This window comes from Aurantimicrobium minutum (assembly GCF_029893825.1).
Lineage (GTDB): Bacteria > Actinomycetota > Actinomycetes > Actinomycetales > Microbacteriaceae > Aurantimicrobium > Aurantimicrobium minutum_C.
In genome coordinates, this window is record NZ_JARXXV010000001.1 from 171,534 (window position 1) to 286,876 (window position 115,343).

The window sequence follows — 115,343 nt, forward strand, 5'->3', positions numbered from 1 at the left end:
GGGCGCCAGCTGTTTGGTCGCCATAACCGGCAAGACCAAAAGCTACGGTTCCACTGTAGGTACCTGCGCTGGTGACAATGGTGTCAATAACGGTGGAGTTATCAGTTGCCAAGACTTCAACGAGAAAATCAGCATCGTTCAAGTTTGTGGTGTCAATCTTGACCACACCTGCGGTGATGTTGTTGCCGAAGTCAACAACTTTGGTGCCGGTCTGGTTTGAGCGGCTCACGGGGGTGAATGTGCCGTAGGTCTTATCAGCCCATGCGGTCACAGGAACCACGGTGGGGCTCGGTGTGGGGCTAGCTGTCTTTGTGGGTGTCGGTGTCGCAGTGGGAGTTACCGTTGGAGTGGGAGTCTTGGTAGGTGTCGCGGTGGGGTGAGGTGTGGGGGTCACCGTAGGAATACCCGAGTTTGTGGGGTCTGGCTTGGGTGCAGAATTCGCTGCGACGACGAAAGTAATCAGTGCAATCACAATCACAGCAGCTAGTGCGCTCACGATGATCCACGGAAGCTTGGACGATGAAGCTTTAGGGGCGGTCTCAGACACGATGACTCCTCATAGAAAAGGTCTGCGTGGTGACGCAGACCGTTCTTGTAGTTTAGCTCGAGCTCAGTAAACCCTCAACGGAGGGGCCAGAACAGCCTTTGGTAGGGCAGCCATCATCGGGAGCTCCCGGATACATCATGCACCCGCCCAACACGATTTCTCCTCGCGCAACTTGTTCAAAGGCATCTGGTGCAGGAAAGCCGTAGACAATCGGCACGAGTCCTGCACCACAGTGAGGACATCGTGGCTGGGTATCGGACATAGCTTCAGATTACAACTGCAGTGCGAAGAAGTTTCCCAGTCAAGGGCGATATCTTTGAACAAATGACTACTGAGTCCTCTGACGACATCGTTGACCGCGTGCTTGCCCGTGCTGGGCAACAATCTGAGCGAGCCCGAGTGTCGGTATTTTCTTCCGGTCGAGCACAAGCGCTCAGTGACTCGAGTGAGGTTGAACACGACCAGAACTTTGATGGTGAGCAGCAAGATCTTGCAGACCGTATTTCTCTGCGCCGTGTGCAAGGACTGTCCACCGAACTCGAGGACGTCACCGAGGTTGAATATCGACAGGTTCGATTAGAAAATGTCGTCCTGATCGGTGTCTATCCCAAGGGGCAGATTGAAGATGGCGAAAACTCTCTGCGAGAGTTGGCCGCTTTGTGTGAAACGGCGGGTGCTCAGGTCCTCGATGGTGTAATCCAGTTGCGACCCATGCCTGATCCTGCGACCTATTTGGGGCGGGGTAAAACACAAGAACTGCGTGACCTGGTTGCATCCCTAGGTGCGGACACTGTGGTTGCAGATACAGAGCTGGCACCGTCACAACGACGTGCGTTGGAGGATGAGGTCAAGGTCAAGGTCATTGACCGGACCGCCGTGATTTTGGATATCTTCAGCCAGCACGCCAAGAGCCGTGAAGGTAAAGCTCAAGTCGAGCTTGCCCAGATGCAATACATGCTTCCCCGCTTACGTGGATGGGGTGAGTCTATGTCACGCCAAGCTGGTGGCCAGGTTGGTAGTGCTGGGGCAGGTATGGGTTCTCGCGGACCTGGTGAAACCAAAATCGAACTTGACCGACGTCGAATTAATACCCGCATGGCCAAGTTGCGCAAGCAAATTGAGGCGATGAAGCCGGCACGTGATACCAAGCGAGCAAACCGTAAGCGCAATGCGATTCCTTCTGTCGCAATTGCGGGCTATACCAACGCCGGTAAATCTTCATTGCTCAACCGCATTACTCGAGCAGGTGTGTTGGTTGAAAACGCATTGTTTGCGACTCTTGATGCCACAGTTCGACAGGCTCAGACTGAAGACGGCCGCAATTACACTCTGGTCGACACCGTGGGCTTTGTTCGCAACCTTCCCCACCAGTTGGTGGAAGCGTTCCGTTCAACCATCGAAGAGGTTGCTGATGCTGATCTCATCATTCACGTTGTGGATGCATCTCACCCTGACCCAGCCTCGCAGATTCGCACAGTGCGTGACGTTATTGGTGAAGCACATGCTTCAGATATCCCAGAGCAGATTGTCTTCAACAAGAGTGATTTGATCGATGACAACACCAGATTGTTACTGCGCGGTTTGGAGACTTCGGCTCTCTTTGCCTCTGCTCGCACAGGTGAAGGTATTGATGAGGTTCTCAAGGTCATCGCTGAGCGTATTCCTACTCCGGATATTCCGTTAAGCCTTCTTGTTCCTTATGAGCGTGGGGATGTAGTCGCATCCCTCCACGACAAAGCTGTGGTTGATTCAACCGAGTATGAAGAGACTGGAACCAGACTCCATGTTCGAGTCAAAAAGGCAGACCTGCCTCAATTCGAGGAATTTATCTCGGCTTAGCTACAAAATTTTGTAGTCAGAGAGTTGAGCTGCAAGCCCTGCACCGTCAGGAGCATAAACCCAGGGGGCGTCACCAGCCTGTGTGTGTTCTTCAGCCTTCTTACGTCCACCGGCAAGCACTGCCTCACCATTAGAAAGTTGGCGAATAGCCACAGCCTTAACGTTGTGTGGGTGTTCTTTTTCAAATTCTGCGTAGATGGATTCGTCGTGCTGTCCATCATCTCCCACGAGAATCCACTTGATTTGCGGGAACTCCTTAGCTAACCGGCGAAGCTGGGTTTCCTTGTGTGCTCGGCCTGAACGGAACATGCGATCGTGGGTGGGACCCCAATCGGTGAGCAACAGAGTTCCCTTGGGGTAGAGGTTGCGCCCCAAGAAGCGACGCAAGGTGGGTGCAACGTTCCAGGCGCCGGTGGAGAGATAAATCACAGGCATGCCATGGTGAATTGCGGCAATACGTGAAAGCAAGACAGCCATGCCGGGTGTTGGAACGCGGGCATGCTCATCGAGCACGAATGAGTTCCATGCAGCAAGGAATGGACGAGGCAGCGCGGTCACCATGACGGTGTCATCTACATCGGATACCAAACCAACATGCACATCAGGGGAGATGACCTGAATGGCTGATTCAGCCATCTCGGATCCCTCTGCTTGAATGTGAACGGTGTGTTTACCAGGTGTGAGAGCGATGGGGATTTGTACATCCACAACACCACCACGGTCTGCTTTCACGACAGTGGTGATGCCTTCAATCGTGATGGTGACGGTGACATCGTTGACGGGAACAGCGGTGAAGGAGCGCCACCCGCGCACGCTCTCGGAGCGCTTTTGGATCTTGCGCGCTGCACGTGAACCGGGCCGTGGATTGCGGGTGAGCAGAACACGCGAAAGAACACGAACCCATTCGGTGGAGCCATAGCCAGGGTAGGGAACGACAGTGACGGCATAGCCGCGCTTGCGTGCACGCTTCTCGCGCCAAGCATGAAAGCGGTCTTCAATGCGCGCAGCGCGGTGCATGACATCTTGGGTCAGCTCCGCAGCGCTCGAAGGCTTGCTCTTACTCACTGGATAAGTTTGTCAGAGTTTAGGAACCCAGAGGGTTTTCGACGGTTCCTGGGTCGTGATCACCAGGTTCTTCCATGTACTTCTCTTGAGTCTTCTCAACACGCTTCTTGATGAGTGAGACGGCAATGACAAAGGCAACCACGATTCCCAGAAACAGGAATCCTGCCCAGTCATACTTGGCGGCAAATGCCTCGTATTGGTCTTTCAACACTGCAGCCAGGGTCACATAAACGAACGTCCAAATCACACAAGCGGCAGAAGTCCACGCAATAAAGGTGCGGTATTTCATCTTGGTCATGCCCACGGTCAGCGGGATGAGCGAGTGCAAGATGGGAAGGAATCGACTCAGGAACACCGCAATTCCGCCTCGGCGATCAATGTAGTTCTCAGCTTGTTCCCAGCGGTGTGGACCGAGCTTGCGACCTAACCAACTGGTTCGGATCTTGGGGCCAAAGTATTTGCCAACGAAGAATCCGATAGTTTCACCGGTAAGTGATCCCACGATCACCATCACCACCATGAAGATGTATTCCTGAAGGTTGGTAATCGCAGTACTAGAGATCAGTACAACTGTGTCTCCGGGAATCACGAGACCGACCAGGAAGGATGTTTCCAACATGATGAACAGCGATGCCAGCAGGGTCCGTGTGACGGGGTCAACCGAGGCTACTGCCGCGAGGATGTCGTTGATGATCTCGTTCATTTAGTTCCCTGGAAGAGCTTCGGCCAGCAGGTCATATTGTTCTCGCCAATGAGTCAACCGCTCTGGGCTGAAAGAAAGTTGTGGGCCATCAATCCAGTTCGTGACGGCACGAATGCCGTGTAATGCATTGAGGACATAGAGTTCGACTCCGTTAAGTTCAGCTGGTGTTGCCCAGGATTCACAGATGCTGAGACCACCCTTGAGGGCTAGTTCTCGAGCTGCAGCAATTGTGGTGCTATCCACTCGTAACGCTTCGACAGGAGGGATATGTAATCTTTCCTCATCACGCCACAACAGGCAGGTTGTAGAACCATCGACGATACGGCCCAGGCCATCGAGAATGACGGCTTCGTCAGCTCCTAGTTTCTGGGCTTCTGAACGCAGAAGGTTCAAGGCTGGAATATCGGGTCCCTTGATTGTCGGTTCCACGCGAGGGTCAGAGTCGGCGGTTGCAAGCACCACAGTGTTTGTCAGCGGAGGTGCCGGGCGGATGTGGAGCTCTAGCTCGCCGCGCTCGGTGAGATCGATGCGAGGAAAGTGAACACCCGTGCGCGGTAGTGCCGATGTGACCGCACTCAGGAAAGAATCCACTGGTTGGACTAAGCCCTGAAAACGTGCAGAAGAAGCAAAGCGATCGAGATGGCGTTGGTACCCAACGACCTTTCCCGCACTGAGGAGGAAAGAATCGGCAACATAGAGGGGGATTTCAGGCGCGCCAGTGATGTCAACCAACTCGCTACCGTTCCAGCGAAAACGTAAGACACCCACAGCCCTAGGCTAGTACGGTGACCAGGCAAGTACAGCGCGTTAGGATGCCCCAGTGGGTGGATCCCGCATCCGTTTTTGCTGTTCTCTCACACAATCAACCGAGAGCAATATGGCTCGATGCAGGCCCCCAGGCAACCTCTGGTCTGTCCTACATCAGTATTCCAACTGACGAGATCCTCTCAGAAGATGTAGAAGCTGGGGATGTCACCATTTTTGAGAATCTTCGCGCTGCATTGGAACACGACTCCACAGTGGATACATCAGAGGTCCGTGAAGATGGATTTGCTCTGGGCTGGGTCGGTTGGCTCGGCTATGAACTCGCCGCCCACACGGCCGGGATTCCAACCGCTGCGTCGACAACTCCAGATGCAGTATTCGTTTACGTGGATTGGGCTCTTGAGTTTGACCATGAGTTCCACACCCTAGACCTGATTCTGCTTGGAACGGCAGAAGAGCTTGCAAGCAAGCGAGATGAGCTTCTGTTGGCATGTGATCGCACGGAGCATGTCGTTGCCCAGCAGCCGCGACTGCTTGAACCAACTGCGGTAAGTTGGCGACACGGGCCTGAACACTACAAAAACTTAGTGTCTGCCTGCCTTGATGCCATCACAGCAGGGGATGCCTATCAGCTGTGCTTGACCAACGAGGTGCGTGTGGCAGGGGATTTCGATCCTCTGGAGGTCTACCTCAGGCTTCGTGAAGAAAACCCCAGTCATCATGGTGGGTTACTGGTGAGTGAAGACCTTGCCTTGCTGTCCAGTAGTCCAGAGGTGTTCTTACGAGTTGATGCGCAAGGTCATCTCACGACGAAACCGATCAAGGGCACACGTAAGCGGGGAGCGAATGTCGAAGCGGACTCTGCGCTCGCTGCAGAACTGCTGGCAAGTGAGAAGGAACGTGCCGAAAACCTCATGATCGTTGACCTGATGCGCAATGACGTGGGGAAGGTTGCACAACTAGGAACAGTCAGGGTTGATTCCCTGCTTGAGGTGGAAACCTACGAGCACGTCCACCAACTTGTTTCGACCGTTTCAGCCGAGCTGGCACCAGGTCTCACTGCCGTTGATGCGCTTGAGGCTTGCTTCCCAGCAGGCTCCATGACAGGTGCTCCCAAAATCAGTGCCATGACGATTCTTCATCAGCTTGAGGAAGGCCCTCGAGGAATTTATTCAGGCGCTTTTGGCTACCTCGGTATTGATGGCGCTGCGAATCTTGCCATGGTCATCAGAAGTATCGTCCTCACGCCTTCTGGAGCCTCTATAGGTACCGGTGGAGGGATCACGAGTGGTTCCGATCCACAATCAGAACTGGAAGAAACCTGGATCAAGGTTTCGCCTCTGCTACGCGCATTAGGAGTCTCGACAACCGAGTATTCTTAGAAGGATGTCTGAGAACGAGGGCGCGACCTATAACTTCGCGGAAATACAAGAAAAATGGCTTCCTATTTGGGACGAAATTGAGCCATTCCGCTCTGACGACCCTGCAGATGAGCGCCCACGCAAGTATGTGTTGGACATGTTCCCCTACCCCTCCGGTGACCTACACATGGGCCACGCTGAGGCATATGCTCTCGGCGATGTCATTGCCCGTTATTGGCGTCACCGCGACCACAACGTATTGCACCCCATCGGGTGGGACTCATTCGGTCTGCCCGCAGAAAATGCAGCGATTAAGCGCGGCTTAAACCCGGTCACCTGGACCTACGACAACATTGATCAGCAGAAGCGTTCCATGCGTCGTTATGCCACCAGTTTTGACTGGTCACGAGTTATCCACACGTCTGACCCTGAGTATTACAAGTGGAACCAGTGGCTGTTCCTGCAGATGTATAAAAAGGGTCTTGCTTACCGCAAAGACAGCTGGGTCAACTGGGACCCCGTAGACCAGACAGTTCTGGCGAACGAGCAGGTATTGCCTGATGGCACCTCAGAGCGTTCCGGTGCAATTGTGGTCAAGAAAAAACTGACCCAGTGGTACTTCCGCATCACGGACTACGCAGACCGTCTACTCGATGACCTTGACACTCTTGAAGGACAATGGCCTGCCAAGGTTCTCACCATGCAGCGCAACTGGATTGGCCGCTCAATTGGTGCTGATGTGGACTTCGTTATTGAGGGCCGTGAGCAGCCAGTCACGGTGTTCACCACCCGCCCAGACACTCTTCACGGTGCAACATTCATGGTTGTTGCACCAGATGCTGACCTCGCTTCCGAGCTTGCAGCAGGAGCTTCAGAGGATATTCAGGCTGCCTTCGCTGACTACCTCACTGAGGTTCAAAAAGCGACAGAAATTGAGCGCCAGGCAACTGATCGCCCCAAGACGGGTGTGTTCCTCGGTCGCTACGCCATCAACCCGGTCAATGGCGAGCGTCTACCCATATGGGCCGCAGACTACGTGCTAGCTGACTACGGTCACGGAGCAGTGATGGCTGTTCCTGCTCACGACCAGCGCGACCTCGACTTTGCCAGAGCCTATGACTTGCCCATCAAAATCGTGGTGGATGTTCCTGCGTCACGCGATGAGGACGGCAATGTCATCGAGAACAACCCTGCTGTCACCGGCATTGCCACCGGTGGCGAAGGCAAGCTCATCAACTCAGGTGAGTTGGATGGTCTGACCAAGAAGGATGCGATTGCCAAGGCCATCGAGATCCTCACTGAGCGTGGCACCGGTAAGGCAGCAAAGAACTTCCGACTGCGTGACTGGCTCATTTCTCGCCAGCGTTACTGGGGGACACCTATCCCCATCATTCACGCAGAAGATGGCACTGAGATTCCAGTACCTGAAGACCAGCTTCCAGTTGTGTTGCCACCAACTGAAGGTCTCAACCTTCAGCCCAAGGGCTCATCTCCTCTCGGTGCTGCCGAGGACTGGGTAAATGTTCCCAACCCAATTGATGGCACTCCAGCACGTCGCGACCCCGACACTATGGACACCTTCGTGGACAGCTCATGGTATTTCTTGCGCTTCCTTTCGCCCCATGATGACACTCAAGCATTTGACCCCGCAGAGGCTAAGAAGTGGGCACCGGTTGATCAGTATGTCGGTGGTGTGACCCATGCCATCTTGCACCTGCTCTATGCCCGTTTCATCACCAAAGTTCTCTTTGACCTGGGCTTCATCGACTTTGAAGAACCTTTTACCAACCTGCTCAACCAGGGCATGGTGCTCATGGAAGGCTCAGCAATGAGCAAGTCCAAGGGAAACATTGTCAAGCTTTCTGAACAGCTCGAAGAGCACGGTGTTGATGCCGTTCGCTTGACCATGGCTTTCGCAGGACCTCCTGAGGATGATATTGACTGGGCAGATGTTTCCCCAGCGGCCAGTAACCGATTCTTGGCCCGTGCTTGGCGCATCGCACAGGACGTCACCAGCGAACCTGGTGTTGATGCCAGCACAGGCGATAAGGCACTGCGTAAGGCAACGCACCACCTGCTTGCCGAAGCACCTGGACTTGTTGAAAGTTTCAAGTTCAATGTACTGGTGGCACGCCTGATGGAACACGTGAACGTGACTCGTAAAGCTATTGACTCTGGTGTTGGTGCCGCAGATCCTGCCGTTCGTGAATCAGCCGAAACCATCGCCATGATGCTGGATCTCTATGCTCCCTACACCGCAGAAGATATGTGGGAAGCGCTGGGCCACAAGCCTGCCGTTGCGCACGCAGTATGGCCCACAGCTGATCCTGCACTCTTGGTTCAGGACTCTGTCACCTGTGTGGTGCAGGTCGATGGCAAGGTTCGTGATCGCCTGGACGTCTCTCCCGATATTGCTGAAGCAGATTTGGAAGCTCAGGCTCGCGAACTAGCTGGCGTTGTCCGCGCTCTCGAAGGTCGCGAGATTGTGAACGTTATTGTTCGCGCGCCCAAGATCGTGAGCATCGCCACCAAGCCTGTTGGCTAATTCGATTCGCTTTAGAACGAAATAAAGACGTTCGAACCACGCTTGGCCAAGGTGCCAGGTGCTGGGTTCTGTGTCTTGACGGTGCGCTTGGAGAACAGTGCAGAGTCAACGTCTGTTGAATAGGTGAAACCTGCTGCTTGCAACTTAGCTATCGCTTCGTTGAAGTCCATTCCTGTCGTTGAGACGTTCGGAACCTCAACCAGGTCTGGTCCCTTGGACACGACAAGAGTGACGTTGGTTCCCTTAGTTGCGGGGCCTTCTGGCAGCGACAGGGAGATGACCGAACCCTTAGCTACGGTGTCATTGAATTCTTCAGATGTGGAGCCCACAACAAGACCTGCATCAGTTAGTGCCTTGGTTGCATCAGCAACCGTGAGGCCTTCAACTGGCGGAATAGCACCCAGTGAAACAACGAGCTGAACCTCGCCGCCAACAGGGTATTTAGCGGGTAGCGGAGCGCCAGCGCCGTCAAGGGCACTGATGATTTTGCCCTTTGCTACATCAGCAGAGAACTGCTGAGCGGGGTCTTTGAGTTTGAAGCCCAATTCTTGGGCTTTCTTCTTCGCAGCTGCTTCGTCCATTCCTGCGAATGCTGGAGTGTCCACAATCTTCGGGCCTAAGGAGACCAGAATCTTGATGGTGGCACCACGGGTTGCAGAGCTGCCACCCTTGGGGTCAGTGTCAATGACCTTGCCCACTGCAACAGTGGCATCGTTCGTTTCAACGAGTTTGGTAGCAAAGCCTTCTTTTTCAACTATCTTCTGTGCATCAGCAGGTGCCATTCCAGCTGTTGCGGGAATGGTGACCAGTGAACCAGGACCAGAACTGAAGAACCAGCCTGCAGTTGCACCCAACACTGCCAACACAATCGTGATGCCAAAAATCCAGAATCCGCGACTGCGTCTGGTTGAGGAGATTTCTTTCAACGCGGCGACAGGGTTCTCAATCGCAGACTTGCGATTCAGTCCGCCCAGTGCACCAGTGTTGTAGGCCTTGGTTTCGTCGTCTGAGCCCAGAAGCATACCCGCCGGCATGACCATGGTCTGCTGGGTTGAGAGATCTTGATAACTGGAACCAGTGCGAATAACTTTCTCTGCCTGCAGAAGTTTGTCGAGCAGAATTCCTGCGTTTTCTGGACGGCCCTCGGGGGAGCGAGTGGTTGCCCACTCCACAATTTCATCCAGTTCTACAGGGATAGCTGGGTTTGATGCCGAGGGTGCAGGGACCTTGTCATTGGCATGTTGATATGCCACGGCCATGGGCTGTTCGCCCTTGAAGGGCTGCTCACCAGTGAGCATTTCATACATCATGATGCCAATGGCATAGATGTCACTTCGGGCGTCAGCAACCCCTCGGGTCAGTAGCTCAGGGGAGAGGTAGGCAATAGTGCCCAGGAGTGCCTGTCCGGAGGCAGTGTTTGCTGTGGTGGCACGTGCGAGTCCGAAGTCACCCAGTTTGATGCGACCGTCATCGGCAAGGAGAACATTTTCTGGCTTGAGATCGCGGTGAACAATGCCTGACTCGTGGGCTGCTGCAAGACCTTGCAGGACAGCATCCATGATGTCGACGGTCTGCTCAGGGGTGAGCTTGCCGTAGTCCTTGAGGAGATCTCGAAGAGTGATTCCTGGGAGGTATTCCATGACGAGATAAGCCATGTCAGAGTCTTGACCCTGATCGAATACGTTCACCACGTTGGGGTGTGCCAGACGAGCTGCTGAGCGCGCCTCTTGCACAAAGCGGGCTTTGAATGCGCTGTCATCGGCGAGGTGGCCGTGCATGATCTTGACCGCAACACGTCGTTCGAGACGTAAATCCGTTGCCAAGTAGACGGTCGCCATGCCACCACGAGCAATGCGTGACTTGACCTGGTATCTGCCGTCGATAAGACGACCGATCATGGGGTCTTCGGCGGCAGTAGTCACAATTCGAGTCTATGTAGCAGGAGTGGGCAAAACGCTGAGAAACACCGGTGTTTTATGCGCTGGCAACCGCTGGCATGCTACTCATCAGGCCAGCGTCAGGAATGACGAGGCGTTGACCGACAACCAGGCGGCTTGAGCGGTCGAGGCCGTTGGCCGTCATTATTGCTCGAGGCAGAACTCCATAGCTGCGTGCGATGGCTTTCAGAGTCTCACCTGAGGCCACGTTGTGGCGGGTGATACTTTCGCCTACTTCCGCAGATTCTGTTCCATTGGTCGAGGCAGGGATGTTCAACTGCTGACCGGCAAACATCATGGTTTTCCAGCTCAGACCGTTTGCAGCAAGAAGTTCTGCGGAAGAAATTCCGTGAAGTTGAGCGATACTGCGCAATGTGTCGCCGGCAACAACGGTGTACTTGTCAGCACGAAGAATCGCGCCTGTGGTGTTTGTTGCGGCATTGAGAATGGGGGAGTTCTCGGCTTTTGCCTTCGGTAGCTTGTCAACTTTAGGGAGCTGATCTGCAGAAGCAGATTGCGCAGTGAAAATCATGCTGGTAACCGCTGCAAGGGCTACCGGAATGGAGGCAATCTTCTTGATTTTGCGAGGCTTGAGAGGGGTCGACGAAGTGAGTGCTTCGTGGTTGGATCGATAGCTTCGACCAGTCATCTGCACACTCCTCTCCCCATTAAAAGATTGGCCCAGTCTCTACCTCAGCTTGAAGGTTAACGTGGAGTGAAATCGGCGTGTCGCTAAATGTCACCCTGTTCGCGCTCACCTCTCAGCTGTGGCACGCTTATCTCGTGGCTAATGCAAAGAACCCTCAAACCCAGTGGTTGACAATCCCTGACCTCATGGACGTTCTAGGAATGTCTCAAAGTCAGGTCAGGCGCTTGATTGAAGATAACTTCCTCGCCGCTGCTCGCGTTGATGGAGTGCTGAAAGTTCCTGCAGACTTCATTCAAGATGGCGAGCCACTACACGCACTCCAAGGCACCATCGTCTTGCTTCGTGATGTCGGGTTCGACGGGGATGAACTCGTGGAATGGTTTATCACGGAAGAAGAAAGCCTCAAGGCTTCCCCAGTTGATGCACTCAAAGCCGGCCGCAAGGCTGAAGTGCGCCGAGTGGCACAGGCCCTTCTCTAGATTGCTATGAAGCGCGCTGGGAAACCAGTGCTGCTAACTGGGTCAGTCCGGCAGTCGCTAATTCTGTGAAACCTGCTGAGGCAATGGCTTTCTGCGCAAGAACCACCTGCTCGTCGATGACCTGCTCAAGACTTTCAACGGCGCCGGTGTTGGTCAGAGTTGCCTGCAGCATTCCAATTTGTGCTTCGTCCAGGTCTGGATCTCCGAGAAGCTCATCCATCAAACGAATTGCGGTGGCTGGCAGTTCTTGCTGTGCCAAAGCGATCAGTACAGTTCGTTTTCCCTCGCGCAGGTCATCACCTGCAGGTTTGCCCGTTACCTCGGGGTCTCCAAAAACACCGAGTAGATCATCGCGAAGTTGGAAAGCAATCCCCAGGGGTAATCCAATAGCTCTCAGTGATTCCAGCTGGTGTGAATTTGCACCACCCAAAGCGGCGCCAATAACCAGCGGTGCCTCAATGGAGTATTTTGCTGACTTGTAGACAACAACTCGCTGAGCACGTGTCAAGGCATCAAGTTTGTCAATGACGGGCCACGCACGCTCTTCGACGATGTCGAGGTATTGACCGGCGGTGACATCGATTCGCATCCTGTCAAACTCGATGCGTGACGCCCGAACCGCAGTGCGGTTTCCTTCAGCTGCGATGCCATTGGAGAACAGTTCATCACTGAAAGCAAGCAGTAAATCACCAAACAGCAGTGCTGAAGAGGTTCCAAAGTCTTCGCTGGTGCCAGCCCATCCGGATTCACGGTGAAGCTTTTCGAATCGACGGTGCGCTGAGGGTGCTCCGCGTCGAGTGTCTGACTTGTCCATGATGTCGTCATGGACCAAAGCAGCGGCGTGGAAGATTTCGAGCGCACTGGCAATGTCGATGACGTGATCGGGTGTTGTTTCGTGTTGGGTGCCGTATCCCAGCAGTGCACAGCGCGCACGAAAGCGCTTACCACCGCTGAGAAACTGCCGTGAAAAGTTGATAAATGGTTCCAAGTCGGGGGAGACGTCCCTCACAATAGATTCACGGTCAGTAATGAACTGATCCAGACGAGTATTAACTCGTTGAACCCATGTATCTTGGTCACGCATGCGCCTAGCCTATCTAGGCCAGCGCGGGTACACTGGAAATTCGACACCGCACACACCACGTGAATGAATCAGGAGGAACGACATGCCACTGTCCGAGCATGAACAACGTCTTCTTGATGAGATGGAACGTAATCTCTACGGCCGTGATGCGGATGTAACCTCAACCGCTTTTGTGGGTATGCCTCGTCCCAACTACCGCGCCATTGTGCTCGGGGTGGTCATCGCTCTTATTGGTCTCGGTGGTCTTCTTGCCGGTGTGATGACTCACATGATTGTGGTGGGAATTGCCGGGTTTGTTCTCATGTTTGTTGGGGTTCTTGTCGCGTCGAAGCCAGGTGAACCAGTGGCCAATTCCGTCAAAAAGCCACGATCGTCCGGTAGTTCTTTCATGCAGCGCATGGAACAGCGCTGGGATGAGCGCGATGGTGGCCGTCTCTAGCACCTAAATCTCTTCACACTCAACCGCCTTTCGGGGCGGTTTTTTTGTGCGCTTCGACCGCTCCGGTTTAATCCAAATTGCTCCATTTCCCTCCACTGACTTAAACCTTGTAAATTAGCGGATATATTGACACGCCGACCGAAAAATGTGGGTAATTTTTAACATTTGTGGTTGAAAGTGGAGTAAAGTGGAGAAATCACCAACAAGGCCGGTTGTGAAAGGGGGTGACGCAGATGTTCCTCGGAACTCACACACCCAAGCTCGATGACAAGGGACGCGTCATCCTGCCCGCGAAATTCCGCAACGAATTGGCCGAAGGCATCGTGGTCACCCGCGGTCAAGAGAACTGCCTCTACGTCTTCAGCGCTGCAGAGTTCTCTGACTTGCACGAAAAGATCCGCCAGGCACCGGTCACCAGCAAGTCAGCTCGTGACTTCCTCCGTGTATTTCTCTCTGGCGCCAGCTCAGAAACACCCGACAGCCAAAACCGCATCACACTTCCGGCCAACCTTCGCCAGTACGCAGGGCTTGACCGCGACCTCACCGTTATCGGCGCCGGAAACCGCGTAGAAATTTGGGACACCGAGGCATGGAACACCTACCTTGCTGCCCACGAAGAAGCCTTCTCCAACACAACGGAGGAGGTGATTCCTGGACTCTTCTAGTCCCTTGGTTGTGACTCCCAGCCTGTGCACCCTGACTCCACTTCCCCGGAAGCAGGTTGACCTGGATGGGGATCACAATCTAGGGCCCGGCTCCAGACACGTTATGGCTCTCAACGACATTCACACCCCAGTTCTCCTCGAACGTTGTGTCGAACTATTGGCTCCTGCACTTTCAAAGCCTGGAGCTGTGCTTGTTGATGCGACTTTAGGAATGGGCGGACACTCGGAAGCGTTTCTCACTCGTTTTCCAGAGCTCATCCTCGTTGGCTTAGATCGCGATACAGACGCCCTGGCAATTGCACGGGAGCGTCTGGCTCGTTTTGGTGACCGCGTCCACCTCGTTCACACCGTGTATGACGGAATTGCTGAGGCACTTGACTCTCTGGAGATCACTGCGGTTGATGGAATCCTGTTTGATTTGGGTGTTTCCTCACTGCAGCTAGACCGCGCCGAGCGCGGATTCGCCTACGCCCAAGATGCTCCACTGGATATGCGGATGAATCAGACCGAGGGCATCACCGCTGCCGATGTGATTGCCACATACAGCGAGCAAGAACTGCGCACCATTTTCCACAAATACGGAGATGAGAAGCTTTCGGCTCGTTACGCCAAAGCCATCGTCACCAGCCGTGAGGTCGAACCCATCACCCGTTCTGCTCAGCTGGTTCACATCTTGACGGTGGCCACTCCTGCAGCGCTTTCTCACTCCGGGCACCCCGCAAAGCGGGTGTTTCAGGCACTGCGCATTGAAGTCAACCAGGAACTCTCCGTCTTGGAACGGGCCATTCCAGCTGCCCTGGGCAAGCTCACCGTTGGCGGTCGCATCGTTGTGATGTCATACCAGTCGCTCGAAGACCGTATCGTCAAGGGCTTTTTGCAGGCAGGATCGAGCTCTTCAGCGCCAGTGGGACTTCCTATTGAACTCGAGCAGTTCAAACCAGAACTCAAACTTCTCGTTCGAGGCGCAGAACTTGCCAGCGACGAAGAAAAAACCCGCAACCCACGTGCAACTCCGGTTCGCCTCCGTGCAGCCGAACGAATCAAGGAGGCAGCGTGAGTACCGTCAACGCAAGCCGAATTTCTCGTCCGCAGGTTCGTCCTCAGTCGGGGGCAAAGTCGGCAGCTCGTCCGACCACCTCACGCGCGAAGAGCACCCCTGCAGTGCAGGGAAATCTCGCGTTGAAGGCCCGCACTTCACTGAACAAGGCCACTTCGTGGCGCCCCAGCATCCAAGTTGTTGCTACCCGTGCCCAGCGCAAGGCTCGTCCCAAGGTTTTCTATGCGATCATCACCGTTGCTGTGATTTTCGGCATCATCATCTCAAACCTTCTTTTATCAGTTGTGGTTGCTTCGGGCGCCTATGAAATCGCTTCGATGCAGCAATCTAACAAGGAACTTGGTCGCAGCTACCAAACCATGAACCAGGATCTCGATCGCTTGTCATCACCTCAAAACCTCGCCGCAAACGCTGAGGCTCTGGGCATGGTGAACAACAGCACACCTGTGTATCTTCGCCTCTCTGATGGTGCTGTTCTGGGAACACCTGAACCAGCTGCAGCAACCTCCGGTTTGATTGCTGGTGCTGAAGGCGCTGTTCCGAATTCTTTACTCACCGGTGTCACCCTGGTCACTCAGAAGGAATCTGAAGCCAAGGCTGCTGCAGCAAAGAAAGCAGCAGCAGAAGCTGCCAAGACAGCACCGGTGACAGACAGCGCGCCTGCGGCTGCAGTTCCAGCTGGACCGGTAGCGTTGACCAACGGCCTGCCAGGCCTTGCAACGCGCTAGGTCTGAGCTCACGGCACTGCGTCAAAGCCTGATCTCTTAAGGAACTGGTGTGAGAACGAATCCCGTCAAATTCCGCGGAACGCTTGTTCTGGCAATTGTCGTGCTTCTGGTTGCAGTTTTCACCATTCGCTTGATCGATATTCAGGTGATTCAAGCGGCCGCACTGACTCAACAATCGGTTGATAAGCGTTCAATTCCAACCACTGTCTACGCCAAGCGCGGTCAAATCACCGACAAGAATGGCACCGTACTCGCAGACAGTGTGATGCGGTACAACGTGACTGTGTCGCCAAAGAACGCGAAAGACTTCTTGCGTCAAACAGATCGTTCAGAAGTGACGATCACCCCACAGCAAGCCGCCATTGAGATTGGTACCTTGACGGGGCAGAAGCCTGAAGACATTCTCAAAATTATTGCCGATGCGTTGGCAGAGAACCCCAAGTCGGACTTTGCCTACATCAAGAAGGCTGTCGACGTGGACACCTTCCGGGCATTGAATGCTCTAGAGATTCCCTGGTTGTTCTTTGAGCAAGCCCCCGGTCGCACCTACCCCAACGGTGCTGTGGCAGGTAACCTGCTTGGTTTCGTTGGCGCTGACGGCTCTGCACAGGCTGGTCTGGAATCGGGCTGGGACAGCTGTGTTGCCGGTGTGAATGGTGAGGAAATGTATCAGCGCGGTGCTGATGGGGTCCGCATTCCCGGCAGTACGGTCACCAGTGTCAAGAGTCAAAATGGTGGAACTCTCAAACTCACTATTGACTCAGACCTGCAGTGGTTTGTGCAACAGTCTCTAGCCAAGCAGGTCGATAAGTACTCCGCTGAGTGGGGTATTGCTGTCGTTCAGGAAGCGAAGACGGGAAAACTCCTCGCTGTGGCAGATTACCCCTCGCTCGATCCCAACAATGTTGATGCTACAGACCAATCAAACCGTGGTTCACGTGCCTTCATGAGCCCGTATGAGCCAGGTTCAACCATGAAGCCAATTACGGCGTCGATGTTGATTGATTCGGGTGTGGCAACCCCCGAAACCCAGGTGTGGGATCCCTACTACATTGCCTTCCCTAACGGCGCTGAAGTAACGGACGCAGTGATGCACGGCACGCTGCCACTGACTCTTACCGGTGTGCTGGAGCAATCCTCCAATGTGGGTATGTCCCAGCTCGGTGACACTCTGGCTGCAGATAAGCGTTATGACTACATGCTCAAATTTGGTCTCTCCTCGATTTCTGACTCTGGCTACCCTGCAGAGTCGGCAGGTATCTTGGCTTCCTCCGACAACTGGGATAACCAAACCCACTACACCGTCACATTCGGACAGGGTGTGGCTACAACCGCAATTCAAATGTCCAGTGCCTATCAAGCCCTTGCAAACAACGGCAAGCTCATACCTGCCACTCTCGTTGAAAGCTGCACCATGCCGGACGGAACAGTGGTCAAGCCTGAGGCATCAGCTACCACGCAGGTGATCAAGCCGCAGTCTGCTCGCACCGTGATCGACATGATGGAAAACTTCGTGACCCAAGGCTGGATCAACAAAGAAGTAACTGTTCCTGGTTACCGAGTCGCCATGAAGACGGGTACCGCTCAGCAGCCTGATGGCATGGGTGGATATAAGGCCAACTACGTGGTTTCCAATATGGGCATGATTCCTGCTGAGGACCCCCAGTACATCATCACCGTGGTGATCGCAGAACCTAAGGTCTCCTTCACATCAATGGTGTGTCCACCATTGTTCAAAGCGATTGAACAGCAGGTCATTAAGCGTTACCGCATCAAACCATCACAGGGTGAAGCGCCCGTGCTGCCTATCCGTTTCTAAGCCCTCTTCGGTCATAGAATTGGGGCAAAGAAAGGTGGTGCTCGAGTGGGTGCTTTTGTGGGGTCGTTAAGACCTGAGCATCCTCTTCCCCGGGCGCTCACCGGCATGGTGACCGAGCTGGGGTTGAGCTCTCCAGATTCTCTCGACGGTCTCGAGGTCACCGGAATTACCTTGACCACCAAGGACGTTCATCCTGGCGATATCTTCGTGGGAATGCCAGGCGCTAAGGTGCACGGTGCCAAGTTTGCTTCGGTGGCTGCCGAGGCCGGTGCAGTAGCTGTGCTGACAGATACTGATGGTGCACAGATCGCACAAGAAAGTTCTCTACCCGTCATCGTGGTGGAGGATGTTCGTGCATCCCTGGGGCACATTTCTTCCTGGATCTATCGAACGGACGACCTCGATGCTTCCGTCTTTGGTGTTACCGGAACAAACGGTAAAACTTCCGTCGTTTATCTCCTCTCTGCACTGCTCAAGCAGCTGGGTGTGCGCAGCGGGCTGAGCTCAACAGCAGAACGTCGAATTGGCGATGTCGCTATGGTCAGTGGTTTGACCACGCCAGAGGCGACAGAGATGCACGCACTGATTGCGCGGATGAAGGAATCTTCAGTGCGGGCCATCTGTCTCGAAGTTTCAGCGCAAGCCCTCTCTCGTCACCGAGTCGATGGCATCGAGTTTGATGTTGTTGGGTTCACCAATCTCAGCCACGACCACTTCGATGATTATGCACACTTCGAGGACTATTACCTGGCCAAGGCTGAACTCTTCAGCCCCGATATTGCAGCTAAGGGCGTTGTCACTGTTGATGATGAGTGGGGTGTTCGGCTTGCCGAAGAAGCGCGTATACCGCTGTCCACTCTCGCCACCATTCCCGGGTCAATTGGGTGGGAAAGCGCCCAGTGGAAGATGACAGTCACTGCACAAACCCAGCGTGAGACAGCCTTCACCCTCCATAGCCCAGATGGGCGCGAACTCAGCACCACTGTGCCCTTATTGGGCAGTTTCATGGCAGCAAATGCTGCCCTGGCAATTGTCATGCTCGTTCAGTCAGGTTTCGATCTTGAACACATTGCCCACGTCGTGGAGGAGTCTGGCGGTATCGACGTTGTCGTGCCGGGGCGCACCGAAATAGTGTCAGGGGAGCACGGTCCCGTCTTCTATCTCGACTATGGCCACACCCCGGATGCGTTCACGAGCTTGTTAGCAGCTGTGAGAGAAGTGACCCCAGGCAAGGTTGTATTCCTGTTTGGTGCCGATGGGAATCGTGACACCACTAAGCGTTTTGCCATGGGAAACATTGCTGCAACGGGTGCTGATGTTGTGGTGATTACTGACTATCACCCACGAACTGAAGATCCAGCAACGATTCGTGCCGCATTGCTCGAAGGTGCACATGCGGCAACCTCAGGTGCTGTCATTATCGAAGAAGCTGATGTCAGAACTGCGATTGCGCGGGCAATCGCAGAAGCTGCCGAGGGTGATGCCATCATCTATGCCGGACCTGGACATGAAACAGAGCGTGAAGTGGCAAGTGGAACTATTCCATTTGATTTCCGCCAAGAAATTACCTCAGCACTGCGTGATGCAGGATATTCACCCGGAGAAGAGCAATCCGCATGATTTCAATGACATTGGCAGATATTGCTCAGACCATCTCGGGGGTTCTGATTCTGGGGAAGACAGACGCCACAGAACAGACTTCCATCACGGGACTGACTGACACCGATTCCAGGCTGATTACTCCTGGCGATATTTTCGTGGCGAAGCCCGGCGAGTTCACGGATGGACACCTTTTCATTCCTGCTGCTGTGGAGAACGGTGCCGCGGTTGTCATTGTTGACCATGAGGTTGACACACCAGTGCCTCAGATTGTGGTTGCAGACACAGTCGTTGCACTGGGGGCATTAGCTACCGAAGTTGTTGCTCGCGTTCGTGCGAAAGGCAATCTCACCGTGGTGGGCATTACGGGTTCGAACGGGAAAACCACCACCAAGAACCTCGTTGCCGCTATGTGTGAACAGGTGGGACCTACGGTCTTTCCTCGGGATTCCTTCAACAATGAGGTGGGGATGCCCATCACGATGTTGAAAATCTCGGAAGACACCACATATCTCGTTCTAGAAATGGGTGCCAGCGGTAAAGGACACATCACTCGACTGACCAACATGGTTCGTCCAGACATTGCTGTGGAACTCATGGTTGGCTTGGCCCATGCCGGAGAGTTCGGTGGCGTAGAAGTGACGGTCGAGTCCAAGCGAGAACTCGTTGAAGCTTTGGGCCCAGAAGGCATTGCCATCTTGAATAAAGATGATCCTCGAGTGATGTCGATGGCCTCCGCGGCACCGGGAAAAATCATCACCTTCGGGCACTCACCCGAGGCAGATGTCAGAATTTCTCAACTCAGTTCCTCGATTTCTGGCACCCAGTTCGATCTGAATACTCCAGAAGGCATCATTCACGTGAACTTCAAAGTTCTCGGTGAACACCATGCTATGAATGCGGCTGCCGCAACTGCTGTTGCGCTCACACTCGGGTTTGATCTTGAACTGATTAAGTCTTCGCTGCAATCCGTCACCCGTGCAGAGCACTGGCGCATGGAGTTGATGGGCGGTAATGGTGTCACGATTATCAACGACGCTTATAACGCGAGCCCTGACTCCATGGCCGCCGCGCTCAAGACTTTGCGCCAAGTTGCCGGGCCTGAAAACAGGACGATTGCTGTGCTCGGCGAAATGGCGGAATTGGGGGCCTATGCGGGGGAGGAGCAAGACAATTTAGCCCTGCTCATAGTCCGTTTAGGCATTGATCAACTTGTTGTCGTCGGTGATGGTGCTCGCAGACTACATATTTCTGCCATCAACGAAGGCTCGTGGGATGGTGAGTCGAAGTTCTACTCGACCCCAGACGAGGCATACGATTACCTATCGAGCCTGCTTAGAGCAGGTGACATCGTTCTGGTGAAATCGTCGAACTCGGCGAAACTCCGGTTCTTGGGTGACCGATTAGGAGAGGCATACGCGTGAGTACCCTACTTCTCGCCGGCGCGCTCTCGCTGCTATTCACCCTGTTGATGACTCCTGTCTTCATCCGCATCTTCCGACGCGTTGGCTGGGGACAGTTCATCAGTGATGGTGGCCCCGATGCGCATCACGCCAAGAAGGGCACTCCCACCATGGGCGGCATTGTCGTCGTAGTTGGTGTCATCCTGTCGTACTTCCTCGCCTCACTCTTGACGGGTTCAACTATTGAGTTGCCATCAATATTGGTGCTGTTCTTGATGACCGGTCTTGCTTTGGTGGGGTTCATTGACGACTTCATCAAGACTCACAAGCAACGCTCGCTGGGGCTGTCGGGGTGGCCGAAGGTATTTGGCCAAGTTATCGTTGCGGTGATCTTCGGATTGTTAGCAATCAACTTCCCGGACGAGAACGGCATCACGCCCGCTTCGATGAACATTTCCTTCATTCGCAATACTCACCTGAGCTTTGCGGTGCTCGGCGGGTGGCTTGCCGTCGTTGCGTTCTTGATCTGGATCATTTTGATCGTGACCAGCACTTCCAACGCCGTGAACCTCACTGATGGGCTTGACGGCTTGGCCACGGGTGCATCTATCTTCACTATTGGTTCTTTCGTCATCATTAACTTCTGGCAACAGAACCAGTCCTGCTTCAGTGGGCGTCTTGATCCTCAGGTTGCCTATAAGTGTTATGAAGTGCGCGATCCACTGGATTTGGCAATTGTCGCTGCAGCCATTGTTGGTGGTCTGATTGGTTTCTTGTGGTGGAACACCTCACCTGCTCAGATTTTCTTAGGTGACACCGGTTCCATGGCACTCGGTGGCGCACTTGCTGCGCTGGCAATTTTGAGCCAGACAGAACTGCTTCTGGTCATTCTTGCTGGACTGTTCGTCATCGACACCGGTTCGGTCATCGTTCAGCGTGGATATTTCAAGCTGACCAAGGGCAAGCGCATCTTCTTAATGTCGCCAATCCACCACCACTTTGAGTTGAAAGGGTGGGCGGAAGTGACGGTAGTCGTTCGCTTCTGGATTATCTCTGCGCTGTTCGTCATCACCGGTGTGGGAATGTTCTACCTCGAGTGGCTCACTCGCTAATCGAGTAGTTCATGACCTCCTCGCGCGATCTCTCCACTCTCACCAGTTGGCATGCCAATTGGGCTAGTTTGCGTGTCGGTGTTTTGGGGCTGGGTGTAACAGGATTCTCTGTTGCGGACACCCTTGCGGAACTTGGTGCACACGTCATGGTGGTGGCGGCCGGGGCAGAAGAACTGCGCATCACCATGGTCGATGTCATTGGTGCCACCTATGTTCAAGAACGCAGCGGTGAAGATGTTCCCCACGAACTCATCGAGTTTGCTCCTGAGCTCATCGTTGTTTCTCCTGGCTACCACCCCGATCACAAGATTTTGTTGTGGGCGGTTGAGCGAGGGATCCCCATCTGGGGAGATATTGAGCTTGCCTGGCGTGTGAGAGACAAGGTTAAGCCTGCTGAGTGGCTCATGGTTACTGGCACCAACGGCAAGACAACAACAGTTCAACTCACTGCCGCCATGCTGGCCGCTGCTGGCTATCGTGTGGCACCCTGCGGAAACATCGGTGTTCCTGTTCTTGATGCCGTGCGCGACCCTCAAGGGTTCGACGTCTTTGTCGTTGAACTTTCCAGTTACCAACTGCACTGGATGAGCGGAGTTCACCCCTACTCTTCAGCTGTGTTGAATATCGCGGATGACCACCTTGATTGGCATGGATCCTTCGAAGCCTATGTAGCAGCTAAGGCGAAGATTTATGAAAACACCAAGGTTGCCTGCGTCTATAACAAGGCAGATAAAGCAACCGAACGTATGGTTGAGCACGCCGATGTGTTGGAGGGTGCACGGGCAATCGGGTTTGACCTTGGAGCACCTGGTCGAAGCGACCTCGGAGTTGTCGATGGCATTTTGTGTGACCGTGCTTTCCTCGACGAACGCCACACATCAGCCCTTGAAATCACCACAATCTCTGAGCTTGAATCACGTGGTTTAGCTGCTCCTCACGTCGTGGCAAACATTCTGGCCGCCAGTGCACTTGCCCGTTCCTTCGGCGCCCCCATAGAGGCAATCTATGAGGCGTTGACCACGTTTAGTCTGGATTCCCACCGCAACGAAGTCATCGCCCGTGTGGGGGAGATCACCTGGATCGATGATTCCAAAGCGACTAACCCACATGCAGCTGATGCCTCGCTAGCAGCCAACGAATCAATCGTCTGGATCGTGGGTGGATTGCTCAAGGGCGTGAACATTGACGAGCTTGTTTCCAAGCATGCACATCGCCTGCGTGGTGCTGTGATCATTGGGGTTGACCGCCAAGACGTCAAAGCAGCATTCGAGCGACACGCGCCCGGGGTCACCGCACTCGAGGTTGTCCCGGATGACACTAGTGATGTCATGGTTCACGCCGTGAACTTGGCCGCAGATTTAGCTCACAGCGGTGACGTGGTGTTGTTGGCTCCAGCTGCAGCTTCGATGGATCAATTCACCGACTACGCCGAGCGAGGACGCCTCTTCGCTCAGGCTGTTTTGGACAAAGTTGGAGGTGAGGCGGATGGCGACTCCGCCTCGCACTAATCCACCCCGCAGACCAGCAGCTGCACCTCGCGGCGTTGCTCAAAGAACTGCCCAGCCAGGAACACCAGCACAACGCCGAGCAGCAGCTAGTGGACGTCCTCCAGGTCGCACCGCACCACAGGCAGCTCAAACTACTCGTCCGGGTGGTTTAGCAACTCGCTTCAAGCTCGAGGAAGCCTTTCGAGCTGAATCACCCAACTTTTATCTACTGGCAGGAGTGACTCTTTTCACCGTGATCTTGGGATTGATCATGGTGCTCTCGGCATCTGCCGTGGATTCGTTCCTGCAAGACGGTGGGTTCTTCGTCGGTTTCTTCAAACAGGCCGGTGCCGCAATCGTTGCGCTGCCCTTGATGCTTGCCATCAGCAGATTGCCCATGGTCTTCTATCGCAAGTGGGCGAACATTGCTCTGTATTCCACAATCGGCTTGCAGCTGCTGGTGTTCACCCCGCTCGGTGTTGAATCCGGTGGTAACCGTAACTGGCTCGATATCGGTGTTCAATTCCAGCCCTCGGAGATGATTAAACTCACCATTGCCGTGTGGTTGGGTGTGAACCTACCCCAGGTCATTAATCGGGTCGGGCCATACAGTTTCCGCATATTCACTGGAATCATTCCGGTCTATATCGCGATGTTTGTTGTTCTCCTGGGTCAAGACCTGGGAACAGTGATTATTTTGTTTGCCATTGTGCTTGGCTGTATTGCCTTCTCCGGTGTGGCAGCCCGGATGGTGGTTGTTCCCATGGTCGCCGGTGCAGTGGGTGTGGTCTTCATGGCCCTGATTAGCCCTAACCGTATGGCACGTATCATGTCGTTCTTGAATGAGAACTGCACCGACTACACCAACGCCTGCTGGCAGCCTCTACACGGTAAGTGGGCTCTAGCTAACGGCGGCATCTTTGGTGTGGGGCTAGGGCAGTCTAAAGCTAAGTGGTCGTGGCTTCCCGCGGCAGATAATGACTACATTTTTGCCATCATTGGCGAAGAACTGGGCATGATCGGCTGCTTCGTGGTGATTGGGCTATTCGTTGCCCTCGCAGTTGCTTTCGTGCGCATTATCCGCATGGCAAATGATCCTCTGGTTCGCATCGTGACCGGCGGAATCATGATCTGGGTTGTCGGTCAAGCTTTCGTCAACATCGGTGTTGTCGTGGGCGTTCTACCCGTGCTGGGTGTGCCACTACCGTTGCTCAGTTCGGGTGGTTCGGCTCTGATCATGACATTGTTGGCTATCGGTGTGGTTCTTTCCTTCACGAAGGAAGAAAAACCTATCAAGAAGAACACGAGACGCCGCCGATGACCAGCTATCTTCTCGCCGGAGGAGGCACCGCTGGACACGTGAATCCCATGTTGGCGATGGCTGAGGCGCTGCGGCAGCGAGACCCACAAGCACAGATTGTGTGTGTGGGTACAGCGGAAGGCCTTGAAGCCAATCTTGTCCCTGCGCGTGGTTTTGAACTGGTCACGATTCCTCGAATTCCTTTTCCGCGGCTGCGCGGTCTGATTGGCTCATCGAAACGTTTTCTCACAGGTTGGCCCAAGGCGGTAGAGCGGATCACTGCGCTCATTCACGAACGCAACGTTGATGTTGTGATCGGTGTTGGAGGCTACTCCGCAGCCCCTGCCTACGCTGCTGCTCGCAAGAACGGGATTCCATATGTGATTCACGAAGCAAATGCCAAGCCAGGGCTAGCCAATAAATGGGGAGCACGTCACACGCCCTTTGTGGGAGTGACATTCGCTGGAACACCACTACCGCATGCCACAACGGTGGGGACCCCTTTGCGTGCTGAAATCGAACATCTCGATATTCCGGCAACCCGGGCACAGGCCAGAGCTCATTTTGGGTTAGAACTCAATCGTCCTGTTCTCGTTGTCACCAGTGGTTCTCAAGGTGCTCGCTCCATCAACACCACAATCGCTGCTTCTGCGAAGGAGATTGTCGCCGCCGGCTACCAGGTTCTCCACATCGTTGGTCAGAACAAGCCTGATCACCTTCCGGAATTGTCCGGCTATGTTGCACTTGATTATTGCGATCGGATGGATTTGGCATTGGCGGCGGCAGATCTTGTCGTTTCTCGTGCTGGATCGGCCACAGTGTCTGAACTATCTGCCCTCGGTATTCCAGCGGTCTATGTTCCCTATCCTGTCGGCAATGGAGAGCAGAAGTTCAATGCTGCTGGAGTGGTCAATGCTGGTGGTGGAGTGTTGGTGACAGATGCACACTTCACCCCGGAATGGGTCACCAGCTCCTTGATTCCGCTACTTCGTGATGAGGCGGCCTTAGTCGCGATGGGTGAAGTTGCTGCACGTGTGGGCATGCGTGATGGCACATCGCGAATGATCAATCTGATTGATGCCGCCCTGTCATAGGCATAGCCTCAGCTTTCTGCGTTATAACGGAAGATGGTGGCCTGATGCTGCCTGTTAAGAAGAGAGCTCGCCTGTGATTAAGCCAGACCCCAGCGTTGTTGCCCCTGAGAACTTGGGCACCGTGCACATGGTCGGTATTGGTGGTTCAGGCATGAGCGGTATTGCTCGTCTCTTCCTCGCCAATGGCATCACCGTGACCGGTTCTGATGTTCGGGACTCTTCCAACATTCAGGCACTTCGTGATTTAGGCGTTGAGGTTCATATTGGCCACGATGCGGCAAATGTGGGCGATGCTCAAACCTTGGTCGTCACCGGGGCACTCTGGCAGGACAACCCAGAATATGTCCTCGCGAAGCAGCGGGGGCTGACCATCTTGCACCGCTCTCAAGCGCTGGAATGGTTGACCCGTGGTTCTCGTTTGGTCTCCGTCGCTGGCGCTCACGGCAAGACCACCTCAACTGGAATGATTGTTACCGGCTTGCGAGAACTCGGTGCTGACCCCAGTTTTGTCAACGGTGGTGTTGTTCAGTCTTATGGCTTAAGTTCTGCCTATGGTGAGGGTGAGCTGTTCGTCGTTGAAGCCGATGAGTCTGACGGTTCGTTCCTGCTCTATGACACTGCTGTGGCACTGATTACCAATGTTGATGCAGATCACTTGGATCACTACGGTTCACTCGAAGCATTTGACCAGGCATTTGTTGATTTTGCTTCAGCTGCTTCTGAACTGGTTGTCATCTCGAGCGATGACCCAGGTGCTGTGCGAGTGACGCAGAAGATTACCGGACCGAAGATTCTTACCTTTGGTGAGTCTGCACACGCTGATGTTCGTTTGGCGCATGTTGACACCACAACCGGTGGCGTGACCTTGACCATCGAATACCAAGGAACCAAATACACCGCTCAGCTCAGCGTCCCAGGTCGCCACAATGCACTCAATGCCACCGGAGCGTTTGCAACCCTGGTGGGTCTGGGTTTCGATCCTGCATCTTCTCTGGCTGGAATCTCAGAGTTTGGTGGCACGCAACGTCGCTTTGAACTTCACGGTATTCGCCGTGAGGTGAGTGTGTATGACGACTATGCCCACCACCACACCGAGGTGAACGCGGTGCTCAGTGCTGCCCGCACTGTGGTGGGCGAAGGCCGCATCATTGCGGTTCACCAACCTCATCTCTACAGCCGAACACAGCACTTCGCTGGGGAGTTTGCACACACCCTAGAAAACGACGCTGATCTCACTGTGGTGTTGGATGTGTATGGCGCCAGGGAAGATCCAGTTCCTGGGGTGACAGGCGCATTAGTATCTGAAAAGTTTGCCGATCAGTCCAAAGTTGCCTTTATTGCCGATTGGCAAGAAGCAGCAGACCACATTGCAGCAATAGCTCGCCCAGGTGACTATGTTATTACCTTGGGCTGTGGTGATGTCTACCGCATCATTCCGCAGATTTTGGCTTCACTCGAAGCAACGAAGTAGCTCATCATGAGAAGACCCGTTGGTCCTGGGGGAGCAGGAACTCCCACCCCACGAGCCCCACAGCCTTCAGCTGCACCAGCAGCTCGCGCACCGAAGCCTGCTTCGCCATCTCACGCTGAGAAGGCCGCCAAGCCGGTAAAGGCGGCAAAACCAGCAAAGGTTTCACGAGCAGAGCGCAAAGCGCTGAAAAAGCAATCACAGGCTTCTGGCAGAACGCCTCAGCCCGTGGCGGGAACCTCTGCTCGGGTAGAGGCAGTGGGGAGTCGTGTTCAGGGAATCAGGAGACCCGCAGCGGCTTCCAGCAGGCCAGCAGAAGCGGTTGCTTCTCCGGCTCGAAAAGAACCTCGCCGCCCTGCTCGTCGGCTCACTAAAGCCCAGCAAGAAGCTGCTGAAGCAAAGCAAAAACTCAAAGCAGCCGTCAAGGCGCGCAAGGCATTCGAACGGGATGAAGTTCGCCGTTTCACCGCTCACATGCGGCGCCGAAGGATTATGTGGGCGTCCATTGCGGGGTCCTTGGCAGCGATTTTAATATTTGTTGGCGTGGGGGTCTTCACGCCTGTATTGGCGTTGCAAACCATCACCGTTGAAGGGGCTGCTCGAGTACCTGCAGACCAAATCATTGCTGCGCTCCAGCCACAAATTAATAAGCCTCTGCCGCTAGTGGATATGGGCGCTGTTCGTAAAGCAGTTGAGGCTCAACCGCTGGTCAAGAGCTATTCCACTGTTGCTGTTCCGCCACACACCTTGGTGATCAAGATTGTGGAACGAAGCCCCATTGGTTATCTCCTCTCAGATGGTGATCTCATCATGGTTGACCCCGCTGGCGTCGTGCTGGAACACGCCACTGAACGCACCCCTGGTATCCCTGTCATTACGGTGGAGGGCGCAAGTGCACAATCCAAGGGTTTCACCGCTGCAGTTGATGTGATTACTTCTCTGCCCAGTGCACTTGCTGGTCAATTGGATGAAGTCATTGCTAACACCACCGATGATGTCACGCTCATTCTTACTGGTGGTGCTCGTGTGTTCTGGGGTGGTCCTGAAAACGCGGCAATGAAGAACCGTGTTCTTTCACAATTGCTTGCAGTCAACCCCGTTGGTTCGGTGAGTGAGTACGACGTCTCGTCGCCAAAAACTGCCGTCGTTCGTTAATTCTTTCCTCGATCTGTTCTCTTCTGGCGTGTCGCGCAGGGGAGCGGGATGCTTCGACCTACTCTCAAATCAAGAAATGCATACTGAGCATAACTTTAAGGTTCGACTTGAACTTTAGGGTTCTAGCGGAGGCCACATCGTGTCAATGAATCAGAATTACCTCGCCGTCATCAAGGTGGTCGGCGTCGGCGGTGGTGGCGTGAACGCTGTGAACCGCATGATTGAGCTCGGTCTCAAGGGTGTTGAATTCATCGCAGTCAACACCGACGCACAGGCACTCCTGCTCAGTGAAGCAGACGTGAAGCTCGACATTGGCCGTGAGCTCACTCGTGGTCTTGGCGCTGGAGCTGACCCAGAAGTTGGCCGCAAGGCTGCTGAAGACCACGCAGAAGAAATTGAAGAAGCACTCGCTGGTGCTGACATGGTCTTTGTGACCGCAGGTGAGGGTGGTGGAACTGGTACTGGTGCCGCTCCCGTCGTTGCCAAGATCGCCAAGTCCATTGGCGCTTTGACCATCGGTGTTGTGACCAAGCCCTTCGGATTCGAAGGAAAGCGTCGTGCTGCTCAGGCAGACACCGGAGTTGCAGCACTTCGCGCCGAGGTAGACACCCTCATCGTTGTTCCCAACGATCGTTTGCTCGAAATCAGCGACCGCTCGATTTCCGTGCAGGAAGCTTTTGCCACCGCTGACCAGGTATTGCTCGCCGGTGTTCAGGGAATTACAGACCTCATCACCACTCCAGGTCTGATCAACCTCGACTTCGCAGACGTGAAGTCGGTAATGCAGGGCGCTGGATCCGCCCTGATGGGAATCGGCTCCTCACGCGGTGCAGACCGCGCAATCAAGGCAGCCGAGCTGGCCGTAGCCTCACCCCTGCTTGAGGCCAGCATTGAAGGCGCTCGTGGCGTGCTTCTGTCCATCCAGGGTGGATCCAACCTCGGTCTCTTCGAGATCAATGACGCTGCTGCACTGGTCGGCGAAGCCGTACACCCTGAAGCAAACATCATCTTCGGTGCTGTCATTGATGACACCCTGGGTGACGAAGTTCGCGTCACGGTTATCGCCGCTGGTTTTGATGGCGGAGAGCCAACCCACAAGGCAATGCCTCGCCGCACGTTCACCTCGACTGACACCGGCTCGGTATTGCCCGCAGGTGAGAGCATCTACTCCGAGACAGTCATCACCTCGACCACCGGTGTATTTGCAGATGACGAGCTTGCTGGAGTTCTGTCCACCCCGGCAACCACAAGCCACGTTTCTGTGACTCCCTCCTACGTTGATGAGGATGACGACCTCGACATCCCCGACTTCCTCAAGTAAGTGAGTACCTCCCTAGCCGAGCGCTTAGCGCTCGTGGAGGAAGGTATCGCTGAGGCGGCCCGTAATGCCGGGCGTGACATCAACGACCTCACCACGATTGTGGTGACCAAGTTCCATCCTGCTCAGCTCGTTCGCGATCTCTACGATCTCGGCGTTCGAAATGTGGGGGAGAACCGCCACCAAGAAGCAGAAGCTAAATCAGCAGAACTAGCGGATTTAGACCTCACGTGGCACTTCATTGGACAACTCCAGTCCAATAAAGCGCGTGCTGTGCGCAAATATGCCAGTGTCGTGCACTCTGTCGATCGAGACAGTCTTGTTACTGCTCTCGGTAATGCCGCAAAGACACCTGAGGGTGAACCAGCACAGAACATCGTTGAGGTGTTGGATTGCTTCGTCCAGCTCAATCTGACTCAAGATCCAGGGCGTGGCGGTATTCAGCCGGCTGATGTTGTTCAGCTAGCTGAACAGGTCGCTGCACAGCCCAGCCTGAATTTGCTGGGCGTGATGGCTGTTGCTCCGCTGGATGAAGAGCCCCGTGTTGCCTTTGCGCGGGTGCGGGCAGCTTCTGAACGAATTCAGAGCGTCATTCCAACAGCTCGCTTCATTTCCACGGGCATGTCTCATGACTACGCCGCGGCGATTTCCGAAGGCGCGACACACCTACGAATTGGCTCTGCAATCACGGGAAACCGCCCCGTTTCCGGTTAATCTCAATTAGACGTTTTATTCCTGGAGGTACTCAATGTCCAACCCACTCAAGAAGACCATGGTCTATCTCGGTCTCGCTGACGAGGACACGAGCTACGACGCACCCGCATACGCTGCAGCACCACAGGTTGCTCCTGTATCCGCAGGCCGTGCACAGGTAACCCCCCTGCGCCGTAACACCGCAAAGAACCAGGCTGTGAGCGACATGAACGAGATCGTAACCGTCCACCCTAAGCAGTACTCGGACGCAAAAGTTATTGCTGAAAACTTCCGTGAAGGCGTTCCCGTCATCATGAACCTGTCTCAGATGACTGAGACCGATGCACGTCGTCTCATCGACTTCGCATCAGGTCTGTCACAGGGTCTCTACGGCAAGATTGAGCGCGTCACCAGCAAGGTATTCCTGCTCTCTCCTGCACACGTTGCTGTTTCTGGTGACGCTGCTGCTGAGACTGCTGAAGTCGACACCACTTTCTTCGGGGAGTAAGTAGTTAGGCCGCTATAGGTCACTACTTCTCGCATTTCAAGGATGTCTCTTATGGGCATTGTGGGCTTAGTTCTCTATTACGCACTACTGGTCTTTGTCATTGCCATGTGGGCGCGGCTGATCTTGGACTTCCTTCGCGCTATGCGCCCAGGTTGGCGTCCACCCTCGTTCCTACTGGTTATCAGTGGAATTGTGTATGGGATTACTGATCCACCCATGAAAGCGGTTCGCCGATTCGTCAAACCCATGAGCGTTGGCGCAATTGCGTTGGACTTTGGGTGGACCGTGGTGATGTTAGCTGCGATTGTTCTGATGTATGTCGCCGAATACCTGATGGTTCTCTAAGAAGTTACGTAATTCTTTCCCCAGGCGTTTCCTCACTACGCAACTCTTTTGGTAGCGTTAGGGAAGTTGTCCACCAGACAGCACACTTTTGTATCACTCACTTGAGGATGGCTTGACATGGCTTTATTGCCAGAAGACGTAGTAAACAAGCGGTTTCAGCAGACAAAGTTCCGCGAAGGTTACGACCAGGACGAGGTCGATGACTTTCTCGACGAAATTGTCGTAGAACTACGCCGTCTCAGCGCCGAAAACGAGGACCTGCGCACCAAGCTTGAAGCAGCAGAAGCTCGCCTCGAGGGTGGAGAATCTTCTGCTCCCGCACGTCCTGCTACGACACCTGCGCCTGCTGTTGTGGATGACTCCAGTGCAACTGCCAGTGCGAATGATCTGTTGACCCTTGCACGTCGCCTGCACGAGGAGCACGTCCGTGAAGGTGTGGAGAAGCGTGACGCTCTCATCGCTGAAGGGCACGAAACTGCTACCCGCCTCGTTGCCGAAGCAGAAGCTACGGCCAAAGCTCAGCTCTCCACACTGGAAACCGAGAAGGCAGCACTCAAGAGTTCTATTGCCGAACTCACCGGTTTCGAGAAGGAATACCGCGAAAAGCTTCGTGGTTACATTTCCACCCAGTTGGCTGAGCTCGACGAGCTCAACGTGACTGGTAAATCAGACAAAAAGTAACCGTGTCAGTTAAGCGGCCCGTGTGGGCTGTATTGACACTTCTGGCGGTCACCGCTGGTGTCATTTACGCTGCTGACCAGCTCAGCAAGATGTGGGTTATGTCGACCCTCACTGAGGGCGTCTCTGAGCCAGTCTTAGGTGATTTCCTTCAGTTCTACTTCGTGCGTAATCCAGGAGCTGCGTTTTCGCTTTCTTCTGGAACAACCTGGGTGTTCTCTATCCTTGCCGCGGTCGTAACCGTGGTCATTATTGTGTTCTCACGCAAGATTCGTTCTATCGCGTGGGCTCTCGTTTTTGGCCTGCTGTTGGGTGGGACACTCGGTAATCTCACGGACCGTCTGACAAAGGTCAACGGGCAGGGTGTTGTTGAGTTCGGTAACGGTTTAGTGGTGGATTTCATCTCCACACCCTGGATGATGCCGGCCATTTATAACGTCGCAGATATGGCCATCGTCTCGAGCATGTGTTTGCTCGTGATTCTCACCCTGATGGGAATTCACATTGATGGCACGCGTGAGCCCAAAAAGAAGAACTCCGATGATGTCACTGGCTCGGGTGCAACAGTTTTGATGGGCCCAGATGGAACCACATCAAGCGTGCTGGGAGGGTCGCCCTCAATAGGCTTTGATGGCTCTGTTGGTGGCTCTGCAGGTTTCGGTGGTTCTGGTGGAAACTAGATCCACCCCGGTACCGGATGGACTTGATGGTGTCCGTGTCGATGCTGGACTTGCTCGTCTTTTTGGTTTTTCTCGCACACAGGCTGCTGAGATCGCGGAAGCTGGCGGTGTCGAGCAAAACGGCATTGCCTTAGGTAAGTCAGACAAACTTCGGGCAGAGGCAACACTGACGGTTTCTTGGGAAGAGAAGCGCGGCCCAGAGATCGTGCCGATGATGGTTCCTGATTTCGCCATCGTCTATGACGATGAAGACTTTGTTGTCGTGGATAAGCCAGTAGGTGTCGCTGCTCACCCTGCTGCAAGCTGGGATGGTCCAACTGTGCTCGGTGCACTTGCGGCCTCAGGTTTCACTATTGCCACCTCCGGCGCTGCTGAGCGCGCCGGAATCGTGCATCGACTTGATGTGGGCACCTCTGGACTGATGGTTGTTGCCAAAAGTGAGAAGGCATATAGTGCTCTCAAACAAGCCTTCCACGATCGTGAAGTGAACAAGATCTATCACGCGGTTGTGCAGGGACATCCAGATCCACTTGCGGGCACCATCGATGCGCCCATCGGTCGCCACCCTCGTTCGGACTGGAAGTTTGCTGTCACCAATGACGGAAAGCATGCCGTCACTCATTACACAACTTTTGAAGCTTTCCCTTTTGCTTCCCTGCTGGAAATCAAGCTAGAAACCGGGCGGACACACCAGATTCGCGTTCACATGGCAGCACAGCGTCATCCGTGTGTGGGGGATAGCTTGTATGGGGCAGACCCGTCGCTCAGTGCACGTTTGGGGCTGACACGCCAGTGGCTTCATGCTCACAAACTCGGCTTCACACACCCTTCTACGGGCGAATATGTTGAATTCACCTCACCGTATCCGGCAGATTTACAACACGCTCTCGATGTCTTGGCAGCAGGTTAACCTTCAACTCCTAGACAAAGGTTTGAGGGCTGGGGTTTCCCGGCGTGTCGCAAATGGTTAGTCTTATACGACACGCCGTAACACGCCCCAGATTTCAAGGAAGTGACTATGCCTGAGCAATCCCGCAATAAGCAGGAAGTGCTCATCGTCACCGGTATGTCTGGTGCTGGCCGTTCGACGGTTGGTAATGCCCTCGAGGATCTTGATTGGTATGTGGTGGATAACCTGCCACCCCAGATGCTTCGTCCATTGGTTGAACTTGCAGATAAAGCTGGGGAGAACCTGCCCAAGATTGCTGCTGTAGTTGATGTTCGTGGCCGTGATTTCTTTGAGAACCTGCAGGAAATAATCCAATCAATGCCTGCTGAGACCGTAGTGCGAGTGCTGTTCTTGGACGCCACGGATGCTTCTCTCGTGCGCCGTTTCGAGTCAGTGCGCCGCCCACATCCTTTGCAAGGTGATGGCACCATCCTCGATGGCATCATTGCGGAACGTTCTCGGATGACGGCACTACGTGAAAGCAGCGACATTGTCATAGACACCAGTGATCTCAATATTCACCAGCTCTCCACCCTCATCACGGAACAGTTTGCACAAGAAGACACCGCAGGTGTTCGACTGAACCTGATGAGTTTTGGTTTCAAATATGGAACCCCGACCGATGTGGACCTCATCGCAGATGGCAGATTCTTGCCCAACCCATTCTGGATTCCAGAACTGCGAGGGAGCACGGGAATGGACAAGCCAGTATCTGACTACGTCCTTGGTCAACCTGGAGCTCGTGAGTTTGTTGAAAACTACGCCAAAGCCCTCGAACCAGTTTTGGCCGGCTATCAGCGAGAAAACAAGCGTCACGCGACGATCGCCATTGGCTGCACCGGGGGTAAGCATCGATCCGTTGCATTGACGGAGGAATTGGCTAAACGACTCGAGAAGCTTCCTGGCGTGGTTGTTCGAGTCAAGCACAGAGATTTTGGTCGCGAATAGCGACAACAACAACTGAACTACTGAAACACAGAGGAATTACGGGGATATGGGGCTAACTGAGAACGTCAAACAAGAATTGATTACTGTCGGCGCTGGTAAAACAAGTGTTCGCACCGCTGAACTGGCTACCGTACTGCGCTTTGCTGGTGGACTTCACACCATCTCTGGCCGTATCGCAGTGGAAGCAGAACTGGACTCCCAAGAGCTTGCCACCCGTGTGCGCAAGGATTTGGCAGAAATCTACGGCGTTCGCTCAGAAGGTCGCCTCTCACCAAACTCTGGTGGCAAGAACGCTCCAACATTTCTTGTGCGAGTTCTCGATGGAGAAACCCTGGCACGACAGACCGGACTTCTTGACGCACGACGTCGTCCCATCCGTGGATTGCCCAACAAGCTCACCACAGGAAACCTGGAAGACCTTTCTGCGATTTGGCGTGGAGCATTCCTCGCGGCTGGTTCGCTCACTGATCCCGGCCGCTCTGCAGCCTTAGAGATTGTGTGCCCCACCAATGAGGCGGCAATGGCTCTCGTTGGTGCGGCAAACCGCCTACAGTTCGCTGCAAAGGCACGTGAGGTGCGCGGTGTTCACCGCGTCGTCATCCGTGAGGATGAAGCAATCTCTGCAGTACTGACCATCATGGGCGCCACCGAAACAGTGAAGAACTGGGAAGAACTGCGTCAGCGCCGTGAAGTTCGTGCCACAGCTAACCGCTTGGTCAATTTTGATGACGCTAACTTGCGCCGCTCGGCACAGGCTGCAGTTGCCGCCTGTGCCCGCGTTGAGCGCGCTTTGGAACTACTCGGTGAAGATATCCCTGATCACCTGAAGTATGCCGGGGAACTGCGGTTGAACTTTAGGGACGCAAGTCTGGACGAACTTGGCCACCACGCAGACCCACCCATGACAAAGGATGCTGTTGCAGGTCGTATTCGCCGTTTGCTGGCGATGGCGGATAAGCGAGCACAGGAACTGGGCGTGCCCGGAACTGAATCTGCCGTTCCAGAGGATATTGACGCATAAAATCCCAGAAAAATCTCCGTTTCTCGGCAATAAACTGGCCTCAGAAACGGTTACACATCAGTAAGACCCAACCGCACGTTCTAAGGAGAACACCTCAGTGGCAAACTACACACTGCCAGAGCTCGACTACGACTACTCAGCTCTCGCCCCCCACATCAGTGCAACCATCATGGAACTGCACCACAGCAAGCACCACAAGGCATACGTTGACGGAGCAAACACGGCACTCGAGAAGCTTGCAGAAGCTCGCGAGAAGAACGATTTCGCAAACATCAACAAGCACCAGAAGGACCTTGCTTTTCACCTTGGTGGTCACACCAACCACTCCATCTTCTGGAAGAACCTCACTCCTGGTTCAGAAGAGCGCCCCACCGGCGAGCTCGCAGCAGCAATTGATGAGTATTTTGGATCATTTGATGCATTCAAGGCACAGTTCAATGCTGTAGCACTTGGCTTGCAGGGTTCCGGCTGGGCATTCCTGGCATGGGATGCACTGGGTAAGAACCTCATCATTGAGCAGTTGTATGACCAGCAGGGCAACATTGCAGCAGGAACTATTCCTCTGCTCATGCTCGACATGTGGGAGCACGCCTTCTACCTGGACTACAAGAACGTCAAGGGTGACTACGTCACCGCGTTCTGGAACATCATCAACTGGGCAGATGTTTCGGCGCGTTTCGACGCCGCACGCAAGGGTGCTTCCAGCGTCCTGCTATTCTCTTAGTAGTTGACAACGGGTGTCCTGAAGCATTTCGGGGCACCCGTTCCTACTGATTTTCCCAAAGTAATACCCTCCCTCCATCCCCATCCCACCACTGGAGCTCTGAGCTCCCTAACATCACTTGGAGACGAAGTGACTGTCAAAGTTGGAATCAACGGTTTCGGCCGTATCGGACGTAACTACTTCCGTGCCGCACTCGCACAGGGTGCTGACATTGAGATTGTTGCTGTCAACGACCTCACCGACACCAAGGTGCTCGCACACCTTCTGAAGTATGACTCGGTAACCGGTCGTCTGGACGCTGAAGTTTCACACGACGCCGAGAACATCATTGTTAACGGCAAGAAGATCAAGGTTCTCGCAGAGCGCGACCCTGCTGACCTCGGCTGGGGCAAGCTCGGTGTTGACGTAGTCATCGAGTCCACTGGTCGTTTCACCGACCGTGCAAACGCCGAGAAGCACATTGCAGCTGGTGCAAAGAAGGTTCTGATTTCAGCTCCTCCCACCGGTAACGACATTCCTACCTTTGTGATGGGTGTTAACAACGAGAAGTATGACGCTGCTAACGACCACGTCATCTCTAACGCTTCGTGCACCACCAACTGCCTCGCACCTCTCGTGCAGGTATTTGACAAGGAGTTCGGCATCATCACTGGTCTGATGACCACTGTTCACGCGTACACCGCTGACCAGAACCTGCAGGATGGTCCTCACTCTGACCTGCGCCGTGCTCGTGCTGCAGCGATCAACATCGTTCCTTCCTCCACCGGTGCTGCAAAGACCATTGGTAAGGTTCTTCCCGAACTTAACGGCAAGCTCGATGGTTTCGCTCTTCGCGTTCCCGTGCCTACCGGTTCGATCACTGACCTCACCATCCAGGTTGAGAAGCCTGTAACTGAGGAACAGGTCAAGGCTGCATTCAAGGCTGCTGCGGAAGGCCCACTCAAGGGAATCCTGAAGTACACCGAAGACGAGATTGTTTCCAGTGACATCGTTACTGACCCACACTCCTCGATCTTCGATGCTGGTCTGCTTCGCGTTCTGGGCAACCAGGTCAAGATCTCCAGCTGGTACGACAACGAGTGGGGTTACTCCAACCGCCTGGTTGACCTCACCGAATACGTCGGCGCCAAGCTCTAACGAAAAGAATTCAATATGGCACTTCGCACTCTATCTTCGCTCGGTTCGCTTGCTGGCAAGCGTGTTTTGGTTCGCTGTGACCTCAACGTTCCGCTCAAGGATGGTGTGATAACCGACGACGGTCGTATCCGCGCCTCGCTGCCAACATTGAACGCTTTGCTCGATCAGGGCGCCCGTGTCGTGGTGATGAGCCACCTCGGGCGTCCTGACGGAGCTCCCGAGGCTAAATACAGCCTCGAACCTGCAGCAATTCGCCTGGGCGAACTGCTGGGAAAGCCCGTAGCTTTCGCTACTGACACCGTCGGTGAATCTGCTGTGGCAACTGTTACTGCACTGGCTGATGGTCAGATTGCAGTGCTGGAAAACTTGCGTTTCAACCCCGGCGAGACGTCCAAGGATGAGGCAGAGCGTGCAGCTTTTGCAGCACAGATGGCAGAACTAGGTGATGTACTCGTTTCCGATGGTTTTGGTGTTGTTCACCGCAAGCAAGCTTCTGTGTATGACCTGGCCAAGCTGGTTCCCAGCGCAGCAGGTCTGCTCATCGAGACTGAACTCGATGTACTGGACCGTCTGACCGAAAACCCAGAGCGTCCCTACACGGTTGTTCTTGGTGGTTCCAAAGTTTCTGACAAGCTCGGTGTGATCTCTCACCTGCTCCCACGCGTGGACACAATCCTGGTCGGTGGCGGCATGGTCTTCACCTTCCTTGCTGCCCAGGGCTACAAGGTGGGTGCAAGCCTGCTCGAGGTCGATCAGCTGGACACCGTCCGTGGATACATTGCTGATGCCCAGGCTCGTGGAGTGAAGATTATTCTTCCCACCGACATCGTGATGGCCAGCAAGTTTGGTGCTGATGCTGAGCACGTCGTTGCTTCTGCCGATGCACTCGAGGAGACTTCATTCGGTGCAAGCGGCATGGGCCTCGACATTGGCCCAGAGACTGGTAAGGCATTCGCCGAGCAGATTAAGGCGTCCAAGACCGTGTTCTGGAATGGCCCTGCAGGTGTATTTGAAATTCCCGCCTTCGCTGAAGGCACCCGCGCAATCGCACAGGCATTGACCGAGGTCGATGGTCTGAGCGTTGTCGGTGGCGGCGACTCTGCTGCTGCTGTGCGCATTCTTGGTTTCGCAGATGACCAGTTTGGTCACATTTCAACCGGTGGTGGAGCTAGCCTCGAATTCCTCGAGGGCAAGCGTCTGCCTGGCCTGGAGGTCCTCGGATGGTAAACACTCGCACCCCGCTCATCGCGGGTAACTGGAAGATGAACCTGGATCACCTCCAGGCAATTGCTTTCGTTCAGAAGTTGGCTTGGACTCTCAAAGACGCAGGTCACAAATACACCGACGTTGAGGTCTCCGTCTTCCCACCTTTCACCGACATTCGTTCGGTGCAGAACTTGGTTGAAGCAGACAAACTCGAGCTTGCTTACGGTGCACAGGATGTCTCCATGCACGACTCCGGTGCCTACACTGGCGAGATCCCTGGTGGTTTCCTCAAAGCACTGGGCTGCTCTTACGTGATTATTGGTCACTCCGAGCGTCGTCAGTACCACGGTGAAAACGATGAAATCGTGGGAAACAAGGTCAAGGCAGCACTCAAGCACGGTGTTGTTCCCGTTCTCTGTGTTGGTGAGACGGAAGCTGAGCTCGAAGAGTTCGGTCCCTCTGCAGTTCCCGTAGCTCAGCTCAAGAAAGCTCTTGAGGGTGTTTCTCAGGATGCAGATATCGTGATCGCCTATGAACCTGTCTGGGCTATTGGTACCGGCAAGGTTGCTACTGAAGAGCAGGCAGAGGCTGTCTGTTCCGCTATTCGCGTGGCTCTCGGTGAAGTTCTTGGTGACGCTGCTGCGCAGCGCACACGCATCCTCTACGGTGGTTCAGTCAAGGCCAACAACATTGCAGGATTCATGCGTCAGCCCAACATTGACGGTGCACTCGTCGGTGGTGCCAGCCTCGACGTTGCTGAGTTCTCCAGCATCGCTCGTTTCCAGAAGCACGTTATCTAGTCGGGTAGACTGTAGCTATGGAAATTCTTCAGATTGTTCTGCAGGTGCTGCTCGGTATCACGAGCTTGCTCCTCACCCTGCTGATCCTCCTTCACAAGGGTCGCGGTGGTGGCGTCTCTGACATGTTTGGTGGCGGCATGAGCTCGACTCTGGGTTCCTCCGGTGTGGCTGAGCGTAACCTCAACCGCATCACCATCATCTTGGGCCTGATCTGGATCACCTGCATCATCTTGTTGGGCCTCATCACGAAGTTCCAGGGAGCATAACTATGGCATCCGGCGGTAGTGCAATCCGTGGCTCGCGCGTTGGCGCGGGTCCTATGGGTGAACAAGATCACGGTATCCACGCTGAGCGTATTGCTATTTCTTACTGGGATGCTCTCGGTAACGAAACCGTTCGTTACTTCGCAGCGAACCTTCCTGAGGAAGAAATTCCTGAGATCATCGACTGCCCACAGTCAGGTCTTCCCGCAGGTCGCGACAAGGAAAACCCACCAGAGCTGGCAAAGCTTGAGCCTTACAAAACTCACCTTGCTTATGTGAAGGAACGTCGCACTGAGGAAGAGGCTGAGCAGATCCTAGAGGATGCTCTTCACCAGCTCCGTGTTCGTCGCGGAACAGTGAAGCCCACTAAGTAGACCAACGCAAGAACCCCACTCACGCAGTGGGGTTCTTTTTTTATGATCTAGAAGAATTACTCATCTTCTTCGATTAAGCGTGACGCCGCCGCCTCGTCGGTGAAGAACACTGTCTCTTCAATGCCCTCAACGGCGCTCACTGGCGCTTCTGAGGGGTTTTCAGAGGTGAATGCGGCATAGATTGCATCTGCTTTGTCAGCGCCGGAGGCAACGACCCAGACGTTTTTAGAATTGTTGAGTGCAGGCAAGGTCAAACTTATGCGTTCTGCTGGTGGTTTGGGGGAGTTGCGCACTGCAATCACTGCACGGTCATCCACCTCAATACCTTCAAGGCCAGGAAAAAGGCTTGCGATGTGTGCATCTGGTCCCACGCCCAAGAACGTGATGTCGAATTCAGGAAGTTCATGCCAGAATTTTGCCAGTTCGTCATCATAGGCATCAACAGCTTCATCCAGCGTCATGCCAGCATCAGAGGCGGGCATGCGGTGAACATTCTCGGCCGGGATGGGCAGGCGATGGATAAGGGCAGCAGTTGCTTGACCCTCATTACGATCAGCGTGGCCAGCAGGAACAAAACGTTCATCCCCCCACCACAGGTGAATGCGCGACCAATCCAGTTTGTTACCTGGATCGATGTTTTCCAGCAGAGCAATCCCTACGGTTCCACCCGTCAACACCACGTGAACAGTTGGCTGTTCAACCAGGAGCTCTTTGACGGCTTCTTCGAAGATCTCATCAATGTTGTCAATGAGTTCTTGCTTATCTGCATAAGCCTCGAGAGTGGTTTCCTCGCTCATTATGCATGCACCGTGATCTGGGGGAGAGCTTCAGTCACAACACGTCCATAGACCTCATCTGGGTCCAGACGTCTCAGTTCCTCAGCAAGGCAGTCACGCAGGCTTCTGCGCGGCATCGCCAGGTCGTGAGTGGGCTGATTGGGTTGTTTCAGGCGCGCAACAGCAGGCTCAACCCGAGTGAGTTCAATATCGCCCGAGGCGCGGACTAGGCGAACACCGTGAATACCGCCCCAGCTCAGGCCAGTGTGAGTGAGGTCGCAGGAGACGGGAACACCCAGCTGGAGTTGCAACCACGCAGCTAGCATCTTTGCCGAAGGGAAGTCAGGAGTTGATGTGACATGAGCTTCGGTAATGGGCTCATATGGTGGCTGGTCAAGTACTGCTGCCAGCTGCGTGCGCCAGAGTGTCAATCGAGTCCAGGCAAAGTCAGCATCTCCAGGAGCGTAGGTCTTGGAAAGGTCAGCCAGGGCAGCAATAGGGTCTTGCTGTGATGCGGCATCGGTGATGCGGCACTGTGCAATCTTGCCCAGGGGAGATTCAGATACCTTCTCTGGTGCAATGCCTGGCCACCAGGCAACAACGGGAGTGTCAGGAAGTAGCAGTCCGGTTACCAGGCCTTGCTCGTCAGAACCGACCTTGCCATAAGCGCGAAGCACAATAACTTCACTGGCTCCGGCGTCGCCTCCGACACGAACCTCAGCATCAAGGCGGTTCGAAATCGAGTGCTCGGGCTCAATGATGGACAGCACGATCACACGCATGGGGTGCTCACGAGAAGCCTCGTTCGCTGCCGCGATGGCTTCCTCTTCTTCACCGATTGTGGTGGAGATGAGCAGGGTGAGAACGCGACCCAGTGCAACTGCACCACCTTCTTCGCGCAGGTTGACCAGTTCTTTGGCAACCTTCGCTGTGGTGGTGTTTGGGAGTTCGAGAATCATGGACGTCTCCAAACGCGGCCGTCACGGGCCATGAGGGCATCGGCAGAGGCAGGTCCCCACGTTCCTGGAGCATATTGCTCAGGCTGTCCTTGGGTTTCCCAGAATTCTTCAATGGGGTCGAGAATCTTCCAGCTCAGTTCCACCTCTTCGTGACGGGGGAATAGGGGAGGATCGCCGAGCAGAACATCCAAAATAAGACGCTCATATGCTTCAGGGCTTGCTTCGGTGAAGGCGTGGCCATAGCCAAAGTCCATTGTCACGTCGCGAACTTGCATACCAGCACCAGGGACCTTGGATCCGAAACGAATCGTCACACCCTCATCTGGCTGAACACGAATCACGAGGGCATTTTGTCCCAACGCAGAAGTCTGGTGGTCAGCAAAAAGATACTGGGGAGCTCGTTTAAACACCACGGCAATTTCTGTCACGCGACGGCCCAGACGCTTGCCTGCGCGCAGATAGAAGGGAACACCTGCCCAGCGGCGCGTGCCAATATCGAGGCGCATTGCGGCATAGGTTTCTGTGACGGACTGAGGGTTCATGCCCTCTTCGTCCAAGAAACCAATGACTTCTTCGCCACCTTGCCAGCCGCTGGCGTATTGGCCACGTGCTGTTGCTTCAGCCAGGTTCTCGGGCAAGCGAACAGCTGCCAATACCTTTTCCTTTTCAGCCCGTAGATCTTCTGCATCGAAGGAGATGGGTTCTTCCATCGCCGTCAGCGCGAGAAGCTGGAGGAGGTGGTTCTGAATCACGTCACGTGCTGCACCAATGCCGTCGTAGTAACCGGCACGACCGCCAACACCGATGTCTTCGGCCATAGTGATCTGGACGTGGTCAACGTGCTCGGCATTCCACAATGGTTCAAACAGTTGGTTAGCAAAGCGCAAGGCAAGAATGTTTTGAACGGTTTCTTTACCCAGGTAGTGGTCAATGCGGAAAATGGAGTCTGCCGGGAAAACAGATTCGACAACTTTATTGAGTTCGCGGGCAGTCTTGAGGTCACTACCAAAAGGCTTCTCAATGACCACGCGGCGCCACTGGCCCTCAATTTCCTCTGCCAAACCTGAACGCTTGAGCTGCGAGACAACCTCGGGGAATGAGCGAGGTGGAACAGAAAGATAGAACGCATGGTTACCCATGGTTCCGCGCTTCTCATCGAGCTCAGCAATGGTCTTCTTTAGGCGATCAAATGCCTTGTCATCGTTGAATTCACCCTGAACAAAGCGAATACCCTTAGCCAGCTGGTCCCAGACTTCTTCACGGAACTCGGTGCGGGCATATTGCTTGACAGAGTCGTGAACCACCTGGGCGAAGTCTTGATCTTCCCAGTCGCGGCGGGCAAAGCCCACGAGTGCGAACCCGGGAGGAAGCAGACCGCGGTTGGCGAGGTCATAGACCGCTGGCATGAGTTTCTTGCGCGCCAAGTCACCGGTCACACCAAAAAGCACCAACCCACATGGGCCAGCAATCCGGTTGAGACGGCGGTCTTCAGCAACGCGGAGAGGGTTGTTCTCCGGAGTGATGTCAACAGGTGACATGAAAGTCCTTTAGTTGAAGGCTGCGAACAGGTGTTCGAGTTCAGTATCTGGGTTAGTCAAGGTGAGAGTGAGGACGGGACGACCGTGATCGGCCAGCACGTTCGCATCACCAGCAGCCTGGGCAGCGATGAGCTGACCGAAGCTGAAGGGGCGCTCAGGAATCACAACGTCACCATCGGGTGCTTGAAGAATCTGAATGAATACGCCCACTGCTGGACCACCCTTGTGGAATTGTCCGGTGGAGTGCAGGAAGCGTGGTCCCCAGCCGAAGGTAACCGGGCGTCCTGCACGTGCTGCGACCAGGTCGCGAACACCGTGCAACTGGGGGTAGTTTGCGCGGTCAACATATGCCTGAACGGAGAGGTAACCATCTTCAGGAAGTTGCGTCAGGACTGCGGTGATAGCTTCACGAACAGTCTTGGCATCTCCAAGATCACCGTGGGCACGAACTTCAATGCCTTTGTCGGTGAACAATGGCTCAGTGGGTGCTGGGCGGTTATCAAGCAGAGCACGCGCGGCAACCTTGGCAGATTCAACATCTGGCTGGTCGAAGGGGTTGATGCCCAACAGGCGGCCTGCAACAGCAGTTGCATACTCAAACACCAAGAACATGGCGCCCAAGGTGCCAGAAACGAGGATTTCACCCTCGTGCTTGTCGCGGTTGAGCAGGTGGAATTCGTGCGCATCATCGACCAGGCGCAACACCTGAACATCTGAATAGCCGGCAGACAGCTCGGGTGACACAACATCGAGAACAACAGGAAGAATTCCTGTTCCTTCCTTACCGGTGGATTCCGCAATGAGCTGTTCTGCCCAATCTGGGAAACCAACCAGGTGTGTGCCATCGGTGACAAGCGCAAGCTTGTTTTTCAAAGGTGATGTTCCTGCGATTGCCGCACCCAGAATTAAACCTGGGTTTTCTGGCTGGTCAACAGCGAGGTCAATAGAGATGGCCTCTGCTTCGTTAAGGAGCTCAGCAATATCAACACCAGCCAGACCAGAGGGAACCAGACCAAAAGCAGTGAGAGCGGAGAAACGTCCACCCACATTGGGGTCTGCGTTGAATACACGGTAACCAGCTTCACGTGCTGACTTATCCAGTGGTGAACCTGGGTCGGTCACGATGATGATGCGCTGAAGTGGATCAATGCCCACAGCCGCAAAAGCTGCCTCGTAGATGCGCTTTTGGCTATCGGTCTCGACTGTTCCACCAGACTTGCTGGAAATAACAACTGCGGTGGTTTCGAGGCGGTCAGTGATAGCTGCCTTGATCTGGCCAGGTTCTGTTGAATCCAGCACAGTCAGTTCAGCCTGCATAGTCGCAGTAATGACTTCGGGAGCCAGGGAAGAACCGCCCATGCCGCCAAGGACAATGTGATTCACGCCCTGGGCGCGCAGCTCATCACGCAGTGCTTCGATCTCAGCAACCAGCGGGCGAGAAACCGAGACAGATTCGGTCCATCCCAGACGAATTGCAGATTCTGCTTCAGCAGCTTTGCCCCAGAGGGCGGGGTCTTGAGCGGTAATGCTCGAGGCAACTAAATCAGCAACGAGCTGTGGGACATGCTTTTCAACAGCTGCTTCAGCAGCTCCTGAAACTTTGATGCGGAATGACATTTATGCTCCTGCCAAAGCAGTGTTGACGGTTTCGAGGAGTTCTCCCCACGAAATGATGAACTTAGATACACCTTCAGATTCAAGAAGGTTGGTGACGTCTTCGAAGTCCACACCTACGGCAGCAAGATCAGCAAAGAGCTGCTTGGCGCTGGCGTAATTGGGGGTGATGGTGTCACCGGTGACCACACCGTGGTCAAAGGTGGCATCCAGGGTCTTTTCTGGCATGGTGTTCACGATGCCTGCTGCAACCAGCTCGGTGACATAGAGAGTGTCAGGAAGAGAAGGGTCCTTCACACCAGTGGATGCCCAGAGTGGACGCTGAACATTTGCACCAGCAGCAAGAAGTGCTGCAGCACGCTCAGTGTCGAACATGTTCTCAAAGAGTTCATAGGCCAGGCGAGCGTTTGCAAGGCCTGCCTGTGACTTGAGAGCCAATGCCTCAGGGGTGCCAATAGCGTTCAGGCGGTTGTCTACCTCAGAGTCAACGCGAGAAACGAAGAAGGAACCTACCGAGTGGATCTGTGAAAGGTCATGGCCGTTAGCCTGGGCCTTTTCAAGACCTGCGAGGTAAGCGTTGATGACAGCTTCGTAGCGCTCAAGCGAGAAGATGAGGGTGACGTTTACCGAGATGCCCGCAGCAATAACCTCAGTGATGGCGTCAAGGCCTGCAAGGGTTGCAGGAATCTTGATCAGGGCATTGGGCTTGTTGACCTTTGCCCACAAGCGTTTTGCTTCCTCAACAGTTCCAGGGGCATCGTGAGCAAGTGTGGGGGACACTTCAATAGAGACGCGACCATCAACACCGTGAGTTGCATCAAATACGCCACGGAAAATATCGCAGGCATCTGCCACATCATCTGTGGTGATATCGAAAACTGCTGCTTCAGCATCTGCACCGGCAGCTGCCAGCTTCTTCACCTGTGCTGCGTAGCTTTCACCGTTAGTCAATGCGCCAGCAAAAATAGTGGGGTTTGTGGTCACTCCCACAACATTCTTTTCTGCAATGAGTGCCTGGAGGTTGCCAGAAGTGATGCGCTCACGGGAGAGGTCATCGAGCCAAATGCTGACGCCGGCTGCGGACAGTTGTGCGGTGGGGGTGTTCGACATGAACCTGTGTTCTCCTTGGAGGGTGATGGAGCTGATCTGTTTGAAGTTGTAACGCGGGGTGTGACGAGTTATTCCTCACACCCCACGAGATGTATTACTGCGCTGCGAGTGAGTCCTTTGCAGCTGCAACGACTGCCTCGGTTGTGATACCGAACTTGGTGAACAAGGTCTTGTAATCTGCTGACGCGCCGAAGTGTTCGATGGATACGCTGCGACCTGCAGTTCCGACAATCTTGTCCCACGTCAGAGACAGGCCAGCCTCAACGGAGACACGTGCGGTGACAGCCTTGGGGAGGACGCTCTCCTGGTAGGCGGGGCTTTGCTCGTGGAACCATTCGAGGCAAGGGACAGAAACAACGCGTGCCTGGATACCATCTGCGGCAAGCTGCTCGCGTGCCGCAACAGCAAGCTGAACTTCAGAACCGGTTGCAATCAAGATCACATCAGGGTTGCCGTTAGCAGCGTCAACGAGTGTGTAAGCACCCTTGGCAGTGTTGCGGGCGTGTGCGAAAGTTTCGCCAGTTGCCTCACCTTCACCACGAGGGAACACAGGAATGTTCTGACGGGTCAGAGCAATACCGGCAGGTCCATTGCGACGCTCAAGGATTGTCTTCCACGCATATGCAACCTCGTTGGCATCTGCGGGGCGAACTACATCAAGCTCAGGAATTGCACGCAGGGTTGCGAGCTGTTCAATGGGCTGGTGAGTCGGGCCATCTTCACCCAGGGCTACAGAGTCGTGAGTCCAGACGAAGATCGAAGGAACCTTCATCAACGCTGCCAAGCGCACAGCAGGGCGCATGTAGTCGCTGAAGATAAGGAAGGTTCCGCCGTAGGCGCGGGTCTTGCCGTGGAGTGCAATACCGTTCAGGATTGCGCCCATGGCGTGCTCGCGAATACCGAAGTGCAGCACACGACCGTAGTTATCTCCAGTCCATTCGTGGGTTGACCACTGTGCTGGAACGAAGGACTTTGCTCCTTCAAGGGTGGTGTTGTTGGACTCTGCGAGGTCAGCAGAACCACCCCAGAGTTCAGGAATCACACCACCGAGAGCGTTGAGCACCTTGCCGGATGCGGCGCGGGTGGAAACTTCGGTTCCACCGTCAAATACGGGAAGAGCAGCTTCAACACCGTCGGGGAGCTGACCTGCCTCGAGACGGTCAAGAAGCTTCTTGTTCTCAGGGTTTGCTGCTGCCCAAGCATCGAAGCTCTTCTGCCATTCGGCACGCTCTGCAGCTCCCTTGGCAACAGCCTTACGGGTGTGTTCAATGACTTCTGCTTCGACCTGGAAGCTCTGCTCAGGATCAAAGCCAAGAACTTCCTTGAGGCCCTTGAGCTCGTCCGCACCCAAAGCAGAACCGTGGATTTTTCCAGTGTTCTGCTTCTTAGGCGAAGGCCAACCAATGATGGTCTTCAAAATGATCAGTGATGGCTTGTCCGTGACCGCCTTGGCAGCTTCAATAGCATCGTTGAGAGCATCCACGTCTTCGACATAAACGCCGGTCTTTTTCCAGTCCACAGTCTGTACGTGCCAGTCGTAGGACTCGTAACGCTTGGCAACATCCTCGGTGAAAGCAATAGTGGTGTCATCTTCGATTGAAATCTGGTTCGAGTCGTAGATGGCGATGAGGTTACCAAGCTGTTGGTGACCCGCCAGTGAGGATGCCTCAGCTGTGACACCTTCTTGAAGGTCGCCATCGCCGGCGATGACATACACAAAGTGGTCGAAGGGGCTGGTGCCTGCAGCGGCGTTCGGGTCAAACAATCCGCGCTCGAAGCGAGATGCGTAGGCAAAGCCAACAGCAGAAGCCAAGCCCTGACCCAGAGGTCCGGTGGTGATTTCTACACCCTTGGTGTGACCGTATTCGGGGTGTCCTGGGGTCAGTGATCCCCAGGTGCGCAATGCCTTGAGGTCGTCGAGTTCGAGGCCGTATCCGTTCAAGTAGAGCTGAACATACTGGGTAAGCGAGGAGTGACCGACAGAAAGAATGAAGCGGTCGCGTCCAATCCACTGGTCATCCAGTGGGTCGCGACGCATGACCTTGTTCCAGAGCAAGTATGCGGCGGGAGCGAGGCTCATCGCGGTACCGGGGTGACCGTTTCCCACCTTCTCAACTGCGTCAGCGGCCAGTACACGCGCGGTGTCAACTGCCTTGTTGTCTAATTCGGACCAGTCGAGCTGCGCCATGTTTTTTATCGGCCTTCCGTTTTTCCGTGAGGGGAGGTGAGGGAGAGAATTTACGATGGCCGGAAAAACTGACCATGCATGCCTAAATAGGCTCCTCTAAGTATAGGCAGTTACACGCTTACGCCGACGGGGAACGTGCCAGATGTCGAACCATTACCTCCCGTAGACTTGTCGCTTACGCGCACTGATCACGTGAGGACTCATGAACGCTTCCGAATCTGGCACCCCAGCGGTGTCCAAGGTCGGTATTAAGCGCAAAGTCTCCGCATATGTCTCGCTGACCAAGCCCCGCGTGATGGAGCTGCTTCTTGCCGTAACCATCCCGACCATGTTCTTGGCTCAAGAGGGCATCCCCAACTTGTGGTTGGTGTTGGTTGTACTCCTCGGCGGAATGATGAGCGCTGGTTCGGCTGGAACCTTCAATTGCTACATCGATCGCGATATTGATCGCCTCATGAACCGCACCAAAGGTCGTCCATTGGTAACCGGTGAAATCTCTGACCGCGAAGCACTCGTTTTTGCCTGGGTGTTGGCCATTATCTCCACGCTGTGGTTCCTGCTCTTCACAAATGTGTTGGCAGCGTCACTATCTGTTTCTGCCATCGCCTTCTACGTCATCATCTACAGCCTGGTTTTAAAGCGTCGCACTCCACAAAACATCGTCTGGGGCGGCGCTGCAGGAGGTTTCCCCGTGCTGATTGGCTGGGCAGCGGTGACCGGTTCACTGACCTGGACGCCAGTTGTGCTGTTCCTGATTATCTTCTTGTGGACACCACCGCACTACTGGCCGCTGTCGTGGCGTTACCGGGACGACTACAAGAACGCCAACGTTCCTATGCTGACCGTGGTGCGCGGACGTGTCACAGTTGGTCTACAGATTGTGCTCTATGCCTGGGCAACCTTTGCGGCAACACTGCTGCTGGTACCCATCGGGCACATGGGGTGGACCTACACGGCGATTGCCTTAGTTTCAGGTATCTGGTTTGTTGCAGAAAGCCACATGCTTTACTCACGTGCTCTGCGTCATGAAGATCCCAAGCCCATGCGCTTGTTCCACTTCTCCAACGGCTATCTCTCGCTGATATTCCTTGCGGTAGCGATTGACGCACTGCTGCCGTTCTAGACAGCTGGAACTACTGTGCAGGCTTGCGCAGATTGAGCAGTGCGTAAGTAGTTGCTGAGGCAACTAAGCACGCCAGCAGCATATGAATGCCCACCAGGAGTGGGGGCAGTCCCGTGCGGGCCTGAATAATGCCAACCGTGATTTGAGCTGCGTTGACCACCAACAAGATCAGGAGAGCATTGCGTTCAGCAATGAACGAACCACGTACTGCCAGAACAAGTGCCAACAGGGTCAAGCCCACTGCAACATAGGCGGGGTAGGAGTGGAGAGTTTGGAGAATCCCTCCATCTAGACCATTACGAGGTGCATCTGCATCTCCCGCGTGAGGGCCAGAACCAGTCGTCAAAATACCCAAAATAATGGTGGCGATTTGGAATACCGCAGCGACCCACACAACCCAGGGGAGTGTTCCCACAAGAGGAGTCATAATCCAGCTGCGGGGAGCATTGCCGTGATAGACACGGAAAACCAACATGGTGGAGAGAACCACCATCACGATTGAAACGATGAAGTGCAGACCCACCACATAGGGGTTGAGCTGCATTAGCACAGAAATACCACCAATGACTGCCTGAGCAGGGATTCCTAGGCCAATTAGCAAGGTCAGCCAGAACAAATCTTTCCGGTTCTTGCGCATGCGGAAAACAAGGGCGAATGTCACAACAGCCACAATGACCAAAACAAAGGTGAGCAGGCGGTTACCAAACTCGATAATCCCGTGAATTCCCATTTCCGGGGTGGTGACCAACGACTCTTCCGTGCAGGTAGGCCAGGTAGGGCATCCGAGGCCACTTGCCGTCAAACGAACAGCACCACCGGTGACCACAATCAGGATCTGAACTACCCACGTGGTCCAGGCAGCAATCCGAACTTTGCGGTCAATAGCGGTGGGGAACCAGTTCACAAAAGCACTCACGGGGAATAGACCTTCTCAAAGTTGTGTTGTTCGCTGATGAAGAACGGAAAAACCCTGTCTAATTCAACGAACTAAGGTTAGGCTAAGTAAGTTCAATGTAATCGTGCGTAAGCCGATATCTCGAGGGCGAGAACATGCGATTGTGACGCGGTTTTCGCGACAAATCGTGCGTTCTCTTTCCAGTTTAGATTCGATAGGAAGAGTGCCATGTCAGACATCCTGATTGACCGGCCCGAACTTGAGGGCATTGGCCAATACGAATTCGGTTGGCACGACAAAGATTCAGCTGGTGCAAGCGCTCGCCGAGGTATCAGCAATGAGGTCGTAGCGGACATATCTGGCCTGAAGAATGAGCCCGAGTGGATGCTCAAGATGCGTCTGAAGGCTTACGAAATCTTTGGCCGCAAGCCCATGCCGAACTGGGGTGCTGACCTCTCCGGTATCGACTTCGACAACATCAAGTACTTTGTCCGTTCAACGGAACGACAGGCTCAAACCTGGGAAGACCTTCCGGACGAAATCAAGGACACCTACGAGAAGCTTGGTATTCCTGAAGCAGAACGTCAGCGCTTGGTTGCTGGTGTTGCAGCTCAGTATGAATCTGAGGTTGTGTATCACCAGATCAATGAAGAACTCGAGCGTCAAGGCGTCATCTTCATGGATACCGATACTGCGTTGAAAGAACACCCCGAATTCTTCGAAGAATACTTCGGCACTGTTATCCCTTCTGGCGATAACAAGTTTGCTGCACTCAACACCGCCGTGTGGTCTGGTGGCTCTTTTGTCTACGTTCCACCGGGGGTGCACGTAGAAATTCCTCTGCAGGCCTATTTCCGAATCAACACCGAAAACATGGGCCAGTTCGAGCGCACCCTCATCATTGCGGACGAAGGAAGCTACGTGCACTACATCGAAGGATGTACTGCACCGATCTACAAGAGCGACTCACTCCACTCTGCCGTGGTGGAAATCATCGTGAAGAAGAACGCACGTGTTCGCTACACAACGATCCAAAACTGGTCCAACAACGTCTACAACCTGGTTACCAAGCGTGCCATTGCTCACGAGGGTGCAACCATGGAGTGGATTGATGGAAACTTGGGATCCAAGGTCACCATGAAATACCCCTCGGTCTACCTCGTCGGCGAGGGGGCTAAGGGTGAAACTCTGTCCATTGCCTTCGCCGGTCCTGGGCAGCACCAAGACGCCGGAGCCAAGATGATTCACATGGCTCCAAACACTCAGAGTTCCATCGTCTCCAAGTCGATTGCTCGTGGTGGTGGACGTGCAGGTTATCGCGGAGAAATCCGGGTAGATGCCAATGCTCACAACTCGGCCAACACAGTACGTTGTGACGCATTGTTGGTGGACACGCAGTCGCGTTCAGATACTTACCCCGCTATTGACATTCGTGTTGATGACGTACTTCTCGGTCACGAAGCAACCGTGTCCAAGGTGAGTGAAGATCAACTCTTCTATCTCATGAGCCGAGGGCTTGAAGAAGATGAGGCGATGGCAATGATCGTGCGTGGGTTTATTGAGCCCATCTCTCGTGAACTTCCGATGGAATATGCACTAGAGCTCAACAAGCTGATTGAAATCGGCATGGAAGGATCCGTGGGCTAAGTGACTGTTCCTGTACAAGTTCGTTCTGCGCGCCCGAAATCAACCAATCCTGCTGATTTTGATGCCGTAACCGGTCGTGAACTCGATTGGAAGTTTTCCCCTGTAGCAAAGCTCCAGGACCTCATCTCTGGTGAGCTTGACGGCTCACATTTTGACTATCACGCGCCAGAAACCGCGGGGGTATCACTCTCGTGGATTCCTTCGACAGATCCTCGTGTTGGTGTTGCAGGACTGCCAGAAGACAAGGCTTCGGCAAATGCATGGGCAACAGCCTCAGAAGTGCTCCTCGTTTCTCTTACTTCAGAAAACGTGACCGAAATTACGATTACTCGTGATGCATTGGGTACGACTGCACGTGCAGCACACATCCTCATTGAGGCTGCGCCTTTTTCAAAATCAACCGTCATCTTGCAAAACAGTGGCGATGCTCGTTTGGTTGAGAATGTTGAAATCCTTGTTGGCGCAGAAGCTCAGCTCAATGTCATTACCGTTCAAGAGTGGAACGATGACGCACTACATTTGGCCAGCCACTTTTCTCGCGTAGGGCGCAATGCCACCTTGCAACACAGCATTGTCTCTCTGACCGGTGAAGTTATCCGGGTTAACCCATCTGCTCATCTTGCAGAAGACGGGTCCTCGGTCACCATGCTGGGAGTTTACTTTGCTGATGCCCACCAGCACATTGAGCAGCAGGTGTATGTCAACCACGATGCACCCCACTCCAAGAGTCGTGTGACCTACAAGGGCGCTCTTCAAGGTGAGGGTGCTCGCACCGTGTGGATCGGTGACGTGCTCATCGGGAACAAAGCAACGGGTACTGACTCTTACGAGCAGAACCGTAACCTGATGCTCACCGATGGGACACGTGCAGACTCCATTCCTAACCTCGAGATTGAAACCGGTGACATTGCTGGAGCTGGACACGCTTCTGCAACCGGTCGTTTCGATGATGAGCAGCTCTTTTATCTGCAGGCACGTGGCATCAGCGAAGAGGAAGCTCGTCGACTGGTTGTGCGCGGATTCTTGAATGAAGTGGTGCAGCAGCTGGGTGTTCCTGCACTGTCTGAACGCATTGAGGCATACCTCAGTGCTGAGCTGGAAGCAGGAGTGAAGTAATGGCTGCAGAAAAGGTATGCGCAGCGAGTGAGCTCGTGCTCAATCAGGCAAAGAAGGTTGTTGTCGGGGGTATCCCTGTGGCCCTCGTGCTCGATGCTGCTGGAGACATTCACGCCATCGGTGACACCTGCACCCACGGAGATATTTCTCTCTCCGAAGGATTCGTCGAGGACGACACCTTGGAATGCTGGGCTCACGGATCAAAGTTTGAACTCACCACAGGCAAGCCTTTGACGCTGCCTGCCTATGAACCAGTACCTGTTTTTGTTGTCGAGGTTATCGACGGCGATATTTTCATTGACCCCACCGTCACGAAAGAGATCTAAGCCATGTCAACACTGAAGATCACCGACCTGCACGTCAGCGTTGAGACCGATCAGGGCACCAAGCAGATTCTGCGTGGGGTCAACTTGGAAATCAACTCGGGCGAGACTCACGCAATCATGGGCCCTAACGGCTCAGGTAAGTCGACACTGGCCTACACAATTGCTGGCCACCCCAAGTACACCGTGGACAGCGGATCTATCACCCTCGATGGTGAAGACGTCCTTGAGATGAGTGTTGATGAGCGTGCAAAGGCAGGATTGTTCCTGGCAATGCAGTACCCCGTAGAAATCCCAGGAGTCACAGTCACCAACTTCCTGCGCACCGCAAAGACCGCGATTGATGGTGAAGCTCCATCACTTCGTAACTGGATTAAAGAAGTTCGCGAGTCGATGGCCAACCTCAAGATGGATGCCAGCTTCTCCGAACGTAACGTCAATGAGGGCTTCTCTGGTGGAGAGAAGAAGCGTCACGAGATCTTGCAGCTTGAACTTCTCAAGCCTAAGTTCGCTGTTCTCGATGAAACCGACTCAGGTTTGGACGTTGACGCTCTCAAGATTGTTTCCGAAGGCGTGAACCGCGCGAAGGAAAACACAGGCATGGGTGTGTTGTTGATCACTCACTACACTCGCATTCTGCGCTACATCAAGCCAGAGTTTGTGCACGTATTTGTGAACGGCAAGGTTGCAGAAGAAGGCGGACCTGAGCTGGCAGACCGACTAGAGTCTGAAGGCTACGACCGTTACACCGAGATTGCTTAAGAATGTCCTCTGAACTCTCTGACGACCGCTATAACGAGTGCATTGATGCACTCAAAGAGGTCATGGACCCCGAACTAGGTATCAACATTGTTGACCTGGGGCTCATCTATGACCTCAAGTGGGATGACGAGAACGATGCACTGATTATTCATATGACCCTCACCAGTGCTGGCTGCCCGTTGACAGATGTTATTGAAGAGCAGACTGCTCAGGCGCTGGATAACGTTGTTGATGCTTTCCGCATTAACTGGGTGTGGATGCCACCATGGGGCCCAGAAAAAATCACTGACGACGGCCGAGAAATGATGCGCGCTCTCGGATTCTCCATCTAAGAGTCGTAACAATTCTGGAAAGAAATTTTTCACAATTTCTTCCCACCCTTTAGCCTTGAGAACATGCCTCAGGGATTCAACACGCGATCGATTCACGCTGGTCAACAATCAGACCCGACAACCGGGTCTGTCGTGCCACCGATCTATCTCTCCTCAACCTTTGAGCAGCACGTCCCAGGGACACCGCTGAATGGGTTCGAATACTCGCGCTGCGATAACCCCACACGCACCTCACTTCAGGAAAACCTCGCCTCACTTGAAGGTGGATTACTGGCATATTCCTTTGCCAGCGGTATGGCTGCGGAAGATGCCTTCTTGCGTGCTGTGCTCAAGCCAGGCGATCACATTGTTCTAGGAAACGATGCTTATGGTGGCTCGTACCGCGCGATTGACCAGGTTTATGGTGCGTGGGGAGTGACGAACACCTGCATCGATTTCTCTGACCTCAGCTTTGTCGAAGAGGTTATCTCCAAGACCAAGCCTCGGTTAGTGCGGATAGAAACTCCGACAAACCCTCTGATGAACATTGTGGACATTGAAGCTGTGTCTGACATTGCTCACAAACACCATGCACTTGTGCTGGTGGATAACACCTTCGCAACCCCAGCTCTTCAGCGTCCGCTGGAGTTAGGTGCTGATGTCATCTTGCACAGCACGACCAAATACCTCGGTGGTCACAGTGATGTTGTCGGTGGCGCAATTGTGCTCAAAGATGGCGAATTGGCAGAAAAAGTTGCCCAGATTCAAAACTGGCTTGGTGCAATTTCCTCACCCTTCGATGCGTATCTGACCATGCGTGGAATCAAGACTTTGGGTGTGCGCATGGAACGCCACTCGAGTAATGCGATGGCACTGGCCGAGCGTTTTGAAAACCACAAGGCAGTCGAGAAGATTCTTTACCCTGGACTTCCAACTCACCCTGGGCACGATGTTGCCAAGCGCCAAATGTCACTCTTTGGCGGCATGATGTCTATTCAGCTCGTCGGAGGTCAGAAGGCAGCTGCAAGCCTTTTGACGAACACCAAACTCTTCACTCTTGCGCCCTCACTGGGCGGGGTGGAGTCACTGATCGAGCACCCTGGTTTGATGACCCACCACTCGGTTGAAGGTACAGCGCTAGAGGTTCCAGCCAACCTTGTTCGGGTGAGTGTCGGCATTGAAGACATTGATGATCTGATCGAAGACCTTGCGCAAGCACTGGATTCTCTGCTCTAATCAGTAGTCGCGAAAACGCGAGAACCTACAGGTTGATCTGTTCGTCGCACCCCTGCGACATTTCACCTGTATAAAGCGAAAGCCCCTGACAATTGCGTCAGGGGCTTTCGTGTTTATCCTCAACACTACGTAATGTTGAGTCCTGTTCCTTGGTAATTGGAAACTTGTCAGTAAAGCTGGGGATATGACTTCCAGCTCCACACTTACAAGTTTGCCTATTGTTGACTTTTCTCTTTTAGGCGGGTCAGAAGAAGATATCGCTACGTTTCGGGAACAACTCAGAACAATCACGCATGAAATCGGTTTCTTCTACTTAGTAGGCCATGGCATCTCTCAGGAGCGTATGAGTGAATATGTTCGAGTGTCTCGACTGTTTTTTGAACTTCCAGAAGAAGAAAAACTCACTTTAGAAAACACCAACAGCCCACATTTCCGCGGTTACACCAGAGTTGGCGGCGAATACACAAGAGGTCAGGTCGATTGGCGTGAACAATTGGATATCGGCCGTGAAAGAGTTGCATTAGATTCAACGCTTTTTCCTGAGGACTACTGGAATTTGATTGGACCAAACCAGTGGCCTAAATCTTTGCCTCAACTTCGGGAGATCACAGAACTATGGATTGATGACCTGAGTCAGATTGCTCAACGACTGCTTTCTGAATGGGCAGTTTCGCTCGGTGCTCCGGCAGATGTATTTGCTGACAGTTTCGATGAACGAGCAGAACCTCTTCTCAAGGTCGTGCGTTATCCAGGCAAATCTGAAGGAGACAGCAAACAAGGTGTAGGTATTCATAAGGATGCTGGAATATTAACCTTGCTCTACGTAGAGGAGGGCAAAGCCGGTTTGCAGGTCGAATATGATGGTGCGTGGATAGACGCCCCGCCAGTTGAAGGAGCTTTTGTCGTCAACATTGGTGAAATGTTGGAAATTGCCACCGGTGGATACCTCAAAGCCACTTTGCATCGAGTGATATCGCCCGAAGTGGGAACTGATCGAGTGTCAATTCCGTTTTTCTATCAGCCTCGGTTGGATGCTGAAATTCCTCACATCGAACTTGCTGAAGAATTTCGTGCTAAGTCTCGAGGGGTTGAACAGGACCCTAACAACGTTCTTCACCCCGTATTTGGAGAGAATATTCTCAAGAGTCGTGTCCGAGCACACCCCAATGTGGTCGAAGCTCATCACCCTCATTTGGCGTCAGCTGGGGCCAAAGCTGGCGCTTACTGAATCGACTATTAAACAAGTACGCCCCCGAAAAGTTCGGGGGCGTACTTAGTGGAATTGATTACTTAGCGCGGGCGCTGAGCTTCCAAGCCAGGGGCAGCAGTCCACCAGCAACCAGTGCCTTAATCAGGTCACCTGGAATGAAGGGGTAGAGACCTGCCTGCAGGGTTGCGCTGAGGTCGTTGGGGTAACCCAGCTGACCCAGTGCGACAGAAAGCCAGGGGAGGCCTACTGCGTAGATCACGGCAGTACCGGCAAGGAATGCACCGATGGTGCCCAAAACCTTACGGTCCCACTGCTTCTGTGCAAGCCAGCCAACAAGTGCTGCTGCCAGAACGAAACCGATCATGTAACCACCGGTTGGGCCGGCAAGCTTGGCCAGACCAGCGCCGCCTTCTGCGAAGACGGGAAGACCGGCAACACCGAGACCTACATAAAGAAGCATGGAAAGTGCACCACGGAGAGAACCGAGGGTTGCACCAACAAACAGAACCGCAAAGGTCTGTCCGGTGATGGGCACAGGCCACATTGGAATCACAATCTGTGCTGCACCTGCAGTCAGTGCTGCACCAGCAGCAATGAGGGCAATATCTGTGACGAGTGTGCGTGAACCGAGACGGTCAGCAAGCACGGGACGTGAAGCAGCAAGAGTGATGTTCGACATAGAAATATACTAGGGGAAGTAATGAGCCTTATGGCTTAGCCAAGATGTACCAAAGAATCGGGAAAAGCCTGTGCTCAACGTCCAAGACCTTGAGCTGCGCGTAGGTGCCCGAGTGCTCATGTCGGAAGTTTCCTTCCGCGTCTCCAACGGAGACAAGATTGGGTTGGTTGGCCGTAACGGTGCCGGCAAGACAACCCTGACCAAGACACTCGCGGGAGACCTGCAACCAGCTGCTGGCCTCATTGAGGTCGGCGGAGAGATTGGTTACCTCCCACAGGACCCACGCTCCGGTGATCCTGAAGAACTTGCTCGCACCCGCATTCTTAATGCTCGCGGTCTAGGCTCCCTCGTTCAGGGAATGGCAGAAAACAGCATGCTGATGGGTGATCCTGACGAAAAGATTGCCGCAGAAGCTATGCGTAAATACGGCCAGCTCGCTGACCGCTTCGATGCACTTGGTGGTTATGCTGCTGAAGCCGAGGCAGCCTCCATCGCGTCAAACCTGCAACTTCCTGACCGCATCTTGGACCAGCCCCTGAAGACACTTTCTGGTGGACAGCGTCGCCGTATTGAACTGGCACGTATCTTGTTCTCAGGTGCTGAAACAATGTTGTTGGATGAGCCCACCAACCACTTAGATGCTGATTCTGTTGTTTGGCTGCGTGAATTCCTCAAGGGATATCAGGGTGGCTTGATCATCATCAGTCACGATGTTGAGCTTGTTGGCGAAACTGTCAATCGTGTCTTCTATCTGGACGCTAACCGCCAGGTCATTGATGTGTACAACATGAACTGGAAGAACTACCAGAAACAGCGCGAGCAGGACGAACAACGTCGCAAGCGCGAACGTGCCAACGCAGAACAAAAAGCCTCAACCCTTCAAGCCCAAGCGGCAAAGATGGGTGCCCGCGCATCCGGTGCGGTCGCAGCAAAGCAAATGGCTCGCCGTGCTGAGAATTTGCTTGCTGGGTTGGATGAGGTTCGCCAAAGCGACAAGGTTGCCAAGCTACGTTTCCCAGATCCTGCCCCGTGTGGGAAGACGCCCTTGATGGCAACTGACCTTTCCAGGTCCTATGGCTCTCTCGAGATTTTCACCGCGGTAGATCTTGCAATCGACCGTGGATCACGAGTGGTTATCTTAGGTTTCAACGGTGCTGGAAAGACCACGCTTCTTCGTATCCTTGCCGGAGTAGACAAGCCCGATACCGGTGAAGTTGTTGAAGGACATGGGCTCAAAGTTGGCTATTACGCCCAGGAACACGAAACACTTCGTGTGCAGGATTCGGTGTTACAAAACATGGTTTCTGCCGCAGCACACATGACAGAAACAGAGTGCCGCAAGGTGCTGGGCTCATTCCTCTTCACCGGCGACGATGTGCTCAAACCAGCCGGAGTTCTCTCTGGTGGCGAAAAAACTCGACTGGCGTTGGCCATGCTCGTGGTGTCGAGTGCAAACGTTTTGCTGTTGGATGAGCCCACCAACAACTTGGACCCTGTTTCTCGTGAAGAAATTCTGGGGGCTCTCGCCAGTTACAAGGGATCTGTAGTGCTTGTCTCTCACGACCCCGGTGCTGTTGAAGCACTTAACCCTGAACGAGTATTGATACTTCCAGACGGTATTGAAGATCACTGGAATAAGGAATACGCCGACCTCATTGAGCTCGCGTAGTGCACTGCAGGCGTAGCCTGTAACCATGCTGATTGCTCAACCAATAGATGTGCCTGAATGGGTCAATGGTCTGGCAATTGGTGTTGCGAGTTTGCAGGGTGCAATTTATGCTTCTGGATTCCGTGATCGAAAACTTGACCTCTTTGGTGTTGCCGTCATTGGCATTGCGACCGGTTTAGGTGGCGGTTTCTTACGTGACATCTTGCTCAACCGCCTACCTGTGGCATTGACTGAGAATTGGTACATTCTCACGGCACTGATTGCTGCTCTACTCGGAATGTTTTTGGCGCGTATCTTCCGCAGGATTGACTGGCTCATTACTGTCCTTGATGCCCTCGCACTCGGATTGTTTGGTGCGTTGGGAACCACCGCCGCATTGGTTTCTGGTTTGCCTTTTGTTCCCGCCTTGTTTGTGGGTGTGATTACTGCCGTGGGTGGCGGTTTTATCCGGGACTTGCTTCTGAACATGCCCATTTCGGTCATGCACGTGGGCTCGCTCTATGCCATTGCTGCCGCAGCAGGATCGATTGTGCTGCTTGGTTTCAACGAAGCAAATGTTGGCTTGGAAATAAGTGTCCCCATCAGCGTTGCTGTGACCACTGTGTTGCGTTTGCTCGCCGTTCGTTTTGGGTGGTCGCTGCCTGAACAGCGCATGCTCAAATCTCTGCGTAATCCCAAACTGGTTCGTCCAACAGATTTGACCGGACCTGTTGACATTCAACGAGATCTGTAATGCCGACGTATCGTGACGAGGGTGTGGTGCTGCGCACACACAAACTCGGTGAAGCAGACCGCATTGTGACGCTGCTGACCAAGTCCCACGGCAAAGTTCGTGCCGTGGCTAAGGGTGTGCGGAGGACGTCCTCAAAGTTCGGTGCACGGCTCGAGCCATTCATGGTGGCAGACATTCAGTTTTATGAGGGTCGTAGCCTCGACACCATCCAACAAGCTGAAACTATCGCTTCATACGGTGCAGACATCGTGGATGACTATCCACGATTCACGGCAGCAAGTGTGATGGTTGAAACGGCAGATAAAGTCACCGAGCTTGAAGGATCGCCACAGCAATACTTGTTGCTGTTGGGCGCATTGCGTTCGCTCTCACGCCAAGAACATCCCACTGAGCTCACCTTAGATTCCTACCTGCTTCGTGCGCTCAGTCTTGCTGGCTGGGCACCCACATTCGATAGTTGTGCTCGATGTGGTGCTGAAGGACCGCATGAGAGTTTTGTGGTTCAACTAGGCGGAATGGTCTGCGCACAGTGTGCACCTCCCGGTGCACCCCACATCATTCCTGAGGTCATTGAACTACTTGATGCGCTGGTTCGTGGCGAGTGGGATGCGGCCGAAGCACATACCCAGCAGAATTGGAACAAGGCATCTGCCCTCGTTTCGGCCTATACCCAATGGCATTTGGAACGTTCCCTTCGATCCTTGGAGCATGTAGCGAAATGAGTAAGCCCTACACGCACAAAGATGCTGTGGAATACAAGCCCATTGATTGGACTGGGATATACCCTCCCGTTTTTGATGGAGCTGTTCCGAACCACGTCGCCATTGTGATGGATGGCAATGGCCGCTGGGCAAACCAACGAGGTCTCACCCGAGTCGAAGGACACAAGGCCGGCGAGGCTGCCTTGTTGGATGTTGTGGCCGGGGCAATTCAAGCTGGGGTGAAGCACCTGAGTGTGTATGCATTTAGTACAGAGAACTGGAAGCGCTCACCGGACGAGGTCCGATTCTTGATGGGCTTCAATCGTGATGTACTCCACCGTCGCCGCGACCAGCTCAATGAATGGGATGTGCGTGTGCGCTGGGCAGGGCGCAAACCTAAGCTGTGGGCTTCGGTAATTGAGGAACTCCAATTCGCCGAAGAACTCACCAAGAACAACAAGACCCTCACGTTGACCATGTGTGTGAACTACGGTGGTCGCACCGAAATTGCGGATGCGGTGCGCAGAATCGCTGAGGATGTTGCTTCAGGCGCAATCAACTCCAGCAAGGTCACCGAGAAGTTCATTGCAAAGAATCTCTACATCCCAGACATGCCAGATGTTGACCTGTTCGTTCGCTCCAGTGGCGAGCAGCGCACTTCCAATTTCTTACTCTGGCAGTCGGCCTATGCCGAAATGGTGTTCCTCAATCAACTGTGGCCTGCATTCTCACGCACTGATTTGTGGGAAGCCATTGAGCAATACATCGGCCGCGACCGTCGATTCGGTGGAGCTATTGATAAGCCCAGCGCGAAATAGCCTGCGCCAAAGCCACCAACCTTCTACAGTCGAGGCATGAGCCGTCCCATCCGTGTCGTCTTCCTTGTCTTCTATTTCGAAGCTTGGGATGCGATCAATGCCATATATCGGGGCATGTTGGCTGACCCTCGCTTTGATCCTCTCGTGGTGACGATTCCTCGCAAGCTCACCGGCTATGACAAGTTCCGTGACGAGAAAAAGGTGAGTGCTTTTCTTGATTCACAAGGAATTGCTCATGAACGTTTTCGTTACAAGAAGAGCAAAGACGGTCTTGCTCGACTCAAAGAACTTGCACCTGACTACATCTTTTTGAACTACCCCTGGCAACGCAACTACAAAAAGAACTACCAGATCGACAAGCTTGTCGAGTTTGCCAAGGTGTGTTACGTGCCCTATTTCTCTACCTCGCTCGTTCAAGAGCCGGGGGAGTCTGGGGTTGCACCACACCAATACACTCAGCCGACTCACCAGCTGGCACACATGGTGTTTTTGCAAGATGCCGACACCAAGGCAGCTTTTGATGCCAACGGTCGTGCAAAGCATGCCTTCCTGACGGGAACACCCAAGATTGACGCTCTCATTGAAGCCAAATCTCATGTGAAGTCGATGTGGCCCATCGTTCGTGAGACTCCCGCAGGCCAACAACCCTTCCGGCTGATCTGGGCTCCCCATCACAGCTATGCCGATCGTTGGCTGAATTTTGGCCATTTCAATGACCAACGTGAGCCAATGCTGGCCTATGCCGCGGCACACCCAGAGATAGATATTGTCTTCAGGCCGCACCCGTTCCTCTTTGGCACGATGACGGACCGTTTCGTGATGACTCAGCAGGAAGTAGATCAGTGGCGCAGTAAATGGGATGCACTGCCCAATACGTTCACCGATCTTGGTGCTCCGTTGACCTCTCTCATGCTGGCATCGGATGCATTGTTGACAGACGGTGTTTCTTTCATTGCCGAGTATCCATTGGTAACGGGCAAACCTGCCATCTTCTGGGAAAAGTCAGAGCACTGGGAGTTCTCTCCACTGGGGAATATTGCCGCAGCTTCTACGGTTACTGTTCATACTTGTGCAGAGGTTCTAGACGCACTTGGCCAAGCGCAGTCAGATACTCTTCCCTCCCGAAGTGAGCAGATTCAGGCCCTGGTGGCAGCTGTTCGCCCACAACCTGCCACAGCAGCTCACACCATCATCGATCTCGTCGCAAAGGACTTCTCATGACTGAACCCATCAAGGTAGATATTTGGTCAGATGTGCAGTGCCCGTGGTGCTATATCGGAAAGCGCAAGTTTGAGCAGGGTGCACTACTGTATGGGCGTCCGGTTGAGATTGAGTATCACTCGTTCGAGTTAGCACCCGACACCCCAGTGGATTACGAAGGTGATCCGATTCAATATTTAAGTGAACGCAAGGGGATTCCGGTGGAGCAGGTTCACCAGATGCTGGAACGAGTCACCGGCATTGCCGAAAGTGTCGGCCTGAACTATAACTACGATGCTGTGCATCAAACCAACACGATCAAGGCTCACGAGCTTCTTCACTATGCGAAAGCCCACGGCAAGCAACTTGAGATGAAAGAGCGTCTACTCAAGGCTTATTTCATCGAGGGTGAACACGTCGGCAAGAGCGAAAATTTAGCCAAACTCGCTGCTGAGGTTGGACTCGATGAGGCAGATGTGTTGCGCTCACTCACTGAGGAAGAATTCCTCGCTGATGTGAAAGCGGACATGGCCCAGGCCCAGGCTTATGGCATCAACGGTGTCCCTTTCTATGTCATTGATGGCAAATACGGCATCTCGGGCGCTCAGGACTCGGCAACGTTTGCCGCAGTACTGACTGAGGCTGCACAAAACAGGGATTAACTCTTCGGCTGTGAACTACTGCCACAGCGCACATCGTGGGATACTGGTGTCACAGGAGAAATGACGATGACGAGTGTGAAGACAGGCGCCCGAGCGGGCAATTTGAACATTGGGCCACTACAGCCTGAAGTTCCTGTCGTTCTCGCACCCATGGCTGGCATTACCAACATGGCTTACCGTCGCCTGTGCCGAGAACAAGGCTCCGGCATCTTTGTTTCCGAGATGATAACTTCGCGCGCCCTGGTTGAGCGTACGCCTGGGTCAATGCACTTGATCCAGACACATCCCAGTGAAGAAGTGCGCTCCATTCAGCTCTATGGTGTTGCGCCAAAGACGGTGCGTGAAGCAGTCACCATGCTGGTGGCAGAAAACCGCGCAGACCACATTGACTTGAACTTTGGCTGTCCTGTTCCTAAGGTCACCCGCAAGGGTGGCGGGTCAGCACTTCCGTGGAAAAAGGACCTCTTTCGCGAAATTGTCGAAGAAGCAGTCAAGGCTGCTGGTGACGTTCCTCTGACCATCAAGATGCGTAAAGGTATTGACTCAGATCACCTCACCTATATTGAGGCGGGTAAGGCAGCAGAGGGTGCTGGTGTGGCAGCGATTGCGTTGCACGGGCGTACCGCAGCAGAGTTCTATTCAGGGCACGCAGACTGGAATGCCATCGGCGAGCTGAAGCAAGCCATCACCAGCGTTCCTGTTCTGGGTAACGGTGATATTTGGTCCGCTGAAGATGCCATTCGAATGATGGATCAAACCGAATGTGACGGAGTGGTTGTTGGTCGAGGATGTCTAGGTCGTCCTTGGCTCTTTGCTGAATTAGATGCGGCATTCCGTGAACGTGCTGGACTGCAAGAACCCGGTCACCGAGTTGAGCCTACGTTGGGTTATGTTGCCGCAACTTTGCGACGTCACCTCGAACTGCTTATCGAATTCTTTGACACCGAAGAACATGCATGCCGCGATATCCGCAAGCACATGGCCTGGTATTTCAAGGGCTATCCCGTGGGCGGAGATATTCGCTCACAATTGGCCCAGGTGACGAGCCTGCAACATTTAGATGATCTATTGGGTGAACTTGACTGGTCAACCCCCTACCCAGGAGCCGATGCTGAGGGTCAACGTGGGCGACAGGGAACGCCAAAGCGTCCCTCATTGCCCGATCGTTGGTTGGAGTCCCAAGCACTCAGTGAAGCTGAGAAGGCCGTCGTGGCACATGCTGAAATAGATGCGAGCGGTGGCTAATGGCAGATCACATTCACGAAACAGCATCAATTCCCACGATTACTGCTGGATATACCGAGTTTGATGCCGAGCGCATGCTCGAAGAAACACATTCTTCGCGTCGCTCTGACTTTGCCAGGGACCGGGCACGTTTGCTGCACTCCAGTGCGTTGCGCAGACTTTCTGCTAAAACTCAGGTGCTCAGTCCAACCGCTGGCCTGGATTTTGCCCGAAATCGACTGACGCACTCTCTTGAGGTTGCTCAGGTTGGTCGAGAAATAGCAGGACGCCTGCGTCTCGATCCAGATGTTGTGGACACTGCCAGCTTGGCTCACGACATTGGTCACCCGCCATTTGGTCACAATGGTGAGAAGGCATTAAACGCGTGGTGTGCAGATATTGGTGGGTTTGAAGGAAATGCTCAAACACTGCGTCTGCTCACACGCCTCGAGCCTAAAGTTTTTGGAACCGATGGCCGTTCTTTTGGTCTGAATTTGACCCGCGCAAGTTTGGACGCCAGCACGAAGTATCCCTGGCCCGAACAGCAGGCAGTAATAGATCCCACCGGTAGGGCAAAGTTTGGCTTCTATGCTGATGACTTCGATGTCTTTGAATGGATGCGCCAAGGCGCGCCTGATCGCCAGCGCTGTATCGAAGCCCAGGTGATGGATCTCAGCGATGACATTGCCTATTCAGTGCACGACTTTGAGGATGCCATCTTCAACGGATATGTCGATGCGGGGGAGTTGGGCGCCCGAGTGAACCATGACGAACTGGTTGACTCCATGTTCGAGTGGATTGGTGGTGAGTTCAGTCACGATGAGCTCATTGCCGCTTTTGATCGTCTTGATAACCTCGAGGTCTGGGTGGATACGTGGGATGGTTCCCGGATTGCCCAAGCAAAGCTGAAAAATCTCACCAGTCAGCTTATCGGTCGCTTTGCACACGCTGCCGTTCACGCGACTCGTGAAGCCCACCCCCAGCAGAATCTGGTTCGCTTTGGCGGCAATGTGATTGTTCCTGCTGAGGTTCGTGCCGAGATTGCCGTGCTCAAGGGCATTGTGGCGGCCTTCGTGATGACCACCAACTCGCGTCAGCCGGTCTATACCCAACAGCGTGAGGTTCTGACCGATTTGTGTAACACCCTCTTCCAAGTTGGCCCAGAAGCCATGGATCGTCACTTTGCAGATGACTGGAACCACACCACCGACGAGGCAGTGCGACGCCGCATCGTCATCGATCAAGTTGCCAGCCTCACAGACCAGTCAGCTTTCGCCTGGCATAACCGTCTGTGTGGAGGAAATAACTCAGTGCAGGTGATTTCCTAATGGCAGGCCGTATTCGTCAAGCGGACGTGGAAGAACTCAAACAACGCATCAACATCGCTGATGTGATTGGCGACTACGTCACACTCAAGAGTGCCGGTGTGGGCTCTATGAAAGGGTTGTGTCCTTTCCACGATGAGCGCTCACCGAGTTTCCACGTGCGCCCCACGGTGGGCTACTTCCACTGCTTTGGTTGCGGCGAATCCGGTGATGTGTACACCTTCGTGCAAAAGATGGATCACCTCAGCTTCACAGAATCTATCGAGCGTCTGGCGCAGCGCATCAACTTTGAGCTTCACTACGAAGAAGGCTCGGGCAATCCCAATGAGTCAGGTAATCGTTCACGCATCCTTGCGGCAAACTCGGCAGCTGCAGAATTCTTCGTGGCGCAGCTGGCTACGCCTGGAGCTGCGGAAGGTCGCAAATTTCTGGGGGAGCGTGGCTTTGATAAAGCAGCTGCTGAGCACTTCGGAATCGGTTATGCGCCGAAGGCATGGAATGAGCTGCGTGATCACCTCAAGTCACAAGGCTTCACCGAGGAAGAACAACTCCAGGCAGGACTGCTATCTCAAGGCGACAAGGGCGTCTATGACCGCTTCCGTGGTCGTGTGATCTGGCCCATTCGGGACACCACCGGACAAACAATCGGCTTTGGTGCACGCAAGCTTTTTGATGATGACCAGGGACCAAAGTATTTGAATACCCCTGAGACTCCGGTGTATCACAAGCAGCAAGTGCTCTATGGCCTTGATTTAGCTAAACGAGATATCTCAAAGACTCGTCGTGTTGTAGTTGTTGAAGGGTATACCGATGTCATGGCTGCTCACCTGTCAGGTGTGACGACGGCGGTTGCAACCTGTGGCACGAGCTTTGGTGTTGAACATATCAAGCTCATTCGACGCATCATGGGGGATGATTCTGGTTTAGGCGAAGTAATCTTCACCTTCGACCCTGATGCTGCTGGTCAAAAGGCCGCTATGCGCGCCTTCGCTGAAGAACAACGTTTTGCTGCGCAAACCTTTGTTGCTGTTGCCCCTGAAGGTCTCGACCCCTGTGATCTTCGACTTGCTCGAGGTGAACAGGCAGTGCGTGATCTCATGGATGCCAAAGTTCCCATGTTTGAGTTCGTGATTCGTCAGATGTTGGGCAATTACAACCTTGACACTGTCGAGGGTCGCGTTGCTGCTCTGCGTGAAGCAGCACCTGTGGTGGCAGATATTCGTGACTCGGCACTTCGCCCTGGGTATACCAGGGAGCTTGCTCGCCTGACCGGCGTGGATGTATCAGAAGCACAGGTTGCGGTGTCTAACGCGGTGAAGGCTTCGCGCTCGAAGGGTATGCAAACTACAGCCGAGGGAGCACGTCAGGGCTATGCGGGCCCGGCAACTGCTAGACCAGATGCGTCGGCAGCTTCCACGGCAGCTCCTGTCTCAGCACCTTCAGAACCTGAAGGTCCACGAGTATTTGAGTTAGCCAATGATCCATCGACGCGGCTCGAGCGCGATGCACTGATGGCATTGATTCAATACCCCGAGTTAGTTGGGTTAGAACTTGCTTCCGACGCAGTGCAATCGGCCATAATGGACCCCAACTTGGCAACCGTTCGCGATGCCATTGGGGCCAACGTCAATGAACTCGGTGGGGAAACCTGGCTGGAACGCATTCAACATGATCTCCCCGCCGACTTCAAGCCACTTGTTACCCAATTGGCTGTTGCGCCTTTGCCGCAAAAGAACGAAGAACAAACTCAGATTTACTGCCGTGGTGTCGTGATTTCTTTGATCGAACGAGATTTGGTGCGACGTAAATCTGAACTGGTTGGCCGCTTGCAACGCACCAGCGTTGATCAGGGGGAAATTAGTCGTGAGATTCAGCGTGAACTTCTCGATCTGGAGACAAAGCGTCGCTCCCTACGTGAGGATTAGGTCATGAAAATACGCGACAAAGACTGCGTGTGTGAGGTTCCAGTTCATATTGCGGTTGTGGGAGATGAAATCGCCTCCGCCTCTGCCCCTCGTGTTGAAGCTGGACCAATTGCAGTTTTGCCGGAAAACCATGACGACCAAACTATTGGTGGAAGTCGCGTATTTCTTGATGCTGTTGTGGCTGCTGGCGGTGATCTGCAACCACTTGGTCCACACACCCGTGGATTGGTGTGGCTCTCGTACACAAAAGCAGCTGACTTGGCAGAAGTTCTCGCTGCAAATCCACAACTAACCTGGGTGCAGCTTCCTTGGGCAGGTGTTGATGCCTATGCGCAAGTTCTGAGTGAACACTCTCGTCCTGGTCTGGTCTTTACCAGCGCAAAGGGTTCTTATGCTCAGCCGGTGGCAGAACATGCTTTCGGCATGATCTTTGCACTGCTGAGATTGTTTCCTCGTCGCATTCGTGCCACGAGTTGGGATGCAGTTCCCAAGGGTATTTCTCTTTTTCACAAGAATGTTGTGATTATTGGCGCGGGTGGAATTGCGCGTGAACTCATCAGGCAGCTTGAACCCTTTGACACCACAATCACTGTGGTTAGGCGTTCGGCAGGTCAGGTTCCAGGGGCAGACAGCACCGTCACTACTGAACGCCTGCACAAAGTACTGCCTAAAGCAGATGTTGTCGTGATTGCGGCAGCACTTACAGAGGAAACAACCCACCTCATTGGCGCTGAAGAACTTGTCCTGATGAAGCCCACAGCTGTTTTAGTGAACATTGCTCGCGGGCCATTAGTTGATCCAGATGCACTGGTGGAAGCCCTCAACTCAGAAAAGATTTATGGCGCAGCAATGGATGTGACCCAACCAGAGCCGTTGCCTGACGGTCACCCACTCTGGAGTGCAAAGAATGTGTTAATCACTCCGCATATGGCAGATACGCCTGAAATGACGGCCCCGTTGCTTGCAGAGCGCATCTCTCGGAACGTTGCCGCCTTTGTCGCTGGAGAGCAGTTCACCGGTGTTGTTGACACCGAGGCTGGTTACTAACCCGATGAGAGTGCTCGCGGTTTTTGCTCCTGAGTATTTGGGGTAATATAAATACGCCTGAAAAGCAATCCCCGATAGCTCAATTGGCAGAGCAACGCACTGTTAATGCGTAGGTTCATGGTTCGAGTCCATGTCGGGGAGCTAAGCCCCTGGTCCTCCACGACCAGGGGCTTTTTACTTTGCTCTGTGCAGTAGGTAGCGTTGGAGTGTTCTGAGAAGGAGGCGCCGTGGCTTTATCTGCCGCTGATAAGCGCGCCCTGAGAACCGGTATCTCTGTTGGGATTGCCGTGGCCGCCTATGGCGTTTCTTTTGGTGCTCTCAGCGTTGCTGCTGGGCTTGATGTGTGGCAAACCTGTTTCCTGAGCTTGGTTCTTTTTTCTGGCGGATCCCAGTTTGCTGTGATCGGCATCATTGCCTCCGGTGGCGCTTCGGCAGGAATTCCAGCAATTGCATCTAGTACTTTCCTGGCTTTGCGTAATGGGATTTATTCCATGCGTGTAGCGCCCATTGTGGGGGAGGGGCCGTGGTGGCGTCGACTTGTTGCAGCTCAGCTCACGATTGATGAGTCCACAGCGGTTGCTATAGCGCAGGATGAGAAAAGCGCACAAAAGGTTGGCTTCTGGACCACAGGTATTGCGATCTATATCGGCTGGAATCTCGCAACCTTTGCCGGAGCCTTACTGGGCAATCTTGTTGGTGATGTTAATCAGTTTGGGTTAGATGCAGTCGCAGCAGCAGCGTTTGTTGGATTGCTATGGCCTCGTCTGAAGCAATTGCAAGCTGCTGCTGTGGCTATGGTTGCTGCAGTTTTGGCAACACTCTTGATTCCATTTACGCCACCGGGTGTTCCCGTTCTCGCAGCAGCGGTTGTGGCACTCGTCTTTGGATTGACCAACTGGTTACACCGCGAACCCGTGGCACAGGCTGATGGTTTGCTAGAAGTTCAACCCGACGATGCGGATGAGCCACTGGACACTCCGGGATTCCACCCTGGCCACAACCATGAAGAGGGGGCGACATCATGACCCTCTGGTTAACCGTGATTATTGCCTCGGTACTCTCATTCGTTGTGAAATACACCGGATATCTCATTCCGCAGAGCATGTTGGAAAAACCGACGTTCACTCGCGTGACAAACCTGTTGACGGTTGCCATGCTTGCAGCACTGGTTGCTGTTCAGGCGCTCGGATCTGGGCAGGCAATTTCAGTGGATGCCCGCATACCTGCAGTTATTTTGGCAGCGATTCTTTTCTCGTTCCGCGTGCCATTTATCGTTGTTGTCGCGGTGGCAGGAATCGTTGCTGTTGTATTGAGAAACCTTGGATGGATGGCCTAGTCCTCGAGGTTATCTACTCCGGGCATCCAACTCTTGCCGGGCTTACCCCAGCCACGCTTACGCTCGATCTTTGACGCCTGCTTGTTGAATTCATATTCCAAACGGTCGGTGTAGAGGTAGCCGAGCAGGTGGTCGAATTCGTGCTGGAAGATGCGAGCAAACCAGCCGTCGCATTCAATTTCAAAAGGTTTACCTTCTAAGTCCACTGCCCGAAGTATTGCTTTTTCAGCACGGACCAAAGGAAAGCGTTCACCGGGGAAAGAAAGACAACCCTCGTCATCTGCATCAGTTGTGTCGCGAATTTCAATAGGGGAGATAAACAACTGTGGATTAATGGCCACACCGCGACGGGGTGTGCCATCATCCTCAGGGTAGTCGTAGACAAAAACTTGAAGGCCTACACCAATTTGGGGCGCTGCAAGACCCACGCCAGGTGCTTCATCCATGGTGTCAAACATGTCTTGGACGAGTTCTTTGAGTTCTGCATCGAATTTCGTTACTGCAGCAGCTGGTTCGTGGAGTACAGGTTCACCTGAGATAACAATGGGGCGCACGGTCATGCCTCAAGCCTATTAGCAGCTGGGCAGGGTAGCGTTCTAGGTATGCTTGGCGACTTGCCTGATATTACTCAGGTCCACTTCGAACCTTCCCAGCTGATCGGTATTCCGTTCGCTTTGGTTGGTGCAGTCCTGATGTCTATCGGTGCGCAACTTCAACACCGTGGTGTCGGCAAGGTAGGCAGTGAAGGGGACAAGGGAACTTCTTCCCTCAACATCAAGCAGATCATTGCGCTGTTTCGCAGGCCATCGTGGCTGACGGGAACGTTGCTCCTTGGTGGAGCTATCTTGTTCCAGCTGATTTCGCTGGGATTTTCACCACTGATTGTGGTTCAACCCATCGGTGCTGTGGCACTGGTGATGACAGCGATTTTGAACTCTCGGGTCAGCAAAACCAAGCTCAATAAGGAATCAATCCTTGCCATCACCCTCTCTGTTGGTGGTATCGGTATTTTTGTCTCGATTGCTGCCTTCACTGCAGTGAACGCACCAATGACCTCTGCTGACTTGGCTGAGATCCTGATCATCTTGCTGATTGTGCTTGCCATCTTTGGTGCGCTGTATCTCATCTTCCGCAAGCATCTCTCCGCCCTGTATTACATCGTGGGCGCGGGTGTGCTCTACGGCTTCGTTGCGACATTGGCCAAGGTCGTCATCACCAGCATTACGCATGGTGCAACTGACTGGCTGACCTGGGCATGTTTGGCTGCCTTGCTAGCTGCAACAATTCTCGGTGCTCTATTTGTTCAGAACGCGTACTCTTCGGGACCGCCAGATCTGGTCATTGCCGGCCTGACTGTGATTGACCCCATCGTTGCTGTGACCATCGGTATCGTGATCCTGGACGAGGCCTCACAAGCTCCACCGTGGGCAATTGTTGCCTATGTGGTTGCTGGAGTTCTCGCGGTCATCGGTGTCTTCCTGTTGGCGAAATATCACCCAGATGCTCACGAGCCACTTGCAGAAGCAAGTGCGGAGGCAAAAGCAGGATTTCAGGGCGCAAAAGCCGTATCAAAGGAAAAGGTGAATGCTGCGGCACACGGGGCCAAAGAGGCCATTAAGAAGGCTAAGTCCGTAAACTAAAGGCACTATGCCGAAACCATTACGCATCCTGATTGGGTGTGACACCTTCGGTCCAAACGTTAACGGAGCTGCGAAGTTTGCGGAACGTCTAGCAGCTGGCCTGGTTGAGCGTGGACACGATGTGCGTGTCATGGCTCCTGCAGCTGGCCGTAAGTCTGGAACCTGGGTGGAAACCCACGAGGGTCAACCCATGACGATGTATCGCGTCAAGAGTTGGCGATGGTATCCACACGACTGGCTTCGCTACATGTTGCCCTGGCGCGTGCGTCACAACAGTGCACGTATTCTCGACAGTTTCAAACCAGATGTTGTTCACTTCCAATCCCACCTCATCGTTGGTGGGGGACTGACGAAGGAAGCCCAACTTCGCGGTATCCGCATCATTGGAACCAACCACTTCATGCCTGAAAACATGATGCAGTTCACCCTTCTTCCTGGTCCCACCCAGAAGAGTGTTATTCGTTTAGTGTGGAAGGCCGCTGCGCGAACATTCGGTCGTGCAGAAGCTGTCACTACACCGACGCGTCGCGCAGCTAACTTCCTTGAGGAATACACCCACCTCACCGATGTTCACGCCATTTCTTGTGGCATTAATGCCCATCACTACACCCCCAACTTCGACACTGACGTTGAAAACAGGATTGTTTTCGTTGGTCGAATCACGGGTGAAAAGAAGCTTGATGTACTGCTTAAGGCTTTCCGGAAGCTTCCTCCAGAACTGAATGCTTCACTTGAGTTTGTTGGTGGCGGAGATCAGCTCCAGCACATGAAACAACAGGTTGCGCAGTTGGGCCTCAAAGACAAAGTCTTTTTCACTGGATATGTCTCGGATGATGAGCTCAAAGCAGCCCTCACCCGTGCGAAAGTTTTCGCAATGCCCTCTATTGCTGAACTTCAGTCCATCGCAACGATGGAAGCCATGGCGACTGCATTGCCGATTGTCGGCGCTAATGCAATGGCTTTGCCTCACCTGATCCATGATGGCGAGAACGGTTACCTGTTCGAACCTAACGATGTCGATGACCTGCGTGACAAGTTAGTCAAGGTTCTCACTGCGGACAAAGAAGAGCTCCTTCGCATGAAGCACAACTCGTTGAAGTTCATTCGTGGTCACGACATCACTCGAACTCTAGACACGTTTGAAGCGCTCTATCGCGGTCAAGAGGTTGTCGACCCCGACCCAGAGCTCACAGACGACTAAACTTTTACTCGTAACACCTCAAGGGGCGGTAGCTCAGCTGGTTAGAGCAGCGGACTCATAATCCGTCGGTCACGGGTTCAAGTCCCGTCCGCCCTACTTTCACATAGTTAACGCATCATATGGTGATAATCACCACTGAATGGGTACTGTTTTTTAGTGAAAACCTTTCAGAAGCGATGAAATTGATGGGTATTTTGAAGCGCTCGCTAACATGATTCAATGGCTGAAATACAGAACACGCGTGAGAATTTACTTTCCGCAACGATTGAAGTCATCGATCTTCACGGCGTGAAAGGTGTTCGCGTTCGGGACATTGCGGCTCGTGCCGGGGTAAAAGAGCCCTCTGTTTATCACTACTTTGGAAGTCGTGATGGGTTGATTGAAGAAGCTCAAGCTCAGCGTTATTCTCGTGGATTGCTAGAACTCACCCACGCTTTTGCCTCCCATGTTCGCTCGTGTGCAAGTGTTGACGAATTTCAATGCGCCATCCGGCAGGTTTTTGCAGCAATCGTAAAACCTGAGCGTGAAGAGGTGCGTGCTGTTCGCGCAAATGTTTTGGGCAGTGCGATGTCGAGACCACGGCTCAAGGTTGCTGTGGCTCAAGCACAGGGAGAAGCTCATAAAGTCTTGTCAGGTGCGATCGCTTTTGCGCAGCAACAGGGGTGGGTCAGGCCTGAACTAGACACGATGGCATTTGCCGTGTGGTACACCGGAATGGTCAACGGTCGACTGGTCTATGAGATAGATCCCGGGCAATGTGACCCAGCGGCGTGGGATGCAATTGGGGTAGAGGTCACTCTTCATCTTTTGCGTCAAAAATAGACCTAAAGTTCACTCAGACACCCCTACATCAGCTTATTTATAGGGCTAACATTGTTAGGGGGTATATCCCTGTCATTGAAAATTCTTGCTTCAAGAAACCTAAAAACAGGGATTTTCACCTCAGTGCCTAATTGATAATGAGAACGTGAACTCAAAAAAGCCATTGCGCATCGGAATCGTGGAAGACCACTCTCTCTTCCTCGAGTTAATGAGTAATGCCTTGGCGCAGGTTTCCGATATTGACATTGTGGCAACTGCAGATAATGTCACGGAAGCCAAGAAGTGGTTTGAGCCTGAAAATCTCGACGTAGTCATTTTGGATATCGAACTTCCAGATGGCAACGGCGTCGGTCTTGGGGTCACGATGCGTCGCCGCAACGAGAAGCTCGGAATTGTCTTGCTGTCAGATCGAGACATGCTCGAACTAATTTTGGGACTTCCACAAGACGTGCGTGCAGGGTGGAGCTATCTCACTAAGGCCGCCACTAAGTCAATTGAGGCTCTGGCTGGTGCTATTCGTGCCACAGCTCAAGGCGAGACCATTATCGATCCCACGTTGATCAACCGTGCTCAAGCTCGTCCCGGTACCGGTATTGGATCTTTGACAAACCGACAGTTTGAAGTTCTACGTTCGGTTGCTCGGGGAGACAACAATCAAACGATTGCAAACGATTTGGGTATTGCAGTGAATTCAGTTGGTAACCACCTCATTGCTATTTACGATGCACTTGGCATTCCTGAGGGGAAGAACGCCCGTGTAGCTGCAGTCCTGGAATTCTTACAGGACACAACCCGACCCTCGACCTTTAACCGTGTAAACGGTGACTAGTTCGCAATTGGTGGACATCGGTTTTGAACAGGAGCCGAATCTTGGCTGGCGCCGTTTTGCTGGGCCTAAAGCCACGGCACAAACCGTCGGTCTTCCCATATTGTTGTTTCTTTCGCTGAATGCAGCACCTGCTGGGCTCACGCAATCCCCTGAAGTTCGCCTCATTCAGTTGCGCATTCTGTTTTTCGCATTATTTAGTTCGTGGGCATATTTCACTGCTCTAGGTTTGATCATCAACAAAATTGCTTCCCGAGTAGGCGGCTTGCGCACGGTGTTGATCTTGTTCCTTTTCGCTTCGACAGAAGTCCTGAGAACAGTGCTTGTGCACGAATTCGCTTTGCTGAGTGGGCTCAAATCAGAAGCATTATGGCTTTTTAGGATTAGCGCTGGAGCCATGACAGGAATTATTTTCTTCTCAATTTTGTCCGTGGTGGTCAACGACTCACAGTATTACCGCAGTGCGTATCGTCGACTCTTTGAACAGCGTCTTCGACTTAGCGCATCGTTGCAAGACTCTGAAAATACTCTCATCAGCACGCGTAATCAGCTCATTCAGGGTATTCGCGATCAATTAACTGCTGCCCTGCATTCTTCTCTTCGCAAAACAGAAACTCCGTCACCACGCACTACTGAAATATCCAACGAACTTTTCAGAGTGGCTGAAGAGGTAGTTCGTCCACTCAGCCATGAACTCTTTGATATCCCTGTGATTGTCAAGCAAAGTGAGCTCAAGGTAAGTGCCCCTCGAGTACCTGTGAAACAAATCCTCATTGATACAACTATTGCGGAGCCGTTTCGGCCATATCAACTCATTTTTATTGGTTTGATGATGACGATTCCACTTACCTCTTACTTCACCAACATTATGGACTTCGTGAACTGGGCAATTTCATTGGTATTTATGTTCGTCGTCGTCTCGCTTGCCAAGAGATATCTCACCCAGGTTGTAAGAAATATTGCGTTTGGATGGCGCGTAGTCCTGATGTCCTCTGTTTACTTACTTCCCTCCATCTTCTTTGCCGTCACACTGATGCCGGCAGTGATGGACAAGTCTTCTGACCGGCTGACCAACTTCTTCTATGGCTATGCCATCGTTTTGATTTTGTCATGGTTGCTTGCTGCTTCCTCGGGCATGCGATTGTCCCGCCAGCGCATGCTCGATGATATAACTGAGGTGAACGAACAGCTGTATTGGTTGGGAGTTCGTTTACAAGCCGAATTGTGGGTTGATCAAAAGAACCTGGCATTGACCCTCCATAACGATGTCCAAGCAACGCTCTTAGCAGCAGCTTTGAAACTTAAGGCAGCATCTGACTCAGGTAACACATCAGAAGAAGTACTCGGCGAAGTCAGAAAGTTAATTTCGCGAGGAATGAACTTTTCTACAGCTGAAACAGTGAGTAAAACCCTCGAAGATGCAATTTCTCGCCTCAATGAGAATTGGGGAGGTCTCATCACAATGCAGTATTCGGCCACTCAAGAAACTCTCGATATTCTTGCCCGAGATGCTGTGACAAGAGGTGTCTTGGAAGACATTTTGAGCGAGTTTCAAAACAATTCACTCAAACACGGAAAAGCCACAGAAACGACTGCCATTTTGACTATGCCGGAAGTTGATATTTTGCAGGTTGCTTTGACAAACAACGGAAACAAGATTGTTGATTCCGATGTTGTGGCTGGCCTAGGGTCTGTCTTCCTCAAGAGCGTTTCATTGAGTTACAAACTTGAAAACTTTTCGCGGGGTGTGAAGCTCACTGTGAAACTGCCGCTGTCAGATGTAGCTTCGGTAGCTTGACCAGTTTTAGCAGTAGATTTGCCCTTTTTATGTTGTATCGGAGTGAATCTTTTGCCTTGTTTTGCATTCTTAAAAAGTGATGAATGTACATCTCACAAAGCGTGACGGTTTTGAGTGGATTGATAAGAAGCTTAAAATATTAATACGAAAAAAATCAGAGCGCATTGTTTTTGAGATGTTGCTTGATTTCTTCGGGGGCGGCAACACGAATACCTGCAAGGGAAGCATTTTGTGAACATGCCGATTTCTCGTTTGTCGGCTGTGTTGTTTCAGAAACCATCTTTTCGAGCCTAGGTAGTACTTGCGATGGTCGAAAACATCACTGGAAATTATCCTTCCCATTTGAATAGTCAGAATTATGGAGCATTACCTGGAGTGGCGAGAACGCTGCTGAAGGCCCTCAAACTAATCTGAATCCGTGACCACTTCAACTCCTGCTGCAGCTGCCCCTCAGACCCCTGAAGAGGCGTACGCCTACTACCGCAGTCGCCGTCATGAGATGGCCCTCCTCCCTCAGGGGTCACTCGCTCTGGTCAACACTCAGTGGTTCTATGGCGCCCCTGGAGAGACAGAAAGCGTGTGGGGAGTCAACGGCTTGTGGTCTGCTCTTCCTGAGGGCGAGAAGGGCATTTTGCTCACGGCTACTGCAGCAGAAAACATCACTGTTGATGGTGTTGTTGTTGATGGAAGCGCTGTTGTCACGGGTAAGGATTCAGAATCTGCATCCACCATTGTCTTCGATGAAACCAAGAGCGGAACCATCATTAAGGGTGAAGACGGCAAGTATGCACTTCGGGTGTGGGACACCAACTCGGATGATCTTCAGAACTTCGGCAAGATTGATGCATTTGACTACAACCCAGACTGGGTAATTACTGGAACATTCACGCCTATTGAGGGCGGTCGTGCCGTTGAGGTTTCTCACCTCAAGGATCAAGGCGCAGGCCGAGACAAGGTAATTCCTGGCGATATTCGATTCACCATAGACGGTGTGGAGTATGCCCCTTCTGCCTTCAAAGAAGGTCGTGCTCTCATGATTGTGTTCTCGGATGCTACGTCCGGTCCTGTGACCTATAGCGTGGGCCGTTTCTTGATGGTTGCTCCCAACCCAGATGGCACCATCACACTCGACTTCAACCGCGCATATCTGCCACCGTGTGCATTCAGTTACAACTTCAACTGCCCTATGCCGCCAGCAGAGAACCGTTTCCCCTTTGCTGTTAAGGCAGGGGAGAAGAACGTTCTCAACAAAGCTGGAGAACTACTTCACTAAGCCTTTGAGGGGCGTCCACGTTTAGGGCGACCTAATGCATAGCCTGCTTGGGGCAAGATTGCCGCGTTGACCACATCTTCCAGCCATGTTCTGACCGCTTCGCGGTAGCGAAGGCGTGCTTGCGCACTCAGTAATTCTGCAGGTGAGTATTCTGCGCCGTCGTGCTCAGTGCTCAGAAAGACTTCAAGTTTGCGTATCAGGGCGCGTGAAGACTCTGTGTCGACGCTGCTGCTGATCAACACCACATCTTGAACATCTGCCCATTCGGGCAATGCTGTGAAGGAATCCCCAGAGAGCCAACGCTGTGCTTCATTGTGTCCCGCATCGGTCAATGCATAGAGGGGGAGTCCATCATCGGTGAGACCCTGGTGAGAAACAAGTCCTGCTGTGCTGAGGCGATCGAGGGTGCCATAGACCTGTCCAACATTTGTCTTGGCTCTGTGGGGTGCCCGTGTTCCTAGTTCTGCATGAAGCTGAAGACCATACGCCGGTCCTAGGGTGAGTAAACCCAGGAGTGCGTCGCGGACAGCCATAAAAAACACTCTACTGAGTAGAGTCCTTCCTGAAAACTTACTGTGAGGGGATAAACCCCTGTTGTTTTACGGTAATTAGCTGTGCCACACTAGAGCCACAACAAAATACGCACGAGAAACAGCTCGCATCCATGTGGTCGTAGGGGAAGACGCACCACAATTAAAAGGATGAAGAGATGACTGCAGTGTCGACAGGAATGATTTACATTCATTCCTCACCTCGCGCGTTAAGCCCACACGTGGAGTGGGCTATTAGTCGTGTCCTGGGGAAAGGCATCACGCTTTCGTGGAGCTCTCAGCCCCTACTCCCTGGCGCACAGCGCTCAGAATACGCCTGGCAGGGCCCAGTGGGTTCGGCTGCGGCAATCGCTTCAGAACTGTTGGGCTGGGAACAACTGCGTTTTGAGGTGACTGAAGATGCAGCACCCGGTATTGACGGTGGTAGATGGTGCCACACCCCGAGCTTAGGAATATTCCATTCACCCGTTGATGCCGCTGGAAACATGGTGATTACCGAAAATAGACTCCGCGCCGTGTTGGATTTTGCCGGTAATGATGCAGATCTGCTTCGCACCGGAATCTCGCGCTCACTTGGCGAGCAATGGGATGCAGAACTAGACACCTTCCGTTATGCCTCAGACATGGCGCCGGTGCGTTGGCTCCATCAAGTGGGATAGCCGTTAATACGGAAGTGAGCCCCTGCGAAAGCAGGGGCTCACTTCTTTTGAGTCTTAGTTGTAGCTGCGGAATGCGACTACAGCGTTGTGACCACCGAAACCGAATGAGTTGCTGATGGCAAGAATGTCACCGGCAGGTAGTTCTCGAGGGCTTGTCACTACATCAAGCTTGATTTCAGGATCCTGATCATCCAGGTTGATGGTCGGGGGAGCAAGACGGTTGTGAAGAGCGAGAACGGTGAACATCGCTTCAATAGCACCAGCACCACCGAGAAGGTGACCTGTGGAGGCTTTTGTTGCAGAAACGGCAATGTTATCGAGGTGGTCTCCGAAAACACGACGCAGAGCGTTGTATTCGGCAATGTCGCCGACAGGGGTCGACGTCGCGTGAGCATTGATGTGGACTACGTCTTCAATCTTTGCGCCAGCTTGTTCAATGGCTTCGAGCATTGCGCGAGCTGCTGCAGAACCCTCAGGGTCTGGAGCAGTGATGTGATAGGCGTCTGAGGTTACTGCGCCGCCGGCAACCTCTGCATAAATCTTTGCGCCACGAGCGAGTGCGTGCTCTTCGGTTTCGAGCACGAGTGCAGCAGCACCTTCACCAAGTACGAAACCATCGCGGTTGACGTCATAGGGGCGAGAAGCTGCTTGAGGGTCTTCGTTGCGTTTGGAAAGTGCCTGCATGGCTGCAAACGAGGCAATGGGAAGTGGGTGAATGGCAGCTTCAGAACCGCCGGCAATGATGACATCTGCCAGACCTGCCTGAAGGTGCTCATATGCGTTCGCAATTGCCTCGGTGCTGGATGCGCAGGCGGAGACGACAGTGCGAACACCGGCACGGGCGTGGAGATCCATACCAATAGCTGCTCCGGGGCCGTTAGGCATGAGCATGGGAACAGTCATAGGAAGAACGCGACGGGGACCCTTTTCACGCAGGGTGTCCCATGCATCGAGCAGAGTCCACACGCCACCAATACCGGTGGACCAGTCCACTGCCAGACGTCCAGGATCAACCTCGGGACTTCCAGCATCTGCCCATGCTTCGCGGCCAGCAATCAGAGCGAACTGCGAGGAAGGGTCAAGACGCTTGGTCTCAACTCGCTCGAGGATCTCTTCAGCAGGTACCGCCGCCTGAGCAGCAAACTTGATGGGGATTTCCCACTTCTCAACCCACTCTTGTTCAAGAGGACGAGCGCCTGACTTGCCAGCAAGAAGTGCTGCCCATGTCTCGGGGGCATTTCCTGCGAGAGGAGAAGTGGTACCGATACCGGTGACAACAATCTTCTTCTTGCTCATGAGTGGTGACTTTCTTCTGGGAATGGAGGGAAAGCTGGGGGATTGTAAGGAGGGTCGGAACGTTGTGTTACCGACCCTCGCTTACGTAATCCTTAGGATGCAGAAACGATGAAGTTAACTGCGTCGCCGACGGTCTTGAGGTTCTTTACTTCCTCGTCGGGGATCTTTACGTCGAACTTCTCTTCTGCGTTCACGACGATGGTCATCATCGAGATCGAGTCAATGTCGAGGTCGTCAGTGAAAGACTTGTCCAGCTGTACCGTGTCGGTTGCAATGCCGGTTTCGTCGTTTACGAGCTCAGCCAGACCTGCAAGTACTTCTTCGGTGGACAGTGCCATTGTTATCTCCTTGTTGGGGGTTCGTTTGACTGGTTTAGTTTACCGGCCATTTGAGGCTTTTCTAGGGAAGAACGACGACCTGAGCGCCATAGACAAGTCCGGCACCAAAGCCGATTTCTAGGGCAAGGCCACCGCTGAGCTCGGGGTGTTCTTCGAGCAGTCTGTGGGTTGCGAGGGGGATAGATGCCGCGGAGGTATTTCCGGTAGTCTCGATGTCCTTCGCAATGACAACGGATTCGGGCAGTTTGAGCTGCTTGGCGAATTCGTCAATGATGCGCATGTTTGCTTGGTGGGGGATAAAAGCTGCAAGCTGATCGCTCGTAATCCCGGCCTCTTCAAGCGCCTTTTGAGCGACCTTCGCCATTTCCCACACTGCCCAACGGAAGACTGTTTGACCTTCTTGACGCAGTGTTGGCCAGGCAACTTCACCGTGGCCGTCACGATATTCAGCCAAGGTGTGGTTCATGCCGACTGCGTCCCACTTGGAGCCATCAGAACCCCACACGCTCTTAGAAATACCAGGGAAATCGCTGGGACCAACAACCGCTGCGCCAGCGCCGTCACCTAATAGGAAACTAATGGTGCGATCAGTCGGCTCGATAATCTCACTGAGCTTTTCAGCACCAATGACCAATACAAACTTTGCCAAGCCAGAACGTACGAAGGAATCTGCCTGAGCGATTCCATAGGTATACCCAGCGCATGCTGCGGAAATGTCATAGGCGGCTGCAGGGTTAGCGCCAACACGATCGGCAACCAGAGCCGCCATAGAGGGGGTCTGCACGCTGTTGCTGATTGTTGAAATCAGTACAACATCAATCTGGTCGGGTGTGATGCCTGCTTTTGCAATGGCTTCCTTCGCAGCCTCCGTGGCGAGATCCGCTGCGGTGATGTTCTTGGAAGCTCGCTTGCGAGTAATCACGCCGGTGCGCTGACGAATCCATTCATCACTGGACTCAATAGGTCCAGCAATGTCATCGTTGGTGACGGTGATATCACCACGTGCTGCACCCATTGCATAGATGCGGGAGTACTTAGAACCCTCGGACTGTTTGAGATTCACGTGAGCCATTGTGCTTTCTTTCTCTAGGCCGCTGAGGCGACGGAATCAATCAGTTCGCGAGCTGCGACGAGATCTTCAGGGGTCTTCACTGCAACAGTAGGAACACCCTTGAGGCCGCGTTTTGCTAAACCAACCAAAGCTCCTGCGGGAGCAAGTTCAATGATGCCGGTGACTCCTGCTGCTGCGAAGCTCTCCATGCACTTATCCCAGCGAACGGGGGAAGAAACTTGTCCAACCAGAAGATCGCGGAATTCCTGGCCCTTGGTCACAACGGAGCCATCTTTATTGGTCCAGAGAGTCTTGATGGGGTCTGCAGTGTTCACTGTCTCTGCGGCTTCGCGCAAAGTCTCCACTGCATCACGCATGTAGCTGGTGTGGAAAGCACCGGCAACCTGAAGGGGAATAACACGAGTACCCGCAGGTGGTTCTTCGGCAAGCTTGGCAAGGGCAGCAAGTTCTCCGGCAACGACGAGTTGGCCACCACCGTTGTAATTAGCGGGGAAGAGCCCTAACTCATCAAGTTTGGCCAAAATCTCTGCTTCTTCACCTCCGATAACCGCGCTCATGCCTGTCGGCACGATTGCAGCTGCATCTGCCATAGCGCGACCACGAATACCCACAAGGCGAACAGCATCGGTTGCGTCCAACACACCAGCGCCCGCTGCTGCAGTGAATTCGCCCACAGAGTGCCCAGCAATACCTGCAGTTTTGGATAGGTGATCAGTCTCTGCCAGCGCATCGAGTGTCAAGATTCCAGCGGCCACAATCAGGGGCTGCGCGATAGCAGTGTCACGAATAGTGTCTGCATCACTCACAGTTCCGTGCTTGACCAAATCAACACCAGCAGCTGCGGAGAGAGTCTCTAGGAGTGCGTGTGAACCAGGATCTGCAATCCAAGGTTCTAAGAATCCGGGGGTCTGCGAGCCCTGTCCAGGGCAGACAACAACAATCACGTGTTAAGTCTTCCAATCGTTAACGACTAGTGCTGTGCACTCATCGACACACTATCGCGTGAATCATTGTGGAGTCTCTACATTTTCCGTATGTTTACGGCAAAAGCTGACGTTGGGAACCAGAAACTACTTACGAATCTTCTTCACTGGTTCTTTGATGGAACCCAAAATCAGTGCACATTGCAAAATCATTGCTTCGCGAGGGCCAGTAGCATCCCAGCCAATGACTTCGGTTACACGCTTGAGGCGATAACGCACCGTGTTGGGGTGAACGAACAAATCCCGAGCAGTGGCTTCGAGACTGCGACCGTTCTCCAGATAGCTCTGCAGTGTGGTGAGTAATTCAGACGACTGATCACTCAAGGGGACATAGATGCGCTCGATCAGTGTTGCGCGGGCAAGTGAATCACCGGCAAGTGCGCGTTCTGGCAGCAAATCATCAGCTGCGATGGGCCTAGTTGCCCCGCGCCAAGAACTGGCTACCGAATATCCAGCAAGAGCTGCTCGAGCACTTTGCGCAGCATCCACCAGGGAGGGAACTTCGGGTCCAACAACAAGGTGGCCCTCACCAAAGTCTTCTTCGAGCTTCTTAGTAATGTCCATGAAGCTCATGGTGGAGTTCTCCACCTCATCCTCGAGGGGTTCAGCCCGGCCAATAACCACGACGAGACGATTTCCCTGAACGCCAATCAGAATGTCAGCATGAAGATGACGAGCGGTGCGACGTAGACGGTCAACTTCGAGTTGGCGGGGAGCACGTCCCACTACAACACAGACTTCGCCACGTCCTTGCCACCCTAAAGCAGCAATGCGGCTGGGTAGTTCGTCATCGTATTCTCCAGAGAGAATGCTGTCGACTACCAGTGCTTCGAGACGGGCATCCCACAATCCACGCGCTTCGGCGGCGCGGGCGTAAACGTCGGCAGCGGCAAAAGCGATTTCGCGAGAGTACAGCAAGATGGCTTCGCGTAGTTCTTCGCCGTGACCTTTGATGCGTTCTTCTACAACTTCCACCGTGCACCGAATGAGTTGCAAAGTTTGTTGAAGAGTGACCGAACGCAGCAATTCCCGGGGAGCACCACCGAATACATCAGATGCAATCCACGGAGTGGTGGTGGGGTCATCAAACCAGGTAATGAAAGAGGTAATACCTGCCTGGGCGACAAGACCCACAGCGGAACGACGCCCGGGAGGCATATCGCGATACCAGGGGAGTGTGTCTTCTAGTCGTTTAACCGTCAGCGTTGACAGCTCACCAGAAATGGTGCGCAACCACGCCAGCGTTTCCGCTTTAGTACGTTCTGCGGGCATCCGCGGAAGTTAGCTTTCGCCGCCGGCAGATCCGGTAGTTCCAGCAGTCACATCAAATAGGCGGTACTTCTCTATGGCTTGGCGAACCAGTCCACGGTCAACCTTGCCCTGCTTTGCAAGCTGTTCAAGGGTGCGAACCACAACGGAAGGACCATCAATAGTAAAGAAGCGACGAGCCGCGGCACGAGTGTCACTGAAACCAAAACCATCGGCACCCAAGGTGGCGTAATCACCTGGAATGTATGGGCGAATGAGATCAGGGACCATGTGGTTGTAGTCCGTCACGGCAACAAATGGACCTTCAGCACCAGAGAGCTTCTCGGTGACGTAGGGCACCTGTGCTGGCGCGTCTGGGTTCATCATGTTGAAGTGGTCTGCGGCAATACCGTCGCGTCGCAGCTCACCCCATGAGGTAACAGACCAGACATCTGCGGATACGCCCCAGTCCTCGGCCAACAGCTTCTGTGCTTCCAGAGCCCAAGGAACTGCAACACCAGATGCCAGAATCTGAGACTTAACGCCAGGCATGTCGTTTTCTTGAAGCTTGTAAATTCCACGCAGTACGCCATCGACATCGAGGTTTTCTGGCTCAGCAGGCTGAACGATCGGCTCGTTGTAGACGGTGATGTAGTACATCACGTTGGGGTCTGGGTGGGTCCCACCATACATACGCTGCAGACCATCACGCATGATGTGTCCAATTTCGTAAGTGTAGGCAGGGTCATACGTCACCACAGCTGGGTTGGTCGCAGCCAGGATGGGTGAGTGTCCATCTGCGTGCTGGAGGCCTTCACCAGTCAAGGTGGTACGACCTGCAGTTGCTCCGATGACGAAACCACGAACCATTTGGTCACCGGCAAGCCAAAGTGCGTCACCGGTTCGCTGGAATCCGAACATCGAATAGAAAACATAAATCGGAATCAGGATTTCACCCTGAGTGGAGTAGGAACTACCCACAGCGGTGAATGCAGCAAGTGCACCTGCTTCGTTGATGCCCACGTGAATGATGGTTCCGGTGGGGTCTTCCTTGTAGGCCAGAAGCAGATCACGGTCAACGGACATGTAGTGCTGGCCGTTGGGGTTGTAGATCTTGGCATTGGGGAAGAAGGCATCCATACCAAAGGTGCGAGCCTCATCGGGAATGATGGGAACAAGGCGGGGGCCAAATTCCTTATCGCGGATCATGTCCTTGAGCAGACGAACAAAGCCCATAGTGGTGGCAACTTCTTGCACACCGGAACCCTTGGCGGCGATGTCGTAGGTCTTCTTCTCAGGCAGAGGAATCTGGGTGTACTTCGAGCGACGCTCTGGAACGTAGCCACCGAGTTCGCGGCGACGTTCGTGCATGTACTGGAGCGCGGGGTCTTGTTCCTCTGGCTTGTAGTACGGAGGCATGTAGGGGTTTTCTTCCAGAACCGCATCGGTGATTGGGATCTTCAGGAAGTCACGCATGAGCTTGAGGTCATCAAGCTTCATCTTCTTCATCTGGTGGGTCGCATTACGGCCCTCGAAGTGCTTACCCAGACCGTAACCCTTGATGGTGTGAGCCAGGATAACGGTGGGCTGACCCTTGTGTTCTGACGCAGCCTTGAAAGCGGCATAAACCTTGTTGTAGTCGTGACCACCGCGCTTGAGCTTCCAGACATCGTCATCACTCATGTGCTCGACGAGCTTGAGTGCACGTGGGTCACGGGCAAAGAAGTTCTCACGCACGAATGCGCCGTCTTCAGTCTTGTAAGTCTGGAAGTCACCGTCAGGGGTGACGTTCATCAGAGTGCGCAGAGCACCATCGTGGTCGTTAGCAAGAAGTGAATCCCATTCACGGCCCCAGATGACCTTGATGACGTTCCAACCAGCTCCGCGGAAGAAGCTCTCAAGCTCCTGAATAATCTTTCCGTTACCGCGAACAGGACCGTCGAGACGCTGAAGGTTGCAGTTGATGACGAAGTTCAGATTGTCGAGACCTTCGTTGGCTGCAACCTGAAGCTGGCCGCGAGATTCGACCTCGTCCATTTCACCATCACCCAGGAACGCCCAAACCTGCTGGTCAGAAGCATCTTTGATGCCACGGTTGGTCAGGTAGCGGTTGAGTTGTGCCTGGTAGATCGCGTTGATGGGACCTAGACCCATCGACACGGTGGGGAACTGCCAGAAGTCAGGCATGAGTCGTGGGTGTGGGTAGGAGGAAAGTCCGCCACCGGCGTGAGACTTTTCTTGACGGAAACCATCAAGCTGGTTTTCGTTCAGGCGTCCCTCGAGGAATGCACGAGCGTAGACACCGGGGGATGCGTGACCTTGAACAAAAATCTGGTCACCGCCACCGGGGTGGTCTTGGCCGCGGAAGAAGTGGTTGAAACCGACTTCGTAGAGGGAAGAGGATGAAGCATAGGAGGAGATGTGTCCACCCACACCGATGCCGGGGCGCTGAGCGCGGTGAACCAGCATGGCTGCATTCCAACGAATCCAAGCGCGGTAGCGACGTTCAGTTTCTTCGTCACCCGGGAATGCAGGCTCGTTTTCTGGAGCAATGGTGTTGAGGTAGTCGGTGGTAGGAACCATGGGCACGCCAAGGTGCAGTTCCTTGGATCGACGCAGGAGAGACAGCATGATGTCGCGACCACGCTCGTGTCCTTGTGAGGCGACGACGCCATCAAGTGATTCGTTCCATTCCGCAGTTTCCTGGGGATCGACGTCGTAGTTGCTGACCGAGTAGGGATCCTGGTCGTTAACCGTCACAACAACCTCTTTCTCACAGGCAGATCGTGCCTGTACATGCTGGGGGAGGGATGTTCCAGCTGGGTTACAGCGTGGATGCTAGATAACACTCTACAGAGCCTTAACTGTCAGGGAGTAATTACTTCTTGATATGTAATCCATCAACACATCTAAGATTGTTCTGTCGTCATCCCACAAAAGGAAGAACCCTGTCAATGAGCCTCACAATCGGTGCACCTGCTCCAGATTTCACTCTGAAAAACCAGTTTGGTGAAGAAGTTTCTCTTTCTCAGTTCCGTGGGGTGAAACCCGTTGTTCTCGTGTTCTACCCGCTGGCATTCACCGGTATCTGCACAGGCGAACTCTGCGAGCTGCGAGATAACATCTCCGTGTTCAAGACCAATGGGGTTGAGTTACTCGCGATCTCTGTGGATTCAAGCCCCACACTTCGAGTTTTTGCAGAAAAAGAAAACTACGACTTCTCCCTCCTGTCTGACATGTGGCCTCACGGTGCTGTCGCATCTGCCTATGGCGTATTCCTTGAAGACAAGGGTTTTGCTAACCGTGGAACATTCGTCATCGACAAGGACGGAAACCTGGCTGGACAGTTCGTCACCGAGCCTGGACAGGCACGTGATTTTGCTTCGTACAAAGAGCTGGTTGAAAACCTGTAATATGGTTTTCAACACGGGCCTTTAGCTCAGTTGGTAGAGCGCCACGTTTACACCGTGGATGTCATCGGTTCGAGCCCGGTAGGGCCCACTCGTGTGAAAGAGCGTCGCAGAAATGCGACGCTCTTTCTTTTTCCTCAACTTGCGACACCCGCAAGTGAACTTTTGGGTTAACGTTTGGAACTCAAGTAGGGTGCTCTGAGGGGATTTCCCCCTGACCTGAGCATAGGAGCGTGACAATGTCTGAAGAATCTGAATCGACATTCCAGCCCCACTCGGATGAAGAGCTCGCTCGTTTGCTTGAGGAACAAATGCTCGCCATGCGCGCAGCAACACCCATGACCGCACCACAACCTGTCGTGGAAAACCCCTCAACACACAGTGTTGACGAGGCAGAACCTGAACTTGGTATCGACGATCTTTTCGGAGCTCTCTTAGAAGACACCACCGATATTCCTGTGGTTCAGGTTGTTCAAGAAGAAGTCATTGAGCTTGCTCCAGTTGATGAGTCTGTACTCGAACACACTCAGCCCATCACCTACATTCGTGAAGAGGTTGTTGAAGCTGCTTTCGTTGACGACCACGTCATCGTGGAAGAGACAGTTGTTGAAGATGTCGTCGAGGATGCACATGTCATCGCCGAACGTGTACTTTCTGAAATCAGCATCGACGGTGAAATTGTGGCAACCACGATTGCGGAAACAGCAGGTTCGGACCCGATTCCGCAAATGTTTGGGTTTGCCGAAGTTGTTGAATCTGTGCCTGCACCAGTGTCAGCTGTGCCAGTTGTGGCAGCCGTCGAATTTGCTGCAGTACATGTCGAAGATGATGCCGTTATCTTTGACGAGGTAACAGAAGTTGTTGAGGAAGAAGTTTTTCCTGCCGCTGACGACAGTGATGACGTCATCGTTGAGCACGTCATCGTGGAAGAAGTTGTTGAAGTAACAGAAGTGCCTCAGCTTCGGATGAATAACCCCATCAATTCTTTTGCTCCACGACCCACTTTTGACGAACTCGTTTTTGGAGTGAAGTCTGAGGACTAGGCTCGCATCGTGACTAATCTTCGCGACGTTATTGAGTTTGCTCATTCACTCTGGCCACTTTCTGGTGCAGAAAGCTGGGATGCGCCTGGACTAGTTTCTGGTTCCCTCGATGCGCCAATCAACCGCATACTTTTTGCTGTAGATGCCGTAGCTGAAACAGTTCAGCAAGCTGTTGAGGTGGAAGCAGATCTTCTCATCACGCACCATCCCTTGCTGATGCGTGGAGTCACAAGTGTGAATGAAGAGCTGTATAAGGGAAACTTGATTGCTCAGCTCATTCGCGGAAACGTTGCACTCCTTGCCGCACATACAAACGCGGATGTAGTAGAGAACGGCGTCTCTGATGTCATTGCTCAGTCCCTCGGGTTGCTCAATACTGCTCCCATACAGCCAGGTGTAGTTGCAGGTACTGGAATTGGTCGGGTGGGACAGTTGCCGCAGGCAACAACGCTTGGTGCACTTGCACGTGAGCTTGCCGATCTCCTTCCAAATACCGCCGGCGGAGTGAAAGTGTCAGGAGACTTTAACGCTTCCGTTTCACGCGTTGCTCTCTGTGGCGGTGCAGGGGATTCTCTCTTGGCAACCGATTTTGTTCGCACTGCGGATGTGTACATCACCTCAGACCTTCGTCACCACCCCGCACAGGAAGCACGTGAACAAGCCCTAGTCTCCGGTGGTCCTGCACTGATTGACGTCTCCCACTGGGCTTCTGAGTGGCTCTGGCTTGATGTCGCTGCAGAGCAGATTCAGAAACAATTCCCTGAGATTGATGTGGAAGTTTCCGATCTGCGTACAGATCCTTGGGACTTCCTCGTCGTACAGTAGAAGTATTCGTTCCACCCATAATTCAACGAGAGAAGTGTCGTGAAAGCACGCCCCGAGGATCAGCTCGCTCTGCTCACCTTGCAAAAACGTGATAACCACATCACTCAGTTGACTCATGCTCGTAAGAACATTGCTGAGCATGCAGAGCTTGCCGATGTCACCGCATCCCTGCGGGAATCCTCCCAAGCACTCATTGCTGCGCAAGGTGTCCTTGAAGACGCCAAGATAGAACTTTCACGCCTCGAAGACGATGTTCGAGTAGTTGATGAGCGCATTGCCAAAGACAAAGAACGTGAAGCCAGTGCTGCTTCTGCCAAAGATTTGCAGGCACTTGAAGCTGAGCTTGCCTCGCTTGCCACACGCAAGAGCAACCTTGAAGACATCGAACTAGTCGTGATGCAGTCTGTTGAAGATGCCCAATTGGCGGTTGATGATGTCATCGTGGAACGTGACGGCATCGAAGCACGCCGTGCAGCATTGGCTGCAACGATTGCAGAGCGTGAAGCTCAGATTGATGCTGAGCTCGCCGCTGAACATGCAGCGCGAAATGAACTTGCCGCTAGTCTTCCTGTGGACCTCGTCGAGCTCTATGAGCGTCAGCGTGCACGGTATGGCATTGGTGCCGCCTTGCTGACCCGTCGTGTAACTGGCGGAAGTGGCGTGGAGCTTACCTCGACCGATCTCGATGCGGTTCGGGCAGCAGCACCTGATGACGTAGTGATTTGCCCTGACAGCTCGTGCATTTTGGTTCGCACAAACGAGTCTGGGCTCTAATGCCACGTCAGCTCATTGTTGAAGCAGACGGTGGTTCTCGAGGTAATCCGGGAATCGCTGCTGGAGGTGCAGTCGTGATTGATGGGGAATCCCAGCAGGTATTGGCGTCTGTGGGCGTCTATGTAGGCATTGCCACCAACAATGTTGCCGAATATAACGGATTACTTTCGGGGCTCATCAAAGCTTACGAAATTGACCCTGGTGCACTTGTTCATGTTCGGATGGATTCCAAGCTCGTGGTTGAACAGATGTCGGGTCGATGGAAGATCAAACACCCCGATATGGCTGTGCTGGCAGCCAAGGCTAAAGACGTCATTGGCAACAGAGCCGTGACCTACGAATGGGTTCCACGCCTTCAGAATGCCTTGGCCGATGCGGCAGCGAATAAGTCCATGGATTTGCGTCAATCTTTTGAAGCGTAGTTAGTTTTTCCTCCCTCGCTTTAGACTTGAAGTGAATGGGTCGGCAAGACGGTCGCGTGAGTGGGGTTTACTCCATTACCGAGGAACGTCCGGGCTCCACAGAGTAGGGCGGTGGGTAATTCCCACCCGGGGTAACCCGCGAGAACAGTGCAACAGAAAGTAAACCGCCTCCGGTTCGCCGGCGGTAAGGATGAAACGGTGGTGTAAGAGACCACCAGCAGTCTGAGTGATCAGACTGGCTAGGTAAACCTCGCCCGGAGCAAGGTCAGACAGAGAACGGTGAAGCTACTCGCTGAGTTCTCGGGTAGACCGCTAGAGAATTGCGGCAACGTAATTCCGAGATAGATGGCCGTCACGCGAAAGCGGACAGAACCCGGCGTAATAGCCGGCCCATTCCTTTATTGCAGGTCGTAGGCCAAACGAGCTGCACCCATGATGCCGGCCTTGTTGAATAACTTGGCTGCAACGATGGGGGTACGCAGGTCTAGCAGGGGTAAGAACTTTTCGTGGCTCTTGGAGACGCCACCGCCCACGATGAACAGCTCGGGGGAGAACAGCATCTCCACGTGACTGTAGTAACGCTGGAGCCGCTCTGCCCATTCTGGGTAACTCAAGCCTTCACGTTCGCGTACGACGCCTGAGGCGCGCTTCTCAGCATCAAAGCCATCAATTTCAAGGTGACCTAGTTCAGCATTGGGGATGAGGACACCGTCGTAAATCATGGCGCCACCGATTCCTGTGCCCAGGGTTGTCATGATGACTAAGCCCTGTTGGTCTTTTGCTGCTCCGTATACAACTTCTGCATATCCAGCAGCATCAGCATCGTTCACGAAATGAATATTGCGTCCAAGTTCTTTCTCGAAAAACTTTTCAGCTTCGAAACCAATCCAGCGCTTGGAGATATTTGCAGCAAGCATTGTGACCCCGTGACGTATTGAACTGGGGAAACAAATTCCTACAGGAACCTCTGCAGGGGCACCAAGTTGGTCAATAACGTCTTTCACAACGCGCGCAATGTCTTCAGGCTCTCCGCCCTCAGGTGTTGCTACACGTACACGGTCGCCAATGATCTCGCCTGATTCGACATCCACCAAACCGCCCTTGATGCCGGTTCCGCCGATGTCGATACCTATAGCTGTTGCGCCCATGAAAACCCCTGAGTAAGTATGTGAATTAAGAGAGTGTCAGGATGTCGGCACCAGTTTCGGTAACGACAAGGGTGTGTTCGAACTGTGCAGTCCAGGATTTATCTTTTGTGGTGACTGTCCAATCATCCGCCCAGATGTCCCATTCGTGGGTACCAAGGGTCAGCATAGGCTCAATAGTGAACACCATGCCCACTTCCATTACGTCGTTATACAGCGGTGCTGAGTCGTAGTGAGGGATGATCAGACCAGAGTGGAAGCTCGTGCCCACGCCGTGTCCGGTGAAGTCACGGACGACGCCATAGCCAAAACGTTTGGCATATGACTCGATTGTGCGACCGATGACGTTTACTTCACGGCCAGGAGCAACGGCTTTAATTCCGCGACGAAGTGCCTCTTCTGTTCGTTCAACCAGGTCACGAACTTCTTGGGTTCCTTCACCCACAATGAATGTTCTGTTGGTGTCTCCATGGACTCCGTCGAGAAAGCTCGTGATATCCACGTTGACGAGGTCACCTTCTTGCAACTCAGTGTCATCGGGGATGCCGTGGCAAATCACTTCATTCAAGCTGGTGCACAAGGACTTTGGATAACCGCGGTAACCCAGCGTTGAAGGATAGGCGCCGTGGTCGAGGACGAACTCGTGCCCAATACGGTCAATCTCGTCTGTCGTCATTCCCGGTGTGAGAACAGAGCCAATGAGATCAAGAGCTTGCGAGGAGATTTTTCCAGCACGACGAATCTTTTCAATCATCTCTGCGTCGTAAACATCACCGCCAGAATGGGCGGGAGGAGTGGCTTTGCCTACATAAGGTGGGCGAGTGATGGAACCTGGAACCGGGCGCTGCGGGCTCAAAACTCCGGGAAATAAAACCCCTGTGGCATCTCTAGGCATAAGGTTAAGTTTATGTCTGAGAAGCCAAGTGAAATGTTCTGGTACAACCTGCACACCAAGGCAGTCGAAAAGGGATTCCTTTCGCCCTCCTCTGAGCGCGTAGGACCTTTTGAGACTGCACACGAAGCAGAGCATGCCATGGAGAAGCTGCGTGAAAACAGCGCACGCTGGGAAGCTGAAGAACGTGCGGAGCGTGAAGGTAACTAGTTAGTTATCTTCGTAGCTGTGCTCAGGTCCTGGATAAGCTCCTGATTCCACATCTGCCTTGAAAGTCTGTGCTGCTTCACTGAGCACAGTTCCAAGGTTTGCGTATTGCTTAACAAACTTGGGAACGCGACCTGTGTTCAGGCCTGCAAAATCTGTCCAAACCAGCAACTGACCATCAGTGTGAGCTCCGGCACCCACGCTAATTGTGGGGATGTTGAGCTCTGCGGTGATACGAGCTGCTAGTTCTGCAGGAATCATTTCTAGCACAACGGCAAATGCACCGGCAGCTTCAACTGCTTTGGCGTCAGCAAGAACGGCATCTGCTGCAGCTCCACGGCCTTGAATCATGTGTCCGCCCAGGCCGTGTTCGCTTTGCGGAGTGAAGCCAACGTGACCCATCACTGGAATGCCTGATTCCACAATTCGTCGAATCTGATCAGCGCTGCGTGTACCACCCTCGAGCTTGACCGCGTGGGCATGTGTTTCCTTCATGAACCGCATAGCTGTGCGCAGTGCATGCTCAGGGCCTTCTTCATAGGAACCAAAAGGCATATCTGCGATAACCAGAGCGCGCTTGGCAGATAGTGCAACAGCTCTCGTCAGGGGGATGAGCTCATCAACGGTCACGGGCAGCGTGGAGTCATAACCCAGAACGGTATTTCCTGCCGAGTCACCAACAAGGAGGAAGTCAATCCCTGCTTCATCGAAAATCTGAGCAGTCAGAGTGTCATAACTGGTCAGGCCCGTGATTTTGATGCCGTTGGCTTTTGCCTGTGCAAAGTGGCGCGTGCGAACACGCTTTGTTACGGCATCTGAGGTGGGATCTGGGTGAACGCTCATGGAATCAGTCTAGTTACGCGTGAAAGTCACGGGCAGACGGCGGTCACGGCCAAAAGCCATCTGGGAAATCTTGGGGCCGATCGCTCCTTGGCGTCGTTTCCATTCGGCGCGGTCCACAAGCGAAATTACTCGTTTCACCATGGCATCGTCGAAACCACGAGCCACGATGTCCTGTGCACTTCTGTGCTCTGTGATGTAGAGGTCCAAAATGGCATCTAGTACGTCATATTCAGGCAGGCTATCTTGGTCAATCTGACCTGGACGCAGTTCAGCAGAAGGCGGCTTGGTGATTGAGTTCTCGGGGATTGGGGGAGTCAGGCCCTTCTTGCGAGCATGCTCATTACGCCAGCGGGCTAGTTCCCACACCAAAGTTTTCGGAACGTCCCTAATGGGGGCAAAACCGCCCACACTGTCGCCATAGATAGTGCTGTATCCCACAGCAATCTCGGTCTTATTGCCCGTTGTGAGAACGAGGTGCCCTTCGGCATTGCTCAACCCCATCAGGATGATGCCTCTGATTCGCGCTTGGAGGTTTTCGGCAGCCACTCCGTCGAGGTGAAGTTGAGATTCAACGGGTTCAACCAATGAGGCGATAGCTTCGGTGCGGATGTTTATTCCCAACCGCTGAGCAAGGTCATCTGCATCCGATCTGGAATGATCACTGGAGTAGTTACTGGGCATGGATACACCAAAGACGCGGTCAGAGCCGAGAGCATCTACTGCGAGGGCGGCACATACGGCAGAGTCAATACCGCCGGAAAGTCCCAGAATGACGGAGGAGAAGCCATTCTTTTCCGCATAATCTCGCAAACCTAGGACCAGTGCATCCCAGATTTGTTCATTCATCTCTAGCTGTTCTGCAATTTCCACAGTGAGTTGAGAACGTGTTGCGCGCAATGGCGAGCCACTACCCGCCTCGACAACAACGACTCCAGGTCCAATCTGGGATCCGTGCGAGGTGCTTTCAGTTACGTCGACATCCACGTAGAGGGTCTGTTCAACAAATTGGTGGGCACGAGCAAGGAGTTTGCCTGATTTATTTGTGACGAAACTGCCACCGTCAAAGACCAAGTCATCTTGCCCGCCAACGAGATTGAGATAAGCCACCGGTGCATTCACCTGCTCAGCACGGCGCTGAACGAGTGGAAGTCGAACTTCGTCTTTTTCGCGTTCGAAAGGAGAACCATTGAGTACCAGCAGCAGACTGGGTTTTGCTTCAGCGATTGCTGCAACCGGGCCGCCTTCACGCCAAATATCTTCACAAATAGCCAATGCCACATCAGCGCCTGCCACATGAACTACGACAGCATCTGTTCCGGGGCGGAAGATGCGGTATTCATCGAAGACAGAGTAGTTAGGGAGGTGGTGCTTGTTGTAGATGCCAATAATGCGGCCATCATGCAGGATTGCAGCAGAGTTGTATGCGATTGCGCTGGGCGAATGCGAGCTTTCATGGTGATCAGTAATGGGGCCATGGGCAAATCCCACAATCACAGGGATTGATCCTGCTCCCGCATTCGCAATCTGTTCCGCGACAAGCTCAAGGGCTTGACGGGATTGGTGCAGAAAATCTGGCCGATTGGCTAAGTCCTCGATGGGATAACCCGTCAAAACCATCTCGCCAAATGCGACCACATCGGCTCCTTGGGCATAGGCCTCGAGTGTTGTGTTAACAATCTGTAAAGAATTCCGAGAAAAATCCCCTAAACGCGGGTTTGTCTGGGCAAGAGCCAAGCGAAGAATCGGCATAACAAGTAGCCTAGTAGCGATAGGAAAGGGTTCTTATGGACAAGCAACAGGACTTCGTGCTGCGCACGATTGAAGAGCGTGGCGTTAAGTTCGTACGACTGTGGTTTACCGACGTTGTGGGAACCCTGAAATCTGTTGCTGTGGCTCCGGCAGAGGTCGAAGGTGCCTTTGCTGAAGGCGTTGGTATTGATGGTTCGGCTATCGAAGGTTTGACCCGCGCCTATGAGGCGGATGTACTGGCTCACCCAGACCCCAGCACTTTCCAGATTCTTCCTTGGCGCGGTGAGGTAGACCCCACTGCACGTATGTTCTGTGACATCAACACTCCAGATGGACTGCCTGCTGTTTCTGATCCACGAAACGTTCTCAAGCGCACCCTGGCAAAGGCCGCAGAGCGTGGATTCACGTTCTACACCCACCCAGAAATCGAGTTTTATCTCCTCAAAGACAGTGACTGGGCAAACGGTGGGGCACAACCCATCGATACTGCAGGCTACTTTGACAACGTTCCTGGTGGAACTGCACACGACTTCCGTCGCCGCTCGGTTCGCATGCTCGAAGACATTGGTATTTCTGTGGAGTTCAGTCACCACGAAGCAGGTCCAGGTCAGAACGAGATTGACCTGCGCTATGCAGATGCATTGACCACAGCAGATAACATCATGACCTTCCGCACCGTGATCAAAGAAGTTGCCATGGAGCAAGGCGTCTACGCCACCTTCATGCCCAAGCCTTTTGCCGAGCACCCTGGTTCAGGTATGCACACTCACATGTCGCTGTTTGAGGGTGACAACAACGCTTTCTACGAAGCAGGGGCCAAGCACCAGCTTTCTAAGGTGGGACGCCAGTTCATTGCTGGTCTTCTCCACTTTGCTCCAGAAATCACGGCTATCACCAACCAGTACGTCAACTCGTATAAGCGACTCTGGGGTGGCGGTGAAGCACCAGCTTTCGCAAACTGGGGTCACAACAACCGTTCTGCGCTCGTTCGTGTTCCTGTCTATAAGCCAGGTAAGGGCCAAAGTGCACGCATTGAGTACCGTGCTATTGATTCAGCTGCAAACCCCTATCTCGCCTACTCAGTCTTGCTTGCAGCAGGCCTGAAAGGTATTGAGGAAGGCATGGAGTTACCTGCAGAGTCTGAAGAAAACGCGTGGGAGCTCACTGACACCGAGCGCAAGGCGCTGGGCTATCGTCCACTACCTTCCAGCTTGAACAACGCCATCTCATTGATGGAAGAGTCGGAGCTTGTAGCTGAGACCCTGGGTTCCAAAGTGTTTGACTACGTCTTGCGAAACAAGCGTCAAGAGTGGGCTGATTACCGTAACCAGGTAACAAACTTCGAGCTACGTTCTAACCTCGAGACGCTCTAACACTTCTCACTGCTCGTGGCACTGTCGCGCACACAGCTCGCTAAGGCCGGTTTTACCGACCTCAGTGAAGCGTTGGTGCAGGTCGAATCAGTGGGTGAACTCACCGGTGCACAACCCGAACTGATCCTTGAAGCTGTTCATACCAGCGCGGATCCTGACCGAGCATTAACCTGGCTTCTCCGGCTCGCACAGTCACCTGCAATAGTGGGGCCACTCAAGAAACTCCTCAGGGACGAGACTGCAGCCACTCGCTTGCTCATCGTGCTCGGTGGTTCAAAGGGCCTAGCCGAGTTCATTGAACGCCATCCGCACACTCTGAGTTTCTTCAGCGAAGAACCAGGGTTGCCTGGTGATCAAGAAGCGCTCCGAACTTCTTTACTCAGGAGTGTGAATGCCTCGAAAGGTTTCGCCAAAGTAGGTGGGGACGCCGCAAGAGACGCGCTTCGTGTTCACTACCGCGAGCTGCTCCTCAAGATTGCGTTGTGGGATCTCTGCCATGAAGATCCACTCCAGCAAATCGAATGGGTAACAGGTTCACTTTCTGATATTGCCGGCGGCGCTCTCGAGGGAGCTCTGGCTATAGCGAGGACTGAAGTCGCTGAGAACTTCAGCAAGGAAGAAGTATCTCTGGTTGAGCTTGCCATCATAGGTATGGGAAAGTGTGGCGCTCGGGAGCTGAACTACCTCAGCGATGTTGATGTTATCTATGTGGCGGCATCGTTGGATGAGGAAAAACTGCCCACGGATAAAGCCCTGACTATTGCGACGAGGCTTGCCCAGCACACTGCTCGAGCAATATTTGATGTGTCTAAAGAGCCAGGATTATGGGAAGTAGACGCCAACCTGCGCCCAGAAGGCAAAGACGGAGCACTCGTACGCACTCTCGAATCTCATCTTGCTTATTACGATCGCTGGGCAAAGGACTGGGAGTTCCAAGCGCTACTCAAAGCACGTCCAATTGCAGGAAGTGCTGAGTTGGGGCAGAAGTATGTCTCCTCTGTTGCGCCCAAGATTTGGTCAAGTGCAAGCCGCTCCAATTTTGTTGAACAGGTTCAACGCATGCGTGAGCGTGTGACAGAAAACATCCCAGGTGATGATGTTGAGTACCAAATCAAACTAGGCCCTGGTGGTCTTCGAGATATTGAATTTACTGTTCAACTTCTACAACTCGTTCACGGACTTGTAGACGATTCTGTACACACCAAGGGAACACTCGAGTCACTGATTCGACTGTCACAGGCAGGCTATGTTGGGCGCGAAGAAGCCCAGACATTTGCTCAGGATTACCGTTTCCTGCGCTTACTTGAGCACCGCATGCAATTACGAGATCTTTCTCGCACCCATCTCATGCCACGTGATGAAGCTGGGCAACGTATTCTTGCCCGTGCAACTGGGCTCTGGCACACTGCTGAAGAAGTTGTCTCGAAGTGGCAACAAACCAAACTTGATGTTCGGGAACTTCACGAGCGACTCTTTTATCGCCCACTGCTGGCTGCTGTAGCAAAACTTCCAGAAGAAACACATCAGCTCACCAATGATCAGGCACAAGCCCGTTTGGCAGCTATTGGTTTCCGTGATCCACAGGGTTCACTTACTCACATTGCAGCGCTGACGAACGGTGTTTCACGCCGTGCTGCCATTCAGCGTGCACTGTTGCCTGTCATGCTGCAATGGCTCTCTGAGGGGGCTAACCCAGATCATGGATTACTCACATTCCGATTGCTCAGTGAGCAGTTGGGTGAATCTCACTGGTTCCTTCGAATGCTCCGAGACTCCGCAGGTGCTGCACAGCGCTTAACAAAAGTTCTGAGCGGTTCACGTTACGTGTCGGATTTGATGGAACTCATCCCAGAATCTGCTGCTTGGTTTGACGGAGATGAGGAACTCGCACCCACAACACTTGATTTGTTGGAATCTGAAGTGTTGGCAATCCTTGCCCGCCATCACGATGACGATGAGGCAGCACGTAAAGCAGTTCGTGCCATGCGCCGGCGTGAAGTCTTGCGCTTGGCAATCGGGGGAATCCTCAATGTGGTGGATATCTATGGCATCAGCCAAGGCCTCAGTGATGTCACCACTGCTGCATTAAGCGGTTATCTGGGTATTGCTCTTCGTGAAGAAGAACATAACCCTGAATTCGCCGTGATCGCGATGGGTCGCTATGGAGGTCAAGAGCTGGGCTTCGATAGTGACGCAGACGTTATCTACGTCTATCGAGGAACGCCAGAGTGTGACGGTGAACAGGCTCAGAAACGTGCTGAACGTATTATTTTGCGTGTGAAGGAGCTGGTTGAAGACCCTCGACTTCCATTTGAAATCGATACCGATCTTCGCCCTGAAGGTAAGAATGGGGCGATTGCCCGTTCGTTAGATTCCTATGCCGCTTACTACGCTCGTTGGTCGTTGATGTGGGAAGCCCAAGCCCTGTTACGTGCGCGAGCAGTTCTGGGCCCCGAAGAGTTGCAACGAGACATGATGGAACTGATCGATAGCGTTCGCTATCCAGCAGGTATTAGCTCTGATGATGTTCGCGAAATACGCCGCATAAAGGCCCGCGTTGAGGCTGAACGTTTACCGCAAGGCGCTGATCCATCACGTCATGTGAAGCTGGGACGTGGATCTCTCAGCGATGTCGAATGGACTATTCAACTATTGCAGTTGCAATATGCCCACAGTCATCCAGAATTGCACACAACATCTTCAATTCAAGCGCTTCGTGGTGCTGTCACTGCCGGACTGCTCGACAAAGTTGACGCAGATAAGCTCATTGCCGCATGGATCTTTGCATCCAGAGTTCGATCTGGCATCACTATCTGGGCCGATAAAGCTACTGACGTCCTACCTCAAGATACCCGTGATCTTGAAGGAATTGCTCGCCTGCTGAATTACCCGCCAGGATCAGCAACCCGGTTGGAGGAGGATTACCTCTCCATTACACGTCGTGCACGCCACGTTGTTGAACGCGTATTTTTTGACTTCTAAGTAATTCTCGGACTTAACGAAGAATGCCACTGCCTTGCGGCAGTGGCATTCTTGTGAGTTTCCTCTTGGACGTTAGACGCCGTAGTAGAGCTCGAACTCGAAGGGGTGAGGACGCAGCGAGAGAGGCTTGATTTCGTTGTCGCGCTTGTAAGAAATCCAGGTCTCAATGAGGTCCTTGGTGAACACGTTGCCTGCAAGCAGGAATTCGTGGTCTGCTTCGAGTGCCTGAAGAGCGTGCTCCAGTGACTCAGGAACCTGAGGAATGTTCTTTGCTTCCTCTGGTGGCAGCTCGTAGAGGTCCTTATCCACGGGCTCGTGAGGCTCGATGCGGTTCTTAATTCCGTCGAGACCAGCCATCATCTGTGCAGCGAATGCGAGGTAAGGGTTACCAGAAGCATCAGGTGCGCGGAACTCGATACGCTTTGCCTTGGGGTTGTTACCGGTCAAGGGGATGCGGATCGCAGCGGAACGGTTACCAGCGGAGTAAACGAGGTTTACGGGAGCTTCGTAACCAGGAACCAGACGGTGGTATGAGTTCACAGTTGGGTTGGTGAATGCGAGCACAGCACCTGCATGCTTGAGCAGACCACCGATGTACCAGCGAGCGATGTCAGACAGACCTCCATAGCCGTTCTCGTCGTAGAACAATGGCTTGCCGTCGTTCCAGAGTGACTGGTGGGTGTGCATACCTGAACCGTTGTCACCGAAGAGAGGCTTAGGCATGAAGGTTGCAGTCTTGCCCCACTCGTTTGCAGTGTTCTTGACGATGTACTTGAACTTCAAGATGTCATCAGCTGCCTTGACCATGGTGTCGAAGCGGTAGTTGATTTCACCCTGACCTGCGGTGCCAACTTCGTGGTGGCTGCGCTCGAGGATGAGACCTGCGTTGATGAGCTTGAGGCAGATGTCATCACGCATGTCAGCGTGCTGGTCAACGGGGGAGACGGGGAAGTAGCCACCCTTGTATGGGGTGGTGTTTGCGAGGTTTCCGCCTTCGATCTTCTTGCCGGAGTTCCATGGAGCCTCGGAAGAGTCAATCTTGTAGAAGGAGGTCTGCTGGTTTACTTCGTAACGAACGTCATCGAAGATGAAGAATTCAGCTTCTGGTGCGAAGTATGCAGTGTCAGCAATACCAGTTGAGGCCAGGTACTTCTCTGCCTTCTTGGCAACCTGGCGGGGGTCACGGTGGTAAATCTCACCAGTGCGTGGGTTGTAGATGTCGAACAGCATGACGAGGGTGCGCTCGGTGCGGAACTCATCGATGAAGCAGGTGGTGGGGTCTGGGATGAGCTGCATGTCTGACTCGTGAATCGAGGCGAAGCCGCGGATCGACGAACCATCGAACATCTGACCAACAGTGAAGAATTCTTCGTCAACTGTCGATGCGGGGATGTTGAAGTGCTGCTGAACACCGGGAAGGTCGGTGAAGCGGATGTCAAGGAACTTTACGTCAGTGTCCTTGATGAACTTCAGAACCTCAGAGGAATCTTTGAACATGCTTAGATAGCTCCAAATTTGATGGAATAAAGCGGTTACGAAAGTGCAACCTTGGTATCAATGTACGAGTCTGGCGTTGCGTAGCTGTATCGCAATTGTTTCCACCATGTTACAAGGTAACCAGAGCGTAAACTTGGGCTCATGGCATCTCAGAATTCTGGCCCCGCACAACGTCCTGATTTACCCATCAGTCGCTATCCCGGGGAGCGACTGGGATTGCCGGAAAGTGGACCTCGTTCTGTGGCTCGCGTGGGGCGCCGAATCATTGCGCTAGCTATTGACTGGACCATGTCAGGGTTGCTGGTTTCGATGTTGATGGGCGCTAATTACTTTGAGTTAGTCGGGCGTGCAACTGCTGCCTCAGAAGAGGTTCGTAAGAACTCAAACAGCCAGACACTTGCACAAATGCAGGTCGCTAGCGATGCTCTGGTGGCACACCAAACACTCGTAGGTCTGATGTTTGTGGCCTTGCAAATACTTGCCATATGGACCATTGGTGGAAGTATCGGTCATCGAATCATGAAACTCTATGTTGTCAATTTTCATGGCGGAACTTTGACGTGGTGGAGGCCGATAGTTCGCAGTCTTCTCCTTGTTCTTGTTATCCCGGCACTGGTCTGGGATTCAGATCAGCGTGGCTTCCACGACAAGATTGCTGGGACACTTCTGCTCAAATCGGTATAACAAGAAATCCGGCCCACTAGAGAAGTGGACCGGATTTGTTGAATGTATTTAGCGTGCGCGACCGGGGCGAACCTTGTAGGGGTCAATGCCCTTCGGAATAGGAACATTTGTTCCTAGAGAAGACAGGCGATTAACAACCACGCGGACTTCACTCTTGGTCAGTGCGGGCTTGATCTTGGTCAGTTTCCAGCCAAGTTTGTAGAGCTTGACGGATTCCTCATCTGGTCCCACGGTCAGTACGGTGATGGGAACATTTGGAAGAATCTTTGCCGTCTTACGCTTTTCATCATCAACTAGGCGCTGTGTGCGTGAAATGGGACCCTCCGCAATGAGTGCCACACCTCCACGACCTACCGCACGGTAGATGGCATCCTTCGTCTTAGGGTTGATGGCAACAGGCATCTCTTCGGCAACCCAGTTGCGACGCAGAGCAGACTTGATCACAGCTCCCACGGCGCCAGGCTGGCCCTCAATTTGAGAATAAGCAGCACGCTCAGCGCGGCGACCGAGCACGATGAGGCCCATGAGTACACCAAGCAACAGTCCGATAAGGATCCAGATGACGAGTGTGAACACGTTTCCGTTGCTCAGGAGGACGCCTGTTAGAACACCTGCAGCTACGGGAAGTAAGACGGACAGCAACAGCAGCCAAATAATGCTCTTGTCGTAGCGACGGGTCATTTGGAAGACCTGCCACATCTGAGCTAGACGTGAAGATCCCTTGGGTTTTTTCGTACGTGCCATGTAGAAAACAATACCTATCGCTGAGTAGTTATCTGGACCACCACGGGGGTTAAGTCCGTATATGAAGACTTAGACGGCTTGAGAGAATCCCAATTCGGCATCAGCCAAGTGGCTTAAGCTTTCAGGGATGTCGCGGCCTTTAGCACGCATTGATTGCGCATAGAGGCGACCAGCGCGGTAGGACGAGCGAACAAGTGGCCCAGACAGGACACCGAGATATCCGATGGCCTCTGCTTCATCCTTGAGCTCGACAAACTCTTCTGGGTGGACCCAACGGTCAACAGGCATGTGTCGAGCACTGGGTCGCAGGTATTGGGTGATGGTGATGATGTCTGTGCCCGCGTCATAGAGATCCTGCAACGCTTGACTTACCTCTTCACGAGTTTCACCCATTCCAAGAATCAGGTTTGATTTCGTAATCATTCCTGCATTGCGGCCCTGAGTGAGGACATCAAGTGAACGCTCGTAGGTAAATGCTGGTCGCACGCGCTTGAAAATACGGGGAACTGTCTCAACGTTGTGTGCAAAAACCTCAGGTGCAGCATCAAAAACTTGCTTAAGGTGCTCTGGGTTACCAGAGAAATCTGGAACCAGAATCTCAACGCCGGTGTTGGGGTTTTGCTGATGAATCTGACGGATGGTTTCTGCGTAAAGCCATGCGCCCTCATCTTCGAGATCATCACGTGCAACCCCAGTAACCGTGGCATAGCGCAGGTTCATTTGGGCAACTGATTCACCAACGCGACGTGGTTCATCACGATCGAAGGCGTCTGGCTTGCCCGTATCAATCTGGCAGAAGTCACAACGACGAGTGCACTGTGAACCACCGATGAGGAATGTTGCCTCTCGGTCTTCCCAGCATTCATAAATGTTGGGGCAACCAGCTTCTTGGCAGACTGTGTGCAGGTCTTCGCTTTTTACGAGTTTCTGCAACGACTGATACTCGGGCCCCATCTTGGCTTTTGTTCGAATCCATTCGGGCTTTTTCTCGATTGGAGTAGCACTGTTACGAACTTCCAAGCGGAGAAGTTTGCGGCCATCAGCTGACATGAGCATCCTCAAAGTAGTGAGTAAAAAGACGAGTAACTACAGGGACAACATCTCCAGGGGTGATATTTGTTCCTGAAACTTGAGAAAGAGTTGTTGCGCCGGCATCACGGATTCCGCAGGCCACAATGTTTTCGTAAGCCTGGAGGGAGTTATTGCAATTGATGGCAAAACCGTGCATCGAGACGCCTTCGCTGATGCGAATGCCAATCGCGGCGACTTTGTCGTAGTTCAGGCCACGATTGACCCACACGCCAGAACGTCCATCTACCCGCTCACCGGTAACCTCGAACTCGGCAGCGGTATCGATGAGTAAACCTTCAATGGTGCGCACATAGGCAACAACGTCCATGGGTTCGTCAAGCCTGGTGATGGGGTATCCCACAAGCTGTCCTGGCCCGTGCCAGGTGATTTTCCCACCACGATCTACATCGATAACTTCTGTGCCGTCTATGGGGCGTTCAGAGTCCTCTGTACGCTTTCCTGCTGTGTAGACAGACTGATGTTCCAGAAGCAGCAAGGTGTTGGGCCGATCGCCAGCAACTACTTCTTTGTGGACTTGACGTTGGGTTTCCCACGCATCACGGTAGGCAACTGCGTCGTCTCCGAGACCGAGAATGACGACATCCAACATGGCTTAATTCTACTAACCCCCTGTGCCCTGTTTTACACAGAGAATTCATTGAGCTATATCCACAACATCATGGTTTGTGCAGGAAAAGTAGCTAGTTCAGGTCACAGTAGGTGGATGAACCAGTCGCAGCTGTCACACACTCTCATCGGCTATCGCCATGGGCAGATGACACCGGGTGCTAATCACGTCATTGGAACGTCACAGATTGATGGTGTGGACGTTCAACACCAGCTCTCTATATGTGTTCAGCCAGCGTTGCCAATAGATGTCGGGAGGAGTCGGGATGGTGATCTCGTCTGGGTTTCTGAAATCGATGACAACTCAACTCCATCCGCAGTTCCGTCACTCTTCAATCCTTAGGAACCTTCGACACAGGCATCACCAGTTGCGCACGAGACTCTTGACAAAGATGATTCGTGGCTGCCGTTCCAGGAACGACTGCAGGTGTTGGGTAAATATCGAAAACCAATCCTCTTTGCAGCTGGTGCTGTAGTAGTGATTGTGGCAATGAGCCTGTTGATACCTACATCCTCGGCAATAAGCAATACTTCTGCACCTTCAGAGAGTTCGATTCGGGAAACTACACTTCCACTTGCAACTGAAAACCCCACTGCGCAAGACCCCGAATCTGCGGCTATAGCTTTCGTGCTGAAAGGGGAGGTTGAAGGGGTAACACCGGATGAAGATGATCAAGCGTCAGATTTTCAGGCAACAGTCGTGAGTCAAAGCGGTGAAATAGTTCTCGTTGATGTGTTACGAAACGAAGCAGGTGGGTTAACGACATTCGCCACGCTGCTCCTGCAAAAGTCAGGAACGACGTGGCGAATTCGTGAGGTGTTTGATCCTCGTAGAACTTAGATGCCGAGGTCGGCTTCGAAAGCACCTTCTTCGAGACGTTCCTTGATTGCGCCAAGGAAGCGAGCTGCATCTGCACCATCGATGATGCGGTGGTCGTAGGAAAGTGCAAGGTAAACCATCGAGCGAACTGCAATGACTTCCTGACCCTCTGCCTCAATCACAACGGGACGCTTGGTGACAACACCGGTACCGAGGATTGCAAGCTGTGGGAGGAAAACAACAGGAGTGTCGAACAGTGCACCGCGTGAACCAGTGTTGGTCAGTGTGAACGTTCCACCAGCAAGCTCATCTGGCTGCAACTTGTTGTCTCGGGTACGAGCTGCAACATCTGCAATGGCAATTGAGTACTGTGCAATGTTGAGCTCGCCTGCGTTCTTCACTACTGGAGTGAGCAGACCGCGTTCTGTGTCAACAGCAATCGACACGTTTTCGTGACCTGGGTAGACAATGTTGTCACCTTCAACGGTTGCGTTGATGATGGGGAATGCCTTGAGAGCTTCGGTTGCTGCGAGAGCAAAGAAGGGCATGAAGCTGAGCTTGCCACCGGTTGCAGCAACGAACTGGCTCTGAACCCGCTTGCGTAGTTCTGCAATTCGAGTGACGTCTACTTCGACAACGCTTGTGAGCTGAGCGGTGCTCTGCATAGAGATCACGGCACGTTCTGCAACAACCTTGCGCAGACGAGTCATAGGAACAGTAGTTCCGCGAAGTGGGGACACAGCTAGCGGGGTGCGGGTCTTTGCAGGTGCTGCAGAAGAACCACCGCGTGCAGAGAGAACATCTTCCTTGCGGATGCGTCCACCGATGCCAGTACCGACAACAGTGTTCAGGTCAACACCGTTCTCGTTAGCAAACTTGCGAACGATGGGAGTGACATAGCCAGCGCCACCTGAGTGTGCAGGTGCTGCTGGAGCTGCAGGAGCAGCTACTGGCTGTGGAGCAACAACAGGAGGAGCAACCACTGGAGGTGCTACTACGGGAGGAGCTGCAACGACGGGAGGAGCCACAACTGGGGCAGCTACAGGTTCGGGAACTGCAACAGGTTCAGGGGCAGCTACAGGCTCGGCCACGGCAGGTGCTTCTGCAGCTGGAGCTGCAGGTGCTGCGCCAGAGCCAGATCCATCGCCAATGTGTGCGAGAACAGTGCCAACGGCGACAGTCTCATCTTCTTGAACCAAGATGGCCTCGACAACACCTGAGATAGGTGAAGGGATCTCGGTGTCAACCTTGTCAGTTGATACTTCGAGTAAAGGCTCATCTACCTCTACACGGTCGCCGACGTTTTTGAGCCACCGGGTAACGGTGCCTTCAGTGACGCTTTCACCCAGTGCGGGGAGGCTGACTGACTCGCTCATGTACTAAATCTCCTTGTTAGCTGATGCGTTGATTAGCTTACTAATGCTTGGCAGTTCTCTACAGCGTGTGTAAAGGCTTGCCAGCGAGGTAGAGGAATGCTTCACCCAAAGATTCGTTCTGGGTTGGGTGAGCGTGGATAAGTGGTGCGATGTCTTCTGGGTGTGCTTCCCAGTTAACAACAAGCTGAGCTTCACCGATCAGTTCACCCACGCGGGCACCAATCATGTGAACTCCAACAACGGGACCGTCTACAACGCGAACAACCTTGACAGAACCAGCGGTTCCCAAGATTTCGCTCTTACCGTTACCGGCAAGGTTGTAGTCGTAAGCAGCAATCTTGTCTGCGCCATACTGCTCAGCAGCTTTCGCTTCGGTGAGACCGACGGAGGCGATTTCAGGCTCGCAGTAAGTCACCTTAGGAATGTTGGTGTCAGAGATAACCACTGGGTTCAGGCCAGCAATCTCTTCGGCAACGAAGAAGCCCTGCTGGTAACCACGGTGAGCAAGCTGCAGGCCGGGAACAATGTCTCCCACTGCGTAAACGCCGGGGATGTTGGTAGCGAGGCGCTCGTTGGTGATCACGAAACCACGGTCCATCGTGATTCCGACCTCTTCAAAGCCGCAACCAGCAGTAGCTGGTCCACGACCAACAGCTACGAGAAGAAGGTCTGCTTCGACAGTTTCTCCGCTTTCGAGTGTGACGACCACACCGGAGTCATTCTGGGTTACACCTTGGAAGCGAACACCCAGCTTGTAGTCGATTCCGCGCTTACGGTAAGCACGCTCTAGAGCCTTTGAGATGCTTTCTTCCTCGTTGGGAACGAGGTGAGGCAGTCCCTCGATGATGACGACTTCTGCGCCGAAGCTCTTCCACACGGACGCAAACTCAACACCAATAACTCCACCACCGAGGATTGCAACCTTGTTGGGGACATAGTTCATCTGGAGTGCGTGTTCGCTGGTAATCACGCGTCCACCAATTTCCAGACCAGGAAGTGAGCGTGAGTAAGAACCGGTTGCCAGAACAATGTTCTTACCTACAACGGTGTCTGCGCCAACTGCAACAGTGTTGGGGGAGACGAGGCGACCTTCGCCTTCGATGACGGTAATTCCGCGTGCCTTGATGAGACCGCCGAGACCCTTGAACTTCTTGGCAATGATGTCTTCACGGAATGCGTTTACGCGGTCCATGTCCACACCGTTGAAAGTGGTGTTAATGCCGCACTCGTGTGCTTCACGGGCGTTATCTGCAACCTCAGCTGCGTGCAGCATGGCCTTGGTAGGAATGCAACCTACGTGAAGGCAGGTGCCGCCAAGCTTGTTCTTTTCGATCAGGGCGACATTCATGCCTAATTCGCTGGCGCGAATAGCAGCAGAGTAGCCGCCACTTCCGCCGCCAAGTACGAGGAGGTCAAAGTTGAGTTCAGCCACGTTTCTGCTCCTTTTGAGAGGGTGTTTGCGCCAGGCAGACGCATAAATCTGCGTTACTTACGGTGAAGTTAACCTTTACGAGACTACTACGCCGTGGCGTAAGACTCTGCGAGGTTAATGAGGGTTCTCACTGCAACACCAGTTGGACCAGCGCTTGTGAAGCCATAAGCACTGCCAGCATTGTTAGCTGTGTTGGCAATATCGAGGTGAATCCAAGGTATTTGTGGGGCGTCATCTTTATCGGAGGTCTTGCCCACGAAATCTTTGAGGAATGTAGCTCCTACCAGCATTCCGCCTGCAGTATTTCCCGGTTTCACATTGGCAATATCTGCCACATCGGAGTTGAGGTACGCGCGGAGTTCTTCCGGTAGCGGCATGTGCCAGAAGTTTTCCCCAGCAGCCTGACCGAGTTCCACGAGGTGGGAAATAGCATCCGCATCGCCCATGACTCCTGTGTAGCGGGTGCCGAGGGCAGTGGTTGCTGCACCGGTGAGCGTAGCAATGTCAATCAGGAGATCGGGATGTTCAGCACTGGCGGCGACGAGACCATCTGCGAGCACCAATCGGCCTTCAGCATCAGTATTGAGAACCTCAACAGTCTTGCCACCGTGAATGGTGAGGACATCATTCGGCCGGATAGCTGTACTGGAGGGCATGTTTTCGGCCAAGCACAGCCACGCAGTGATATTCACGTTCAACTTCAGCTGTGCTGCGGCGATAATTATCGCGAGCGTGGATGCTGCACCTGTCATGTCGTATTTCATGCCAATCATCCCGGCACCCGACTTGAGGGAGAGCCCTCCGGTATCAAACGTGATGCCTTTGCCCACTATGGCGATGTGTTTCTTGGCCTTCTTGGGTGCATAAACCAATTTCACTAAACGCGGTGGACGAGAAGAACCTTGACCCACACCGGAAATTCCGCCAAAACCATCCTTCGTGAGCGCTTTCTCATCCCACACAGTGGACTTGATTGGCAGACCTTTGATTGCCGCTAGTGCGTGGGTGACGAAGCTAGCTGGGTAAAGATCATTCGGGGGAGTGTTGACCAGGTTCTTAACCAGCGACAAGGCTTCAGCAGTGATCACCGGTTTAGTCAAAGAAGATGCCGCTTTTTTAGAAGCAACTATTTCAACCTGCTGAACGGGAGTCTTCTTTTCCGGTGTGCTCTTGTACATCGTGTATGAGTAAGCACCCAATGCTGCACCCTCAGCAATGGCTTCGATAGAGGGCTGTTCATTAACGCCGAAGTCAAAAGCAACGAGTGAAGTGCCCAATAATTTACGCGTTGCCACTGCTGCTGCATAGCGGTAGCTATTTGCAGAAAGCGGGAGAGCACCCAAACCTACGATTGCAATGACCTTGGTCGGATGTGCTGGGTCTACAACAGTTGTGAACGAGTCCTGAGCGCCAGAAATATCTAACGTTTGTGCGATTTTGCTCAACGCAGATGTATCCCGTGAGGCCTGGAGGCTGACGCCCTTTTTGCCTGGGATAGCGCCGATAACCGTAACGGCTTGAGCGGAAGGACGATTGACAAGACTCAGCTTTGGAATACTCACGAATTCACCCTAGGTTCCAAAGCAATACCTCAGCTGACTCACACGCGTACATTGCTGGATAAATCCGAACGTAGACTGAAACCATGTCTGAACGCGAAAGTTTGCTCCACTTCGTGATTGACCCTGCTGAAGTTCCGCGAGGACTCCCACTTGTTGCAGGTTTAACTGGCTTTGCTGACTCTGGTTCTGCCGTGACGGGTTTCACTGACTACATCGTCGACACGATGGATTCGCACGTTATTGCGACGTTTGACGCTGATTCCTTATTGGACTACCGTGCTCGCCGTCCAATCATTTACTTTGACCAAGATCACCTCACCGGTTTTGAACCCCCCATGTTGGCCTTCCACTTGGTTCGTGATGAGATTTCTCGCCCCTTCATTCTGCTCACTGGTTATGAACCAGATTTCAAATGGGAAGCATTCAGTCGAGAAGTATTGAGTTTCGTTGAACGGTTTGATGTGGCAACCACAACCTGGGTGCACTCCATCCCCATGCCAGTTCCACACACTCGTCCCATTGGCACAACAGTCAGTGGTAACCGGGCCGATCTCATCGACCAGTTCTCGGTCTGGCGACCACATACACAAGTCCCTGCAAATGCAATGCACCTGGTGGAATATCGACTTCAAGAAATGGAGCACGAGGTTGCAGGTTTTGTGCTTCTGGTACCCCACTACCTCGCAGACACAGAATTTCCTCAGGCGTCACTGGTGGCCTTGGAAAGTATTAGTTCTGCAACCGGACTCATTTTCCCCACAGACCGCCTGCGAGAAGAAGGGCGCGAGTTCGTCTCAAAGATCGACGAGCAAGTTGAGACCAACGATGAACTCAACAAACTCGTGCACACCCTTGAACAGCGCTATGACTCGTATATGAAAGACAATGCGCTGCGCTCACCACTGACCGACGTTGAAGGTGAACTTCCCACAGCGGATGAGATCGCCGCAGAACTCGAAGAATTTCTTGCGTACCGTCGTGGTACGGAAGAGCCCGGCGACATGCGATAATAGAAACCGGACCCAGTCTTTTCCCTTTACGGGACTTGACAAGGGTCCTAGTTATGCCCCCGAACAGGAGAAATCTGCTCATGGCACCAGAGAACACGCCCGCTAAGGCCAAAGGACGCCTCGCGTCATTCTTTAGTGGAAAGTCGAAGCCCTCTGCTGCTGAGCCCGCTCCGGAAAGTACTCCCTCAGTGAAGGCTCCTGCCGCAAAAACTTCTGCACCAAAAACCGCTACCAAGTCTCCCGCAAAGGCTCCTGCGAAGACTACTGAAAAAACCCCAGCGGCAAAGGCAGCCAAGCCAGCCGCCGCCAAGGCTCCCACAGCTAAAGCACCGGCTGCTAAAGCACCCGCAACAAAAGCGGCTGCACCAAAAGCTGCAGCTCAGGCACCTGCGAAAGCAGCTGATAAGCCAGCAGTAAAGGCCGCACCCAAAACTACAAAGGCTGCGTCTCCTGAAGCTGAAACTAAGAAAGCTGCGCCTAAGGCAGCAGTGAAGGCTCCTGCAAAGGCTCCTGCGAAGCCTGCAACGAAAGATGCTGCGAAGCCTGTTGAAAAGGCCGCACCCAAGGCGGCGTCAAAGGCTGCGGCAAAATCCGTTGAAGAAGCAAAGCCTGCAGCAAAAGCAAAGAAGCCAACTAAGGCAGAGCTTGAGAAGATGGCCAATGCACTTCTGACCGAAGAAGCTGCGCCTGCTGAGATTGCTCCCAAGCGCGGTCGTGGCCGCGCAAAGGCCGTTGATCCAGATGCTGAAGAAGACGAAATTGATGAAGACGAAATCGATGGTGATGTTGCCATTGAAGCAGTTGTCATCGATGTAGTTGACGAAGAAGTTCTCGAAGAAGATGAAGACAAGCCTGCACGTCCAGCAGTAACGGAAGAACCTTTGCCAACTGGCGCCATTGTCCTGTCGATGACAGATGATGACGATGACATCCCAGTCATCTCCACAGCAATTACTGGCGCAACCGCTGACCCAGTCAAGGATTACCTCAAGCAAATCGGTAAGGTTCCTCTGCTCAACGCTGTTGAAGAGGTTGAACTTGCATTGCGTATCGAAGCGGGACTTTTCGCTGAAGATCGCTTGGCAACGAAGAAGAACATTCCCAAGCAGCTCGAGCGTGAACTTCGTTGGGTTGCCCGCGACGGTCAGCGCGCTAAGAGCCACCTGCTGGGTGCAAACCTTCGTTTGGTTGTGTCTCTCGCAAAGCGTTACACCGGCCGCGGCATGCAGTTCCTGGACCTGATCCAAGAAGGTAACCTCGGTCTAATCCGTGCGGTAGAGAAGTTCGACTACACCAAGGGCTTTAAGTTCTCGACTTATGCAACCTGGTGGATTCGTCAGGCAATCACCCGTGCAATGGCAGACCAGGCACGAACCATTCGTATTCCAGTACACATGGTTGAAGTCATTAACAAACTTGCTCGTGTTCAGCGCCAGATGCTCCAGGACCTCGGACGTGAACCGACTCCTGAAGAGCTCTCTCGCGAACTAGATATGACTCCTGAAAAGGTTGTTGAAGTCCAGAAGTACGGTCGCGAACCAATCTCGCTTCACACACCTTTGGGTGAAGATGGTGACAGCGAATTCGGTGACCTCATTGAAGACACTGAAGCGGTTGTTCCAGCAGATGCTGTTGGTTTCACCATGTTGCAGAAGCAGCTGGAATCCTTGCTTGATTCACTCTCTGAGCGTGAAGCTGGAGTTATTCGTATGCGTTTTGGTCTAGGCGATGGCATCCCCAAGACACTTGACCAGATTGGTGACACCTTCGGTGTGACCCGTGAACGTATTCGTCAGATCGAGTCCAAGACGATGGCGAAGCTTCGTCACCCGTCACGTTCTCAGTCACTTCGTGACTACCTCGAATAAATCGAGAACACATCAAAGAAGGCCCGGAAGCACATGCTTCCGGGCCTTCTTGTGTGAAGTGATGAAGGACTAAATGGAGCGGTCGTTTGCTGCGTGCAGCTTTGCAGTCTCGTCGTGCCATTGAGCTCCCAAGCCAGTGAGCTTTTCACGGTGCTTTGAAGCGTGGTGAGCGCAGAAGAGCAGCACGCCACCAGCAGGCATGGTTGCTCGAACATATGCCTGAGCGCCACAGCTGTCGCAACGGTCAAGGCTGGTGAGCTCTGAGGTTACGTCTGTTGATGCGGTTTCAGTCATTGCTGTGGTCATCTCTCGCTCCTCTTCGTAATGAAGTCCTAAGCACATATAACCATGAACAGGTGAGAAAAAGAGGAGGATTCGGGGGCATTTCGCTGACCGCGTATCAGGTTCTTGACGCGTGCCTCCGAGTAATCGGGTCCGCAACAAACTACTGTCAAAGAGCGCCATGAAGTAGTTGAGGAGTCGCGTGAGTTCTTCAGAGTATTCCGCTCGCCATCTTTCCGTTTTGGAAGGTCTTGAGGCGGTTCGTAAACGTCCCGGTATGTACATCGGCACGACTGACTCTCGTGGTCTCATGCACTGTCTCTGGGAAATCATTGACAACTCTGTAGATGAGGCGCTCGGTGGTTTTGGTAACACCATTGAGATTCAACTCCACAAAGACAACAGTGTTGAAGTCCGTGATAAAGCACGCGGTATTCCTGTTGATGTGGAGCCTAAAACCGGCCTCACGGGTGTTGAAGTGGTCTTCACCAAGCTCCATGCTGGTGGAAAATTTGGATCAGGTTCTTATGCTGCTTCCGGTGGTCTACACGGTGTTGGTGCGTCGGTGGTCAACGCGCTTTCTGAGCGTCTGGACGTTGAAGTTGATCGTGATGGTAAAACCTGGGGAATGTCTTTCCGACGTGGAGAGCCCGGAATTTTCGACGACAGCAAAGGCATTGCCCCCAATAACCCTTTTACGCCTTTCGATGAAGAAAGCACTCTCACTGTCAAAGGCAAGGTTGCCAAGGGTGTAACCGGAACGCGAGTACGCTACTGGGCTGACCAGCAAATCTTCACCCCTGGGGCTTCTTTTCAAACGGAAGATCTCGCATCAAGGGCTCGTCAAACTGCATTCCTCGTGCCAGGTCTTGAAATGAAGATCTCAGACGAACGAGGTCATGAGGTCATCGAATCCAGCTTCAAATTTTCCGGTGGAATTAGTGAGTTTGCTGAATTCCTCGCACCTGATACTGCAGTGACTGATATTTGGCGTCTGACTGGTGAAGGAATCTTCACCGAGACTGTTCCTGTTCTGGGTGCCGACGGAAACATGGCACTCTCTGAGGTGGAGCGCACCTGTGGCGTAGACATCGCTTTGCGGTGGGGTACTGGCTACGAAACCGAGATGCAGAGTTTCGTCAACATTATTTCGACGCCCAAGGGTGGAACACACCAGCAGGGTTTTGAACAGGCATTGCTCAAGGTGATCCGAGCACAGGTTGAAGCAAACTCACGCAAGTTGAAAGCCGGAAATGACAAAGTCGAAAAAGATGATGTCTTAGCTGGGCTCACAGCTGTCGTAACAGTGAGAGTTCCTGAACCACAGTTCGAAGGTCAAACCAAGGAAGTACTGGGAACTCCTGCAGTGAAGGCGATTGTTGCCTCGGTTGTTCAGAAACAGCTTGCAGCGCGACTGACCTCCACCAAGCGTGACGATAAAGCACAGTCAGCTTTGCTGTTGGAGAAGATTGTTTCTGAAATGAAGAGCCGTATCTCGGCTCGCACTCACAAGGAAACACAACGTCGAAAGAACGCCCTAGAGACCTCAAGTCTGCCGGCAAAGCTGGTCGATTGCCGCAGTAATGACGTTGAACAATCCGAGCTCTTCATCGTTGAGGGTGACTCTGCTTTAGGAACAGCCAAGCTTGCCAGAAATAGTGAATATCAAGCCTTGCTTCCTATTCGAGGCAAAATTCTCAATGTTCAGAAAGCCTCTGTTTCTGACATGCTCAACAATGCTGAGTGCGCTTCCATCATTCAAGTTATTGGTGCAGGTTCTGGACGCAGTTTCGATCTTGAATCCTCCCGCTACGGCAAAGTTATTTTGATGTCTGATGCTGATGTGGACGGCGCTCACATTAGAACACTCCTGCTGACGCTGTTTTTCCGTTACATGCGTCCACTCATTGAGGCAGGTCGAGTATTTGCAGCGGTTCCACCACTTCACCGTGTTGTCGTGATCAATCCAGGTACCAAACCCAACGAGACGATTTACACCTATTCAGAGACTGAACTTCAGTCGGTACTCACTGCATTGGCAAAATCCGGAAAACGCTATCAAGAGCCCATTCAGCGTTATAAGGGTTTGGGTGAGATGGATGCAGATCAGCTCGCAAACACTACGATGGACCGTTCAGCTCGCACCCTGCGCCGAGTACGTGTTGAAGATGCGGCTATGGCCGACACCGTGTTCGAACTGTTGATGGGTAATGATGTTGGTCCCCGCAAGGACTTCATCATCGAAGGCTCAGCTGGGCTCTCTCGCGACCGTATAGACGTCTAGTCGTAGTTCTCTCGGGTCGTGCCAGAGAAATGGTGCGCTGAAGCTGTATTAGCTCACAGCGCTTCCCACGAAGGCAACATCGCCATCGAGAAGTGTTCCTGAGGCGTCACGCTTAGCAAATTCTGTAGGGAGCTCTCTGGGCATTCCATCGAGAGCGTTTGCCCTGGCAACTCCTTGACCCACCCACGCAATTGCAAGGGCATCTTCGCCCTTGAGCAGGGTCTGAGCACGGACTCCGCCCGTGCCACGACCCTTTGCGGGGAATTCGCTCAGGAGAGAAATTTTGGCACGGCCAGCATCCGTTCCCAGGAGGGTGTTCATGCTGGCAGAGATAGTGACCACATGAGCATCTTCTTCTGGTCCAGCAGTGAAGTAGATAACTTTTGCGTTGTCGGAGACTCGAATACCGGCCATACCACCAGCAGCTGCTCCCTGTGGTCGCACAGAGTCCGCACTGAAATGTAGCAGTTGCGCATCTGAAGTAACAAAAATGAGTTCATCAGAATCTGCCGCAGGGGCAATACCGACAACGCTGTCAGATTCCTTGAGCGAAATAATGACATTGCCTGACTTCACCGGGAAAGCATCTGCTTGAACGCGCTTGACCACACCTTCTGCAGTTCCGAGAGCGTAGGTTACGTCG

111 protein-coding genes, 3 tRNA genes and 1 other RNA gene (2 of these 115 cut by a window edge) are annotated in these 115,343 nt (G+C 53.4%); 77 read left to right on the plus strand and 38 right to left on the minus strand.

Going from position 1 to position 115,343, the window contains the following annotated elements; all coding sequences use genetic code 11:
* Together M2120_RS00775 and M2120_RS00780 are read right to left on the minus strand one after the other, a co-directional pair.
* Positions 1 to 547 carry the 5' portion of a hypothetical protein gene (locus tag M2120_RS00775; RefSeq protein WP_280796835.1) on the minus strand. 320 nt of this gene lie to the left of the window's left edge, so the window shows 547 of its 867 coding nt (coding positions 1-547); its start codon is at positions 545 to 547; the stop codon falls past the left edge of the window.
* A gap of 52 nt (positions 548 to 599) precedes the next feature.
* The gene (locus M2120_RS00780; RefSeq protein ID WP_280796836.1) at positions 600 to 809 is read right to left on the minus strand and encodes a hypothetical protein; all 210 of its coding nucleotides are present in this window, start codon (positions 807 to 809) and stop codon (positions 600 to 602) included.
* Between the two features lie 62 nt (positions 810 to 871).
* Here M2120_RS00780 and hflX point away from each other — a divergent pair, with 62 nt between their 5' ends.
* Entirely contained in the window at positions 872 to 2,386 is a 1,515-nt protein-coding gene (gene hflX / locus M2120_RS00785; RefSeq protein ID WP_280796837.1) for a GTPase HflX, read from the plus strand.
* Here the strand turns inward: hflX and M2120_RS00790 are convergent, their stop codons facing one another.
* The 3 genes from M2120_RS00790 to M2120_RS00800 form a co-directional block, all read right to left on the minus strand.
* Positions 2,387 to 3,403, minus strand: coding sequence for an App1 family protein (locus tag M2120_RS00790; protein ID WP_280798133.1), 1,017 nt, complete (start codon positions 3,401 to 3,403; stop codon positions 2,387 to 2,389).
* 67 nt (positions 3,404 to 3,470) lie between these two features.
* Positions 3,471 to 4,154, minus strand: coding sequence for a DedA family protein (locus tag M2120_RS00795; protein WP_280796838.1), 684 nt, complete (start codon positions 4,152 to 4,154; stop codon positions 3,471 to 3,473).
* Positions 4,155 to 4,922, minus strand: coding sequence for an aminotransferase class IV (locus M2120_RS00800; RefSeq protein WP_280796839.1), 768 nt, complete (start codon positions 4,920 to 4,922; stop codon positions 4,155 to 4,157).
* A 17-nt stretch (positions 4,923 to 4,939) separates the two neighbouring features.
* On the opposite strand from M2120_RS00800, the gene pabB reads away from it, so the two are divergent.
* Both pabB and leuS read left to right on the plus strand, forming a co-directional pair.
* On the plus strand, positions 4,940 to 6,301 hold the full coding sequence (gene pabB, locus M2120_RS00805) for an aminodeoxychorismate synthase component I (RefSeq protein ID WP_280796840.1): 1,362 nt from the start codon (positions 4,940 to 4,942) through the stop codon (positions 6,299 to 6,301).
* A gap of 4 nt (positions 6,302 to 6,305) precedes the next feature.
* A complete protein-coding gene (gene leuS, locus M2120_RS00810; RefSeq protein WP_280796841.1) occupies positions 6,306 to 8,825 on the plus strand; it encodes a leucine--tRNA ligase in 2,520 nt (839 codons plus the stop codon).
* 11 nt (positions 8,826 to 8,836) lie between these two features.
* Here the strand turns inward: leuS and pknB are convergent, their stop codons facing one another.
* Entirely contained in the window at positions 8,837 to 10,723 is a 1,887-nt protein-coding gene (pknB, locus tag M2120_RS00815) for a Stk1 family PASTA domain-containing Ser/Thr kinase (protein ID WP_432418543.1), read from the minus strand.
* 76 nt (positions 10,724 to 10,799) lie between these two features.
* Complete coding sequence (locus M2120_RS00820) at positions 10,800 to 11,411, minus strand: LysM peptidoglycan-binding domain-containing protein (RefSeq protein ID WP_280796843.1); 612 nt, start codon at positions 11,409 to 11,411, stop codon at positions 10,800 to 10,802.
* Positions 11,412 to 11,545: 134 nt separating this feature from the next.
* Here M2120_RS00820 and M2120_RS00825 point away from each other — a divergent pair, with 134 nt between their 5' ends.
* Positions 11,546 to 11,890 (plus strand): Rv2175c family DNA-binding protein, encoded by a 345-nt coding sequence (locus M2120_RS00825; RefSeq protein WP_348519943.1) that lies wholly within the window; start codon positions 11,546 to 11,548, stop codon positions 11,888 to 11,890.
* Between the two features lie 4 nt (positions 11,891 to 11,894).
* On the opposite strand, the gene M2120_RS00830 is transcribed toward M2120_RS00825, so the two are convergent.
* Positions 11,895 to 12,974 (minus strand): polyprenyl synthetase family protein, encoded by a 1,080-nt coding sequence (locus M2120_RS00830; protein ID WP_280796844.1) that lies wholly within the window; start codon positions 12,972 to 12,974, stop codon positions 11,895 to 11,897.
* Positions 12,975 to 13,056: 82 nt separating this feature from the next.
* On the opposite strand from M2120_RS00830, the gene M2120_RS00835 reads away from it, so the two are divergent.
* From M2120_RS00835 to M2120_RS00970, 28 genes are all read left to right on the plus strand, one after another.
* Positions 13,057 to 13,413 carry a DUF3040 domain-containing protein gene (locus tag M2120_RS00835; RefSeq protein ID WP_280796845.1) on the plus strand — a complete coding sequence of 119 codons (357 nt, stop codon included), beginning with the start codon at positions 13,057 to 13,059 and terminating at the stop codon, positions 13,411 to 13,413.
* A 233-nt stretch (positions 13,414 to 13,646) separates the two neighbouring features.
* The gene (gene mraZ, locus M2120_RS00840) at positions 13,647 to 14,078 is read left to right on the plus strand and encodes a division/cell wall cluster transcriptional repressor MraZ (protein ID WP_280798135.1); all 432 of its coding nucleotides are present in this window, start codon (positions 13,647 to 13,649) and stop codon (positions 14,076 to 14,078) included.
* A gap of 103 nt (positions 14,079 to 14,181) precedes the next feature.
* Entirely contained in the window at positions 14,182 to 15,135 is a 954-nt protein-coding gene (gene rsmH / locus M2120_RS00845; RefSeq protein ID WP_280796846.1) for a 16S rRNA (cytosine(1402)-N(4))-methyltransferase RsmH, read from the plus strand.
* Positions 15,132 to 15,863, plus strand: coding sequence for a hypothetical protein (locus tag M2120_RS00850; RefSeq protein WP_280796847.1), 732 nt, complete (start codon positions 15,132 to 15,134; stop codon positions 15,861 to 15,863). The genes rsmH and M2120_RS00850 overlap by 4 nt, the downstream gene beginning before the upstream one ends.
* Positions 15,864 to 15,912: 49 nt before the next feature.
* On the plus strand, positions 15,913 to 17,682 hold the full coding sequence (locus M2120_RS00855) for a peptidoglycan D,D-transpeptidase FtsI family protein (RefSeq protein WP_280796848.1): 1,770 nt from the start codon (positions 15,913 to 15,915) through the stop codon (positions 17,680 to 17,682).
* A gap of 45 nt (positions 17,683 to 17,727) precedes the next feature.
* The gene (locus M2120_RS00860) at positions 17,728 to 19,302 is read left to right on the plus strand and encodes a Mur ligase family protein (RefSeq protein WP_280796849.1); all 1,575 of its coding nucleotides are present in this window, start codon (positions 17,728 to 17,730) and stop codon (positions 19,300 to 19,302) included.
* Complete coding sequence (locus M2120_RS00865; protein WP_280796850.1) at positions 19,299 to 20,705, plus strand: UDP-N-acetylmuramoyl-tripeptide--D-alanyl-D-alanine ligase; 1,407 nt, start codon at positions 19,299 to 19,301, stop codon at positions 20,703 to 20,705. The genes M2120_RS00860 and M2120_RS00865 overlap by 4 nt, the downstream gene beginning before the upstream one ends.
* A complete protein-coding gene (gene mraY / locus M2120_RS00870; RefSeq protein WP_280796851.1) occupies positions 20,702 to 21,796 on the plus strand; it encodes a phospho-N-acetylmuramoyl-pentapeptide-transferase in 1,095 nt (364 codons plus the stop codon). The genes M2120_RS00865 and mraY overlap by 4 nt, the downstream gene beginning before the upstream one ends.
* Before the next feature lie 11 nt (positions 21,797 to 21,807).
* A complete protein-coding gene (murD, locus tag M2120_RS00875; protein WP_280796852.1) occupies positions 21,808 to 23,304 on the plus strand; it encodes a UDP-N-acetylmuramoyl-L-alanine--D-glutamate ligase in 1,497 nt (498 codons plus the stop codon).
* Complete coding sequence (locus M2120_RS00880; protein ID WP_280796853.1) at positions 23,282 to 24,604, plus strand: peptidoglycan glycosyltransferase FtsW; 1,323 nt, start codon at positions 23,282 to 23,284, stop codon at positions 24,602 to 24,604. Before murD ends, M2120_RS00880 begins: the two co-directional genes overlap by 23 nt.
* Complete coding sequence (locus tag M2120_RS00885; protein ID WP_280796854.1) at positions 24,601 to 25,677, plus strand: UDP-N-acetylglucosamine--N-acetylmuramyl-(pentapeptide) pyrophosphoryl-undecaprenol N-acetylglucosamine transferase; 1,077 nt, start codon at positions 24,601 to 24,603, stop codon at positions 25,675 to 25,677. Before M2120_RS00880 ends, M2120_RS00885 begins: the two co-directional genes overlap by 4 nt.
* A gap of 73 nt (positions 25,678 to 25,750) precedes the next feature.
* Positions 25,751 to 27,148, plus strand: coding sequence for a UDP-N-acetylmuramate--L-alanine ligase (murC, locus tag M2120_RS00890; protein ID WP_280796855.1), 1,398 nt, complete (start codon positions 25,751 to 25,753; stop codon positions 27,146 to 27,148).
* Positions 27,149 to 27,154: 6 nt separating this feature from the next.
* Positions 27,155 to 28,300 (plus strand): FtsQ-type POTRA domain-containing protein, encoded by a 1,146-nt coding sequence (locus M2120_RS00895; RefSeq protein ID WP_280796856.1) that lies wholly within the window; start codon positions 27,155 to 27,157, stop codon positions 28,298 to 28,300.
* A 139-nt stretch (positions 28,301 to 28,439) separates the two neighbouring features.
* The gene (ftsZ, locus tag M2120_RS00900; RefSeq protein ID WP_280796857.1) at positions 28,440 to 29,621 is read left to right on the plus strand and encodes a cell division protein FtsZ; all 1,182 of its coding nucleotides are present in this window, start codon (positions 28,440 to 28,442) and stop codon (positions 29,619 to 29,621) included.
* Complete coding sequence (locus M2120_RS00905) at positions 29,622 to 30,332, plus strand: YggS family pyridoxal phosphate-dependent enzyme (protein WP_280796858.1); 711 nt, start codon at positions 29,622 to 29,624, stop codon at positions 30,330 to 30,332. It begins immediately after the preceding gene.
* A gap of 34 nt (positions 30,333 to 30,366) precedes the next feature.
* Complete coding sequence (locus M2120_RS00910) at positions 30,367 to 30,819, plus strand: cell division protein SepF (protein WP_280796859.1); 453 nt, start codon at positions 30,367 to 30,369, stop codon at positions 30,817 to 30,819.
* Positions 30,820 to 30,870: 51 nt separating this feature from the next.
* Entirely contained in the window at positions 30,871 to 31,164 is a 294-nt protein-coding gene (locus M2120_RS00915; protein ID WP_280796860.1) for a YggT family protein, read from the plus strand.
* A gap of 117 nt (positions 31,165 to 31,281) precedes the next feature.
* Positions 31,282 to 31,845: a DivIVA domain-containing protein gene (locus M2120_RS00920; protein ID WP_280796861.1), complete on the plus strand. Its 564-nt coding sequence runs from the start codon at positions 31,282 to 31,284 to the stop codon at positions 31,843 to 31,845.
* A 2-nt stretch (positions 31,846 to 31,847) separates the two neighbouring features.
* The gene (gene lspA / locus M2120_RS00925; protein ID WP_280796862.1) at positions 31,848 to 32,522 is read left to right on the plus strand and encodes a signal peptidase II; all 675 of its coding nucleotides are present in this window, start codon (positions 31,848 to 31,850) and stop codon (positions 32,520 to 32,522) included.
* The gene (locus tag M2120_RS00930) at positions 32,512 to 33,432 is read left to right on the plus strand and encodes an RluA family pseudouridine synthase (RefSeq protein WP_280798136.1); all 921 of its coding nucleotides are present in this window, start codon (positions 32,512 to 32,514) and stop codon (positions 33,430 to 33,432) included. Before lspA ends, M2120_RS00930 begins: the two co-directional genes overlap by 11 nt.
* A gap of 108 nt (positions 33,433 to 33,540) precedes the next feature.
* Entirely contained in the window at positions 33,541 to 34,419 is an 879-nt protein-coding gene (rapZ, locus tag M2120_RS00935; protein WP_280796863.1) for an RNase adapter RapZ, read from the plus strand.
* A gap of 46 nt (positions 34,420 to 34,465) precedes the next feature.
* The gene (whiA, locus tag M2120_RS00940) at positions 34,466 to 35,440 is read left to right on the plus strand and encodes a DNA-binding protein WhiA (RefSeq protein ID WP_280796864.1); all 975 of its coding nucleotides are present in this window, start codon (positions 34,466 to 34,468) and stop codon (positions 35,438 to 35,440) included.
* A 97-nt stretch (positions 35,441 to 35,537) separates the two neighbouring features.
* Entirely contained in the window at positions 35,538 to 36,164 is a 627-nt protein-coding gene (locus M2120_RS00945) for a superoxide dismutase (RefSeq protein WP_280796865.1), read from the plus strand.
* 129 nt (positions 36,165 to 36,293) lie between these two features.
* Entirely contained in the window at positions 36,294 to 37,301 is a 1,008-nt protein-coding gene (gene gap / locus M2120_RS00950) for a type I glyceraldehyde-3-phosphate dehydrogenase (RefSeq protein ID WP_280796866.1), read from the plus strand.
* Between the two features lie 15 nt (positions 37,302 to 37,316).
* Positions 37,317 to 38,528 carry a phosphoglycerate kinase gene (locus M2120_RS00955; protein ID WP_280796867.1) on the plus strand — a complete coding sequence of 404 codons (1,212 nt, stop codon included), beginning with the start codon at positions 37,317 to 37,319 and terminating at the stop codon, positions 38,526 to 38,528.
* On the plus strand, positions 38,522 to 39,307 hold the full coding sequence (tpiA, locus tag M2120_RS00960; protein WP_280796868.1) for a triose-phosphate isomerase: 786 nt from the start codon (positions 38,522 to 38,524) through the stop codon (positions 39,305 to 39,307). Before M2120_RS00955 ends, tpiA begins: the two co-directional genes overlap by 7 nt.
* Positions 39,308 to 39,324: 17 nt before the next feature.
* A complete protein-coding gene (gene secG, locus M2120_RS00965) occupies positions 39,325 to 39,573 on the plus strand; it encodes a preprotein translocase subunit SecG (RefSeq protein ID WP_280794800.1) in 249 nt (82 codons plus the stop codon).
* Between the two features lie 2 nt (positions 39,574 to 39,575).
* Positions 39,576 to 39,944: an RNA polymerase-binding protein RbpA gene (locus tag M2120_RS00970; protein ID WP_096380787.1), complete on the plus strand. Its 369-nt coding sequence runs from the start codon at positions 39,576 to 39,578 to the stop codon at positions 39,942 to 39,944.
* A gap of 56 nt (positions 39,945 to 40,000) precedes the next feature.
* On the opposite strand, the gene pgl is transcribed toward M2120_RS00970, so the two are convergent.
* The 6 genes from pgl to tkt all read right to left on the minus strand — a co-directional run bounded on the left by pgl (position 40,001) and on the right by tkt (position 48,129).
* Positions 40,001 to 40,741: a 6-phosphogluconolactonase gene (gene pgl / locus M2120_RS00975; protein ID WP_280796869.1), complete on the minus strand. Its 741-nt coding sequence runs from the start codon at positions 40,739 to 40,741 to the stop codon at positions 40,001 to 40,003.
* A complete protein-coding gene (locus M2120_RS00980) occupies positions 40,741 to 41,679 on the minus strand; it encodes a glucose-6-phosphate dehydrogenase assembly protein OpcA (protein WP_280796870.1) in 939 nt (312 codons plus the stop codon). The genes pgl and M2120_RS00980 overlap by 1 nt, the downstream gene beginning before the upstream one ends.
* Positions 41,676 to 43,217: a glucose-6-phosphate dehydrogenase gene (gene zwf, locus M2120_RS00985; protein WP_280796871.1), complete on the minus strand. Its 1,542-nt coding sequence runs from the start codon at positions 43,215 to 43,217 to the stop codon at positions 41,676 to 41,678. Before zwf ends, M2120_RS00980 begins: the two co-directional genes overlap by 4 nt.
* A gap of 9 nt (positions 43,218 to 43,226) precedes the next feature.
* Positions 43,227 to 44,834, minus strand: coding sequence for a glucose-6-phosphate isomerase (locus tag M2120_RS00990; RefSeq protein ID WP_280796872.1), 1,608 nt, complete (start codon positions 44,832 to 44,834; stop codon positions 43,227 to 43,229).
* Complete coding sequence (tal, locus tag M2120_RS00995) at positions 44,835 to 45,941, minus strand: transaldolase (RefSeq protein WP_280796873.1); 1,107 nt, start codon at positions 45,939 to 45,941, stop codon at positions 44,835 to 44,837.
* Positions 45,942 to 46,035: 94 nt separating this feature from the next.
* On the minus strand, positions 46,036 to 48,129 hold the full coding sequence (gene tkt / locus M2120_RS01000; RefSeq protein WP_280796874.1) for a transketolase: 2,094 nt from the start codon (positions 48,127 to 48,129) through the stop codon (positions 46,036 to 46,038).
* 202 nt (positions 48,130 to 48,331) lie between these two features.
* Between tkt and M2120_RS01005 the strand changes: the two genes are divergently transcribed.
* Positions 48,332 to 49,252, plus strand: coding sequence for a heme o synthase (locus M2120_RS01005; protein ID WP_280796875.1), 921 nt, complete (start codon positions 48,332 to 48,334; stop codon positions 49,250 to 49,252).
* A gap of 10 nt (positions 49,253 to 49,262) precedes the next feature.
* Here M2120_RS01005 and M2120_RS01010 read toward each other — a convergent pair whose 3' ends face one another.
* Entirely contained in the window at positions 49,263 to 50,168 is a 906-nt protein-coding gene (locus M2120_RS01010) for a COX15/CtaA family protein (protein WP_280796876.1), read from the minus strand.
* Positions 50,169 to 50,375: 207 nt separating this feature from the next.
* Here M2120_RS01010 and sufB point away from each other — a divergent pair, with 207 nt between their 5' ends.
* From sufB to M2120_RS01045, 7 genes are all read left to right on the plus strand, one after another.
* The gene (gene sufB / locus M2120_RS01015; protein ID WP_280796877.1) at positions 50,376 to 51,794 is read left to right on the plus strand and encodes a Fe-S cluster assembly protein SufB; all 1,419 of its coding nucleotides are present in this window, start codon (positions 50,376 to 50,378) and stop codon (positions 51,792 to 51,794) included.
* The gene (gene sufD, locus M2120_RS01020) at positions 51,795 to 52,910 is read left to right on the plus strand and encodes a Fe-S cluster assembly protein SufD (protein WP_280796878.1); all 1,116 of its coding nucleotides are present in this window, start codon (positions 51,795 to 51,797) and stop codon (positions 52,908 to 52,910) included. It begins immediately after the preceding gene.
* Positions 52,910 to 53,236, plus strand: coding sequence for a non-heme iron oxygenase ferredoxin subunit (locus M2120_RS01025; RefSeq protein ID WP_280796879.1), 327 nt, complete (start codon positions 52,910 to 52,912; stop codon positions 53,234 to 53,236). The genes sufD and M2120_RS01025 overlap by 1 nt, the downstream gene beginning before the upstream one ends.
* A 3-nt stretch (positions 53,237 to 53,239) precedes the next feature.
* Positions 53,240 to 53,995: a Fe-S cluster assembly ATPase SufC gene (sufC, locus tag M2120_RS01030; protein WP_280796880.1), complete on the plus strand. Its 756-nt coding sequence runs from the start codon at positions 53,240 to 53,242 to the stop codon at positions 53,993 to 53,995.
* A 2-nt stretch (positions 53,996 to 53,997) separates the two neighbouring features.
* Entirely contained in the window at positions 53,998 to 54,327 is a 330-nt protein-coding gene (locus M2120_RS01035) for a metal-sulfur cluster assembly factor (RefSeq protein WP_110233148.1), read from the plus strand.
* A gap of 63 nt (positions 54,328 to 54,390) precedes the next feature.
* Complete coding sequence (locus tag M2120_RS01040) at positions 54,391 to 55,542, plus strand: cystathionine gamma-synthase (RefSeq protein ID WP_280796881.1); 1,152 nt, start codon at positions 54,391 to 54,393, stop codon at positions 55,540 to 55,542.
* A 211-nt stretch (positions 55,543 to 55,753) separates the two neighbouring features.
* Positions 55,754 to 56,770: an isopenicillin N synthase family dioxygenase gene (locus M2120_RS01045; RefSeq protein WP_280796882.1), complete on the plus strand. Its 1,017-nt coding sequence runs from the start codon at positions 55,754 to 55,756 to the stop codon at positions 56,768 to 56,770.
* Between the two features lie 58 nt (positions 56,771 to 56,828).
* Here M2120_RS01045 and M2120_RS01050 read toward each other — a convergent pair whose 3' ends face one another.
* A complete protein-coding gene (locus M2120_RS01050; RefSeq protein WP_280796883.1) occupies positions 56,829 to 57,431 on the minus strand; it encodes a biotin transporter BioY in 603 nt (200 codons plus the stop codon).
* 70 nt (positions 57,432 to 57,501) lie between these two features.
* Between M2120_RS01050 and M2120_RS01055 the strand changes: the two genes are divergently transcribed.
* From M2120_RS01055 to M2120_RS01115, 13 genes are all read left to right on the plus strand, one after another.
* Positions 57,502 to 59,100, plus strand: coding sequence for an ABC-F family ATP-binding cassette domain-containing protein (locus tag M2120_RS01055; RefSeq protein ID WP_280796884.1), 1,599 nt, complete (start codon positions 57,502 to 57,504; stop codon positions 59,098 to 59,100).
* 25 nt (positions 59,101 to 59,125) lie between these two features.
* Positions 59,126 to 59,833, plus strand: coding sequence for a trimeric intracellular cation channel family protein (locus tag M2120_RS01060; RefSeq protein WP_280796885.1), 708 nt, complete (start codon positions 59,126 to 59,128; stop codon positions 59,831 to 59,833).
* Complete coding sequence (recO, locus tag M2120_RS01065) at positions 59,833 to 60,555, plus strand: DNA repair protein RecO (protein ID WP_280796886.1); 723 nt, start codon at positions 59,833 to 59,835, stop codon at positions 60,553 to 60,555. Before M2120_RS01060 ends, recO begins: the two co-directional genes overlap by 1 nt.
* Positions 60,552 to 61,352, plus strand: a complete 801-nt coding sequence (locus M2120_RS01070; RefSeq protein WP_280796887.1) for an isoprenyl transferase — start codon at positions 60,552 to 60,554, stop codon at positions 61,350 to 61,352. Before recO ends, M2120_RS01070 begins: the two co-directional genes overlap by 4 nt.
* A 36-nt stretch (positions 61,353 to 61,388) precedes the next feature.
* Complete coding sequence (locus M2120_RS01075) at positions 61,389 to 62,573, plus strand: hypothetical protein (protein ID WP_280796888.1); 1,185 nt, start codon at positions 61,389 to 61,391, stop codon at positions 62,571 to 62,573.
* The gene (locus M2120_RS01080) at positions 62,570 to 63,214 is read left to right on the plus strand and encodes a DsbA family oxidoreductase (RefSeq protein WP_280796889.1); all 645 of its coding nucleotides are present in this window, start codon (positions 62,570 to 62,572) and stop codon (positions 63,212 to 63,214) included. Before M2120_RS01075 ends, M2120_RS01080 begins: the two co-directional genes overlap by 4 nt.
* A 60-nt stretch (positions 63,215 to 63,274) precedes the next feature.
* On the plus strand, positions 63,275 to 64,459 hold the full coding sequence (dusB, locus tag M2120_RS01085; protein WP_432418523.1) for a tRNA dihydrouridine synthase DusB: 1,185 nt from the start codon (positions 63,275 to 63,277) through the stop codon (positions 64,457 to 64,459).
* Complete coding sequence (locus M2120_RS01090; protein ID WP_280796890.1) at positions 64,459 to 65,766, plus strand: deoxyguanosinetriphosphate triphosphohydrolase; 1,308 nt, start codon at positions 64,459 to 64,461, stop codon at positions 65,764 to 65,766. Before dusB ends, M2120_RS01090 begins: the two co-directional genes overlap by 1 nt.
* Entirely contained in the window at positions 65,766 to 67,688 is a 1,923-nt protein-coding gene (gene dnaG / locus M2120_RS01095; protein WP_280796891.1) for a DNA primase, read from the plus strand. Before M2120_RS01090 ends, dnaG begins: the two co-directional genes overlap by 1 nt.
* A gap of 3 nt (positions 67,689 to 67,691) precedes the next feature.
* Positions 67,692 to 68,735 (plus strand): D-isomer specific 2-hydroxyacid dehydrogenase family protein, encoded by a 1,044-nt coding sequence (locus M2120_RS01100; RefSeq protein ID WP_280796892.1) that lies wholly within the window; start codon positions 67,692 to 67,694, stop codon positions 68,733 to 68,735.
* Positions 68,736 to 68,803: 68 nt separating this feature from the next.
* A tRNA-Asn gene (locus M2120_RS01105) sits at positions 68,804 to 68,876 on the plus strand.
* 86 nt (positions 68,877 to 68,962) lie between these two features.
* Positions 68,963 to 69,760: an AzlC family ABC transporter permease gene (locus M2120_RS01110; protein WP_280796893.1), complete on the plus strand. Its 798-nt coding sequence runs from the start codon at positions 68,963 to 68,965 to the stop codon at positions 69,758 to 69,760.
* A complete protein-coding gene (locus M2120_RS01115) occupies positions 69,757 to 70,071 on the plus strand; it encodes an AzlD domain-containing protein (protein WP_280796894.1) in 315 nt (104 codons plus the stop codon). Before M2120_RS01110 ends, M2120_RS01115 begins: the two co-directional genes overlap by 4 nt.
* On the opposite strand, the gene def is transcribed toward M2120_RS01115, so the two are convergent.
* Entirely contained in the window at positions 70,068 to 70,631 is a 564-nt protein-coding gene (gene def, locus M2120_RS01120; protein ID WP_280796895.1) for a peptide deformylase, read from the minus strand. The two genes, M2120_RS01115 and def, sit on opposite strands and share 4 nt — an antisense overlap.
* A gap of 42 nt (positions 70,632 to 70,673) precedes the next feature.
* Here def and M2120_RS01125 point away from each other — a divergent pair, with 42 nt between their 5' ends.
* The 6 genes from M2120_RS01125 to M2120_RS01150 all read left to right on the plus strand — a co-directional run bounded on the left by M2120_RS01125 (position 70,674) and on the right by M2120_RS01150 (position 76,358).
* Complete coding sequence (locus tag M2120_RS01125; protein WP_280796896.1) at positions 70,674 to 71,711, plus strand: DMT family transporter; 1,038 nt, start codon at positions 70,674 to 70,676, stop codon at positions 71,709 to 71,711.
* A gap of 7 nt (positions 71,712 to 71,718) precedes the next feature.
* Complete coding sequence (locus tag M2120_RS01130) at positions 71,719 to 72,912, plus strand: glycosyltransferase (protein WP_280796897.1); 1,194 nt, start codon at positions 71,719 to 71,721, stop codon at positions 72,910 to 72,912.
* A gap of 22 nt (positions 72,913 to 72,934) precedes the next feature.
* Positions 72,935 to 73,008, plus strand: a tRNA-Ile gene (locus M2120_RS01135).
* Positions 73,009 to 73,131: 123 nt separating this feature from the next.
* Positions 73,132 to 73,734, plus strand: coding sequence for a TetR/AcrR family transcriptional regulator (locus tag M2120_RS01140; protein ID WP_280796898.1), 603 nt, complete (start codon positions 73,132 to 73,134; stop codon positions 73,732 to 73,734).
* Positions 73,735 to 73,879: 145 nt separating this feature from the next.
* The gene (locus tag M2120_RS01145; RefSeq protein WP_280796899.1) at positions 73,880 to 74,563 is read left to right on the plus strand and encodes a response regulator transcription factor; all 684 of its coding nucleotides are present in this window, start codon (positions 73,880 to 73,882) and stop codon (positions 74,561 to 74,563) included.
* Positions 74,556 to 76,358, plus strand: a complete 1,803-nt coding sequence (locus M2120_RS01150; RefSeq protein ID WP_280796900.1) for a hypothetical protein — start codon at positions 74,556 to 74,558, stop codon at positions 76,356 to 76,358. Before M2120_RS01145 ends, M2120_RS01150 begins: the two co-directional genes overlap by 8 nt.
* Positions 76,359 to 76,512: 154 nt before the next feature.
* On the opposite strand, the gene M2120_RS01155 is transcribed toward M2120_RS01150, so the two are convergent.
* A complete protein-coding gene (locus M2120_RS01155) occupies positions 76,513 to 76,638 on the minus strand; it encodes a hypothetical protein (protein ID WP_280796901.1) in 126 nt (41 codons plus the stop codon).
* A gap of 138 nt (positions 76,639 to 76,776) precedes the next feature.
* Here M2120_RS01155 and M2120_RS01160 point away from each other — a divergent pair, with 138 nt between their 5' ends.
* Positions 76,777 to 77,631 carry a DUF1684 domain-containing protein gene (locus M2120_RS01160; protein WP_280796902.1) on the plus strand — a complete coding sequence of 285 codons (855 nt, stop codon included), beginning with the start codon at positions 76,777 to 76,779 and terminating at the stop codon, positions 77,629 to 77,631.
* Here the strand turns inward: M2120_RS01160 and M2120_RS01165 are convergent.
* The gene (locus M2120_RS01165; protein ID WP_280796903.1) at positions 77,628 to 78,164 is read right to left on the minus strand and encodes a PadR family transcriptional regulator; all 537 of its coding nucleotides are present in this window, start codon (positions 78,162 to 78,164) and stop codon (positions 77,628 to 77,630) included. The genes M2120_RS01160 and M2120_RS01165 overlap by 4 nt on opposite strands.
* Positions 78,165 to 78,340: 176 nt before the next feature.
* On the opposite strand from M2120_RS01165, the gene M2120_RS01170 reads away from it, so the two are divergent.
* Positions 78,341 to 78,841, plus strand: coding sequence for a DUF3145 domain-containing protein (locus M2120_RS01170; RefSeq protein ID WP_280796904.1), 501 nt, complete (start codon positions 78,341 to 78,343; stop codon positions 78,839 to 78,841).
* A gap of 54 nt (positions 78,842 to 78,895) precedes the next feature.
* Here M2120_RS01170 and M2120_RS01175 read toward each other — a convergent pair whose 3' ends face one another.
* The 6 genes from M2120_RS01175 to aceE all read right to left on the minus strand — a co-directional run bounded on the left by M2120_RS01175 (position 78,896) and on the right by aceE (position 86,538).
* Positions 78,896 to 80,137, minus strand: a complete 1,242-nt coding sequence (locus M2120_RS01175; protein ID WP_280796905.1) for a beta-ketoacyl-[acyl-carrier-protein] synthase family protein — start codon at positions 80,135 to 80,137, stop codon at positions 78,896 to 78,898.
* A 92-nt stretch (positions 80,138 to 80,229) separates the two neighbouring features.
* Positions 80,230 to 80,475 carry an acyl carrier protein gene (locus tag M2120_RS01180; RefSeq protein ID WP_110233182.1) on the minus strand — a complete coding sequence of 82 codons (246 nt, stop codon included), beginning with the start codon at positions 80,473 to 80,475 and terminating at the stop codon, positions 80,230 to 80,232.
* Between the two features lie 61 nt (positions 80,476 to 80,536).
* Entirely contained in the window at positions 80,537 to 81,547 is a 1,011-nt protein-coding gene (locus M2120_RS01185; protein WP_280796906.1) for a beta-ketoacyl-ACP synthase III, read from the minus strand.
* Positions 81,548 to 81,561: 14 nt separating this feature from the next.
* Positions 81,562 to 82,491, minus strand: coding sequence for an ACP S-malonyltransferase (locus M2120_RS01190; protein WP_280796907.1), 930 nt, complete (start codon positions 82,489 to 82,491; stop codon positions 81,562 to 81,564).
* A 126-nt stretch (positions 82,492 to 82,617) separates the two neighbouring features.
* Positions 82,618 to 83,802, minus strand: a complete 1,185-nt coding sequence (locus tag M2120_RS01195; RefSeq protein WP_280796908.1) for a PucR family transcriptional regulator — start codon at positions 83,800 to 83,802, stop codon at positions 82,618 to 82,620.
* A 9-nt stretch (positions 83,803 to 83,811) separates the two neighbouring features.
* Positions 83,812 to 86,538 carry a pyruvate dehydrogenase (acetyl-transferring), homodimeric type gene (gene aceE / locus M2120_RS01200; RefSeq protein WP_280796909.1) on the minus strand — a complete coding sequence of 909 codons (2,727 nt, stop codon included), beginning with the start codon at positions 86,536 to 86,538 and terminating at the stop codon, positions 83,812 to 83,814.
* 194 nt (positions 86,539 to 86,732) lie between these two features.
* On the opposite strand from aceE, the gene M2120_RS01205 reads away from it, so the two are divergent.
* The 7 genes from M2120_RS01205 to rnpB all read left to right on the plus strand — a co-directional run bounded on the left by M2120_RS01205 (position 86,733) and on the right by rnpB (position 90,649).
* Positions 86,733 to 87,191, plus strand: coding sequence for a peroxiredoxin (locus M2120_RS01205; RefSeq protein WP_280796910.1), 459 nt, complete (start codon positions 86,733 to 86,735; stop codon positions 87,189 to 87,191).
* A gap of 15 nt (positions 87,192 to 87,206) precedes the next feature.
* A tRNA-Val gene (locus M2120_RS01210) sits at positions 87,207 to 87,279 on the plus strand.
* A gap of 148 nt (positions 87,280 to 87,427) precedes the next feature.
* Complete coding sequence (locus M2120_RS01215; RefSeq protein ID WP_280796911.1) at positions 87,428 to 88,231, plus strand: hypothetical protein; 804 nt, start codon at positions 87,428 to 87,430, stop codon at positions 88,229 to 88,231.
* A 6-nt stretch (positions 88,232 to 88,237) separates the two neighbouring features.
* Positions 88,238 to 89,056 (plus strand): Nif3-like dinuclear metal center hexameric protein, encoded by an 819-nt coding sequence (locus M2120_RS01220; protein ID WP_432418544.1) that lies wholly within the window; start codon positions 88,238 to 88,240, stop codon positions 89,054 to 89,056.
* Between the two features lie 39 nt (positions 89,057 to 89,095).
* Complete coding sequence (locus M2120_RS01225; RefSeq protein ID WP_280796913.1) at positions 89,096 to 89,830, plus strand: zinc ribbon domain-containing protein; 735 nt, start codon at positions 89,096 to 89,098, stop codon at positions 89,828 to 89,830.
* On the plus strand, positions 89,830 to 90,252 hold the full coding sequence (locus tag M2120_RS01230; protein ID WP_280796914.1) for a reverse transcriptase-like protein: 423 nt from the start codon (positions 89,830 to 89,832) through the stop codon (positions 90,250 to 90,252). The genes M2120_RS01225 and M2120_RS01230 overlap by 1 nt, the downstream gene beginning before the upstream one ends.
* 36 nt (positions 90,253 to 90,288) lie before the next feature.
* Positions 90,289 to 90,649, plus strand: an RNA gene (rnpB, locus tag M2120_RS01235) — RNase P RNA component class A.
* Position 90,650: 1 nt separating this feature from the next.
* On the opposite strand, the gene ppgK is transcribed toward rnpB, so the two are convergent.
* Together ppgK and map are read right to left on the minus strand one after the other, a co-directional pair.
* A complete protein-coding gene (gene ppgK / locus M2120_RS01240) occupies positions 90,651 to 91,400 on the minus strand; it encodes a polyphosphate--glucose phosphotransferase (protein WP_280796915.1) in 750 nt (249 codons plus the stop codon).
* A gap of 25 nt (positions 91,401 to 91,425) precedes the next feature.
* Positions 91,426 to 92,292: a type I methionyl aminopeptidase gene (gene map / locus M2120_RS01245; RefSeq protein ID WP_280796916.1), complete on the minus strand. Its 867-nt coding sequence runs from the start codon at positions 92,290 to 92,292 to the stop codon at positions 91,426 to 91,428.
* Between the two features lie 12 nt (positions 92,293 to 92,304).
* Here map and M2120_RS01250 point away from each other — a divergent pair, with 12 nt between their 5' ends.
* Positions 92,305 to 92,499, plus strand: coding sequence for an SPOR domain-containing protein (locus M2120_RS01250; protein WP_280796917.1), 195 nt, complete (start codon positions 92,305 to 92,307; stop codon positions 92,497 to 92,499).
* Here M2120_RS01250 and panB read toward each other — a convergent pair whose 3' ends face one another.
* Entirely contained in the window at positions 92,500 to 93,339 is an 840-nt protein-coding gene (panB, locus tag M2120_RS01255; protein WP_280796918.1) for a 3-methyl-2-oxobutanoate hydroxymethyltransferase, read from the minus strand.
* A 9-nt stretch (positions 93,340 to 93,348) separates the two neighbouring features.
* Positions 93,349 to 95,088, minus strand: a complete 1,740-nt coding sequence (locus M2120_RS01260) for an NAD+ synthase (protein ID WP_280796919.1) — start codon at positions 95,086 to 95,088, stop codon at positions 93,349 to 93,351.
* A 35-nt stretch (positions 95,089 to 95,123) separates the two neighbouring features.
* On the opposite strand from M2120_RS01260, the gene M2120_RS01265 reads away from it, so the two are divergent.
* Together M2120_RS01265 and M2120_RS01270 are read left to right on the plus strand one after the other, a co-directional pair.
* On the plus strand, positions 95,124 to 96,461 hold the full coding sequence (locus tag M2120_RS01265) for a glutamine synthetase family protein (protein WP_280796920.1): 1,338 nt from the start codon (positions 95,124 to 95,126) through the stop codon (positions 96,459 to 96,461).
* 15 nt (positions 96,462 to 96,476) lie between these two features.
* Entirely contained in the window at positions 96,477 to 99,443 is a 2,967-nt protein-coding gene (locus M2120_RS01270) for a bifunctional [glutamine synthetase] adenylyltransferase/[glutamine synthetase]-adenylyl-L-tyrosine phosphorylase (protein WP_280796921.1), read from the plus strand.
* 72 nt (positions 99,444 to 99,515) lie between these two features.
* Here M2120_RS01270 and glnA read toward each other — a convergent pair whose 3' ends face one another.
* A complete protein-coding gene (gene glnA, locus M2120_RS01275) occupies positions 99,516 to 100,940 on the minus strand; it encodes a type I glutamate--ammonia ligase (RefSeq protein WP_280796922.1) in 1,425 nt (474 codons plus the stop codon).
* A gap of 141 nt (positions 100,941 to 101,081) precedes the next feature.
* On the opposite strand from glnA, the gene M2120_RS01280 reads away from it, so the two are divergent.
* Entirely contained in the window at positions 101,082 to 101,624 is a 543-nt protein-coding gene (locus tag M2120_RS01280; protein WP_280796923.1) for an RDD family protein, read from the plus strand.
* A 48-nt stretch (positions 101,625 to 101,672) separates the two neighbouring features.
* On the opposite strand, the gene M2120_RS01285 is transcribed toward M2120_RS01280, so the two are convergent.
* The 3 genes from M2120_RS01285 to lipB form a co-directional block, all read right to left on the minus strand.
* Positions 101,673 to 102,368: a DUF4191 domain-containing protein gene (locus M2120_RS01285; protein WP_280796924.1), complete on the minus strand. Its 696-nt coding sequence runs from the start codon at positions 102,366 to 102,368 to the stop codon at positions 101,673 to 101,675.
* A 69-nt stretch (positions 102,369 to 102,437) separates the two neighbouring features.
* Complete coding sequence (gene lipA / locus M2120_RS01290; protein ID WP_432418524.1) at positions 102,438 to 103,418, minus strand: lipoyl synthase; 981 nt, start codon at positions 103,416 to 103,418, stop codon at positions 102,438 to 102,440.
* Positions 103,408 to 104,049, minus strand: coding sequence for a lipoyl(octanoyl) transferase LipB (gene lipB / locus M2120_RS01295; protein WP_280796926.1), 642 nt, complete (start codon positions 104,047 to 104,049; stop codon positions 103,408 to 103,410). Before lipB ends, lipA begins: the two co-directional genes overlap by 11 nt.
* Before the next feature lie 114 nt (positions 104,050 to 104,163).
* Here lipB and M2120_RS01300 point away from each other — a divergent pair, with 114 nt between their 5' ends.
* Together M2120_RS01300 and M2120_RS01305 are read left to right on the plus strand one after the other, a co-directional pair.
* A complete protein-coding gene (locus M2120_RS01300; protein WP_280796927.1) occupies positions 104,164 to 104,409 on the plus strand; it encodes a hypothetical protein in 246 nt (81 codons plus the stop codon).
* 84 nt (positions 104,410 to 104,493) lie between these two features.
* On the plus strand, positions 104,494 to 104,907 hold the full coding sequence (locus M2120_RS01305) for a hypothetical protein (RefSeq protein WP_280796928.1): 414 nt from the start codon (positions 104,494 to 104,496) through the stop codon (positions 104,905 to 104,907).
* On the opposite strand, the gene sucB is transcribed toward M2120_RS01305, so the two are convergent.
* The 3 genes from sucB to M2120_RS01320 form a co-directional block, all read right to left on the minus strand.
* On the minus strand, positions 104,904 to 106,262 hold the full coding sequence (gene sucB, locus M2120_RS01310; protein WP_280796929.1) for a 2-oxoglutarate dehydrogenase, E2 component, dihydrolipoamide succinyltransferase: 1,359 nt from the start codon (positions 106,260 to 106,262) through the stop codon (positions 104,904 to 104,906). The two genes, M2120_RS01305 and sucB, sit on opposite strands and share 4 nt — an antisense overlap.
* Before the next feature lie 58 nt (positions 106,263 to 106,320).
* The gene (gene lpdA, locus M2120_RS01315) at positions 106,321 to 107,694 is read right to left on the minus strand and encodes a dihydrolipoyl dehydrogenase (protein ID WP_280796930.1); all 1,374 of its coding nucleotides are present in this window, start codon (positions 107,692 to 107,694) and stop codon (positions 106,321 to 106,323) included.
* 86 nt (positions 107,695 to 107,780) lie between these two features.
* Entirely contained in the window at positions 107,781 to 109,256 is a 1,476-nt protein-coding gene (locus M2120_RS01320; RefSeq protein ID WP_280796931.1) for a leucyl aminopeptidase, read from the minus strand.
* Positions 109,257 to 109,339: 83 nt separating this feature from the next.
* Between M2120_RS01320 and M2120_RS01325 the strand changes: the two genes are divergently transcribed.
* Both M2120_RS01325 and M2120_RS01330 read left to right on the plus strand, forming a co-directional pair.
* Positions 109,340 to 110,266: a proteasome assembly chaperone family protein gene (locus tag M2120_RS01325; protein WP_280796932.1), complete on the plus strand. Its 927-nt coding sequence runs from the start codon at positions 109,340 to 109,342 to the stop codon at positions 110,264 to 110,266.
* A gap of 188 nt (positions 110,267 to 110,454) precedes the next feature.
* Positions 110,455 to 112,134, plus strand: a complete 1,680-nt coding sequence (locus tag M2120_RS01330) for an RNA polymerase sigma factor (protein WP_348519944.1) — start codon at positions 110,455 to 110,457, stop codon at positions 112,132 to 112,134.
* A 69-nt stretch (positions 112,135 to 112,203) separates the two neighbouring features.
* Here M2120_RS01330 and M2120_RS01335 read toward each other — a convergent pair whose 3' ends face one another.
* Positions 112,204 to 112,440 (minus strand): DUF7455 domain-containing protein, encoded by a 237-nt coding sequence (locus tag M2120_RS01335; protein ID WP_280796934.1) that lies wholly within the window; start codon positions 112,438 to 112,440, stop codon positions 112,204 to 112,206.
* A 178-nt stretch (positions 112,441 to 112,618) separates the two neighbouring features.
* On the opposite strand from M2120_RS01335, the gene M2120_RS01340 reads away from it, so the two are divergent.
* Positions 112,619 to 114,700 (plus strand): DNA gyrase/topoisomerase IV subunit B, encoded by a 2,082-nt coding sequence (locus M2120_RS01340; protein WP_280796935.1) that lies wholly within the window; start codon positions 112,619 to 112,621, stop codon positions 114,698 to 114,700.
* A gap of 48 nt (positions 114,701 to 114,748) precedes the next feature.
* Here M2120_RS01340 and M2120_RS01345 read toward each other — a convergent pair whose 3' ends face one another.
* On the minus strand, positions 114,749 to 115,343 hold the 3' end of the coding sequence (locus M2120_RS01345) for a DNA gyrase/topoisomerase IV subunit A (protein ID WP_280796936.1). 1,859 nt of this gene lie beyond the right edge of the window; 595 of the gene's 2,454 nt are visible here — the last part of the coding sequence; the start codon falls outside the window, past its right edge; the stop codon is at positions 114,749 to 114,751.

Coding starts and splice junctions, on each gene's coding strand:
- M2120_RS00780 (WP_280796836.1), bottom strand. CDS start 809: ATGTCCGATACCCAGCCACGATGTCCTCACTGTGGTGCAGGACTCGTG.
- hflX (WP_280796837.1), top strand. CDS start 872: ATGACTACTGAGTCCTCTGACGACATCGTTGACCGCGTGCTTGCCCGT.
- M2120_RS00790 (WP_280798133.1), bottom strand. CDS start 3,403: ATGCACCGCGCTGCGCGCATTGAAGACCGCTTTCATGCTTGGCGCGAG.
- M2120_RS00795 (WP_280796838.1), bottom strand. CDS start 4,154: ATGAACGAGATCATCAACGACATCCTCGCGGCAGTAGCCTCGGTTGAC.
- leuS (WP_280796841.1), top strand. CDS start 6,306: ATGTCTGAGAACGAGGGCGCGACCTATAACTTCGCGGAAATACAAGAA.
- pknB (WP_432418543.1), bottom strand. CDS start 10,723: ATGATCGGTCGTCTTATCGACGGCAGATACCAGGTCAAGTCACGCATT.
- M2120_RS00820 (WP_280796843.1), bottom strand. CDS start 11,411: ATGACTGGTCGAAGCTATCGATCCAACCACGAAGCACTCACTTCGTCG.
- M2120_RS00830 (WP_280796844.1), bottom strand. CDS start 12,974: ATGCGTGACCAAGATACATGGGTTCAACGAGTTAATACTCGTCTGGAT.
- M2120_RS00835 (WP_280796845.1), top strand. CDS start 13,057: ATGCCACTGTCCGAGCATGAACAACGTCTTCTTGATGAGATGGAACGT.
- mraZ (WP_280798135.1), top strand. CDS start 13,647: ATGTTCCTCGGAACTCACACACCCAAGCTCGATGACAAGGGACGCGTC.
- rsmH (WP_280796846.1), top strand. CDS start 14,182: ATGGCTCTCAACGACATTCACACCCCAGTTCTCCTCGAACGTTGTGTC.
- M2120_RS00865 (WP_280796850.1), top strand. CDS start 19,299: ATGATTTCAATGACATTGGCAGATATTGCTCAGACCATCTCGGGGGTT.
- murD (WP_280796852.1), top strand. CDS start 21,808: ATGACCTCCTCGCGCGATCTCTCCACTCTCACCAGTTGGCATGCCAAT.
- M2120_RS00880 (WP_280796853.1), top strand. CDS start 23,282: ATGGCGACTCCGCCTCGCACTAATCCACCCCGCAGACCAGCAGCTGCA.
- M2120_RS00885 (WP_280796854.1), top strand. CDS start 24,601: ATGACCAGCTATCTTCTCGCCGGAGGAGGCACCGCTGGACACGTGAAT.
- M2120_RS00895 (WP_280796856.1), top strand. CDS start 27,155: ATGAGAAGACCCGTTGGTCCTGGGGGAGCAGGAACTCCCACCCCACGA.
- M2120_RS00910 (WP_280796859.1), top strand. CDS start 30,367: ATGTCCAACCCACTCAAGAAGACCATGGTCTATCTCGGTCTCGCTGAC.
- M2120_RS00915 (WP_280796860.1), top strand. CDS start 30,871: ATGGGCATTGTGGGCTTAGTTCTCTATTACGCACTACTGGTCTTTGTC.
- M2120_RS00920 (WP_280796861.1), top strand. CDS start 31,282: ATGGCTTTATTGCCAGAAGACGTAGTAAACAAGCGGTTTCAGCAGACA.
- rapZ (WP_280796863.1), top strand. CDS start 33,541: ATGCCTGAGCAATCCCGCAATAAGCAGGAAGTGCTCATCGTCACCGGT.
- whiA (WP_280796864.1), top strand. CDS start 34,466: ATGGGGCTAACTGAGAACGTCAAACAAGAATTGATTACTGTCGGCGCT.
- M2120_RS00955 (WP_280796867.1), top strand. CDS start 37,317: ATGGCACTTCGCACTCTATCTTCGCTCGGTTCGCTTGCTGGCAAGCGT.
- tpiA (WP_280796868.1), top strand. CDS start 38,522: ATGGTAAACACTCGCACCCCGCTCATCGCGGGTAACTGGAAGATGAAC.
- secG (WP_280794800.1), top strand. CDS start 39,325: ATGGAAATTCTTCAGATTGTTCTGCAGGTGCTGCTCGGTATCACGAGC.
- M2120_RS00970 (WP_096380787.1), top strand. CDS start 39,576: ATGGCATCCGGCGGTAGTGCAATCCGTGGCTCGCGCGTTGGCGCGGGT.
- pgl (WP_280796869.1), bottom strand. CDS start 40,741: ATGAGCGAGGAAACCACTCTCGAGGCTTATGCAGATAAGCAAGAACTC.
- M2120_RS00980 (WP_280796870.1), bottom strand. CDS start 41,679: ATGATTCTCGAACTCCCAAACACCACCACAGCGAAGGTTGCCAAAGAA.
- zwf (WP_280796871.1), bottom strand. CDS start 43,217: ATGTCACCTGTTGACATCACTCCGGAGAACAACCCTCTCCGCGTTGCT.
- M2120_RS00990 (WP_280796872.1), bottom strand. CDS start 44,834: ATGTCATTCCGCATCAAAGTTTCAGGAGCTGCTGAAGCAGCTGTTGAA.
- tal (WP_280796873.1), bottom strand. CDS start 45,941: ATGTCGAACACCCCCACCGCACAACTGTCCGCAGCCGGCGTCAGCATT.
- tkt (WP_280796874.1), bottom strand. CDS start 48,129: ATGGCGCAGCTCGACTGGTCCGAATTAGACAACAAGGCAGTTGACACC.
- M2120_RS01005 (WP_280796875.1), top strand. CDS start 48,332: ATGAACGCTTCCGAATCTGGCACCCCAGCGGTGTCCAAGGTCGGTATT.
- sufB (WP_280796877.1), top strand. CDS start 50,376: ATGTCAGACATCCTGATTGACCGGCCCGAACTTGAGGGCATTGGCCAA.
- M2120_RS01025 (WP_280796879.1), top strand. CDS start 52,910: ATGGCTGCAGAAAAGGTATGCGCAGCGAGTGAGCTCGTGCTCAATCAG.
- sufC (WP_280796880.1), top strand. CDS start 53,240: ATGTCAACACTGAAGATCACCGACCTGCACGTCAGCGTTGAGACCGAT.
- M2120_RS01035 (WP_110233148.1), top strand. CDS start 53,998: ATGTCCTCTGAACTCTCTGACGACCGCTATAACGAGTGCATTGATGCA.
- M2120_RS01040 (WP_280796881.1), top strand. CDS start 54,391: ATGCCTCAGGGATTCAACACGCGATCGATTCACGCTGGTCAACAATCA.
- M2120_RS01050 (WP_280796883.1), bottom strand. CDS start 57,431: ATGTCGAACATCACTCTTGCTGCTTCACGTCCCGTGCTTGCTGACCGT.
- M2120_RS01060 (WP_280796885.1), top strand. CDS start 59,126: ATGCTGATTGCTCAACCAATAGATGTGCCTGAATGGGTCAATGGTCTG.
- recO (WP_280796886.1), top strand. CDS start 59,833: ATGCCGACGTATCGTGACGAGGGTGTGGTGCTGCGCACACACAAACTC.
- M2120_RS01070 (WP_280796887.1), top strand. CDS start 60,552: ATGAGTAAGCCCTACACGCACAAAGATGCTGTGGAATACAAGCCCATT.
- M2120_RS01075 (WP_280796888.1), top strand. CDS start 61,389: ATGAGCCGTCCCATCCGTGTCGTCTTCCTTGTCTTCTATTTCGAAGCT.
- M2120_RS01080 (WP_280796889.1), top strand. CDS start 62,570: ATGACTGAACCCATCAAGGTAGATATTTGGTCAGATGTGCAGTGCCCG.
- dusB (WP_432418523.1), top strand. CDS start 63,275: ATGACGATGACGAGTGTGAAGACAGGCGCCCGAGCGGGCAATTTGAAC.
- M2120_RS01090 (WP_280796890.1), top strand. CDS start 64,459: ATGGCAGATCACATTCACGAAACAGCATCAATTCCCACGATTACTGCT.
- dnaG (WP_280796891.1), top strand. CDS start 65,766: ATGGCAGGCCGTATTCGTCAAGCGGACGTGGAAGAACTCAAACAACGC.
- M2120_RS01100 (WP_280796892.1), top strand. CDS start 67,692: ATGAAAATACGCGACAAAGACTGCGTGTGTGAGGTTCCAGTTCATATT.
- M2120_RS01115 (WP_280796894.1), top strand. CDS start 69,757: ATGACCCTCTGGTTAACCGTGATTATTGCCTCGGTACTCTCATTCGTT.
- def (WP_280796895.1), bottom strand. CDS start 70,631: ATGACCGTGCGCCCCATTGTTATCTCAGGTGAACCTGTACTCCACGAA.
- M2120_RS01125 (WP_280796896.1), top strand. CDS start 70,674: ATGCTTGGCGACTTGCCTGATATTACTCAGGTCCACTTCGAACCTTCC.
- M2120_RS01130 (WP_280796897.1), top strand. CDS start 71,719: ATGCCGAAACCATTACGCATCCTGATTGGGTGTGACACCTTCGGTCCA.
- M2120_RS01140 (WP_280796898.1), top strand. CDS start 73,132: ATGGCTGAAATACAGAACACGCGTGAGAATTTACTTTCCGCAACGATT.
- M2120_RS01155 (WP_280796901.1), bottom strand. CDS start 76,638: ATGGTTTCTGAAACAACACAGCCGACAAACGAGAAATCGGCATGTTCA.
- M2120_RS01165 (WP_280796903.1), bottom strand. CDS start 78,164: ATGGCTGTCCGCGACGCACTCCTGGGTTTACTCACCCTAGGACCGGCG.
- M2120_RS01170 (WP_280796904.1), top strand. CDS start 78,341: ATGACTGCAGTGTCGACAGGAATGATTTACATTCATTCCTCACCTCGC.
- M2120_RS01175 (WP_280796905.1), bottom strand. CDS start 80,137: ATGAGCAAGAAGAAGATTGTTGTCACCGGTATCGGTACCACTTCTCCT.
- M2120_RS01180 (WP_110233182.1), bottom strand. CDS start 80,475: ATGGCACTGTCCACCGAAGAAGTACTTGCAGGTCTGGCTGAGCTCGTA.
- M2120_RS01185 (WP_280796906.1), bottom strand. CDS start 81,547: ATGGCTCACGTGAATCTCAAACAGTCCGAGGGTTCTAAGTACTCCCGC.
- M2120_RS01195 (WP_280796908.1), bottom strand. CDS start 83,802: ATGCCCGCAGAACGTACTAAAGCGGAAACGCTGGCGTGGTTGCGCACC.
- M2120_RS01205 (WP_280796910.1), top strand. CDS start 86,733: ATGAGCCTCACAATCGGTGCACCTGCTCCAGATTTCACTCTGAAAAAC.
- M2120_RS01215 (WP_280796911.1), top strand. CDS start 87,428: ATGTCTGAAGAATCTGAATCGACATTCCAGCCCCACTCGGATGAAGAG.
- M2120_RS01230 (WP_280796914.1), top strand. CDS start 89,830: ATGCCACGTCAGCTCATTGTTGAAGCAGACGGTGGTTCTCGAGGTAAT.
- ppgK (WP_280796915.1), bottom strand. CDS start 91,400: ATGGGCGCAACAGCTATAGGTATCGACATCGGCGGAACCGGCATCAAG.
- map (WP_280796916.1), bottom strand. CDS start 92,292: ATGCCTAGAGATGCCACAGGGGTTTTATTTCCCGGAGTTTTGAGCCCG.
- M2120_RS01250 (WP_280796917.1), top strand. CDS start 92,305: ATGTCTGAGAAGCCAAGTGAAATGTTCTGGTACAACCTGCACACCAAG.
- panB (WP_280796918.1), bottom strand. CDS start 93,339: ATGAGCGTTCACCCAGATCCCACCTCAGATGCCGTAACAAAGCGTGTT.
- M2120_RS01260 (WP_280796919.1), bottom strand. CDS start 95,088: ATGCCGATTCTTCGCTTGGCTCTTGCCCAGACAAACCCGCGTTTAGGG.
- M2120_RS01265 (WP_280796920.1), top strand. CDS start 95,124: ATGGACAAGCAACAGGACTTCGTGCTGCGCACGATTGAAGAGCGTGGC.
- glnA (WP_280796922.1), bottom strand. CDS start 100,940: ATGTTCAAAGATTCCTCTGAGGTTCTGAAGTTCATCAAGGACACTGAC.
- M2120_RS01280 (WP_280796923.1), top strand. CDS start 101,082: ATGGCATCTCAGAATTCTGGCCCCGCACAACGTCCTGATTTACCCATC.
- M2120_RS01285 (WP_280796924.1), bottom strand. CDS start 102,368: ATGGCACGTACGAAAAAACCCAAGGGATCTTCACGTCTAGCTCAGATG.
- lipA (WP_432418524.1), bottom strand. CDS start 103,418: ATGTCAGCTGATGGCCGCAAACTTCTCCGCTTGGAAGTTCGTAACAGT.
- lipB (WP_280796926.1), bottom strand. CDS start 104,049: ATGTTGGATGTCGTCATTCTCGGTCTCGGAGACGACGCAGTTGCCTAC.
- M2120_RS01300 (WP_280796927.1), top strand. CDS start 104,164: ATGAACCAGTCGCAGCTGTCACACACTCTCATCGGCTATCGCCATGGG.
- sucB (WP_280796929.1), bottom strand. CDS start 106,262: ATGAGCGAGTCAGTCAGCCTCCCCGCACTGGGTGAAAGCGTCACTGAA.
- M2120_RS01325 (WP_280796932.1), top strand. CDS start 109,340: ATGTCTGAACGCGAAAGTTTGCTCCACTTCGTGATTGACCCTGCTGAA.
- M2120_RS01335 (WP_280796934.1), bottom strand. CDS start 112,440: ATGACCACAGCAATGACTGAAACCGCATCAACAGACGTAACCTCAGAG.